The organism is Paenibacillus sp. (genome assembly GCF_048976745.1).
Classification (GTDB): domain Bacteria; phylum Bacillota; class Bacilli; order Paenibacillales; family Paenibacillaceae; genus Paenibacillus.
This window is the reverse complement of record NZ_JBHGUU010000024.1, coordinates 1-115,343: the sequence shown is the minus strand read 5'-3', so window position 1 is coordinate 115,343 and position 115,343 is coordinate 1. Positions and strand designations below refer to the sequence as shown.

Below are 115,343 nucleotides of genomic sequence, written 5' to 3'. Positions count from 1 at the left end.
TTGGAAGGAGAAGGGCATTATGTCGCTGTATTACAGCATCGTGCAGGCCAAGGATTCGGAACAGATCAACCAGGAGTAGTTAAAGAAGGAGCAATGGAGTATGGACAGGTCGGGGATGTGTCCAAGATTGAAGTAGAGGGGAACAAGGATCACTCTATTGCTGCTTCTTCAATTGCTATGACCAAGGCTGATCGTAAAAAGGAACGTTTGCTGCGGATCGAATCCAGAGCGTCTCATGACAGACAGGCTGGTGGCGGCAAGAATCCGGGCAGACCGGGCAAAAAAGGGAAAGATCACGGTGGACGTAAATCGGAACGGGGTCAGGGACGCGGAGTTGACCCGGCAAGTATGGATCCGGTTGCGATCTACACTCAGTTTATGAAAGAACAATTGGAGCTCAAGTTAACCGGAGAAACAGTATGTTACGGAGATCGTGTGTATCAATCATCGGTTGGTGCAGCACGGCTGGAGGGGCTGAAAGTCATTCGTCCAGGCTGGTTTATGGGCACGATCAAGAATGGGAGATTTGTTCCTTCCCACCCGCTTGCGTGTGCGCTGAATGCATCGGAGGCACGGCGAAGCGTGAATCTGTCATCTGCTAATGGCGAAGCCGTGAGGTATCTTAAGGGTGAAACGTTGAATATTGAAGAAGAACGAGTGGTGCTCAAGGCGGATACGATTGCCAAAGGGTACGTTCTTGTATGTGTAGATGGGTATGCCGCTGGCTGGGGAAAATGGCTGGATGGTGTACTGAAGAATGAATATCCGGCAGGCTGGAGGTGGACATCGGTATGAGTGGAAAAGGCAAACAAACGCTGCGTCTGGACAAAATATTAAGTCATATGGGTGTGGGAACACGAAGTGAACTTAAAAAGATGGTGAAGCAAGGCAGAATCCGTGTGGACGGCAAAGCGGTGAAAGACAGTGGTGTACAGGTGAATCCCGAGGTCAACGTCATTGAAGCCGATGGAGAGCGGATTGTGTATCGGGAGATGATCTATCTGATGCTTCATAAACCTCCGGGTGTTGTGTCTGCTACGGAGGACAACAGAGATAGGACGGTTCTGGATCTGCTGCGAAAAGAGGATCGTGTCTTTAATCCGTTTCCTGTGGGACGACTGGATAAGGATACAGAAGGACTGCTCATTCTTACGAATGATGGTCTGCTGGCCCATGATCTGTTATCTCCACGCAAGCATGTGCCCAAAACCTATGAAGCCCGTGTGCTTGGAAGCGTGGATGAAGCGGATGTACAACGTTTCAAAGCGGGCGTTCAATTGGATGACGGGTACGAGACATTACCTGCTGAGCTGACTATACTTGGTCAGGAAGAGACGGAAGAAGGCACGATCTCGTCGATCTCGCTTATTATTCACGAAGGGAAGTTTCACCAGGTGAAACGTATGTTTCAGGCGGTAGGCAAGCGAGTGATCTATCTGAAACGCGTAGCCATGGGGGAGCTTGAACTGGCTTCCGATCTAGCCATCGGAAGCTATCGTGAACTAACCGCAGACGAGTTGAATCTTCTGCGGAAGTAAAAGCTCCCGTCCTTCGCGAAGCGGAGCAGGGAGTTGTGGAGGGAAGCGAAGCCCCGGTGCTAACGCCGAAGGCGGGAAAGCTCCCGTCCTTCACGAAGTGAAGCAGGGAGCCGGGCAGAGAGCGAAGCCCTGCCCGTAATGGTCCCGGTTAAGCTTGGGCGGGACCGGCGCTGACCAGCGGTGTGCCCGGCGATAAGCGTTCCTACGACAACCGTGACATAGCAAGACCCGACCTAACACCGGTGAGCAAGACGGGAGCCCAGAGGGCAGAGCCCTCTGGGGCCCTCCCTCGGAAGGGAGGATTTGGGTGAAGGCGACTACTAACAGATGAGGATGAAGCCAGAATGACCTATAAATTAATTGCACTTGATGTAGATGGAACACTGCTGAATGATCATCATGAACTAACCGAATGGACTCAGGAGACCTTGATCCAAGCTTCCCGTCAGGGAGCAGAGATCGTCCTGTGTTCAGGCAGAGGTCCGGCCAACACGATTCCTTTTATGGAGCAGATGGGGCTGGATGGATATGTAATTACACATAATGGTGCCGTAACGGCGCAAGTGGATACCCGCGAGGTGGTTCATCATTTTGCCTTAGATGGACAAGGACTGGAGCCGATCATCTCCTACTGTCGAACCAATGGAGTACATTTTGACATCAATACGGCTTTTGGTCTGTATGTGGATCAGCCGGAAGGTTTGGGGTTGCAGGTGCGTGAGATGTATTACAACTTTATGGCAGAGCCACTGAAGTTACCCAAGTGGGTTGACATGACAGAACCGCTGGCCAAATTCACTGCATTTGGACCGATTGAACAGATGGACGCAGTGCTTCAGGAGTGGTCTACCTGGAATCTGCCTTATTATATGACACGGAGTGGTGACTTTTTTATTGACCTGATGCATCCCGAAGCGTCCAAAGGCGCTGCGCTGAAAAGGCTGGCCGAATCCAAAGGAATCTTGCCTTCGGAGATCATGGCGATTGGAAATTACTTCAATGATATTACGATGCTGACCTTTGCGGGCAAAGGCATTGCCATGGATAACTCACCAGACGAGGTGAAAGCTGCTGCGAACGAGGTTACACTCTCCAATAACGAGCAAGGTGTGGCACACGCAATCCAAAAATATGTGTTATCTGTCTAAACGTACATCTCATACTTAAAATGCACGCTTCCCTCATAATCTACCGTCCTCAGGGGCATCCTAAGAGAATAACGTTAGGAATGGAGGAGGACACGTGATGAATTATGAGGTGGAATTGGTTGCCGACCTGCGGACATCAGGTGGAGAAGTACAGGACGTGATGGTTAATGGTCAATATGCAGGCTCACTTTTTCTTGTGTACAGAGAAGGAGATCGTTTATCAGGTTGTCTTCAGATCGAGCAGAAGTCTCTGCCAGGTGGTACAGAGCAATTTATTGTGGAAAAAGTGCATGCCTATGCCCGATCTCTTGCTGACGCGTTGGAAGCTGCATATTATGAAGTGCTGGTCAGTTGTGGCTCATTACATTCAGTTTTGCACATGCCCGATTCAGAATCGTTTTGGTCGTCTGAGGATATGATTTATGATGAAGAGAGCGATGACGATAGAGATCGTATTGAAACGAAGGTCATTCCTGGTTCACAAGCCGAATCGTTTACATATGAAGATCGGGATCAGGTTCTGGAGATGGAAATGGTAAGCGCTGGACGCAGCATATCCACGTATATATTCAATGATGTCGAAGGACAGGAACTTGCAGAAGCTTCCTTAAAACAATATGGCGCTGATGTACAAGGTGAAATACACTGGTATGACGAGCCGGAAGAGAATCAATTGGAAGCTGCGGCAGAGCTGTTGGTCAGAGAGCTGGATGAGGACATCATCGATACAATTACAATCCGCATGTGGCATCAGGGCAACGAACTGGAGACGTTAGAGTGGATACATCGCGATTTTTCCGAGGAGTTTGAGGATACCGATGAATCGGATCTGGATGCGTTGGAAGCTGCTGAAGAAACATGTTATGTCATGCTGAAGCGTAAGGATCGGGAGTTCCGGGTATATGAGCTGTTTCTTCAGGAACGAGGTGGATTGCCCGTGGGAACAGCAACAATAGACACTTCTCAATCCGATCTGACGGGATACATTGATTACGAGGTTCCAGGGACCAGTGTGCAGCGAAAGAGCCTGGTCGAAGTGTTGATACAGGAGTTGGACAGGGAGATGGAGTTTGATACGCTGCATCTTACGATGTTGTATCGAAATCAGATTATTGATGAAGCCAGAATAGATGGGTAAAAGGCAGCTGCCTTTTACCTTTTTTTGTTCTCATTTTGACGAAAAATCCATTTCCCGGTATAGTACCATTAGTTTAATAGAGATCAGGAAGCGGAGGAGAACAATGATGCACTCATTCAGGATCAGTAGTGATATTATTAACGATGGTTTTCAAGCGGTTCAGGCGAAGCCCGAAGATACGGACGATGTGATGTCGCTGTTGGTGGAGACAGCCGAATGGTTACAGAGCCAAGGTTCTTCCCAATGGAACGCTTTGCTCCAAGGTGAAGATTCACATGATACGGCAGGGGCAATTCGGCGTGGGGATGTGTTTGTATTTAAAAAAGGAGCGGACGTAGCGGGGATGGTCATCCTTATGGTTCAGCCAAGCCCGTGGGATATTCATCTATGGGGTTCAAAAGCTTACGCTGAGGATGGCGCAATATATCTGCACCGGCTGGCGATTCGAAGAAAATATGCTCAGAGCGGTCTGGGACGGTCCATTTTGCAATGGTCCAGCAGCGGCATACACTTTGAAGGCAAACATACGGTTCGGTTAGATTGCGGAGCGAGCAACGCAACGTTGAATGCCTTTTACGCGCGGAACGGGTATACTTTTTTGGGAGAGAACGATGGTTACAGTACATATGAGAAGCCCGTGGAGCTAATGAACTGAGAATTCTGACTATCAATGAAAATGTTGACGACAAACGCGAGCGGTTAACTGCTAAATTAAAGCTTTAGCTTCTGAGGGGCACGTTTCATGAATATGTTGTATATACGAGTTGGTAAACAAAAGCTTGGTCAGTTTAGCTTTGATTGAGCGGTTTAAATAGCCAAAAGTTTGCACTATCTTACGTAATATAGATGTTCCGGCCTCCCTATGTCATAATGGATAGTAGAGCCGTTCTGATATATATTGAATGAAGAGGCATTGAAAGAACGTAAGTGGAAAGGGGGAAACTAACAGTGAAATTGCTGCAGGCGCTTTTCTTTCCTCCGGAGCAGCCCGGAGGTGTATCCTCTATGATTCCTTATATGCAAGAGAGATTTACAACCCCGAGATGGGAAATGGATCTGTTCTCGTTGCCAAAGCGAATTCGCAACAAGGGTAGAGAGGAAGTTCATTTCGAAACGTTTGACTGGACAGAATATCAGGATAGCCCTGTTGTCCAAAAATATATTCAAACCTATCGGGATTATCTATGGTGGACCAAACTGCGTATTCAGAAGCCCTATGATCTGATCCATGCTCACCACCCAATTGCAGGACTTGCGATGAAAACGGTTTTCCCGGATACACCCCTCATCCAGACGATTCACTCCAGTTATGAACGAGAATTAATCCTTAATGGACGCATTGAAACGGATGGACCGGAGCATCGATTCCTGATTGCGATATATGGTGAGCTGGAACACCAGGCAGAGCGCCTCTTAACGGTGTCGGATTCATTCCGTCGTTATCTGGCTCCCTACGTGAAGGAACCTGATGTCATCGGTGTGATTCCCAATGGATTTGATGAGAAGCGGTTTAAGCCGATTCCTCATGATAATGCGATACCACAGCTGGTCACGGTATGTCGGCTTGTTCCGGCGAAAGGGTTGGATATTCTTTTCAAAGCCTGTGCGGAACTGAAGGGCCGAGGTCATGATTATGTGTTACATATTATTGGAGATGGACCGATTCGTCCTGATCTGGAAGAATTGGCGCAGCGATTGGGGATCTATAATGAGACTATCTTCTATGGTTACACACTGCACCCTGAGGAATTCATGCCATTCTTTGATATTTTTGTACTTCCTTCACGGGCAGAAGCATTTGGTTCCGTCTTCGCTGAAGCGGCGCTGAGTTGTCTTGCCCTTGTAGGTACGGATGTAGGGGGTATACCGGAACAGATCGAGAACGGTAGCAATGGATTGCTTGTACCGGCAGAAGATCCTTCTGCACTGGCTGAAGCGCTTGAAAAGGTGATGCTGGACCCGGCTTATCGTTATGAACTTGCCCGTTCAGCGTGTGAAAAAGCCAAAACACATTACTCGCTCGGCAGATCGGTCAATGAGTTGAAAAAGATGTATCTACAGTTTCCCAGCAAAGCCTAAAATGGATAGCAAAAAGGGTGAGCCGCTGTGCTAAACAGCGGCTTTTTGTCATGTTTAAAGGAAACAGTTCGCGCGATGAGTTATGGTTATGGTGCTAACGGATGCTCATATTCATGAAGAAGTACGTCAACGTTTATATATTGTTGCGTCCACGAAAGGCGCCCCAACGGTTCAGTACCAATTTGGCAGCCCAGATCAGTGCCAGACTTCCGAAGATTGGGTAAAGGATGGATAAAAGCGAACTGAATCCAAACTGACTGAGTGAGTAACACAACAGCATAATGGTTAATGTAATGAAACGGGGATGGACACGTATATGTTGTCTGAGTTGCAAGGTCATTCCATAGATATCGGCTACAAAGGTACTGAATATTTCCATGAAAATAAGGGATACATATACGGATTGCACTGCCCATCCAAGTTGAAAGGCAATGCTGCCCATCGGGATTTCGAATTGGATGATGCCGGGCATCTGTGCTGACATGGCAAAATGAGCTGCCATCAGCATGAAACCTACGCCAATTCCACCCAATACTCCGCCCCACTTTAGCACATTCCGACTACGAATCTGGTTACCTACAGGCACAAGAACAGCTTGAGCCAACGCCAGATTGAACGAACTATACAACAGTGGAGACAGCCATACCTGAATGGGGCTTGAGTCTGTGGTCAGTGTGATGAATCGGGAAGCACCTGGATGATGGATGGTACTGGTGATCATGAGCAGAGATAACAGGAGCATCATGGGAACAACGATGCTATTCATTTGAAGGATGGCCCGAATGCCCCGACCGAGAAGTAGATATGTCCCTACAAGTGTGACGATCAGACCGGTCTGATAATGCAAACCCAGATGTTCGACAAAAACGGAACCTGCTCCGGCAAGCATGACACTGTTCACGCCAATGAGAATGAGAAGGGTTACCCAGGTGATCCATTTGCCCGCCTTCTGGCCGAATAAATGTTTGTTCAGATCCTCATAAGAGCGGGAACCGGTATCGTGAGCGATCAGCATCATTTTGGTACCTAACCAGACAAAGAGCATGGTGGATAAGCCTATGGTGACGGTGGCCCATTTGCCATACTGGGTAAAAAACTGCAAAATTTCCTGCCCTGTAGCGAAGCCGGCTCCGACAACCGTTCCGATGTATGTAAACGCGATCTGCAGCACCCGTAATGCCTGTTTCATGTGTTTCCCCTCTCAGGCCCCTGTTTAGTTTGGACATGCGGGTACCATGGTACAAGGTATGCTTGACCCACGAAAGTCATGACAATCGATAATGAGGTTTGGCTTGAATTACGTCTCCAGGACAGCGCCCAGGCAATTTCGCTTGAACTTATAGATAGATATATGATACTTTTACCTCATAGGATAGGCTTGGGAGGTCAAATCATGGAATTATTGAAACAACGAATTTTACAAGAGGGTGTCGTTATCTCGGATCAAGTATTAAAGCTGGATGGTCTATTAAACCACCAGATTGATCCTGCATTAACGATGGAGATGGGACGTGAGTTTGCTGCCCGTTTTCGTGAAAGTGGAGTGACTCGGGTAATCACGGTAGAATCCTCAGGGATTCCGGTTGCGTTTGCCGCAGCCTATGAACTTGGGGTACCCCTTGTATTCGCCCGTCGCAAAAAAACACTTCTGGCTGATCCTGATGCTTACTGTGAACGCGTACCTTCCTTTACCAAAGGAATTGTCACTGACATTATGGTATCTCGCGAGTTTATTCATGAGAGTGATCGTATTTTGTTCATTGATGATATTATTGCCAATGGAGATGCTGCTCGTGGCGTCATCAAAATTATCGAGCGTTCTGGTGCTGAACTCGTCGGATTTGGCGTTGTGGTCGAGAAAAGTTTTCAGGCAGGGGCACGCACGATCCGTGAACAGGGGATTCCGGTGGAAGCCTTGGTACGCATTCGTTCCCTGAACAATGGAACGGTACAATTTGACGATAACGAAATGTGACATTTTAAAGGAATAGGGCCTATTTTTTGAACTATGCCTTTGCATGACCGCGGATTTCATTTATAATGGGGTTATGTTAGGGAGAGGAGGCAACACCATGGGGAACCAACCGGCAACAGAACAATTCTTTAATGATAAGCTGGCGGAATCGAAAGTTCATTTTGAACGTGCCCTGGATTGTAAACATACGGAATTCGATGACCTTTATCCCTATATGATTGAACATCCTCAATTTTTCTGGTACAAACGCTATGTTGCCTGGTCAGAATTACTGACGATTGTAGGCTTATGCGAAGAGTTGTCCTTCTCTTGGAAAGAACAATTTACACCGCATCAAGTGGAGTACCTTGAAGAACGTGTGATGTCCGCCAAAGTGCTTGATTTTTGGTTCGAGAAGAACGACAGCAAAGAGCACGCGCAGCGGTAACTTTTCAGTCGGGACAACATTTCGAATGACATGACAGTCCAATACAGTCACGTGAGACCTAAATGACTTTTCATTTAGGTCTCTTTTTGTAAATAAATTTGGAATATAGGAGCCATGAACATGATTAGTGATACAGAACTGGACGCCTTGCGTCTGTCAGGTGAGAAAGTCAGAGTAGTACGGGATGAGCTGGAATCTAACGATGTAACCGGGATTGTGGTTGCCTGGGATGGCGAGCAGGTACTTATCCGTCGTCAGAATCGACGTGTCGTCAAGCTGGATCGTGGTTACCGATATCAGCTGTTCAGCGAACCGCGTCAGAGTCCACTCGGTGAGTAACAGCTTATCCCTATGGATGAATCATGGGCGTTTAAATGTTTGGAATTACCATGATTTCTTGGCATAATTGACTCACTCGGGTGAGAAGATAGGTACAGTGAGGAAGATCTGTAACTATAGCCGAGAGGGTGTGCTACAAGCGATGACATTGATGAATGATAAAGTTCATGCCTACAAGGATCAGATTGGAGCATTAAGCGATGTGCTGCCAGGTGTGGTGAAGTCGTATCATGAGTTTACGGGAGAATGTTTTCAACCTGGCGTGATTGATGCCAAGACAAAACAGCTCATTGCACTTGGCATTGGATTATTTGCCAACAATGAGGTATGTACCTTCTACCATGTGGAAGAAGCACGTGCCAAGGGCGCTACAGATCAGGAGATCATGGAGACTGTAGCCGTGGCCGGAGCTGTAGGAGGCGGACATGCCCTGTCTCAGGGCGCAATGCGAGTGCAGAAGGCGCTGCATTAAGTGCAGATGAGGTAGTCCAAGGACTGTTTCTCATAAAGAGGTAAACCAAACAAAAGAGGAGGCTCCGGGTTGATCCGGAGCCTCCTCTTTTTTATCATACCTACATTTTACCCAACATTTTATCATACATAAACTGTCCAGTTACCCGACGTGCTGTTACGTAGCGGTCATTGAAGTAAGGATTCGATAACTTCGTGATGCTTACACCTTTACTGCTGGAGGCATGAGCGAATTGTCCGCCGCCGATATATACACCTGTATGTGAAATGCCTTTGCCTGTTGTATTAAAGAACACCAGATCACCTGTACGAATGTTGCTTTTTGATACAGGCGTACCTGCTTTGGCTTGCTGCTGTGAAGTACGTGGCAATTCAATGCTGTATTTGTTGAAAAGATATCTCATAAAACCAGAACAGTCGAAGCCGGCTACAGTCGTGCCACCCCATTTGTAAGGTATACCAGTCATGTTGTTCACTACGGAGTTGATACTGCTTGCCTCTGTGCTTGTTGCCCCGGATGTAAATAATACAGCTGCTCCAAAAATGGAGATAATCAGTTTTTTCAAAATCAATGTTCTCCCTTCGATGCCTACGGAGTTAGCTAAGGGTTCGGTAGAAGGTTCCCTATATTTCCTATGTATAAGAATAATTCACCCAAAATGGTTCCCCCGTTTTCAAACATGAAACTCGGCAATGAATAATTAAGTTTTTGTAACTATTTGAAACTATATTGCATAAATGCGTAATTGTCAAACCCATTTAAAACCCTTCGTAATACCTCAATGTTAGCGGAATTAAGGTTTTTATATGAAAGAAGGGAGCACGTTTAGGTATCATTCATGACAAAAACGTCATTATTGATTCGTTCCAGACGAATTTGGATAAATAAATAGGTTTGTCATGAGTTAAAAGAACTATTCCTTTATGTTGGATTTAAGAGATTATATTCATTTTGTTGCATATATTGACAAAAATCGATTTATTGCATATTATCTCATTATCCAAACCACATATTGGATGAAAATAGATTTTATTATGTTATACATTCAAATTAAGGAGGTTTAGACTGGCGTTGTAGGTAAGGTAGAATTGTGAATTATATCAAAATGAACATGGGAGAGTGTTACATTTGAAAGCGAAGAAAATCGTTACTTTTGTCCTGGCATGCACCATGGTGTTCTCAACCGTTGGAATGGCAGTTATACCTGTAGGGACGGTATTTGCTGCTGATGCTTCGGGAACAACAGCCAGTATCTCTGATATTTTAAAGAACCAGCTGCCGGATGGAGGTTGGAGAAAAGATTATAAGCAAACCAGCGGAGAGTGGGCGAAGTCCACAATAGACAACAAGGCTACATACTCAGAAATTAGAAGATTGGCGAAGGAATTTAAAAAGACAAATGATCCGCGATACTCTACAGCTGCAATCAAAGGCATTAACTTTTTGATCAACATGCAGTATTCAAACGGTGGATGGCCACAAGTCTACCAAAGCTCCGGATATCACAAACATATCACTTACAATGATGATGCCATGATTAATGTAATGATCATGCTTGATGAAGTAGCAGCACGCAAAGGTGATTTCTCGTTTATTGACAGCACACTTGCTAACCGCAGTAAAAATTCTGTTGCTAAAGGCGTAGAGGCCATTCTGAATACACAGGTCATTTCAGGTGGTAAGCTGACAGCATGGGGACAACAGCATGATTCCAGTTCCCTTAAACCTGCGAGCGCAAGAATCTACGAAGTACCCTCACTGACAGCTGGAGAAAGTGTAACAATCGTTAAATTCCTGAAAACGAGACCTGCCAACGCTAAAATTACCGCATCCATAAAAGGAGCGGAGGATTGGTTTAATAAGGTGAAAATTACGGGTTACAAGTATGAAAGAGCAAATGGAGATAGCAAAATTATCCCTGATTCCAAAGCGGCACCGATCTGGGCACGCTTCTATGAAATAGGAACGGATAAACCTATCTTTATTGGTCGTGACGGGGTAGTTAAATACAAATTAAGTGATATTGATAAAGAAAGAAGAGGCGGTTACGCCTGGTATGGCAACTGGCCTTCCAAGCTGTAATTGGCAGTTAAAGGTAAAGCCCGAATCGACATGGACGTCTGGTTCGGGCTTTCATGTTATTATTTTCAGTGTTGACATGATAGATTCTGCATGATATATTATTTCTTGTCGCCGATATTGATTGGTACAATATGCGGTCGTGGCGGAATTGGCAGACGCGCACGGTTCAGGTCCGTGTGGGCTAACCCCCCGTGGAGGTTCGAGTCCTCTCGACCGCATCTAATAAAAAGACTCCTTAAGCTAACACTTGAGGAGTCTTTTTTTGTTTGCATTTTTGATATTTATTGTGCTGCGGTAACATCAATGCTGTCAATATTCGGTCCTTCGGTTCCAGTGGTAACGATTCGAAGGGTATTTACACCTGAATTCATAGGAACCTGAATGGTTTTCTCACCCCAGGTGGACCAGCTTCCTGTTGCAGTGAAGGGTTCATTGCTGAGCACTTTGGTGCCATTCACGTAGATGTCCAGATTGCGAGTACCACTCTCCTGGGCGTAACGGAACTTTACATTTTTGGTACCTGTAATCGTATTGTTAATGTTATTCCATTGAATGGCTGAACCTGTATACGCGTTAAAGTTCACATATCCTGATCCTGTATATCCCGGGTAAAGTGTTTCGATCACTGCATCAGTCAACGTTGTTCCCGTCTCAGCTTCATATGTGGTGCCAGTGCCTACATTCCCGCCTCCATTGCCACCAGTAAGATCAGCAACAAATGTAGTTACACTCTGTGCAGGAAGCTGGGCTGTGAATGCGCCATTGGAAACATTAATAGGTGCAAGACTTGCCAGATTACGACTGCTGTCCGTCACATACGAAGATACAGTGGAGGCATTGCCATTTTGCAACACAAACCGCTGACTTGTAGCCGAAGTTCCACGGTTAATTGCCACGACAACGACCTTGTTATCCCCTTTGTAGGCAGAAACGAATGTGTTCGTATCCGGGTTTTTGGTTGCATCCACTCTGAGATAGCCAGGACGTACAAATTTGGAGAAATGGGCCATATTATACCCGCGTTTGCTTATGGTACCGTCCTCTTTCATCGGACCATATTGTCTGCGGATGTACCACCATACATAGGCCTGGAAGTCCCCTTCTACCATGGCATTGTGCATGTGATAGGAGACCTCTAGTGCTTCAGGCCAGCGGTCGGCTGAGTTGTTGTCACTGTTCGGAACATACACCTCAGTCATCCACAGTTCTTTACCGGCTCCTTTTTGCTTAAAGAGAGGGTAGGCAAAATTCGAAATCTGGGTTCCGTACGTATGAGCCCCTAGAATATCCATGTTGGCAAGTGCCTGCGGATCATTCAGGATTGGATCGGATATGTTCTTTAGGTATTGGAAGGATTCAGGCGCCATGACTCTGGTACCTTGAATGGAACCGGCATTTTCCTTCATGAATCGAAGGATCTCTTGTGGAGTCCACCAGGTCCAGTCATGAGCATAGTCCGGTTCATTTTGCACAGAAATGGCATACAGATCTACACCGTTATTTTTCATGTAGGTTACAAAGTCGTTCAGATGCTGCGCATATGCGGCATATTTGTCGTATTTCAGACGTTTGGCATTGGTGTCCCCATTGCGGTTGAACGTTTCAACCATGCTGCTCGGAGGATTCCATGGGGATGCAAATACGATGGCACCCTTTTCAATAGCCCGTTTGGCTGTGGCAACCTCACGATACCAGTTATTCGAATCCGGATCGACGTAGATCCGAAGAATGGAAAAGCCTAACTGATTCTGGTCGTTACCAAAAGCAGTTTCACGTTGAGCAGGCGTCAGGTCACCAATCCAGGCAGGAAGGTTAATGCCCCCAAAGCCCTTGATCAGTTGTTTTTCCGAGGACAAATTAATGTTGGCATCACTTGCCGCAGAAACTTGTGTAGGACTTAACATGAGGGGCAGAGCGGTTAAGCAGGCCAATAAAACATTGATCGTCTTTTTAAATTTGAATTTCACTACTTTCATCCTCCTCGATAATGGTAAATGGTTACATAGAGAAACCGTGACCAGGGATAACACATAAGAAGAACTGATAGTCTGGCATTTATTTTATGTAAACCCTTTCAAAACCCCCTTCCGCAAATCATAGGAAAGAAATGAAACACATTAACTTCTTTCATTTGTTGATTCTACTAAATAATTGCCAAACTGAAAACCTGACAAATTACAGTATTTTTTCTAATTAATCTCTTTTTTCTGTGGTTCAATGACATTTCTTGTCTGAATGTAAAGACGAAAAGGGGGGATAGCGTTGTTTCATCAAGATGCAGGTCTCCAGTGGCGGGGGGATTGCTATTAAGGAAGGCTTTGGCTTACATATTACTCCCTTCATTATCAAACAATGAGATCACAGAACTTACGGGGAGGGAACATGATGAAGGAAAAGAGAAAGCATTATCGATTCATTGCAGGTTGCATGGCATTGTTAATTGTGATTTATGCAGGCATATCAGCAGGAGGGCCCACAGCGGCAGCTTCAGAGTCCCCATCGCATCACAAACGGTTAGCGATTATCATCGATGATGTTGGTAATGACATGAAGGGTACGGCAGAGATCCTGGCGATGCCCGTTAAACTAACGGTAGCGGTCATGCCCTTTTTGCAAACAACCAAGAAAGATGCGATAGCTGCACATGAAAAGGGGATGGATGTGATTGTGCACATGCCTATGGAACCCAAGAAAGGAAGACCTGAATGGCTGGGCCCGGGTGCAATCACATCCAATCTATCCGATGAAGAAGTCCGCTCCCGCGTGGAGAAAGCAATTGATGATGTGCCCCACGCGATTGGCATGAACAATCATATGGGTTCCAAAATTACTTCGGACAAACGCATCATGTCCATTGTGCTCGAGGTATGCAAGGAGCGGGGTCTCTTTTTTGTAGACAGCCGTACCAACTTTCGCTCCGTGGTGGGGGAACTGGCCATATCCAAAAATATGCCACCTGTCGGTAATGACATTTTCCTGGATGATCAAAACTCCAAGCAACACATTCGCAAGCAAATGGATCTGGCAGCTCAGCGTGCAATCGACAAGGATGTCTGTGTTGTCATTGGTCATGTCGGTCAAACGGGGATGAACACATCCGCAGTGATTCGTGAATCCGTCTCCCGCCTGCAAAACCAGGTTCAATTTGTAGGAATCGGTGATCTGGTTCGAGATGTGTGGCAATGGGAGTCTGCGCCTACACTACCGACAGATAATAAATAATGCCGCTCGCAATAGATTGGGCGATTCGTTTTTGCTCGGCGGGATCACTCATTCTGGCTCGGTCTTCGGCATTGCTCAAAAATCCGGTTTCAACGATGACAGCAGGCTGTTTCACGTAATTCAATAAATAAAATGGCTTGCCCCATACGACCCGATGCTCCGTTCCAAACAATTGGTTCATGGCATCCTGAATGGATTGGGCCAGTAAATAACTCCTGCCTTCCTTCTGGTGCAGAACCACCGGGCCGTGTGCAGTCGATCGGGGACTCCAGTTCGCATGGATGCTGACCACGATATCTGTACTTACTTCTTCGCTAAGGCTCTTACGTTGGGCAAGATCCCTAGTATGACGCGATCGGCTGTTCAGCCAGCGGTTCTCATCACTAAGTGCATAATCCCCAAGTCGATTGATGATAACGGCATAACCTTTACTGCGAAGCAGGAGATAGACCTTTTGGCTAATGGCGAGATTGATATCTTTTTCCAGAACACCTTGGGCTGACGTACCACCGTCAATACCGCCATGGCCTACGTCGAGCAGGATAACGGGTGCTGCAAAGGCATGATGACTTGAGCGATAAGCATCTCCATCGGTCACCGGCAGCATGGATGGACTGTTCTGGGACGGGCGGGAATGATCTGAACTTTGAGATACGGCAAAATCAAGATAAGCTGCTTTTCCATAAGCGACATGGGGCAGCATGGGAAGGTAATGGAAGCTGATTAGCAAGGCTACAGAAGCAGTCAGCAGCTTATACATGGGAATACACACTCCTTCATGAAATAGGTATCGAATGCAGATGAATGGCTGTTTGGATACCTTTGGCATTAGACTGTGCATTCTGAGGTTTTTCATACCCCTTTCAATAAAAAAATGTTTAAGCAATACTCATCTTGCACACAATAGAATTATCGTAAGCTCCGCAAATGTGCAGGAGCGAAGGAGGCAGATGTTATGGCCAAAAGTGATGAATTGGTAAAATACATTACGCAGCGTGTTGTTCATTATATCGATACGCCGAAGGATGAGCGGAAAGGTCGCGCCAAAAGGAAAGAGCCGTGGGCGATGAAGTGGTTTGGTATGATTCCGTTCGCTGTATCTCTGTGGATGGGCAAAAAGGAAAAAGAATTGGACACACCGTCTCATAAACGAAGTTCTTCAGGCAAAGGGTAACGATCGCTTATCTACGTCACTCAACGAGTTTAAAGAGACTCCCTAATGTAAAACCAAAAGACGCAATCCCTTTAATTCATGGGAAGGCGTCTTATTTGTTGTGGATGTTTATAATTTTAACGTGATTTGAATAATCTGTAGAGTTAGCTGATGGTCAGGGATTCAAGGTGTAAAACTGACCGTCTTGTTGTAATGTGCTCAAAGGGACAAAGCGTTGAATGGATGTTTTTCCGCCTAGCGCTACATATAGAGTGGACTCGGCTTTCTGATCGGTATGCCATAGCTGATAACCGCTAACAGGCAGAGGACCGCCGTATACAACGTTACGATCATCCGCTGAGAAAACAATCTCTTGATTCTCACCGTGTTGTATCACATCTTGTGCCCGATTGGCAGCAACAGGCGTGGAGGTAATCCACAACAGATTGTCAGCCGGATCAAAGACGGGTCGCAGATGAAGTGCATCGACTGAACCAGAAGGAGCTGTGGATAAATCAGTCATGCTTGCAGAGACTTGTTTGGAATCAGCTTCCAGCAGGTTCAGAAACTCTGAAGGTAGGATATCTCCGTTCGTAGCATCAATATAAAGTGCAGGATGGTTGGGTTGTTCCACTTTCCAGTAAGCCAGCAGGGGAAGAGCATAACCAAGATGAAGCTCTCCTCCGCCAGCAAGTAACGCCTCAAGGTTCATATGTTGTCGATCCAGGGCTTGTCCAAGAAGTTCATTGTTGTATGGTGACTGTTCTCCTTGACCATATTCACTAAGTAGCATCTGTCCCTGTTCTGTGGAGGTAATAATCATATATCCAATGGGCTTACCATCCAATGCAGCTTGAACCAGCCAGCTATGTGTACCCGGCCCCAGAGGGTAGAAGTCCAGGTCGGCGTTCTTCCAGTTTGCTTCGGCGTTCGCCGTACCGAGTGTAACCGCTTGTTGCTCTGCAAATCGTTGCACAGCAGCGGGAGCTAGCTTTTCATTCTGGAATACATGATGTTCGGGACTATATTCAGTGGATGATGCGAGAGATCGTGAGGACGTTTGTTGTTCTTCAGCATTGGCTATCGACCAGAAGGAGAACAGAGCAAAACAACTGAGTAAGCCCAAGGTCATACAGGTTGTTTTCCGAGCGTTGTTCCAACACGTATAAAAGAATCGTTTCAAATTTACACCTACTTTTCATTTATCCGTTACCTGAACGGGTCCTAATTTCATTCTAGGGGACGGGCTATGCAAAGGTTGCCGCAACCTGTCGGGCAGCTGATCATGAATAAACACTACTTTTGCCAGCATTTGCAGGAAAAGTAGTGTCTTCGTCTATCTTAAGTGAAACATGCCGCTACTAATGGCAGTCACTTTCACTTTGGGTTCATATTGCCAGATCATCTCGGTCCGGCGTGTCTCATACTGCAGTTTCATAGCTTCACGATCGATTACCGCCTGTTTGGCTTTCTCTTCGGCCTCTGTCTCGGTGTCGATCGGGACTACGGCCTCTGCGGCCAGTTCTGCATCTGCTCCAATGGGTTTAGCGTTAGTGATATCCAGAACTTTTTTCAGGGGTGCAGGTGGCGTACGGTTAGAATGGACATTTTCCATGCCTGAGGCTGTGTTACTTGTTGATTCCACCTCAGGCGTATCTTCTCGGAGTACTGCTTCATAATAGGTGTCTAACACGTCCAGCTCCAGATCAAGCCGCTCTTGGGCTTTCTCAGCCCAGCTATAATCAAGTTCCAGCAAGCGGTTCGTCAAATGAGATTCGAGAGCAGCTCCGGCATCAACTAACGAAACTTTAGCTGTCTGCACATGCATGTTTTCCGCAAGCCTTGGACTGAGATCACGTCGGTTCAGCTTGGTGCCGAATTTTTCTATAATTTCACCCGAGCGAAGGGAGATGCCGAGAAAATGCAATTCTTCCCGTTTCAAATCACAGGCGAATTCCACCTTGAAACACACACCAAGCCAAGGCTCATATACGGCTGGCGCAGCAGCGCGCAATTGCCGTTTGGCAGCCTGTTCGAACAGGTTTACGAAGGCACCGCCTTCACGGGCTGCGCCGAAAATTTGCTGCAGTCTGCGACTGCCGTACACCACTTCTTCACGCAATATTCGTCCTGGCCCCAGCTGTGGCAATGATGGAGTGATCCCGAAGTATCGGCCCAGAATGGTTTCTTTTGGTGGCTCGCCTTGAGTATTGCCGTTGGTTACGCCATTCGTTCCAGCAGGGTTAGGTACAACCGGAGGTGAAGCTTGGGCAACCTTGGCTTCTGCTGCTTCAATGGCCTGCTGATAACTGTCAGGATCAAATATAAATGTAAAGGACATCGTCTCAGCTGGTGCTCCGGTTCGCTCCACGAACCCCCAATAATAGGGGCGATTGGTCAGCGCTTTGTCCGCCTCAGGTGAAAGTTTGACGGTAACATGGGCAGGGGAACGCTCCATAATTTGACAATCGAGTGCTTCCAGATAGGTGAGAACATAAGCCTGGACTTCATGGGGAGACATGGTCATGGGTCAGCTACCTCCTTTGCGAAGATCTAACAACCCGGATACGGCAGGGCCTTCATCGGCAACCTCACGTTGAATGGAGTTCAGCGATTGTCCAAGGGAATCCATTTTACGGCGAATATCTTCATCATTTTGTGATTCCAACATGATTTTGTACAAACTTTTCTCAATGGACTCCTTCTTCTCCAGCCGTTCCAGAATGACATCCAACCCGCCGATCACCATCTCAAACATATTGATCTTCTCATGTAGCAGATTCAAGATATGTTCCTCAATGGTTCCGGTTGTGGAAAGGTTGAAAATGTTCACATCATTTTGCTGTCCCAGCCGGTGTACCCGACCGATCCGTTGCTCTACCCGCATGGGATTCCAAGGCAGATCGAAGTTGATCATATGATGGCAAAATTGAAGGTTAATGCCCTCGCCACCCGCTTCCGTTGCAATCATGGCCTGCACACGCCCGCGGAAGAGATCCATCATCCAGTCTTTTTTACCTCGATTCATACCACCCCGATAGGGTACAGCTGTAAGCCCATTGTTGCGGAAATAGTTTAGCAGATACTCCTGCGTGGCCCGGTATTCGGTGAAGATAATCACTTTTTCATTCATGTTCCGAATCAGTTCCATCGTTTTCTCGGCTTTGGTATTTTCCTTGATCGCTTTAATATGAGCAACGAGTTCCCAAATTTTGTCCCGAAGGGGCGAGTCCAGCGGAAGTTTCTTCGACAGGTTAACCAGCGTCACGAATACCGCATCCCGACTGCTGCACACTTCACGCTGTAATGTAACAAGGGAGAGCATGCTGCTCAGGTTGCCGCCAGCTTCCTGATACTGGTCTTTAACAAAGGAAGTCACGCCATCATAAAGCGCCTGTTCTTCGGGCGATAGTTGCAGGTTCACGTTGGAGACGTTCCGTTTGGTAAATTGAACGGGTCCTTCGCCGCGGCGGTTCCGAATCATGACTTTGGATAACTCGTTCTTAAGCTGTTCCTGATTCTTCGGAACCCGTTTGTCTACGACAAAGTTGGCCGCAAAGTCACCCTGACGACCCAATTGACCTGGCTTCAGCAGGTTGATCAGATTGAACAACTCGCTCATATCGTTCTGCACAGGTGTCGCAGTGAGCAGCAGACAATACTTTTTGCGCAATTTCAGCATGAATTGATAGTTGGTTGTTTTCTTGTTTTTGAGTTTATGGGCCTCGTCAATAATAATCATGTCGTAATCGGTATTCAGCAGCATATCTTTATGCGGGTCACGTTTGGCCGTATCCATGGAAGCAACCACCACTTCATTCTGCCAGGAATAAGCCTTTTTCTGGGCAATAGCAGGGATGCCGAATTTCGAATTCAACTCCCGTACCCATTGCAATACAAGAGACGCAGGTACGAGAATGAGTACTTTGGATACAAGACCCCGAACCATATATTCTTTCAGAATGAGACCGGCTTCAATGGTTTTGCCAAGACCCACCTCATCGGCGAGAATGGCCCGGCCTGACATTTCAAATAATACCCTGCGTGCAGTGTCCATCTGGTGAGGAAGTGGAGTAAGGCCTTGCAGATGCTTCAAACACTGGATTTCGTCAAAATTGGGAATCAGATTGGTTTCTTCGGCTTGAATGCCCAGTTGAAAGAGTCGGTAATCTCCCCAAGGGCCTCCTTTATCCAATCGTGATTCCAACTGATTGATCCAGCTCCGATCAAATTCCAGTGGAACGGGCAGCTCGGCTACAGGTTGATTTATGTGGTGCGGGTTTTTCCGGTTCATGATGCTTCCTCCCCTGCCATACGTGATGACGTTTTATTCGTAGGTAATAGTATGGACGAATGAGAGTGAGTTCATAACTATGAAAGTTGAACTACATTTTATTTGCACGAACACTACGATGACAGAACAACCTTCCAATCGCTGTTATCCCCAGATTTCTTTGATTCTCTTTTCTGAAGGGGGAAACCTGGTGATAAGCATATGCTTCCGATGTAGCTTTCTTTCAGAAAGCTCTTAGGCGAACGCTTCGCTTTTTCAGGTTTTTTCTGTCCTCTCCGTTGAGGTGCAAATGATTAGTTTAACTTATATTGAACCCAGAAATTTAGTAAAGGCACATGTTTTTTTTGTGCCAAAAAATTCACAGATATCGTATTCATGCGTATGAGGGTGTGTGAAGAAGCTTGTCCGAGTATGGGGAGTCTATGCAGATAGACTATGATAAAAGTCGTATGGAAAATCAATATATAGTGTAATATACTGGTTTTGTATCACTATATGTGGTGTCTCATCATATTTTACTCTTGTATTAAAAATGTAGCGTTATTCGGGGAGGTTGAATGTAGCGATGAAATCAAACCAACGATCGCATCAATTAGAAGGACTTAGCGAAAAAATATTTCTGGACCGATACGCCTGGAAGGACGCTGATCCGAATCATGCCAAGGTCGGAGATGTGGTATTGGTATTAACCAAGGATGATCCCAAATTCCCAACCAAGGAAGTGGGCGAAATCATAGAACGTCAGGGCCAACTTGTACAAGTAAGGACTCGAAGCGGAGAGATCATCGAGACCAGCGTGGAGAAACTGACACTTAATATAGAAAAAACACCGGAAGAGATGTGGGACCGTCTTGCCAAAGCCATGGCTTCCGTTGAATCGACAGCAGATCAGCGGGCAATGTGGGAGTCCAAGTTCCGCTCGGTGTTGGAAGATTGGAAGTTAGTACCCGGAGGGCGCATTGCTGCGGGCGCAGGGGCAAGCGATGAGTTGACACTCTTCAATTGTTATGTCATTCCGTCTCCGCAGGACAGTCGGGGTGGCATCATGAAGACCTTGACCGAGATGACGGAAATTATGGCACGGGGGGGAGGTGTGGGCATTAATTTGTCCTCATTGCGTCCTCGCCGAGCAGTGGTGAAAGGAGTCAACGGATCATCCAGCGGTTCCGTATCGTGGGGCGGACTGTTCAGTTATACGACGGGACTGATTGAACAGGGCGGAAGCCGCCGGGGTGCGCTCATGCTCATGATGAATGACTGGCATCCGGATGTGCTTGATTTTATTACCGTGAAACAAACGATGGGTCAGGTGACCAATGCCAATCTGTCGGTATGTGTGAGCAACGCATTTATGGAGGCTGTCAAGCAGGACGGAGATTGGAATTTGGTTTTCCCTGATACAAACGATCCAGACTACGACACCGAGTGGAACGGGGATATGCAGCAATGGAAAGCCGCAGGTCATGCGGTTGTGCATTATCGTACACTGAAGGCGCGTGAAATCTGGCATACCATTATTGAATCAGCCTGGAAATCGGCAGAGCCTGGTGTGGTTTTCATGGAGTACTATAACCAGATGTCCAACAGCTGGTACTTTAACCCGATCATCTGTACTAATCCTTGCGCGGAACAAGGCCTGCCTGGTTGGGGTGTATGTAATCTGTCTGCAATCAATCTGTCCAAATTCTACGATGAAACGAATGATGATGTGGCATGGGATGAACTGGCAGAAACCACTCGCATCTCGGCTAGATTTTTGGACAATGTCATCGATGCAACACCATATCATTTTGAGGAAAATAGACTGAATCAGCAGCGTGAACGCCGGGTTGGACTTGGCACCATGGGACTGGCAGAGCTGATGATTAAGCTGCGTATTCGATACGGGAGTCCTGAATCCCTTGTTTTTCTGGATAAACTGTATGGATTCATGGCGAAGGAGGCCTATCTGGCATCGGCAGAGATTGCAGCAGAGAAGGGAGCTTTCCCAGCATTCGAAGCTGAACCGTATTTACAGAGTGGTTTCATGAAAAACATGGTTGCGACGTACCCTGAAGTGGGAGAGGCGATTCGTAAACAGGGCATTCGAAATGTCACACTGATCACACAGGCACCAACGGGAAGTACAGGTACGATGGTGGGCACATCAACAGGTATTGAGCCGTATTTCGCCTTCAAGTATTTCCGGCAAAGCCGTCTGGGTTATGATGAACAGTTCGTACCGATTGCACAAGATTGGCTGGATGAACATCCGGGTGAAGCTTTACCAGACTATTATGTGACGGCGATGGATCTGTCGGCTGAGAATCATATCCGCGTGCAGGCTGCGATTCAACAATGGGTGGATAGCTCCATTTCGAAGACGGCCAACTGTCCGGCTGATTTTACAGTGGAGGATACGGCAGAACTATACGAATTGGCCTTCGACCTCGGCTGCAAGGGAGTAACGATATACCGCGATGGTAGCAGGGATGTGCAGGTGTTGTCCACGTCGAAGAAGGAAGAGACTCATGCGGAAGATCAGAACACTGTGGAAGCAGGAGAGAAGGCTGTCGTATCTGCAACAGATAACTCGAATAATATCGCAGGGCACGCAGGTGTTAAAGCGTTCGGTAGCGAGGTTGATGGTGATACTCTTTCTTCTGATTCAACCCCTTCGTCTGCCACAGTGCTGGATAAACAATATCGAAGCCGCCCACAGGTACTTCGTGGTGCGACATACAAAATCAATACACCATTCGGAATGGCTTACATTACGATCAATGATCTGGAGGGAACGCCGGGTGAAATCTTCCTGAACGTGGGCAAAGCGGGATCGGACGTGTTCGCCATGGCTGAGGCACTCGGTCGGGTATGCTCACTGTTTCTGCGATACGGAGATCATGGGTACAAGGTGGAACTGTTGATCAAACATCTCAAGGGAATTGGTGGTTCGGGCGCGATTGGCTTCGGAGCTAATCGGGTCGAATCGATTGCTGATGCAGTCGCCAAAGCATTGGAAAGTCATGTACAGAGCAATGTGCAGGAGAATGAGACAAGAGCGTCCTTAAAAGAACAGAACCAAGTGAAGAGCGTATATGCACAAGTGGAGGATCAGAAAACCTTAACCGAATCAAGAGATTTATGTCCTTCATGCGGATTGGCATCCCTGATGAATGTGGAAGGATGCAAAACATGCAGCAATTGTGGGTACAGTAAGTGCAATTAAATATCTTTTGATAAAAGGGAAAAAGAAAAGGCACTCCTGACTCTATCATGAAGTCAGGAATGCCTTTTTGTCATTTAACTAACTAACACCATTCATGACAACAATCTGCAAGTGATTGCAATTCATTAAATAAAACGCCGGCATGGTAGCCGTCGCACACGGCGTGATGTAACTGAATGGATAAGGGAAGATAAACTTTATCGTTCTGTTGAACATATTTTCCCATCGTGAAGATAGGCAATAAATAGGTTCCTTCATTGTAGATATTCAGATTAAATCCCGTAAAGTTCACCCAGGGAATACTGGAAACGGGAAACGTATTCGGCGGTTCATGGGGTTTGGCAACAAATAACTTGTGATCTTTATAATTCTTGATATCTTCCAGATAACGATTGTGGAACGTCTCGAAATCTTCATGGAATGTCGTCCAGATCGTTGAGAAACTTTTGTCGTCCTCATGAAAAATCGTATAGCTCGGAGACATTTCGTCCCAGTAGCCCAATCTGCCCTCTGCATCAAAACCGGTTCGAAATTCTCTGTGTGCATTAACAACCGAAGAGATCATATAAATAAGAGCCGGATAGAATTTCAATCCTTTAAGCTTGAGTTCGGTACTCAATAGCGTGATATCCAGATTAGCAGTTATGCTGTAGGTACATCTGACCTGATTCAAGTAGTGGTCAAAGTATGGTTTTCGATCCCACTGATCTAACACGATTGGATTAAACATAAGTTATAACCTCCTAAATTAAAATAATGCCTTCATTTAGGAGGTGTATTTGACTGATTTGACCATATCCTATCACATTCCCGGTATCATATTTTTAGAAATTGATCCATCTCAGTATAACATGACACTGAATGTGTTGCTTATAGCGAAATCCTCTGCAAAGCGCTTTTTCAACCCGTTTCTTTATTTTATAATTAAAGTTGTCTTTATAACGAAGAAGAGAGGGGATTAGATGCGTCAGCCAATAGAAGAACCCAAATTTTATTCTTATCCTGGAATGGTAGCGGTGGTGACTTCACGTCATGAGGGAGTCCAGAATGTGATGGCGTCCGGATGGCATACATACATCGGATCGTCTCCAGGCGTATATGGCATCTCCCTTCGTAAGGAAACATACTCCTATGAACTCATCGAGAAGAGTGGCGTATTCGGTGTTCATTTCCTACCAGCTCATCGATCGGAGTGGATTCAAGCAGCAGGAACGTTCAGTGGAAGAGATACGGATAAATTCACAAGATTCGGCATTCCGTATGAGGAAGGAATCAAGGTAAGTGTCCCCATTTTGACAGACGCTTATTTTGCTTATGAATGCAAGGTTATGGATATTACGACATATGGTGATCATGAATGGATTGCAGGTGAAGTGTTGCAGCGATATCAGGATCAGGAGTACTTTTTGGAGAATGGCATGGTCAATCTGGAGAAGTTGCAAATCCCAATGTACACAGGGCGCTCATCATACCGGATCATGGATGCGAGGGCGGAAGAAAAGAATCACCCGTTCCACCTCTAGGGTCCTAGGCAAGAAGAAGCAATTATGAGCAAAACTTTCAATCCGGTCTGACATAGGTTTATAATGGATAGTGGCTGCTGAGCAAGTCGGCAGCCTTTTGTCATGAATACAATTGTTTCAATGAACGGTTATGAGGGTATGCTGGTTTGCGCAAGCGGGACAGGTAATTTTATCCACTCGATGAAAAGTACTATATTTAACGACAAATTTAGAGTATGATTTTACAGCTATATGAGCTGGCAGGAAAGGTTACATCGGTTTAATCGTTTGTTATTATTCCTGTAAAGTATGGGGCTTATTTCGGGCGTATAATGCTAAACGTGAACTCTCGAATCAATATAGCATCATCGGATAGTGCTTCGAACAGAAGCTGTTCTTATGTTGTAAATGAAAGATGGAAGGTGCAATACGTATGTTAATGACAACCAGAACGATCAGGAGTTCCTTTATGCCCCCAACACCAATGTTGTTGACTCACAGTAACAAGGAGGGGCATGCATGTCACAAACGCATAATAACAAGCGACATATGAATGGATTGGATGGCTTGCGAGCCATCGCTGTACTTGCGGTAATCGCGTATCATCTGAATTTGGATTTTATTCCGGGTGGACTGCTCGGTGTAGGTATATTCTTTGTTCTCTCGGGATATCTAATTACCGATATTCTCGTGTCACAGTGGCAGGAACATGGACGCATTTCACTCGGTGATTTTTGGGTAAGACGGGTAAGGCGTTTGCTTCCAGGCATGCTGACCATGACAGCTGTGGTGATGATCTGGTTGGCCTGTACAGATCCGTCCCGGCTTGCTGCGCTTCGTGGTGACATCGTTTCGGGTGTATTATACATAAGCAATTGGTGGTATATCTTTCACAACGTTTCCTATTTCGAAAGTTTTGGCCCTCCATCACCGTTTGGACATTTCTGGTCACTGGCTGTGGAAGAGCAATTTTATCTTATATGGCCCCTTCTACTGATCGCAGCAATCGTCGTGTTCAAAAGAAAGGGATGGCTGGTCGTTTTCATTGTTGTCGCAGCTGAGTTGTCTGCTGGCGCAATGGCCATCATGTATAATCCGGATCTGGACCCGAGCCGTGTATATTATGGAACAGACACGCGCGCATTTGCACTGCTTGCTGGTGCTGCTCTTGCCGTGGTGTGGCCTAGTCGCAAGTTATCGAAATCTCTGCCTGGCATGAACCGGCTTGTGCTTGATGTATCGGGACTTGCTGCGCTTGCTTTATTAATCTACATGATGCTGAACAGCAGTGAATATGATCCGTTTCTGTATCAAGGGGGCATGGTGCTTCAGGCTATAGCAACAACGTTGCTGGTAGCGGTATTGGCTCACCCATCGTCATTCCTGGCACGAATCATTGGAGCTAAGCCGCTGCGTTGGATCGGAGAACGATCCTACGGATTATATCTGTGGCATTATCCTGTCATTATTTTAACCAATCCCGCAGTGGATACGGGAGGAGCACATCCTGTACGAATCATTTTACAGGTCGCTGCAACAGTTATATTGGCCTCATTGTCCCTTAAATATATTGAAAATCCGATCCGGTACAATAGATTCCGTGATTCTTGGTCCCGATTATGGGGAAGAGGGCGGTCGTCGATCGGTATACGTAACGTGTGGTGGAAGCGGGCAGGTCTATTGATGACGATGCTGCTATTGTCCTATACGGTATCCCAGATGATGGTCTCACATGCAGCGAATTCCGACTCCCATTCGGTTTCGATGTCCACCACATTGAATGGAGAGAATGCCGTAGCGGAGGAACAGGGACAGAATGTTTTGCCAGCTACTACAGCGGCATCAGGCTCAGGCCAAAAGAACGCTGCGCATACTCATAAACCGGAAGCAGGAACAAAAGATGACCCGGGGAAAAATGAGAAGCCGACAGAAGAGGCGGCGCCAGACTCGAAACCTGGGGACCAGGACAATCCAGCGAATGGTGGCAAGGACGGTCAGTCTGAAGATAAACCAGCTCATGACTCCGTGACCAACGAGAATGATGCTCCGGACGATACTGGAGTGAATCCATCCGATGGTACGGATGATACACCTGATTCATCTGAGGAACATGAAGAAACGGCTCCTCCTGCCCAGGATGGCAAGGTTCATTATACCGTCATTGGAGATTCCGTGATTTTGGATGCCAAACCGTATCTGGAGCAAAATATATCGGGAGTGTACGTTGACGGACATGTCGGCCGTCAGATGTGGCAGGCTGGTGATGTATTGGAAGGGCTGAAGCAAAACAACCAAATGGGCAGCAAGGTGGTGCTGGAGCTTGGGACGAATGGTTCTTTTAACTCCAAAAACTTAAATGCTGTGCTTGATTATCTGAAGGATGAGGATCAGGTGTATCTGGTTACTGTGCGCGTACCTCGTCCGTGGGAACGAACGGTGAACAGGGCGTTGAATGAGGCTGCATCCAACTACAGCAATGTCTCGTTGATTGACTGGAACAGTGCAAGTGAGGGACATGACGAATATTTTGAAAAAGACGGTGTACATCTCACGACGCAAGGGTCTGAAGCTTTTGCAGAATTGGTGAAGAACAGTATCCAATAATATGTATTCAATACGATATAGCACTTATTCATTAGATATAGCCTGGGTTGAAGCTGCCGATGGCTGCAACAAGAAAGAGCTCTCATTGTGAGGGCTCTTTTTAGTTGTTATGAACAATAAGTCAGCAAAGTAAGTTTCAAACAGGGGAACCGATATTTTTCACCCCTGCATCCGTGGATCGTCACCTTACGGTATGATAGCGTTACCATTTACAATAAGTGTATTCAAATCGCCGAGGGGGAATATAGAGATGTTGAAAAAATGGCTTTCGGGTTTCCTGGCAATAACGTTGTTCTCCATTATTCTTGCTGGCTGTGCTGGCGGGGACACTTCAGAAGGAGGCAGCGGCAATGACAAAGTAACCGTCACGCTCTGGCACAACTGGACCGGACAGGATGCAAAGGCGGTTGCCATGCGCCAAATTATTGAAGATTTTCGTGCGGCGCATCCAGATATTGAAGTCGTGGATGAAGGCCTGCCGACAGATGGTCTCAAAACCCGGCTTCGCACGGTGGCAGCTGCCAACGAAATGCCAGACCTGTTTGTGATGTGGCCGGATGCCATGACCAAGGAATTTGTAAAAGGGGATCTGTTACAGCCCATTAATACAGAGCTCGACGCAAAGCCGGAGTGGAAAGATAATTTCATCCCGAATGCACTGGACGGTTACACCGTGGACGGGAATATCTACTCCGTGCCCATGAATCTGGCACCGAGTTCCTTCATCTATTACAATGAAGCTCTTTTCAAGCAGTATAACGTGAAAGTGCCTGAGACCTGGGCGGAGTTGGAACAGGCAATTGCTACGTTTAATGAAAATAAAGTCATTCCCATGGCACTTGGCAACAAAGCTAACTGGGTAGCACAATCGACGATATTCAGTACACTGGCTGACCGGATCACCGGTACAGACTGGTTCCTGAAAGCAACAGCACAAGATGGTGCAAGTTTTACCGATCCGCAATTTATTGAAGCCCTGAACAAGATGCAAGAGCTTGGCAACACCAAAGCATTTCAGGATGGTTTCAACAGTATTGATGAGACACAGATGATGCAGCTTTATTTCCAAGGCAAGGCAGCGATGGTTATGAACGGCGGATGGGCCTTGGCAAATCTGGTGAATAATGCACCTGAAGAGGTATTGAACAACACCCATATTACGATTCTCCCTCCAGTAGATGGTGGTAAGGGCGAGCCAAGAACCACATCTGGTGTTGTAGGAACCGGGTTGGGTGTAAGCAAAAAGCTGAGCGGTGCACAAAAAGAGGCAGCGATGGAACTGTTCTACGCGCTGGCAGGACCTGATGGTCAGAAGGCCACATTGGATAGCAGCACATTGGTGAGTTACAAGATTGATCTGGATAAAACCAAGGCGCATCCATTGTTCGTTGAATTATATGATCTTATGCAGGAAGTGAAGATTACGCCGGTATACGATTCCAAGCTGGGATCGGCAACGGTTGAGGTTATTAATAATGCGTTGCAAGAGTTGCTCATGGGTGGTAAGGCTGAAGACATTGCAGCCAAAATTCAGGCAGCTCAAGCCAATGCAGTTAGTCAGTAATTAAGCGTCAAGCTAGGCTAAAACCCCTTCCCGGCAGGGGAGGGGTCTTTAAGTATGAAAGGGGAGTGAACCGATGAACGCACTGCGAAGTCGGCGTTTTATTATGCTGGGGCTGGCCCCGGCAGTCATCATCTATGCATTGTTTGTATTTGTACCGGTCGTATGGTCGGCATACTACGGTTTCTTCAATTGGTCCGGCATCGGCGCATCCAAATATATTGGTATGGATAATTACGTGGAGATCTGGCATGATCCTGTGTTTTGGCGGGCACTGAAAAATAACGTTATTTTTGTGTTGGCATCGGTCTTTGGACAAATTCCGTTAGCACTGATGCTCGCGGTCATCCTGCATAAAAGCAATCCATTACAGCGGTTTCTGCGTTCAGCCGTATTTCTGCCGATGGTATTATCCACTGTCGTTATCGGTATGATCTGGCAGTATATCTATCATCCGCAGATCGGGATATTGAACTTCCTGCTGGATGCACTGGGACTGGAGAGTTGGAAGCTGCAATGGCTTTCCGATGACAAGATTGCCATTTTCTCATTGGTACCGCCGCTGCTCTGGAGCTTTGTGGGGTTGTATCTGATTATCTTCATCTCGGCACTACAGAATATTCCTGGCGAGATTCATGATGCAGCCAAAATAGACGGTGCTTCAGGCATCCGTAAGTTGATATCCGTCTCTTTGCCCATGATCTGGGGTACGGTTCAGGTTGCGATCATTCTATGTATTTCGGGTAGTCTGAAATCATTCGATCTGGTCTACATCATGACTAAAGGTGGTCCGGCACATGCAACAGAGCTTCTCGCAACGTACATGTACAATTCAACCTTTACAACATACCGTTATGGTTTCGGTAGTGCGATCTCAACAACCATTGTGCTGATCTCCCTGCTACTTATTGGAACAAGCCAGTGGGCGACCAGTCGCAAACGAAAAGAGAATCAATAGAGAGGAGGGGCTATCATGCAAGTAACACCTGTATCCATGCCATCACCACGAAGTGGCTCGGGGCACCCGATCCGCCGCCTTCGCAGCGGAATTGTTTGGACGCTGCTAACGGTCTATGGTATTTTAACATTGTATCCGTTCTACTGGCTCGTGATTAGTGCGTTCAAAACAAATGAAGATTTCTATAGCAGGCCCTTTGGTCTGCCGGAAAACTGGAATGTTGCCAACTTCAGCAATGCTTGGGAAAGCTCCAGGCTGGGGACTGCTTTTGGCAATTCACTCATCGTATCGGTGGGATCACTTATTCTGACGCTGTTTATTGCAGCGCTGGCTTCATTCATTCTGGCTCGTTTCCAGTTTCGGTGGAAAGGGTTAATCATGACCTTCTTTGTTATTGGCATGCTCATTCCGATCCATAGTACACTTGTCCCCTTATTTATTTTAATGAAACAGATGTCCTTGCTGAATACGTACTGGGCATTAATATTACCTTATACGGCTTTTGCATTGCCTACGGCTATTTTCGTGCTTACTGCTTATCTGACAAGTGTTCCACGTGATATTGAAGAGGCAGCATTTATTGATGGAACAGGGCTGTGGGGGCTGTTTACCCGGATCATGCTGCCCATGTCCGTACCTGCATTGTCTACGGTTACAATCCTGAGTTTCCTGCATGCGTGGAATGACTTTTCATTTGCGCTTGTGTTCATTAACAAAACGGGATTGAAAACGTTACCGCTGGCCATTGCGAACTTTGCGGACGGGTATCAAACCGATTACGGTTTAACCCTTGCAGCCATGACACTGTCGGTCATTCCAACCATTATCTTGTATCTCATATTCCAGGAACAGGTGATGAAAGGCATGACAGCCGGAGCTGTCAAAGGATAAGCGAAAGCGCATCCAGAGGAGGAGAAACGTTTGGCACGCTGGCTCACATCTTCGTTACAAAGGAAGCTATCCGTCGTCGTGACGGCTTCAATGATTGTGCCATTGCTGGCTTTGGGTCTGTTCGCCTTTCTGATCTCTTCCCGCATTACAGAGCAAAAAACAAAACTGTCGGGCATGGATACGCTGAAACAGGTGGAAGCGAATCTTCGTTATATGCTGCAAGATGCCGAGAACCTGTCCATTTTCCTGATTGGAGAACGGGATATCCAGCACTATCTTAGCCAAAATGAGGACCATGAACTGGACCGTGTGGATATCCTGGGCAGGATGACCAATCTGGCCGCTTCCAAAAAATATATCGCCAACATTGCCATATACCCTGGACGTTTTGATGCCACACTGTCGACCGCTACCTGGTATGAATCCAGTGGATCCAACCTGTCGTACCCCTCAGTTCCAAGCGGTGAAGCAGTCAAACAATGGACGGGGGTATACCCGGTGCAGAATTACGCGGGTATACAAAATGTGATCACGTTGGTTCGGCCGATTCGCAGTATCCATGATTATCGGCCGATCGGTTGGTTAGCCATTAGTCTGGATGAGAAGGCCATATCCAAGGGATGGGCCGCTCTGGGATTAGGCAGAGGGGAAGGCAGACTGGAACTCATCGGCAGTTCTGGAGAGATTCTGTCTTCAATGGACAAATCCCGGCTTGGACTTAAGCTGGAGGATGTCGATCCAAGGGTCACAACATTGATTCAAGATGGCGGTAGCGGAACCACCACGTATGGTAGTGGTGAGGATAAACGGACGCTGCTTTATTATCCGGAAGAATTAACGGGTTGGACGTTGGTTGGAACCGTCCCATATGACCAGTACAAGTCCGAGAATCGGTATATCCTTATTCTAACCGGGTGTGCCGTTGCCATGTCTGCTGCGATCAGTGCAGGCTTGGTCTGGTTTACTGTGCGGCGTGTGACGAGGCCGCTTCGTGTGCTTACCCGACATCTGTCCCGAATTGATCCGGAACGACCTCTTCCGCTGTTTCGATCTGAAAGTGATGATGAGATCGGCAAGCTTGGGGAGAGTTACAATCTGCTCGGTGCACATATTCAGTTATTGAAGGAAGAGGTTATTCGTGGTGAAGCTCGCAAAAAAGAGGCGGATCTTCGGGTGCTTCAGGCGCAGATTAATCCGCACTTCCTGTATAACACGCTCTCTTCCATTCACTGGATTGCCTTGATGTCTGAAGAGAAGCGGATCGCGGATATGGTTGAGGGTCTGAGTGATTTTCTACGCATCAGCTTAAACAATGGTCAGGATTATTATCCCGTGGAACAGGAGATTGCACATATTCGCCATTATGTGCGTGTGCAGTCGATTCGTTTCCCTGATCAATTTGTGTTGCATTATATCGTAGATCCAGCGCTTGAGAAACGAATGATGCTGAAACTATTGCTGCAACCGCTCGTTGAGAATGCCATGATTCATGGCATTCAGCCCAAAACAGGCGTGGGCACCATCACCATAATGATTCGTAAGGACCCGGATAATGAGCTGATGAATGTGCTGGTACTGGATGATGGTGTCGGCATGGAGCCGGACAGGCTGGAGCAATTAAGGATAAGTATTAGGGAATGGAAGGGAAAACAGCCGGAAAAACAGCTAAACCAAGGTGGTTATGGACTCTGCAATGTGAATGAGAGGCTTCTGCTCCATTATGGAGCGGATGCACAGCTTGAAGTAGACAGCAGGGTTGGGGGAGGTACCCGGATTTCGTTTTCCATTCCAATCTTGGAGGGGGCGCCATGAGATTATTAATTGTTGATGATGAAGTAATTATCCGTACAGGGCTTGCCAGTGTTATCGCTTGGCAGGAACTCGGAATTGAACTTCTTCAACCTGCTGCCTCGGCTGAAGAGGCGTTAACACGCATGGCTGAGGAGCGTCCGCATATCCTGATGACGGATATTCGGATGACAGGCAGATCGGGGCTGGAACTGGCAGAAGAGGGCCTGCGACTGTTACCTGAGTTGGAGGTCATTATTTTGTCCGGATACGATGACTTTTCATATGCCCAGCAGGCGATTCGCCAAGGTGTTACCGATTATCTGCTCAAAACAAGCAAGCCGGAAGAGATCATCAAAACCGTATTACAGGCCAAACAGCGAATCACGGAACGTTGGGCAGAGAAGTCCAGAGAGGGGCAGCTTATACGGGAGAATCGAGAGCGGTTATTTGCCGGGTGGATTATAGATGGTGACACTGCTTCAGGCCATTTTCCTTCGTTTTTGCGAGCTGATGCTGGAATAGAAGCAACAGTTGATGGTTTGGATGACAAACAGATTCTCAGACAAGTTATTGTTCTTCGAGCAGAGGGTTGGGATCGGTCCTCGGATGCGCTATTACGATTTGCGGTGCAGAATACCCTTGAGGATATGCTGCCTGGCGCCATTGCTCATGTAGAGAAACAGCACATTATTTGTGTAGTTTCATGCCCGCCTGTAGATCAGGAATATCCGTTCACGTTCAGGCTGGAGAGTGCATTGCGTCGAGTGGAGCAGTTACTAAAATGCACCCTGCGCGCAGCGGTAGGTCTGCCTGTGCGTGGATATGCAGAACTGCACGAAAGCTACAGGACGGCTTCAGCCGCATTCCGCTATCGGGGATTGATGGATGATAAAGTATGGCATTATGAGCGCGTTCAGGATCGTCAAGGTGGTAAAACGGTACTTACGCACGAAGAGGAGACCACACTTGGTACAATAATGCTGGATAATGATTCAGTCATGTTAACGACATGGACGCGAGAACTTGTGGCTAATCTGACAACAGAACCGGAGGTCACACCAGAATCGTTCAGTGCTTGTCTGCACTCCGCAGTTATTGCAGGTCATCGCTGGCTTACCCGCACAATGCGAGCCACAGGGCGTGAAGAAACCGCAAGGCTCGAACCCTGGATGCCGGAACCGGATGCCGAACCTGTAGATCTTGGGGATATGTTGTTCCAGCATCTGTATGGCCTGATGCATGTCTATCATAGCCGAATGGGTCAGGGACAGGCTGCTCATGTGCAAAAGGCTATTGGTTATATTGAATCATCATTGGCACACGATATTAATTTGCAGCTGGTAGCTGGACATGTTCATTTGCATCCCGGTCACCTCAGTGAATTGTTTAAAAAAGAAATGGGTGTGACCTTCGGTGATTTTGTCACCGATATGCGTATACGAAGAGCGATGGATATGCTGGCGGTGTCTCCAGCGAAGGTCAGTGAAGTCGCTGCCATCAGCGGCTACGAAGACGTGAAATATTTTAGCAGACTGTTCAAAAAACATACCGGCAAAACCCCGAGTGAATATCGCGAAGAGGCGTTGTCGTTCAAACCATCGGGAAGTTAGAATGAGCAGACCAGGAGGCATGTCTTGCATTTCTGCAAACGTTTTCGATATGGTATTACTCAGGGGTAATGGAGAGTGAGGGCGTACTGATGAAGAGCCATAGTTCAAGTCAGGATTTATCAGGACAATGGAAGATCCAACATTTTGAAGTTGGGGAGAAGCGGGCAGTGGATGTTGCGGCTGCTGCGCTGGATGACCGTTTCTGGATCGGGGCAGAAGTGCCTGGGGATGTACATGCTGCGCTAATTGAGCGCAATATCATTGATCCGCCCTATTACGGTCATAACGATGCCAAAAGTCGCTGGATTGAGCAAAAGGAATGGTGGTACCGCACAACCTTCAATCTGGTGAGAGATGCAGAGACGGAAGAGCACTTTGAATTGGTGTTCGAAGGGTTGGATACGTTCGCAACGGTATATGTGAACGGCCATGAAGTTGGGAAAACGGCCAATATGCTGATGTCACATACGTTTAACGTCACTTCTCTGGTACGCAGCGGCTGGAATGCGATTGCCGTCAAGTTTGATCCGCTTCACCTGCACCACCGGGACAAAGAAACCTTTGACTGGTCTTCGTATACGAAGGAACGGCCATGGTTGCGCAAAGCAGCGATGAACTTTGGCTGGGACTGGGGTCCACGTATGGTTACGGTGGGGATCTGGGGTGCTGTACGGCTGGAAAAACGAACAATCGCCAAGCTGGAAAGTGTGTATGCTCGCACGGAATCAGTCAGTACAGAGCTGGCTGTCTTACGCGTCACGGCGGATGTGAAATCCGTCTTGTCTTTCCGCAGCAGACAGAAACGTGAGCAGGCTGTGGTTGCGACCTGTAATATTCGTCTGCTGGATCGCAACGGACATGAGGTAGCAAGTGCCACTGAACTACCTGTAGAAGGTGGTAAGGCAGATACCACGTTGAACGTCACGTCACCTCAGTTATGGTGGACCCATGATCTGGGTGAGCCTTATCTGTATACGCTGGAGATTACGTTATACGCAGATGGCATTGAGGTGGATCGTTATAGCGAGCCTTATGGGTTACGAACGATTGAGCTGGCTCTTCACAATGAACGGGGTGAAGATGCATTTACTTTTATACTGAACGGAGTCAAAGTATATGCCAAGGGTGCCAACTGGATTCCGGCTGATCATCTGATTGGTGCCATCCCTAACTCAAGGTATCGGGAGCTTGTCGAGCTGTCGGTAGAAGGACATATGAACATGCTGCGCGTCTGGGCGGGTGGTATATATGAGAAGGATGTTTTCTACGATGAGTGTGATCGACAAGGTGTGTTGGTGTGGCAAGATTTTGCATTTGCAAACGCCTTGTTCCCGGATTTCAATCGTGAGTTCATGGATAATGTACGGCAAGAGGTAGAAAACAATGTCCTGCGCCTGCGTAACCGTGCCTCGCTTGCCATCTGGTGTGGCAATAATGAGATAGACTGGCTCTATGACATGAAGTCTGCAAGTGGAGATATTACCAGTCCGTTCTACGGCGAACTTATCTATCATGAGCTGATCCCGGAAGTGTTGGATCGCTTGGATCTGTCCCGTCCGTACTGGCCTTCTTCGCCGTTCGGGGACAGCAACGGTCAGGACGCCAATGATCCCGATGTCGGGGATCGTCACAACTGGCAGGTATGGCATGGCTCGGTCTATCCAAGGAAGCAAGGAGAGCCACCGCTGCTCGACTACAGTATTGAAGGTGTGACGTTCAAAAATTACAAAAACGATCATGCGTTGTTCAGCAGTGAATTTGGTATGCATGCCTCGGCTAATCGGTACACGCTGGAGAAAAATATGCCCGCAGGGCAGTTTTACTGGGGCAGTCCGGAGATGGCCTACCGTAACAAGGATACCAATCACCAAAAAGGTATTTTGCTGATGGAAGGTTACACAGGCATCCCGCAAAATATAGAGGAATACATGAACTATTCCATGCTGACTCAAGCGGAAGGATTGCGCTATGGCATTGAACATTTCCGGCGCATTAATCACCGTAACAGCGGTGCGCTCGTGTGGCAACTGAATGATAGCTGGCCAGGAACAAGCTGGTCCATGATTGATTATGAACTGCTGCCGAAAGCATCCTTTTATTACGGGAAAATATTCTTTCATCCTGTCCTGTTGTCACTGGAGCATGAGCCGAGGGAGTCGCTTAAGTTGTGGGTTGTGAACGATACACGGGACGTGCTGAAAGGCGAGCTTCGGTTCAATGTCTATGAATTACAGGGAGAGAAGATCTATTCCAGCACACATGCTGTTGAAGTAACATCTCAATCTGCATTGTGTATAGCCGAATTAACTGAAGCAGAGGTGTTACAGGGCAGACGTGCGGAGGAAGTCATGATTGAGCTGGTATCCGAAGGGTTTGCCGCGCCGATCAATCGGTACTTCCTGCGTGATCCTAAGGAGGTGGCATTACCTGAATCTCAATTGAGTGTACATGTAAATGAAGAGGAACAGTCTGTAACGGTTACAGCGAGTGGTGCGATTGCACGTTTGGTGAAGCTGGAGCTGCCTCTTGGGCGTGTGCGATTCAGTGACAATTATTTTGATCTGCTCCCTGGCGAGAGCCGGACGGTAAGACTTCGTCATCCGGAGCAGTCGTCTTTGCCTCTGACGGAACTTCGGGTCAGTGCCATAAACGGCAGAGAAGGATAAAGCAATATTAATAACAAACTTCGATTCTAATCGAGGTTCAAGGTGGTCATCCTGATGAGGGATGCCACCTTTTTTTGTTTTTGCAGCAGATGAGTTCATGTCGTTGTGTCAGGTGATCTTGTCCATATTTTTATCCATGAGGAAGTAATCGGCTATTTGTGCATGTCGGCAGACATCCACATTACCGGGCTTTAAAGAAACGATTCATAGCGCTGCTGAAAAGAGGATTCCATCTCCACTTGTCGGGCAAGTTGCTGTTGAACCTTCGCTCCGCGGATTGTCTGAAGTTCCTTGAGTTGTACAGTGGAACTGAATTGATCTGTAGCCATATGAACAAGTATTTCCGAGAGCATATCCGCATCTTCGAGCGCGGCATTAAGTCCAAATGCACCAGTTGGGGTCATGGTATGAGCGGCATCACCGATAAGTACAACATTGTCTTGTGCCCACGACTGGCAATAGCTGCTCTCGACGGATAACAGAACAAAATCACTCCAGCTCTGAATGTTGGCAGCTACAGAATCAGACAGGCAAGGAAACGCGGATACAAGTTTATCTACAAAAGGAGCAATCGGTTGCTCTCGCAGCTTGGCGTATGCTCCTTCGGGGATGTTCCATCCGATCTGAACATAACCGCCGAATTGTGAGAACAGTGCGAGCTGTTGATCATCCATGCTGGCCATTCGAACAGCGGGTTCCCAACCTGCAGGTGCCGGAATGCGCGCCCATAACAGATCATACCCGTGCTTGCGAATCTCCGGGGTCAAACCGGAATGTTTGCGTACAGCAGAGTATCTGCCATCAGCACCAACAATAACAGACGCTTCGATGGAGGCTGGTACGCCATTCTGCCGGATGTTAATACCAACGATCTGGCCGTTCTTGTCTCGTAGCAAACCGGTCATCATCGTATTGAATAGTACTTGTTCATAGGAACTCTGCTGCTGAGCATGCGACACAATGGCTTCCAGGAGATGATCTTGGGGGACATGAATACCCACATGAGATTCTCCATTGCCTGGCGAAATGGTATGAATAATGTTCCCGTTCTCCCAATACTGTATCTGTTCCAATGGTAGTGCTCCCCGTTCCTGAATGAGTGAATATAGACCATGTTTATTGAGAATCGCTTCTCCATCCACATTAAGCAGCTCCCCGCGAAACGACTTGTGCAAGTGGGGCTGCCGCTCTATGAGCATCGTGGATATTCCTTTTTGATTCAGTAAATAAGAAAGTAAGGCACCGCCAGGCCCAGCGCCAACGATGCAAACATCCGTTTTGAATGGTGATTGTAAATTCTGATTCATGTGCATAAGTCCCTTGCAATATATTGATGGCTCGTGTTTACTTTATAACAACAGATTTATTAAAATCATTAAGTAACTAAAAGTAACTTTAAAGATATAGGTTATTATAAACAAACCCGTTGTCATAATGCAATAGGTGAAACCTAAAATAAAACAAGAGTCTTGCAGTCAAATACAGGGTATGTGATACAAGCGCATTTTTCACAAACATCATAGTGTAAATATGTTACAATATGAGGTAGGTTATGAACAAAGGCAGGAGGAACGTTTATGAGCCCGGATACGGAGCGAAACTCTCAATTGGCAAATGTAGATCAATTGTTGGAGGCCTTCTTCAGATATAAAAACAAAGTATTGGATCAGCAGCAGAAGACCGAAACCAACTGTAAACTGAATCCGACAAAAAGTCATATATTGGGCATGATTTTACGGGAAAAACGCTGCATGGCAGTTGATGTAGCCAGACAACTCAGTTTATCTTCAGGTGCAACCACCATTGTCCTGAATCAACTTGAGACGGAAGGGTTGATCCAGCGGGTGCGCAGTGAAGAAGATCGGAGAATTGTGTGGCTGTCCTTAACGGATGAAGGGGCGCAGCTTGCCAAGACGCTTAATGCGAATCGTGGCCGAATGACGTGGGAATTGTTGCAAGCACTTTCCGAAGAGGAGCAACAGCAGATGTTCGGCATGTTGAAGAAAATTGAACTGAAACTGCTGGAGAACATGAAGTCGTTTGAGCAGATCCACCGATAATCCATATATGCCTGGATTCCTTGAAGACGTCAGTCCTCATGAGTTCGTCCCTAATTGCGGGGGGATGAGCCTTGAAGACTGGCGTTTTTGAGTTGGTTTACAAATGAAAGCGAACCACATGATCCATCAAGCCTTCCTGAATCAAAACTTCTTTTTGTTTGCGGCCCATCAGGTCAAAGTGGGGAAATGGCTCTCGCTGATGTATGTATCGTGGGTCCAGCCCATGATCGTGACACCAACGCTCGAGGCGTTCCAGATCTGCACAGCCAACTTTGGTGACACTGGTGATGTGAGGGAATCGGTTGTCAATCCAGAAATGAGTGAGGTACGCAATCTCACCACGAGCCACTTGTTCCTTCCACGCAGCAAGCTCTTGTCGTTTAATTCCAAATGCCATAGATGCAAGTTCCTTTCCAAACGGGTATTGTCCTGAGCATATTGTAACATCTTATATACAGAATCCATCAGAATTCTTTAATCTATATAAGTTGAACTAAAGATTATTTACACTGATACTACGATGACAGAATAACCTTACAATCGCTGTTATCCCCAGATTTCTTGATTCACTTTTCCGAAGGGGAAAATCCGGGGATAGCGTATGCTTCCGATGCAGCTTTCTTTCAGAAAGCTTTTAGGCGAACGCTTCGCTTTTTCAGGTTTTTTCTGTCCTCTCCGTTATCGTGTAAATGATTAGTTCAACTAATATAGAATGGTCTGAGACCGTGTGAATGGGTATATGAATATGACAACATTTTTATAACAAAGTTTGGATTATGTTAAAATAAACCTATGCAACAAAGGTTTCACCACTTCTATAGGCGGAAAGGGATTGTCATCATGGAAATATTTATAGCCGTACTTGTCTTACTGGTACTGATCGGTTTATCAAACATCCTGAACCGGTTTGTACCTTTTATTCCCGTTCCGCTTATTCAAATCGTGCTTGGAGTAGCTATAGCTCTACTTCCTGCAGGCGTACACTTGCCGTTGAATCCGGAATTGTTCTTTGTACTTTTCATCGCACCTTTGTTATATAACGATGGTAAGCGAACACCAAGAAATGAACTATGGAATCTGCGTGCACCGATCCTACTGCTTGCGCTTGGACTTGTGTTCGTGACAGTAGTTGTGGCGGGATATGCCATTCATTGGTTGATTCCTTCGATACCGTTACCCGCTGCTTTTGCACTTGCAGCCATATTATCCCCGACAGACGCTGTGGCCGTGGGCGCAATGGCTGGGCGGGTACATCTGCCCAAAGGCATACATAGGCTTCTTGAAGGGGAAGCATTAATGAATGATGCATCCGGCTTGGTTGCTTTCAAATTCGCCATTGCAGCCACGGTAACAGGTGTTTTTTCCCTGGCCCAGGCAACCTTCAGTTTTATTCTGATTGCAATTGGCGGTCTTCTCGTTGGAGCATTGTTATCTTTTCTGTTAATCCGGCTTGGGATGTGGATTCGCAGGCTGGGTATGGAAGATGTCACCATTCACATGCTTCTGCAAATCCTGACGCCATTTATCATCTATCTGGTGAGTGAAGAAATTGGGGTATCCGGTATTCTTGGGGTAGTTGCAGGTGGTATTATCCACGCCATTGAGCGTGACCGAGCTGAATCGGTTCAGTTGAAAATGCAGGTGGTATCTGCGAGTACATGGTCAGTCATTTTATTTATATTAAATGGTCTGGTGTTTGTTATTCTGGGTGTACAGGTCCCGGATGTTTTGAGTACCATTTTTGAAAATGTAACGTTTAATAATCTGCAGGTGTTGGGTTATGTGGGCCTGATCTCGGTGTTATTGCTGGTTCTGCGCTTTCTCTGGATCTATCTGTTCTGGCAAGGAAATGAATTGCTGCGTACCAAATCCTCTATTGGCAGGCCCAGATTCAAGGATATCACGATTATTTCTTTATCTGGGGTGCGGGGGGCTGTGACATTGGCTGGTGCCTTTTCCATTCCTTACGTGCTCCAGGATGGGTCACCTTTCCCTGAACGGGATCTGATTATTTTCCTGGCAGCGGGCGTTATCCTCTTCTCCCTGATTGCGGCGAGTGTGTTTCTTCCCGTTCTGGCCAAGGACGATGGAAAATCCACCGAGGAATCTCCTCAGAAGACCGAACGAAAAGCACATGACATTATGCTGAATGCGGCGATACGAGCTGTCAAATCCGAAATGAACGATGAGAACAAAGCCGCGGCACTCGCGGTCGTCTCTGACCTGTCCAAATACATCAGACAGGCTGCAGGCCAGCTCACCGCTGGTAAACGCAAAGATATTCAGAAACAGGAAACGGCTATTAACCTGATTGCCACCCGTGCGGAGCGCAAAGAAATCGAAGCGATGCTGGATGAAAATGCAATTGCTTCCGATGCCGCCTTCAAATGTGACAGCTGGCTGGATCGTAAGGAAATGATGCTGTCCAATCGCGCCGACACTCAGATTATGACCTCAATTAACGAGATCGGGCGTGTGCTGGGTCATCTGTTCACCAACCGATCCCAGAAGCCGAGTCAACCCTTCATGCTTGAAAATGCAGAACTGTTCCGTCAGGTGAAGTTACGTACCTCTGCAGCGGCAATTCAGGCCATTCGTGCCCATATGAATGATGGGAATCGAGTCGTAGCCTTGTCGGTCATCGCCAAGTATGAGCGTGTCATTGCCAAATTGCGAACCTGGAACCAAGGGAAAACAGAAGATCCGTTTAATCAGGAGAAGCTTGAACTGCAGATGGTGGCGATTCAGGAACAGCGCAATACCGTGCAACAATTATATGAAAATGGTGAGATTAATCGTGATGTGGCTGCCAAGCTGCGCCGGTTTATCAATGACGTGGAAGCAACTGCATTGAAAAATACCTAGGATGTTTGCTAATCCGATAAATCCGATATTTTAAATATGCTAAACAGTTTGATATAATATGGGACAAGAAAGATGTCACTACCCAATGGATACTTATAATGATCAGCGAGGAGAGATGAGACATGGTACAACAGCAAATACGGTTGGGCAAGACCGATCTGGTCGTAAATCCCATTGGACTGGGTGCAAATGCTGTAGGAGGACATAATATCTATCCGGAAATGCTGAATGATGAGACAGGCAAGGAAGTGGTTCGAACCGCCTTGAAACAAGGGATTAACTTTCTGGATACCGCATATATCTATGGACCTGAGCATTCCGAGCGATTGATTGGTGAAGTATTGAAGGAAACCGGTCAGCGTCAGAATGCGATTATTGCAACCAAGGCAGCCCATAAATTTGTGGATGGCAAGATTGTTATCGATAACTCACCTGCTTTTCTGAAAACATCTGTGGATGAGGCGTTGAAACGTCTGCAAACCGATTACATTGATCTGTTCTACATTCACTTCCCGGATGAACATACGCCTAAGGATGAAGCAGTAGATACGTTAAAACAATTAAAAGACGCGGGTAAAATTCGTGCCATTGGCGTATCTAATTTCTCCATTGATCAGTTGCGTGAAGCCAACAAAGACGGGCATGTAGACGTATTACAATCTGAATATAATCTGTTCAAAAGAGAAGCGGAGAAAGAGCTATTGCCGTATACGGCTGAGCATCATATTTCTTTTGTCCCCTACTTCCCTCTGGCAGCGGGACTGCTGGGCGGTAAATATAATCGCAATACCACATTTCAAGATGGACGGGCGAAGAACCCGCTGTTCACGGGTGAAGCTTTCATTGAGAATTTGAATAAAGTTGAGCAACTGCGCAGCATAGCACAATCCAAGGATGTTGAAGTCGCTCATCTGGTTCTGGCCTGGTACCTGACTCAGCCTTCGATCGATGCACTGATTCCGGGAGCCAAGAGACCGGAGCAGGTCATTAACAATCTGCAAACATTAAATGTGGAATTAACTGCTGAAGAAATTGCAGTCGTGGATCAGATCTTTCGTTAATGAGTTCGGGTGAATCGGGAAATGCTAACAGGGAGTTTACGTTTGAAGACAAAGTGAGGACACAACATGAACCTGAAGGCAGCCCGAGTCATCGGAATGTTCACGCTAATTATTTTGCTGGGTAGCAGTTCTGCCTATGCGAAGCCTGTACAGAAGAACCGTCAGTATTATGAGGAACGAGGAGAGATCGTGTGGGAGGTTCCTACACAGGATAAACTCATCGCCCTGACCTTTGATGATGGACCAGATCCGATTCAGACTCCCCAAATTTTGGCGTTGCTCAAGCAATACCAAGCCAAAGGAACCTTTTTTGTACTTGGCAAATGGGCAGACAAATTTCCTGAACTGATTAAGCAGGAACAGCTCGAAGGGCATGAAATCGCCAATCATACGTATGCGCACACGTATGCAGTTCGATCAACTAGTGCGGAAAAGTACAGGAAGGATATGAACGAAGCAGAAAGTTCCATCATTGAAGCAGGTGCGGAGCGCCCCTTGTTGTTCAGGCCACCTGGTGGCTATTACAATGACATGGTTATCCAGGCTGCCAAACAAAAAGGGTATACCATTGTACTCTGGTCTTGGCATCAGGATACACGGGACTGGGCTTCTCCAGGTGTATCGGCCATTGTTAAAAAAGTGCTGAATAACGCGCGTAATGGGGATATTGTACTTTTCCACGATAAGGTGAAAGGCAAGTCCCATACGGTAGCTGCACTCCAAACGATCCTGCCAAAGTTACAGCAGCAGGGGTATCGATTCGTGACGGTGTCTGAGCTGCTTGCTGTGAAGGCACGTGAAGCTGCGAAAGATGGGACTGCACCTTCGTCTACTTTGAAGCATGTGCAGCCCTGAACATGCCAATCCAATTAGAAACCGTAGGTCTCAGATGAAGAGACCTGCGGTTTTTTAACTTGGTCTTCATATCAACCATGCAACCAGGCGTAGGGGGTTATTTCCGCGTCCCTTTTGTTTTGTAATCAAAACGTCTACAATAGATGGAGCTTTGTGTTTAAGGGTTATATAGTATACATGGTATGAACCACGATATAGAGGAGAGTGTACATAATGAATGGACAACAACGTGTAAATATTAAACCGGGTCTTGAAGTGGATATTGTACTGAAGCAGGACCAAGCTACAGGTAAGCTGACCCGTGGCATTGTGAAGGATCTATTAACCAAGTCCCCCACGCATCCACACGGAATCAAAGTACGACTGACGAGCGGTCAAGTGGGACGTGTGAAACAGGTCGTTACAGGAGGCTCGAACTAACTGTGACCCAAGGCGGGGAGATGAGTACTACCGCAGAAGTAATGGCATATCTGGCTTCGGGTAATGCACGTCAGCAGGACGCATATCGCGTGTTACAGAGCAGTGGATTGCTTAATATATTAGCTGACTATCACCCATATCCGGCAGGAACTGTACCGATTGATATTGATGTTCCAGGCAGTGATCTGGATCTGCTGTGTTATGCAGAGGATCTGGATGCCTTTGGAGCTGAAATATACAATCGAATCGGAGCCGTTGCTGAATTTCAATGTGTACGTGGTGGGGATCTTCCAGACCAACGTCCATATATGGAAATGCTGCACCTGGCCGAGATGAAACGGGAAGATCTCTGGAACTGGGCGCGTTCACGCACATCATTTTGAAATGGTTTAGCATAACCTTTGGTCAGATCAGAAATATAGCTACAATCGTTGTCACCGTGAGGCCCAGCAGTACAGGCTTCAGGTTGCGTCTTGCAAGTTCAAAAGGGCTGACTCCGCAGATTGCAGCAGCAGGGATCAATGCCCATGGAATCAAGGTTCCACCACCTACCCATATGGCTGCGACCTGACCTAGTGCTGTCAGTACAGGTGCTGAATCTGTCGAACCTGCGAACATGGACGCAATCGAGCCAACCAGCGAAATCCCCGAGAACCCCGAACCATCCATTCCGGTCACTGCTCCGGTTACCGTCATTGTAATAGCGCTCACTGTATCATTCAAGGGCACCAGTCCAGCAAGTGCGACCCCGAGATCATTGACGATCCCGTGCGAACCTTCAGGAAGAGGATTGATGAACAACTCCGTAATTGCAGCATCTCCCAGATAAAAAAACGCAGCTATGGGAATAACCGGTCCAAACACTTTGAAACCAAACTGAAATCCTTCGATTAAATAATTGGTTGTTTCCTCTGGTCCGGCATGACGATGTGCGGCAAGGGTGACAGCGATGAGTATGACCACAGCGGTTCCACCAATCAGAGCCGTAGCGTCGCCGCCTTGCAACTTCAATACAAACATTAGAATCACATCAACTGCGAATAACAGAGGGATAAGTAGAGCGAACACCTTTTGCAGACGGGGTGAAATCACTTGACGTTGAACAGGCTGATTAACGATTAGGGTGGCGGGCACAGCCTCTGATGAGGAAGGATGTTCGGTGCTCACGGTACCTGATATATCGTTTGGGGAATGAACAGGTGAGCCTGATTTCATCTCTTTGTGCAGCATCCAGAAGGCTGTAAGGGTAGATACGGTTCCCATGACAATAACCAAAGGGATGCTGGCCGTCATGACGGAAGTAACGGGCAGACCGGCTGCATCAGCCGTGAGTTTGGGAGCCCCCTGAATAATGTAATCTCCCGACAGTGCAATCCCATGTCCAAACAGGTTCATGGCAATGGCAGCTCCAATGGGAGGAAGACCTACACGCACCGCTACAGGAAGAAGCACTGCACCGACAAGTGCTACGGCCGGGGATGGCCAGAAAAATAGCGATACGACCATCATAATTAATCCGATACCCCAATATGCGACCTGAGGAGAACGGATAAACCGGGTGACGGGTGTCACCATAATCTCATTAATGCCGGTTCTGATCAGAACACGGCTCATGGCCACAATAATCGAGATGATAAAGATCGTACTTAGCAATTCTTTTGTTGCATAGATAAAACTGTTGAAGATTCCTGCAACTGACCCGCTTAAGGTCTCGGTTGCCAGAAGTCCAATGGTCATAATACCCGCAACACAGATGATCGTGGTATCCCTGCGGCGGATCATTATGGCGATGATCAAAACGATATATGCCAGATAGACATAGTGTAATGCAGTGAGTTGAATATTCATCGAACAGGCCTCCCTACATCCTGGTGACAAACCCGAGGAGTGATATATCGTATGCATGTCAAGATCGGGCGTTCGTGGAGTTCGGGGCTTGCCGCAGCATTTATTTTTAGGGAGAAGCTTCAGCGTAATAATGAAGGATTTTTTTTACAACTGGAGAATTTATTACAACATGAAGCTTGTTACGCTTGAAATGGGGCGGATGGAAAGTCATCAGAATTGACATATGAAGGTCACAGGACCCCATAGACAATGGCAAGCAGGGGTGATTACAATAAACATGCCATCATTAAGGAAGAAAATAGAAAAAATATGTTGAACTAAAAGGGCGGGAATCCATAATCCATGAATTTGATCCGTTCACTTCGTTTTAAATTTATTGTGGGCCTTACATTGATCATGCTGCCACTGTTCATGCTGCTTTATTACAATAACGTCTACGCCATGAAAGTTGTACGTGACAAAGTATCCCTCACCAATATGAATCATCTCGCCAAAAGTGTGGAGCAGAATGAACGAGTATTACAGGAGACGAACCGGTATTTATATAGTCTGGGCGAGAGGGACCCGGATATTATCTCTCTGTTTTTTCTGAAATACGGCAGCGGCGATTATATCATTGCAAAGCAACGGATTATGAATAAATTCATGACAGATATCGGTTTTTATAATCTAATCGATTCTTTTTTTCTATATGATGCCGTGAATGATGATCTGCTGCTCGCCACTTCAGGCAATTATGATGTCAAAAAGTCGGTTGTGCAGGAGAGTATGCCGGTCCAGATGCAGCAATTGGAAGGGGATATCCAGAAGCCGGAATGGAGCATCGTACGTGGCGGGACTTGGAATGCATTGGTGAAAACGGTGCGAATCAACCAGCAGTTCTATGCAGGTGCACTTGTCGATATGAATGCACTGAATCATACACAACAATTCACTGAATCCGGAGATCGGGGAGGCGCAGTCATTGTTGGAACTGACGGTGGGGCATTATCGGATTCCACATTGAATACTGCACAGATTCAGCTGGCTGCAGAGCATCTTCCCGGTCTGGAAAATCCGTATCAGGTTATCTCTGAAGTGGTGAACAAGGGAGAAGCACGTCAATATTTGATGTTGGGTATTGCCTCGGCCATGTCCCGGATGAATTATATCGTGCTGTTGCCTGAGGAAGACATGATGCGTAACCTGCCGTTTTTCCAGCAGATCATTCGTCTGCTTCCCATTGGTGCGGCAGTCATTCTGGTTACTGCACTGATCTTTTTAAGACATCTGTTATTCCGCCCGATGAATGCGTTGATCCGAGGTATGAGAAGGGTGAGCCGCGGAGATCTCGATGTGAAGCTGGACCCGCCATCTTCTTCGGAACTTGAATTCATGACACGAAGTTTCAATCAAATGACCAGTGAGATCAGGCATCTGAAGATTGATGTATATGAGGAACAGTTGCGGACGCGGGAGGCAGAGTTCAAACAACTACAGATGCAAATCAATCCTCACTTTTACCTGAATTCACTCAATATTATTCATAGTCTGGCTTCCTTGCAAAAGCATGAGTTGGTGCAGCAAATGGCTGGTCATCTGGCTGATTATTTTCGATTCAGTCTGCGTGCAGGTAAACGTGTTATTCGTCTGGATGAAGAGCTCGAGCACATTCGTCATTACTTGGAAATTCAAAAGCTGAGGTTTCCAAGCCGATTCGATTTTGAACTGGAAGTTGAACCGAATCTGGGACATTATGTAATTCCTCCATTAACCATTCAACCCTTTGTGGAGAATGCCATTATTCATGGATTTCAGCGCCGGACGCAAGCCTTTGTCATTCGGATCGTGGCGAGCCTCGGTGAGAAGTCATCCGGTCAGGTCGATGGGACGGTGCTTCAACTGATGATTGTCGATAATGGTGTTGGATTTGATGAAGAATTGTTAGAGCGTCTGCAACATGGACAATACACTGAGGACCCGAGTGGACAGCATATCGGTATATGGAATGTGGCTCATCGGCTTTTAGTGAAGTATGGTGATCAAGCCAGTTTGCAGTTTGGAAATGAGGCGGATCATGGCGCCAAAGTCACCATTGATTTACCCGCTCAGACCGAAGAGGAAGAAGGGGGAGCCCATGCGGAACCTGTTGATCGTGGATGATGAAGTGTATGCATTACAAGCGATGGTGGAAGGAGTTAACTGGCAAGCAGCAGGCGTCGACCAGGTATTCAGTGCTTGTGATGCCGAAGAGGCAAGAAAGATCTTAAAGTCAAATGCCATTGATATCATGATCTGTGATATCGAGATGCCTGGTGAAACAGGGCTTGACCTGCAGAGCTGGGTGTTGAAACATGATCCAGGCATACTGACCGTTTTCCTGACAGGGCATGCTTTATTCGATTATGCTCAGACAGCCATCAAACTAAACAGCTTTGATTATGTGTTGAAGCCGGCTCCAGCCGATCAATTGATTAAGGTAGTAACCCAGGCGGTGGAGAAGATTAAGGATGGAGAGCAGCGTACCCGTACCAACGAAGTTTATGAGACCGTATACAAACGCTGGAAAACCCATAAACCGCTACTGACAGAACGCTTCTGGAAAGATGCCATCTCTCAGCGTATCACATTAACCAAACAACGGCTGCAAGAGCTTGCAGAATTGTATGGTGCCGAGATTGATCCCCAGGCTCGTGTATTACCCATTGTGATCTCGGTAGAGGAGTGGGTGCGTGAGTTTGACCTGCGTGACGAAGAGGTGCTGGAATATGCGCTCCGTAATGCAGCCAGGGAGATCCTGCTTGGCAACAAGCCGGGTGAGGTGTTTCAGGATCAAAGTGGATTAAATATTGTGCTTGCTTACGAGCAAGACGGCATCATTCCCAGTGCAAACGAAGTGGCACAACGTTGTCAGGGGTATATTCAGGAATGTGGTACGTATTTTTACTGCCGTTTGTCCTGTTATGTTGGTGCTCCGGTTGCTGTAACTGAGCTGCAAGGTATGTTAAATGAACTGATGGATATGGAACGGCGCAATATTAAGGAGCTTGAAGAAGTTTTTGTCTATGATGAGCGGGGAAGAGATCAGGAAGATCGCTTTTTGCCTATTCCATGGTTTTCGGAATTATCCATTCTTTTTGAGACGGGTAAAGTAGGGGACTTGCGAGAACGTGTGGATGAGATTTTTGAGTTACTTGCTGCCCAGGAGGGATTGTCTCCTGAAATGCTGCATCTCTATTATCATGCGATGCTGCATGTGGTCTATCCGCTGCTTCATCAGAAAAACGTGTCCATACGCAGTCTTTATCCGGGTGAACGTGAACCGGAAGAGAGTGTGGTGACGAGGTCATTGCCACAGTTGAAGCAGTGGACGTTGGATCTGATTGATCGTGTGATCCCGGTGTTGTATCCAGACGATCATAGCCCCATGACCATTGTGGATCAGTTGTGCGTTTATATTGAAACTCATATTGGTGAAGAACTTATGCGAGAGGAACTTGCAGCTTTTGCCGGATTCAATCCCGCTTATCTATCTCGTTTGTTTCGGAAAGAAAAGGGGATGTCCCTATCTGAGTTTATCCTGCAGGGCAGAGTAGCTAAAGCGAAAACGTTGCTATCCCAGTCCACCGTCAAGGTGACGGATATCGCTGGCAAGGTGGGGTATTATAATTACTCGCATTTCACCAAAATGTTCAAAAAGTGCACGGGTATAACACCACAGGAGTTTCGTAAACAGTCACGTACCGTATAGTTCAGGGCGCAGCATGCTGCGTCTTTTGTTTTTTTTGGTACTAAAGTCATAATTTGATAAGTCAACAGGTCACCACAGCAGATAGAGGTCTTCCTCGCCCCGCCGTATACTTGAACCACAGGAGCCGCAACGGAGCTTCATCCTGAGGAAGAATTCAAGAGGAGTGAGGGAGAACACGTTATGAAGACACAACCCCAGGCGGGTAAGGGAGTACGGATATCGGAAATACCGGAAGGATCAGTCCGAAAGCGCAAGTCTGTATGGTACAATCTTGGCAAATTCAAGGTGCTGTATCTCATGTTCTTGCCAGGGGTCCTGTTTCTGCTGGTGAACAACTATATGCCGATGTTCGGCGTTCTGATCGCATTCAAAAATGTAAACTATGCTGATGGTATTTGGGGTAGCCCGTGGAGTGGATGGGACAATTTCAAATATTTGTTCTCAACCAGTGATGCATGGGAAATTACCCGAAATACACTCGCGTATAACACCGTGTTTATTGCACTGAATCTCTTTGTAGGTGTCGGGCTTGCTATTCTGCTCAATGAAGTGAAAAACAAGGCCATGTCCAAGTTATATCAATCACTTATGCTGTTGCCGTATTTCCTGTCCATGATTGTGGTCAGTTATCTGGTACTGGCTTTTCTGGGCAAGGATTCAGGATTCATGAACTCAACGATTCTGCAGATGTTTGGCGGTCAGCCGATCGACTGGTATTCGGAGCCGAAGTATTGGCCTTATATTTTGCCACTGGTGAACACATGGAAGAATATTGGATATTATGCCGTCATCTATCTGGCAGCTGTTGTGGGTATCGATGAAGAATATTATGAAGCAGCTGTGCTTGATGGAGCAACCAAATGGCATCAGATCCGCTTCATCACCATTCCGTTTCTCGTCCCATTGATCGTCATTATGACGTTATTGCAGATTGGCCGTATATTCTATGCGGACTTTAGTCTGTTCTACCAGGTTCCATTGGAATCGGGAGCATTGTTCCCGGTAACGAATGTATTGGATACCTATGTATATCGTACGTTCCTTATCGGTGGAGATATTGGAATGTCATCTGCAGCCGGTCTATATCAAGCCATCGTCGGATTTGTGCTGGTTCTTGTATCCAACACTATCGTAAGGCGAATGGATAAAGATAATGCATTATTTTGAGAGGAGGCAAGTCAGCTGTGAAATCACATGATCCATTAGCCGTATCGAAGCGTTCCGCATCTGTTATTCATGCGATGTTTCTATTCTATGCCATTGCCTGTATCGTGCCGATCCTGCTTGTCTTTGCCATCTCATTTTCGGACGAGACAACCGTAGTTGCCAATGGATACAAGCTTATTCCCGAGAAGTTCAGCCTGACGGCTTATGAGTTTCTGTTCAGAGATATGGATCAGATCCTTCACTCGTATGGTATCTCCTTTATTGTTACCGTTGTAGGTACGATTACAAGTGTTGCATTGACCGCATTGTATGCTTATCCGCTCTCGCGGAGAGATCTGCCTTATCGTGGGTGGTTCGCCTTTTTCATCTTTTTCACGATGCTGTTTAATGGAGGTCTGGTGCCCTGGTATCTGGTCTATGTCAACGTGTTGGATCTGAAAAACTCCATACTGGCACTCATTCTGCCTCTACTGCTATCCCCATTCTTTGTACTGGTTATGCGTACATTCTTCGCGAACTCCATCCCGGTGTCCATACTGGAATCGGCTCGGATTGATGGTGCGGGAGAATTAAGAACGTTTGCACGTATCGTACTTCCGCTCTCTCTTCCCGTGATGGCAACCGTCGCGTTGTTCAGTACACTGAATTACTGGAATGACTGGTACCTTAGCATGATTTTTATATCAGATAACCGGACGATCAGCCTTCAGTACCTTATGTACCGGACGCTGCTCGATATTCAATATTTAACAACCAACTCCAACGTCTCTTCACAGATTTCGTCGCAGGGTGGATTGCTGAATCTGCCTAACAAAACGCTGCAAATGGCGATGGCTGTAGTCGGTATTGGTCCAATTGTACTGGCATATCCATTCTTCCAGCGTTATTTCATCAAAGGTCTCACGGTTGGCGCTGTGAAGGGATAACTCTGAACCGGTAGCGGAGTGAGCAAGGTAAATGAAGATGGACTGAAAGGGCATATACAGAAGTGGTTACAGGTTTCATTGTGAATTGGGGAAATCGGTTGTAGGGTTCAACACATGACAGGAGGGGTTCAATTGGTTAGATCATTAAAGGTATGGCCACGTGTGATGGCAACGGTTATGGCGCTGAGCCTGGTGCTGGCAGCGTGCTCATCAGACAAGGGTGGAACAACAACACCTGGCACAGAAGGCGGAGGAGCAAGTGAAGGTGGGGGGAAACCCTATGAAGTGACACTTTTCTACCCAGGGACACCACAGAAGGATGTCGCTCTGGTGGAAGCTGAGATTAACAAAAAGATGGAACCAAAGATCGGGGCCACACTTAAGATCAATGCGGTTGACTGGGGTCAGTGGGATAACAAGCTGAATCTCATGATCTCCTCAGGTGAAAAATCAGACATTATCTTCACAGCAGCTTGGCAGAACTACACGGTGAATGTAGCTAAAGGCGCATTCTTGCCATTGAATGATCTGCTTGATGCACATGGTCAGGATATCAAGAAAAACCTGGACCCTGCCTTTCTGGAAGGTTCCCAGGTGGACGGCGTGAATTATGGCGTTCCTACGAATAAGGAACTCGCAGCCACACGTGGTGTGTTGGTACGTAAAGATCTGGCTGACAAGTATAAGCTGGACCTGACAGCTGTAAAGACATGGGCTGATCTGGAGCCACTGCTCAAAACCATCAAGGAAAACGAACCAGGCATTACACCGTTCTATATGTCCAACACCAATGGTAACGGGCTGTTGGAGAATCTGGATTGGGATTATCTCGGTGACGCTTCCGTACCTGGAGTGATCTCCAAAACGGCAGGCGGAACAACAGTGCTGAATGAAGTGGAGACTCCTGAATTCAAGGAAGCGGCTGAACTCGCCCGCAAGTGGTATCAAGCAGGATATATCAACAGTGATGCGGCTACGTCCAATGTGTTCCCGAAAGACCAGGCGAAGGCTGGAAAAGCATTTCTCTGGACAGATGGCATGAAACCAGGCAAGGATAAAGAAGAAGAAGGGTATGTGGGCTTCCCACTGACTCAGATTGAGATGACACAGCCGACAATCACGACGGGTGATGCATCTGGAGCAATGCTTGCGATCTCACGTTCTTCCGAGCAACCGGAGAAAGCGATGCAGGTCATTAACCTGCTGCATTCCGACAAGGAAATTAACAATTTGCTGAACTTCGGAATTGAAGGCACCCATTATGTGAAAAAAGACGGACAGGATAATATCATCACTCTCCCTGAAGGTGTTGATGCCAACAGTCGTACCTACAACCCAGGTGCCCAGTGGCAGCTTGGTAACCAGTTCCTGAACTTCCTCTGGGATAATGAAGATCCGCAGAAGTGGGAGAAGTTCAAAGAATTTAACGCCAAAGGTGTGAAGTCACCTGCACTGGGCTTTACATTCAACAGCCAATCTGTCAAAAATGAAATTGCTGCGGTCAACAACGTGAACAAACAGTTCAAGCCGGGTATGACATCGGGCGCTGTTGATCCGAATGAGATGATTCCGAAATATCTGGAGAAACTGAAAGCAGCTGGAATTGATAAAATTATTGCTGCCAAACAGGAACAACTCGATGCATTCCTTGCCGAGAAGTAAATGATCATCAGCAATGATGGAGAGACTTGTGTTCCTACAAGCTCTTGTCGGTGGCAAATATGGAGGACGTTTTCGGTGAACAACCGAAGACGTTCTTTTTATTGTTGTTTTTTTGATTTGGATTGTTAATCATAATTAGGAAAAATATGATATAATCAGGTGGTTGATTGGGGGTGTTCGTGTGTCGAGAACCAGACTTGTGTTCTCTGGGGCTTTATTGCTTTTTGCTATCATCTTTACATTTAACCATCATCTTGGTTTTTCTGTTGGAGATACAATACTGTCAGCCATAGGTATATCACCGTATACTACATCGTATTTAAGTGGTGTGCATATCACACTTTTCCTTGGATTGGGGATCTTCGCCTGCGGCTTTTATCTTACTCGCAAAGAGATTGGTCGTTCGTTTCCGGCACTTGCAAAAGGGTTGTGGATTGTTGTCCTTGCTCTTGTTCTCAGTTACTCGTACATGACCGATAAATTCATGTATATAGCCAAGTGGGGTGCTAAAGGTGTAGATGCGGTATCCTATGTGCAAAATGAAAGCTCTTGTACCTTTAACGTGTTGAAAACGGGTGAGACTCGAGCAACCTGTGATCTGACACTCAAAAATTACGGCAGAGATTCCGTATCCGCCGTGTTACTACCTGATCTCGCACGCAGTTATAAGTTTAAGGACGATCCCCTATTGGAAGCTTTACAGTCTGTCCAATTAAGACCCGTACATGTTGAGATTGAACGCCATGGAACGTTTACAGGTACGTTGGAGTTTTACGGGAAAGCAGAATCCCCTCTGTACGTCAGTGGGAAACTTATGGATATTGTGCTGGATGTAGGCGTAGATGGAGCAAATACCGTGTTTGATTACGATATTCCATAGTTGATATTTTTATAGAAAAAAAGAATAATTACATAAACAGAAGTGAAATAAGGTTTGAGTTGAATAGAAAGATATACAATATATACTGAAATCAGGGTGGAGAGCCGGCGAATCGCTGGCTCTTTTTGTGCGTGAAAGTTGCAATTAGTGCAGAAATATTGGTTTTATCTCCTTCCCCCTTGAATTGGTAACGCTTACGCTAGATAATGAATCGGTTTGTCTCAAAAAAATAGTTTGTCTTTACCGCTTACATCATTACAATTAATGTCACGACAAATTAAGACAAGGTGAGATGAAAAGATGTCATATCGGACAAATCTGTTTTCCAAAATGGTCATTCTTATTCTGATTATGCTGATTCCTGTAGTGCTTCTGTACTGGTACTCCAATCACAAAACAACAGCTGTTCTCAGAGATGAGTTGAATCGATCGAATAGTAACCAGCTTGAGTTTTTCCAAAATCAAGTGAACACACACATCGAACTGTTATCCTCATGGCCGAATCTGCTCATACATGATCCGGATATTGCCAGCTTCCGGCGAATCTATGCGGATAGTAACTACTTTGACCTGGATGCAATCAATCTGGTCAAACGTATTCAGAATAAGCTAAGTATTCAGGAAAGCTCATCCAATTGGGCCACGAAGTTATATCTGTACTCTCCTTCGCTGGGCAGGGTCGTCTCCGAAAGGGATGCACGTTCTTACGATAAACAAGCGCTAAGGGAGAATATCAGTTCCGGCTGGGATGTACGCAAAATTCAGGATGGGGAAGATGATCGGTTCATGTTTAGCTGGATTACGGTATCTCCGTACGGTATTAAAGACCCGGCTAATAATGCGGAAACGATTATTAAACTGGAGTTTGATAGTGACAACATTCGGGATATGCTCGACAAATTCAAGGACGATGGCAGACATGATCCGTTCTACTTCCGGGAAGAGTCGGGGGTTATCTATAATCGGACTTCAGATCGTTCATTAACGAATCAGTTGATGGAAGAACTGTCCGCCCATGAACTTCAGGACGTTGATAATCGTACAGTAGTGATCGGGAACGAGCCCTACATGGTCAATACCGTGAAATCCAGCACAACAGGCTGGTATTTGGTGGATTACATGCCCCTGTCAGATATTCTGAAGCCTATTCATCAATCAAACATGCTCTTCTATTCTTCCATGATTTGTTTGTTGTTGATGAGTTTTGGTGTGGCGTACTTGTTATATGTGCAGGTGCAGGTACCAGTGAAACAACTCATTCGCGGGTTCCAGCGGTTGAAGCAGGAAGATTATTCAGTGAGGATTAAGCCGAAGGGCCGCAATGAATTCAGTTTCCTGTCTGAACGGTTCAACTTGATGGTGGAGCAGATACAGCAGTTGTTTGAACACGTTTACCTGGAACAGATTCATGTGCGTGAAGCCCGGTTGAAGCAGCTGCAATCGCAGATTAATCCGCACTTCTTCTATAATTGTTTCTCCTTCATTACGAGTATGGCGAAGCTGAAGCGTATGGACGCCGTTGTAGCGATGTCGCATAACCTCTCCCGATATTATCGGTATACGACAAGACAGGAGCGGGACGTGGTGCCGTTGACAGAAGAGATTGAATTTGTCAGCTGTTATCTGGAGATCCAGCGGATGCGTATGGACCGGATTCATTACAAGATTGATCTGTCTGATGAGATGTTAAGACAGGAGGTACCGCCACTCATCGTGCAACCACTGGTGGAAAATGCGGTGATTCACGGCATCGAAGCGGATGCGGAAGCCGGAGAAATAAGAGTATCCGGGGAAAAACAGGGCGGCGTCATGGTTCTTGTGGTGGAAGATGATGGGCAAGGCATGACACAGGAGGCACGTGAGGCGCTTCTGAATAAGCTCAGGGGAACAATGGATCAGGAGATGGGCTGTGGCTTGTGGAATGTGAATCAGAGACTCCAGCTTCGATATGGGGAGCAGGCAGGGCTTGATATAACGGAATCGGAACTTGGTGGATTACGGGTTACACTGTCGTGGCCTGCTGAACGGGAATTGCTTTTGGAGAACGAAGGATGAGCCTCTGAAATGTCTGGAGCATGATGAATTATTGAATGAATTGCAGAATGAACGAGATAGGGAGTGACTGGCTTGATAGATATACTGCTGGTAGATGATGAAACGTATGTAACAGAAAGTCTGGAACTTACGATCCCCTGGGGAGAGCTTGGAGTAACGACTGTGCTTCGTGCCGCTTCGGGTAAAGAAGCGCTGGAGATTATGGAGGAAAATGCAGTGGATATCGTGGTGACCGATATTCGCATGCCTGGTATGTCCGGACTGGATCTGATTGCAGAAGTAAGCAAACGTTGGTCCCACATTCGCTGTATCTTGCTGACCGGTCACAGTGATTTTACTTATGCGAAGAAAGCGATTCAATTGCAGGCTACGGATTATATCCTGAAACCTGTAAATGATGATGAATTTATGAGCTCCGTGTCGGCAGCCATCACATCTCTTCGCGATGAGTGGGATGAATTCGATAAATATCACCGGCTCTTATACAGTCGGAAGTCTGATTATAAAATTTTACGGGAAAATCTGATGCATGATCTGCTGCTGGGTCGTGAGATCACGGCGCGGGCACTTCGGGAACAACTGCAACAATATGAGATTCATATTGACCCGGAACAATCGGCTGTAATGATGCTGATTCGCCTTACAGGGCGCTTCTCATCAATGGACCAGCAGTCTCTGGACCTGATGGATTTTGCGGTAGGTAATATTGCAGAGGAAGTGCTCGGCGAACAATTTAATGTGTGGTTTGGTCGCGGACCCCATGAGTGTCTGGTGATGTTTTTGCAAAATCAAGAACAGATCGAAGCTCCGCAGATGGACTTGGAGACGTTGAGAATCTCAGCCGAAACTTTCCGTGAGCATGTCATTCGATATTTACAGGGAGATCTGTCCATGGTAGTTACACCGTCATTTCCCTTTAATGAGTTGACAGCAGCTTATCGAAAAAGTCTGGGTTCCCTTGTCCTTTCCGGACCGGAAGAACACAAGATTATATATATGGACATGGATCAGGCACTCAGCAAAAGACCGGAGAATGATGCAACGCAGGCGCTTGAAGAGCTGTACAAACCGCCTGTGCTTCCGCAATTGCTTGAGACCAAGCAATGGGAAGCGGCGGCGCGTAAGCTGAACACGGTCTTTGATGCGGCAGAACAGGTACGATTATCCAGAGAACATGTGTATGAGATGTATCTGTCGGTAACCAATGCATTCATGTATATCGCCCATAAACAGGGCCATCTGGTGCATGAGATTGATCATGCGGGATTCGATTTGCTCCTTGCCCATCAGTTGATTCAATCACCCGAGAAGCTGCGGCGTTGGGCCACCGAGATGCTGGCGAAGCTTCAGGAAGAGTTGTCCGATCAGGAGGGCGTGCAGAGCCGTAGACATGTCATCAAGCAGGTTCAGGAACTGGTTACAAGAGATACTGGACAGGATCTGTCCGTGAAGATGATTGCGGACAAGGTATATTTGCATCCCGTATATCTATCGAAAATTTACAAGGCAGAGACAGGGGAAGGTCTTGGGGACTACATGATTCGTATGCGCATGGAGCGTGCTCTGTATCTGCTTAAGAATAGCAACAAAAAAATATACGAGATTACGAGTGAACTTGGTTATCAAAATCCGCAATATTTCAGCAAAATGTTCAAAAAACACTATGGTATGACACCCAATGAATTTCGGGATCAGGCATAATTACAACAACATTCCAGAATATAGGTTGGCAAAGGTGCAGAAATCTTGATTTCGTATCATAGGCTCAAAGGCCTGGTCAGCCTATAATGAAAGGGTAACCAAAACGATTTGAGGGGGAACAACATGAGAGCGCAATCAACGAAAAAGAGATTCTTGACGCTTCTCGCTACAACGCTAAGTCTAACTGTCGTTCTTGCAGGATGTTCAGGAGGCAGTGGAGGCGGAGATAGTGCAACACCAGGTACATCTGGAACCCAGAACGAATACAAAGAAAAGTATGATCCGGAAGTAACCATTACAACAGCATGGGGAATCGATCCTGAGCTGAAGTTTAAAAATGGTGAATCCATGGAAAATAACGTGGCTACCAAGTGGGCCAAGGAAAAATTCGGGATTAATATCAGCGCGCTCTGGTCTGTAACAGACACCAACAGTGCGTTTGCAACCAAACTTCGTCTGGCTATGTCCTCCGGACAGGAAATGCCGGATATCGTGACGATCGGGAGTGCTGACAATCTCGTCGCTCAAGACTTAATCGACTCTGGCATGTACGAAGAAGTCGGTCCACTGTTCGACAAATATGCTTCAGACACATGGAAAAAAGCGATGGAGCAAGATCCTAACGTCTGGAACCAATATAGTCGTGATGGCAAAAGAATGGGTATCCCTGTTTTGGACTACGCATACAACAATGATTACTTGCTCTGGATTCGCCAGGATTGGCTGGACAAGTTGAATCTGAAAGCTCCAAAAACAATCGATGAGCTGGAAACCGTTATGGAAGCATTCAAAAACAATAACCCGGACGGCTTGGCTCCTGAAAAAGTCACTCCGCTCAGCGTTGGTTTCAAAACATCCATGAACACATGGATGGGAGATGTATCCTGGATCTTTGGTGCATATGGCACCTTGCCTCAACAATGGAATCTGGATGCGGATGGCAAGTTGGAGTATGGCTCCATCAATCCAGGCATGAAGCAAGGTCTGACCAAATTGAGCGAATGGCTCAAAAAAGGATATATCCCGCAGGAAGCAGCGCTATGGGATGAGAACAAAACAGCAGAGCCAGCAGTTGCAGGAACGGCAGGTATTATTCCAGGACCTTACTGGATGAGTGGATGGCCACTTCTTGATACAGTGAAAAATGTACCGAGTGCGGTATGGAAACCGATTGAAATTCCTACCGGTCCTGAAGGAAAAGCGATGCGTCACGGAACACAGTTCGTTAATGGTGTTACATTGATCAAAAAGGATATGGCACACCCAGAAGCATTCTTTACGTACCAGAACTACCTGTTCGACAATTATGCAGATCCGGCACCAGGCAGCCCTTATGATAACGGTCTGTTTGCAGGCTATGACTACCAATTGGATGAAAATGGAAAACAAATGCCGATTGACCAGATCGAAGGCGGATACGTGAACGTTGTACGTTATTTGCTTGTGCGCGACGGTGCGCGTATTCCAGATGCCCAGATGAAAGCACTTCTGAACTTGGCGGATGGCAAAGAGCCTGAAACGAAGCTTGAGAAAGATGTTGCTGTCAATTACGGTAAAGAAACACCAGCAGCAGCGAAAGTGTTGCTGAGCCAAGAAGAAATTTCCTTCAAGAACATGTTCACAGGTCCAACAACGCAGACAATGAAATCCAAATTGGACTATTTGAACAAAATCGAGAATCAAGCATTTAACGAAATTATCTATGGCAAAAATCCGGCTGATGCGTTTGATACATTTGTACAAACGTGGAAATCCGGTGGTGGAGATCAAATCACACAAGAGGTCAATGCGTGGTATGACGGTGTGAAAAAATAGTGTTAAGCAGCGCCCAGACGAATAACGTCTGGGCGTTTTTTATGTTTATTCAAGCTGAGGCAAAGTGGTTGAATTTGTGCCATTTATATTGCTTTTATGTGCTGTTTGGACCCTGTAAAAGGTTGATATAATCGCATTATAAGCCACTCAGGGAGTACTTGAGTAGGAAGAAATACAGGGGGAGCAATCATGAGAACTTTGAAACGTACTTGGCCATTCCACGTAATGCTGCTGCCAGCGATCGTCTTTCTGATCATCTTCAGTTATGTGCCTATGGGCGGGATCATTATGGCATTCCAGAACTACAAGCCATGGCTTGGAATTAGCGGTTCTGAATGGGTCGGGCTGGACAACTTTAGATATTTGTTTGAACGTGAAGACAGCTTACAGGTTATCTGGAACACATTGATTATTGCTGTGCTTAAACTGATTTTTAATCTATTTGTTCCATTTGTTTTTGCCATTCTTTTGAATGAGGTTCGCAAGATGGCTATACAGCGAACGATTCAAACACTTGTCTATTTACCTCACTTCTTGTCCTGGGTCATTCTGGGCGGGATTTTGATTGATCTGTTGTCAACAGGCGGCTTGGTTAACCGGGTTCTGGGGACCTTTGGACTCGGGCCGTACTTCTTCCTGGGAGACAACAGCTGGTTCCGATCTACGGTCATTCTGACAGATGTGTGGAAGGAATTTGGCTATAACATGATTGTCTTTCTGGCTGCCCTTGCCGGAATTAATCCAGCATTGTACGAAGCAGCGGAGATTGACGGAGCAGGACGCTGGAAACAGACACTGCACATTACCATTCCTTCGCTTGTACCGATGCTGATGGTTGTGGGAACACTGGCACTTGGTAACGTTCTGAATGCCGGATTTGACCAGATTTTCAACCTGTACAACCCGCTCGTATATCAAACGGGTGACATCATAGATACCTTCGTATATCGTTCTGCGATGCAAAACGGTGAGATGGGCTTCGCAACAGCGATCGGATTATTCAAATCGGTCATTAGCATGATCTTGATTCTTGTATCGTACAGCTTAGCCAAAAAATACGCTGGATACCGCATATTCTAATCGAATGAACAGAGAAAGAAGGGACCACGATGTATCATAAATCCTTGCCTTATCGCGTGTTTAATATAGTCAATACCTGCTTTCTGATTCTGATTGCCATCATGTGTATCATACCGATGGTTCACGTACTCGCAGTATCCTTTAGTACAAAGGCTGCTGCCGATGCCAATCTGGTCAATCTCTGGCCCGTAGGCTTCTCCCTTGAGGCATACAAAAAAACGATGAACAATCCAATTTTCTTGAACTCGCTCTGGATCTCACTTCTACGTACAGTGATCGGTACAGCTATCACCTTGCTGATTACGTTCCTGGCGGCATATCCGTTGTCCAAAGAGAATAGTGAGTTCAAAGGCAGAACGATTTACTCCTGGATTTTCGTATTCAGCATGATTTTCAACGGGGGATTGGTGCCATTCTACATGGTTATCCAGAAGATCGGATTGATGGATTCCTTCTGGGTACTGGTACTGCCGGGGGCGGTTAACACCTTCCTTGTCATCCTGATGCTGAACTTCTTCCGCGGTATTCCAAAAGAGCTGGAGGAAGCGGCGCTGATGGATGGAGCTAACCACTTCAGAACATTGTTCAGTATCTTCCTTCCCATTTCGATGCCGTCCATTGCAACCATTGCATTGTTCAGTATGGTGTTCCACTGGAATTCCTGGTTTGATGGATTGCTCTACATGAATAACGCGAAGGATTACCCACTTGCTACCTTTATGCAAACGGTCATTATTGGACGTGATATGAGTAGCATGAGCATGAATCCAAAAGAAATGGAAGCTCTCTCTCAAACGACGGTAAGAGCAGCTCAGATCTTCATCGGAAGTGCACCAATCTTGATTGTGTATCCTTTCCTGCAACGTTTCTTTGTCAAAGGTATGACGTTGGGCTCAGTTAAAGGCTGAGCCTGTACCCCAAATTAATGGAGGTTGATACAGTGAGCAATTTGACGGAAAAGACATTCGTTCTGGGAATGGATGTGTCTTTTATGGATGAGATCGAACAGCATGGCGGGAGTTACAGTGATGTGGATGGCAAGGAACAAGACTTGCTGTCCATCCTGAAGTTCAATGACACGAACGCGATACGACTTCGAATCTGGAATGATCCTGTTGGTGGGTTCTGCAATCTGGAGCGGACGGTGGAGGTAGCCAAACGGATCAAGGAGCAGGGCTTGAAATTTTTGCTTGATTTCCATTACTCTGATCGTTGGGCTGACCCAGCCAACCAATGGAAGCCAAAAGCATGGGAGAATCTGTCCTATGAAGAGCTTCAACGTGCGGTATGCATGTATACGGCTGATGTTCTGAGAACGTTGAAGGAACACGATGCGCTTCCAGACATGGTGCAGGTCGGTAACGAGATTACGCCAGGCATGTTATGGGATGAGGGGCGTGTCGGTGGAGAAGAGCATGATACGGATGAACAGTGGGAGCGTTTTGCAGGCCTTGTAAAGTACGGAATTGCTGCAGTCAAATCCGTTGACCCGGATATACAGATCATGATCCATATTGATCGTGGTGGAGATAACGCCGAGAGCCGCAAGTTTTATGATCGCTTTGAAGCGCTGGGTGTGGAGTTCGATATCATTGGTCTCTCGTATTACCCTTGGTGGCATGGCACGCTTGATGCGTTACGTGATAATCTTCATGATCTGGCTGAGCGTTATGGCAAGCCGATCAATGTCGTTGAAACCGCTTATCCATGGACGCTGGAGCAGCCGGAAGGCAAGGAATGGATTTTGAATCAAGAAGAATTGTTGTTGCCAGGATACCCTGCAAGTGTAGAGGGACAGACCCAATATCTGAAGGATCTATTGCAGATTATCCGTGAAGTTCCTGGTGGTTTGGGGCACGGATTCTATTATTGGGAACCTGCCTGGATACCAAGCAAAGAAGAATGGTCCGTTGGACATCCGAATAACTGGGGCAACCTCACCATGTTTGATTTTAAAGGTCGCAAGTTGGAATCGTTTACAGCGCTGGCTGCTGCAGAAGAATCCGTCGTGACATACGTGTAATATCGTTGTATTCAATAAAAATTGTAATTCAAAAAGCAAGGGAGTTGTCCTTATGACATACAAATTTCCACCTGTAAGTTCCAAAGCCCCGCACATGTTGCATGGCGCAGACTATAACCCGGAGCAGTGGCTCCGCTATCCTGAAGTGTTGGAAGAAGATATTCGCTTGATGAAGCTTGCCAAGTGTAACGTGATGTCCATTGGTATCTTCTCATGGGTATCTCTTGAGCCGGAAGAGGGCGTATACACGTTTGAATGGCTGGATCAGGTTTTGGATCGTTTTGCAGCGAATGGCATCTATGCCTTCCTGGCTACACCAAGTGGTGCGAGACCTGCCTGGATGTCCGCGAAGTACCCGGAAGTGCTCCGTGTATCCGAGAATCGTGTTCGCAATCTGCATGGTTTCCGTCACAACCATTGTTATACTTCCCCGGTATACCGTGAGAAGGTTACTGCGATCAACACAAGACTGGCAGAACGTTATTCGGATCATCCGGCTGTAATCGGTTGGCATATCTCGAACGAGTTCGGCGGAGACTGTCATTGTGATTATTGCCAGGAAGCGTTCCGTGGTTGGGTTCAGAAGAAGTATCAAACCCTTGATGAACTGAACCATTCGTGGTGGACCACATTCTGGAGCCATACGGTTACAGACTGGAGTCAAGTGGAATCTCCAGCTCCACACGGTGAGACACAGGTTCACGCGATGAATCTGGATTGGCGCCGTTTCGTTACGGATCAGACAGCTGATTTTATTGTGCATGAAACGAAACCTTTGAAAGCTCAGAATCCTGATCTGCCAGTCACAACCAACCTGATGGAATTCTATGGCGGTCTGAACTATTGGAAGTTCGCGGACATTCTGGATTTCCTCTCCTGGGACAGTTATCCGACTTGGCATGATGCAGATGACGACGCAAAACAGGCATCCCGAATTGCAATGATGCATGACATTGTTCGTTCCATCAAAGGCGGTCAGCCGTTCTTGCTGATGGAGAGTACGCCAAGTTCGACGAATTGGCAAGACGTCAGCAAGCTGAAAAAACCGGGCATGCATCTGCTTTCTTCTCTCCAGGCTGTAGCACACGGTTCTGATAGTGTTCAGTACTTCCAGTGGAGAAAGAGCCGGGGGTCCAGTGAGAAACTTCATGGTGCGGTGGTAGACCACGTTGGAACGGAACATACTCGCGTGTTCCAGGATGTGACCGACGTAGGTACGGCTCTTACAGGCATGGAAGCGATTGTTGGAACAGCGGTTCCGGCAGAAGTTGCAATCATTTTTGATTGGGAAAACCGCTGGGCCGTTAACGATTCACAGGGGCCGCGTAATATCGGTGTGAAATATGAGCAGACGGTGGAAGAGCATTATGAAGCGTTTTGGAAAAAAGGAGTCGCTGTAGACGTTATCGATATGGATGCAGATCTGTCCAAGTACAAGTTGTTGATTGCTCCAATGCTCTATCTGGTACGTGAAGGTGTTGGCGAACGCATTGAGAAGTTCGTAGAACAAGGCGGTACGTTTGTAGCCACTTACTGGTCTGGTATTGTAAACGAAAACGATCTGTGTTTCCTGGGTGGATTCCCAGGCCCACTGCGGAAGACACTTGGCATCTGGTCCGAGGAAATTGACGGATTACATGATCGTGATCTGAACGGAATTATCCCTGAGCAGGGTAATGAGCTCCAGCTCAGTGCAGCATATGATGCAATTGAACTGTGTGATCTGATCCATTTGGAAGGCGCGAAGTCCCTGGCTACGTACCGTTCTGACTTCTATGCCGGACGCCCGGCATTGACGGTTAACCAGTTAGGTTCAGGGAAAGCATACTACGTGGCGACACGTCTGAAAGCACCATTCTATGATGATTTCTATGCTAAGCTAATCACTGACTTGAACATTGAGCGTGGACTTGAAACAGAGCTGCCTGCCGGAACAACGGCACATACCCGTACAGATGGCACTGCTGATTATGTGTTTGTGCAGAACTACACACCCGATGAGAAGCGGGTTGAATTGGACGGACAGTCCTACACGGATCTGCTCAGTGGTGATGCTGTGGAATCAAGTCTTAGCTTGAATCCATATGACATTTGTGTCCTGCGCAGACCGGCTGCCCGGAAATAATATAGGTTCATCCTTACTTTATAAAGATTTAAGATAGACAAAGAGTGCCCTGAACGCCTGAGATTGGTGTTCAGGGCATCTTTTTTATTTTATATATTTGGCGGTTGAACCACTTTTTCTGGACAAGATAAAGGATAAACGTGTCCGCGCAGCGAAGACAAACAGGTAACTTGTAACTCAAGACTTTCAGTCTGGGAGGAATGGAAATGAATCAAAGAAATCTGGATGGTAACAGCATCATTATTCGACTGGAAATGACAACTAAGGATATCAAGTTTGGCGAAGTGGCCTCGGCCATCTCGGAAGCTGGGGGAGACATCATTGCCATCGACGTGATTTCCACCAATCAGGATGTAAGCGTACGCGACTTGACGGTCGCTGTTACAGATGCGCAAGATAACAGTAAAATTATAGAAGGGGTGCGCCAGCTTAAAGGTGTGTCCATTATTAATGTATCGGATCGAACGTTCCTGCTTCATCTGGGCGGTAAGATCGAAGTAACACCCAAAACCCCGATTCACAACCGGGAAGATCTGTCACGTGTGTACACCCCGGATGTGGCTCGTGTATGTTCGGCCATTTCAGAAGAACCCGGCAAAGCCTTCTCATTGACGATTAAACGGAATACAGTGGCCGTCATATCGGATGGCAGTGCAGTGTTAGGACTTGGTAATATTGGTCCTCGTGCAGCGATGCCCGTCATGGAAGGTAAAGCGATGTTATTCAAACAGTTTGCGGGTGTGGATGCTTTCCCAATCTGCCTGGACACACAGGATACCGAGGAAATCATACGTACTGTGAAAGCGATATCACCTGGTTTTGGCGGCATTAATCTGGAGGATATCTCGTCACCGCGTTGTTTCGAAATTGAACGTCGTCTGAATGAGGAATTGGACATTCCGGTGTTTCATGATGACCAGCATGGCACAGCGGTTGTGTTATATGCCGGTCTGATCAATGCGCTCAAACTGGTGGGCAAATCCATTGAAGATGTGAAGATTGTGGTCTGTGGTATCGGTGCAGCAGGTGTAGCATGCAGCAACATATTATTGTCTGCGGGAGCCAGCCGGCTTATAGGTGTCGATCGTGAGGGTGCGATAGTACGGACACAAACCTATGAGAATGAAGTCTGGAGCGACTATGCAGCTCGTACTAACCCGGAACTGGAAACTGGCTCGCTGCGTGATGTCATCCGTGGAGCTGACGTGTTCATTGGCCTGTCCCGCGGGAATCTGTTAACGCGTGAAGATGTGCAGACCATGGCAGAAGATCCAATCGTGTTTGCGATGGCAAACCCGGTACCTGAAATCATGCCTGCCTTGGTGGAGGATATTGTAGCGGTAATGGCAACAGGACGATCCGATTATCCGAATCAGATCAACAACGTGTTATGTTTCCCAGGCATCTTCAGGGCGGTTCTGGATTGCCGAGCCACCGAAATTAATGAAGAAATGAAGCTGGCAGCGGCTCAAGCGATTGCTTCGGCCATCACGGACGAAGAACGTACACGTTATTATATTATTCCGAGTGTGTTCAATGATAAAGTGGTCAAATCGATGCGCAGTCGCGTAATTGAAGCCGCTGTTAAAACGGGTGTCGCACGACGTATTCCTCGTGAACAGGCCCGTGAAGGCGGGGAATCGTAAGATGTCAGAAATAGATGGAATAACAGCAGGAGAGGCTGTTCTGCAAGCCGCCCGATCTTTTGTTCAAGGTGACTCTTCCAAGCATAGTGATGGTCATGACTGGCCACACATCGAACGGGTGACTGCACTTGCGGTCGAACTTGCTCATCGCATGGGTGCAGATCCATATGTCTGCGAACTGGCCGCATTATTACATGATGTACCGGATGAGAAGCTGAATGAGAGCTTGGAAGCCGGGATGGCCAAACTGAATGACTGGCTGGATACCCAGCCTCTTGACCCGGATATACGTAATAAGGTTGTCGGTATTATTAGCACCATCTCCTATGCAGGAGGCCAGCGTCCTGCAGTCAGTTCGCTTGAAGCACAGGTTGTACAGGATGCGGATCGACTGGATGCACTGGGTGCGATTGGGATCGCGCGAACCTTTGCCTTTTCGGGGGCCAGAGGGCGCGAGATGTACGATCCGTCCCTTCCCCCACGGGAGCAGATGACCCGTGAGGAATATCGCAATGGGCGCAGCACAACGATTAATCATTTTTACGAGAAGTTGTTTAAGCTCAAGGATCTGATGAATACTTCCTACGGCAAGGAACTGGCGGAACAGCGACATGATTATATGGAGCAGTTCGTGGAACAGTTCAAAAGGGAATGGGAGGGCACGGACCGCTAAGCAGACACAATAAGCATGCGTTCCACAGCGTATACCAAGTAACGGAGGCGAATCTTTGAAGTGGTGAAAATCCATTTTGAAGATTTGCTTCTTTTTGGGTTAATAATGTGTATTAACATACATAAATGAAACCATCTCATACTACCTCTGACTTATGACATGGCAACGGAAGACCTTACATGGTACAATAAATCGTTCTCCTGAATGAATTCAGGCAAAAAAAGAAATATGGGGTAATAATGAAAATGATCATCACATGTAAAATTTCAGGTTCGGTAAAGAGGAGGGGTCAACACCATGTCGTTTGGTGCACGTGTACTTAAGACGGGGATTGCGGTCACGCTTGCCTTGTACCTAAGCAGCCTGTTCTTGAACCCGCAATCTCCCGTGCCCGCCGCAATCGCGGCTATATTCGCCATGCAGCCTTCCATCTATCGTTCCTGGAAATATTTCCTGGATCAGCTGCAGACCACCACGCTCGGAGCTATTGTGGCTCTGGTGGGAGGCATGGTGTTATCCAATGAGCCAATCGCTGTTGGATTAATTATCGTGCTCGTCATCATGATTTGTCTTAAATTGAATATGGGTGAGACGGTTGGTCTGACTCTGGTCACGGTTGTATCCATTATGGAAGCTTCAGGTGACTGGCATTTTGCACTCAATCGTTTTCTGTTGACACTGGTTGGTATTGTATCGGCGTTTCTTATTAATATTACGGTATTTCCTCCGAAACCAAAGATTCAGTTCGTGAAGCAGATCCATAGTGTCTTCAGTGGTATGTCGTTGCTTCTGCGAACCTCGATCTCGGATGAGATCAAAGAAGTGGTATTCCGCGAGGAGAAAAACAACCTGGGCGGTTCGATCAAGTCTCTGTCCGACAAGTATAACTTGTTCGAAGAGGAACAGAAAAAGATGAAACGTTCGAAATTCAGCGAAACTCGGCAGATGGTGGTCTACAAACAAATGTTGCTGAGTCTGCAAAAAGGGTATGAGGTGCTGGATTCGGTGGAACGCCACTATTTCCAGGCACCACGGACAACGGCCATGGATCAGTTTTTTGATTCACATCTTGAACTGGTGATCAAATTCCATGAGCATGCACTGCTTAAGTTCGAGGATAAGCTGAAACCTAATGGGGAAGAGGCCGCACAGTTTGTATTGGATAATGACCGTTTCATGGAGCAGGCGATCACCCAGTTTGATATCAACAAGGAAGGGATGTTACGATTGTCCATCGTGGCTGCTGCGATCTATGATTACGGATATCAGTTGGAACGTTTGAATCGACTTGCCGAACATGTGCATAGCTCCAGTGAAGACAAAGAATCACAGGATAAAATCTTGAATTGGCTCAAGTGGCCTTAGGCATGATTCGAAATCAAAATTAGACTTTTGAACAACCTCTAAATGCGAATTGCGTATCTGCTTCGTGATCAGATACAATGGAACTACAACATTGCCCGGACCATCGTGTCCGGGTTGTTTTGTCATACATAGGGATGAATGGCATGAATGAATATTTACGAACTGAGGGATAGAGATATGATTATAGAGAAATTGGACGCTGAACTAATGGAGTGGTTGAGTGGGACAAATCTGGAGCATAAACAGCATGAAGCCATGCAATTGCTGACCGTATCTGAGGATGAGTGGCCGCATCAGGCGATGATTAGTATGGGGGAAGTGGTTGCGTTAAGTCCGCATCAGCTCAGACTGGCTCTATGGCAGGGTACACAGACGAGTATGAACATGAGCAAAACAGGCAAGGCTACCTTGATTGCGGTTCAAGGACAGCGATTGTTGCATATCCGTATAGAAGTAGAAAGACTGCCTGAGATGAAGGGTGCTGTTCATCCGAGAGATCGCTTTGAAGCACAAGTGCTCCATATACGTGTGGATCACGCGCCTTATGCGGAGATCACTTCAGGCATAACCTTTCAATTAAAAGATGAACTTGGAGCGATTACACGCTGGAAAGAGACGATTGAAGAATTACGAAAATAAGCATGAGTAGTATTATCAGTTGAGGAACCGGTGATTGGGTAATAATGAGGAAGAAAACAACAAAAAACGCCTCCGCTTGCATCGGGACGTTGTCACTGGTACAATAAAAAATGGTTTTCAGAAAATTAGAACTAATTAACATATAATTAAAATGTTTACTTTCTAATAATTATACCATTGCCTTTTCGGGCTTGTCAAATGGGATTTTGAGGACACAATCCGGGGAAAGAGGGGGCTATTAACATATGAGTACAGAGCAGCAGTGGAATGAGGAACAACAACGGGTCAATACGGTGACCGATCAGATTGAACGCAAGATCACAACGTTAGAAGATGAAGTAGGCTCCTTCCGTGACGAAGTGGTTGGCATGAGAAAAGACTTCTGGGACGAAGTTACAATGAACTTCAGTGAAGCGGATGATGTCGGGGAGACTTCAACCAGCATGCGGCAGCAGTCACAGGTGCTGTCCGATCGGGAGCGCAGCCATCTGAATACAGCGGCTGCATTGGATAAAATGAAACGACTGCATCATTCACCGTATTTTGGCCGCATTGATTTCAAGGAAGATGGGTATCCAAATGCAGAACGCATTTATCTAGGTATTGCATCGTTGCTGGATGAGAAGGAAGAATCCTTTCTGGTCTACGACTGGCGTGCACCGATCTCTAACCTGTATTATGACGGAGCACCTGGCCCGATCACATATCATACACCAAGCGGAGAGATCAGCGGTGATATAGAAATGAAGCGGCAGTTTGTCATTCGGGACGGACGTATCCGTTTTATGTTTGACACTGGGGTTACGATTGGTGATGAGCTGTTGCAGGCTGTGCTCAGTCGAACTTCGGATGCACAGATGAAGAGTATTGTAGCGACCATTCAGAAGGAGCAGAACCGGATTATTCGTAATGACCGGACACGTATGCTCATTGTGCAAGGCGCAGCCGGCAGTGGCAAAACATCCGCAGCGCTCCAGCGTGTGGCATATCTTCTCTATAAATACCGCGAGCATCTGCAAGCGGATCAGATGGTTCTTTTTTCACCGAATCCAATGTTCAACAGTTATGTCTCTACGGTACTGCCTGAGCTAGGGGAGGAAAACATGTTGCAAACGACTTTCCAGGAGTATCTGGAGCGCCGTTTGGGTCGTGAATATCAATTGGAAGATCCGTTTATTCAGCTCGAATATGTACTTACGGGGACGCAAGATCCCGATTACGATGTTCGTATGTCCAGCATTCGCTTCAAGTCATCCGAATCTTTCCTGAAAGTCATTACGCGTTATAAGGAAAGCATGTTGTCAGGCGGGATGAAATTTAAGCCGGTTCGCTTCCAGGGCCGTGCGATTGTCACCTCGGAGGCTATGGCTGAGAAGTTCTACAGTTTCGAGTCGTCTGTTAAGCTGGTGAGTCGACTGGAAATGTTGCGGGACTGGATGCTGAAAGAACTGTCTGCCTTTGGTAAAGGTGAACTGGATGCGCCTTGGGTCGATCAACAGCTTGATCTGATGGAGCCAGAGGATCTGCAACGTGCCTATCAGCGCTTGAAACGCAAGCAAAAAGGAAAGACCCATACGTTTAATGACTTCGAGCAGGAAAGAGAAATTCTGGCACGTATGGTGGTCAGTGACCGACTCAAACCATTGCGAAAATGGATCAAGTCCTTACGATTCGTTGATATAAGACAATTGTATGCACATCTGTTCAACGATGAGGCTCAGATGGTACGACTGCTTGGTGACGAAGCGCTACCTGCTCAATGGGATGAAATCTGTAAGATGACTTTACGCAGATTGAAGCTTCAGGAACTGGCATATGAAGATATTACGCCATACTTGTATCTGCGTGAGTTGATGCTAGGATTCCATATTAACTCCAATATCCGTCATGTCATTATTGATGAAGCCCAGGATTATTCTGCGTTTCAGTTGGCATTTATGAAGAGGTTGTTCCCGCGTGCGAAAATAACAGCACTCGGTGACTTTAATCAGGCAATCTATGCCCACTCCTCCGTGCTTAGTGGAACTGGACCTTTGACTAATCTGTACGGTCCAGACAATACGGAAGTGATTGAGCTGACCAGGAGCTATCGATCTACCCGGGAGATCGTGGAGTTTACCCGTGGCATGGTGCCTGGTGGAGAAGAGATTATTCCATTTAATCGTAGTGGCGAGAAGCCTAAAGTGATTGTTTCTTCTGATGCCGAGCGGCATATGAACGTTATCACGACAGACCTTCAGCACTTGATTAAAGAAGGGTATGAATCAGTCGCAGTTATCTGCAAGACCGCCGAGGAGAGCAGAGACGTACATGCTGCATTGAGTAAGGTGCTTCCCACAGCACCGAAGTTAATCAAGAAAACGACGCTGGCTTTTGAGCAGGGTGTTCATGTCATCCCGGCGTATCTGGCCAAAGGTGTGGAATTTGATGCTGTGCTGATCCATGACGGCTCTGCGAAGCAGTATGCCCAGGAACATGAACGCAAATTGTTCTATACGGCTTGTACACGAGCGATGCATCTGTTGCATGTCTATTGTGTGGGCACACCGAGTCCGTTCATTACCACCCAGTCGGAAGAATGGTATGATCTTGACAAGGTATCTGCTGCACAGGTGGACTGACATAACAAGTTCATATGCGTAAAAAGAGCTTCCGTTCGATGGAACGGGAGCCTTTTATGTATATGATACATATATCGGGAAGAAGCTAACTTGCCAGGAAAGTATACATGTTGAGGTTACAACCATATAGGTGGTCGTATGGAATGAAAATACCTAACGTGATCTCGTAAGGATTGGGTCCCGTGGATAAATATGACTTCATAATTTGTGTTCAAGCACAATGGATGTGATTTTTCTTTACACATGAGGTCCGGACTCATATAATCGTAACAATATATTTTTTTTGGGATCGTTTATTAAAGGAGGCAACAATATGAACAAATTATCTTTTGAACGGCCACTTATGGCCGATTGTGTACCGGATCTGGTCGCTACAGCACGGGGAGATTTGCCGGCGACTTTGGTCATTCGGGGAGGTACGCTGGTAAACGTGATATCGGGTGAAATTTTGCCTGATATGTCCATAGCTGTACAGGGAGCTCGAATCGCTTATGTCGGTAAAGATGTAAGCCACACGATCGGAGAACATACCCGGATTATTGAAGCAAACGGGAAGTATATCGCTCCTGGTTTGCTGGATGGACACTGCCATATTGAAAGTACACAGATGAAAGTAACCGAGTTTGCGAGAGCGGTCTTGCCTTCAGGCACAACTGGAGGTTTTTTTGACCCGCATGAGATCTCTAACGTGCTTGGTCTCAAAGGTCTGAGACTGATGTTGGATGAAGCGCGGACCACACCGATGGCTGCTTACATGCAGGTGGCTTCCTGTGTGCCTTCCACCCATCCAGGACTGGAGACAACAGGCGCTTATATCGGGCCTGAAGAGGTAGCCGAGGCTCTTTCCTGGGGGCCGGACATGATTGGTCTTGGTGAAGTGATGAACTTCCCTGGCGTCGTTTACGGGGACGAGACGATGATTGGTGAGATACAGGCGACCCTTCGGGCAGGTAAAGTGGCAGATGGTCACTTTACCTGGGCTGCCGATGACTGGCGTCTGCCAGCGTATGCCGCGAGTGGGGTTACAGGTGATCATGAATGTGTGACCAAGGAAGATGTGGTCGAACGTCTGCGACTCGGGATGTATGCGAAGATGCGCCAAGGTTCGGCATGGCATGATGTGGCTGAGACAATCAAAGCTTGTACCGAGCTTGGACTGGATACACGCCGGATGATGCTGGTGACCGATGACCGAAGCTCTGAATCCCTGCTCAAAGAAGGACATATGGACTTTGTTGTTCGTCTCGCAATCTCCCAAGGTGTGAAGCCGGTCACGGCTTTCCAGATGGCCACTATTAACACAGCTGAGCGCTTCGGTGTAGCGCGCGACATCGGTGCGGTTATTCCGGGCAATATAGCCGATATTATTCTGCTGGACGGCCGACTGGCGGATGTACGTGTGGGCATGACAATTGCTGCCGGGCAAGTAGTAGCCGAGAACGGGAAAATGACAGCGGTCTGGGACAGCTTCACGTACCCGGAGGAAGCGCTGAACACGGTGAAGTTAGAAGCTACTATTCAGCCAGAAGATCTGGAGTTGGCTGCACCGATTACAGAGGGTACGATTGGTGCCAAAATCATTCATGTGACAGAGAACCATGTGGATACGAAGGAGAAACACCTGCCTGTCACGGTAGAGAACGGCAAGGTTGTAGTTTCAACTTCAGGGGAAGTATGCAAAATTGCGGTATTGGAGCGCCACAAACAAACCGGGAATCGGGCGGTTGCTCTTGTTGGAGGCATCGGCTTCACATCACCTGCAGCGATTGCGATGACGGTGGCTCATGATAGTCACAACCTGTTGATTATCGGTAATGATGATGCCCTGATGGCTGAAGCCGGCAACCGTGTCATTCGCATGCAAGGTGGGGTAGCCGTGGTAACGGCAGCAGGCGTTACTGAGTTCCCGCTGCGGATTGCAGGTTTGATGTCAACCGAGCCTTTCGAAGTCGTTGCAGCCCAATCGGCAGCAATCAGTGAAGCTTTACAGTCGGCAGGATGTACGTTGAACAATGCGTTCATGACCCTTTCCTTGCTCGCGCTGGTTGTGATTCCAGAATTACGATTGTCCGACAAGGGGCTTGTGCGGATCTCGGCAGAAGGGATTGAACTGGTTTCCCTTTTCGATGAAGTAGTGGACGGTACCCCGGTAGCTCCTCTATCGGGTAATGAATGAAAATGTTGTTAGAGCATTATTAAATGGAGAACCATGCAAAGCCGCCTTAGGGCGGTTTTTTTGTGCATTCTGGAAGAAACCGCTCTCTAGGTCTTCTGGAGCTTAGTGCACATATGGCAATAATGACTGAAGTCATGCTGAAAAAAGGGTTGATTTAGAATATAGTGAATAATTGTGACTTTTGAACTATACATACAGAACTACGAATTCCCGAAATATAGTTATATGATTCTTTCGTCGTAAGTCTTAAAGATGATATTGCATATAAAAGCAATTCGAATTCGTCGTACGTAATAACTATCCATTAAATGAATATGAAACGACACGATTTCATCCAGATTTGCACGTCAGAGCTGATAACTTCAGAGGGAGTGTACAAATATGAAAAGCAAAATGGGTTACCGTTTTATCGTATTACTGAGTTGTTTGATCCTGTGTGCGAGCACAGCTTGTTCTTCCAAAGCCATCGCGGATGGTTCAGTCGACAGTTATGCAACGATTCATGGAAAACTTGATGCACCCGTGCGAGCGACATGGGTGTGGGATACCACCCAGATCCGAAGTAATCCTCAAGAGGTGTTAAATTACGCCACAGCGAACAAGATCAATACGATCTATCTGCAGATGAACCGGGATATAAAAAATCCTGAGTATAAAAGTTTTATTCGCCAAGCGAGAGCCAAAAATATTGCGGTTGATGTTATGGATGGAAGATCAGCGTGGGGGTTGACGGAAAGCCGGGAACAGATTGCATCTTTCCTGGACTGGATCGAGGCATATCAAGCACAGGCGTTGCCCAATGAGAAATTTGCTGGCATTCATCTGGATATTGAGCCACATGTGCATCCGCAATGGAAAATCAATCAGGCCAGTGTGATTACCCAGTGGCAAGGCAATGTGGAGTACATTGTTGAGCGAGCCTCGCGCATGAAGATGCCGGTAGCGGCTGATTTGCCTTTCTGGCTCGATAACTACAAAATTCCGGGTTCAACGATGGCCGTAAGCAGTTGGATGATTCGCAAGTTTGACTCCATCACCATTATGGCTTACCGTGATACAGCTGCTGCCATCTATAGTGTAGCGAAGGATGAACTTGCAGAAGCGGCTCTGCTTGGCAAAACGATCTCCATAGCTGTGGAAACAAAGCAAAGCAAGGAAGGCGATTTCATTACCTTTTATGAAGAAGGATCTGCTTATATGGAAGCGCAATTGAAGTTGGTCGAAAAAATGGCTTCGGTACATGCGTCCTTTAATGGTTTCTCCGTGCATGAATACACTTCGTGGAAGACGCTGAAAAAGTGATTCACCAATGAATAAAGAAGGTACTTGCAGCTGAATAGCTGTGGGCACCTTCTTTTGTTTTGTAATTGCATGGAGTCATACAGGGCAATATCAGGCTCAAGCGCACGATCTGACCGCTTTCCCAGAGCATGGTCTTTCCTAGACCAGGGCGGACGCTGTAGCCACGTTCTCATAGAACATTTTGCGATACTGTGAAGGTGTGGTGGATTTATGTTTTTTAAATGTAGTGATGAAGTAGCTTAGATGCTCAAAACCCACATCCATGGCGATATCCACAATCTTGTGATCCGTATTCTCAAGTTGAACGCAGGCCTGTTGAACGCGATAATAGTTAATGTAATCAACCGGGGTTTTCTGTACCATCTGTTTGAAAAAACGGCAGAAGTGCCCTTCGCTCATATTGGCTTCATCGGCCAGTTCTTTCAGCTTCAATGGTTCAGGATAACGCTTGTGGATATACCCGAGCACGGATTTCAGGCGCTCTACCTTGTCATGACTCCCTGTAGCCACGGTGCCTTTGAGCGGAGCAGGTCTCATATGTTCGAACATGCGGGCAAATATGAGATACAGGTACGCTTTTGTTGACATTTCACACGTTTCGGTTCGGGAAGCATGGTCTGCAAAGATGCGTTTCAGGTATCCCAGAATTTCGTGTCCCCAATCCTCATCTGCCTTGATATGACAAGGGGGAATCACCGTTTTGCGTACCAGTGGACCGATGAATTTCTCCTGAACCGCATCAAAGGTGCGACTGCCAAGCAGCTCGGGATTAAATACAATGGAAGAGAATACACAGGGAACATCACCCTTCAGATACCCCGCATGAATCTCGCCCCGATTGATGAAAATCGCTTCTCCAGCTTGCACCTCTACGGTATTCATATCAATCTGAAAGACAGCGCAGCCCTTGGTCACCATAGTGAACTCCATCTCATCATGCCAGTGGCAATCCAGAATGCTATCCCCGTTCAGTTGTTGAATATCCGGGTACACACTGACTGGATACATGGCATTGCCGTGAATCCGGTCTTCCCGTAATCGTTCACGTTCCATATCCGATTCTCCTTATTGTATCATTATTAATGTAATCGTTTCCATAGATTGGTGTTGATGTTCAAGAAACGGATGTTTATTATCAAAATCGTGATATATTTGGTCAAAATAAGAGAAGAAATTCGTTATAAATATCAATATTATTATAATATAACCAAAGGGGGAAAGAAAACATGAAATTTACTGATGGATTCTGGATGACTCGTGAAGGGTATCACATTCAAAACCCGACTGATATTCGTGATATAGTGCAAAAAGGGGATTCCTTGACCGTATATGCGGCAACTAAATATATTCGTTCCAAAGGCGATACGCTGAACGGAACTTTGCTTAAAGCAACTTACAGTTCTCCTATGCCTAACGTTATCCGTGTAACCTTGAATCACCATAAGGGCGGAGTGAAAAAAGGGCCGGTATTTGAGCTCAACACGCAAGATGCAAACGTTGACATCTCGAAACATGAACAAGGTGCTGTGTTGAAAAGCGGCAATTTGGAAGTTCAGATCGATAAAACAAACGGTTGGGACGTTAGCTTCCTGTATGGAGGAAAACGGATTACGGGTAGCGGTCAACGAGCGGCTGGTTATATTACAGGTCCGAGCAAGGAAGCGTACTTCCGTGAGCAGCTTGATCTCGGTATTGGTGAATACGTTTACGGACTTGGTGAGCGCTTCACACCGTTTGTTAAAAATGGTCAAATCGTAGATACCTGGAATGAAGATGGCGGTACAAGCAGTGAGCAATCCTACAAAAACATTCCTTTCTACCTGTCCAATAAAGGATATGGCGTATTTGTAAACCATCCGGAACGCGTATCGTATGAGATTGCATCCGAGAATGTATCTAAAGTGCAATTCAGCGTAGAAGGCGAGACGTTGGAGTACTTTATCATCGGCGGTGACAATCCAAAGGATGTACTGGATAATTATACGAAATTAACCGGTAAACCGGCGCTTCCACCAGCATGGACATTTGGTCTGTGGCTGACAACGTCATTTACAACGGATTATGATGAAGCAACCGTTAATCATTTCGTAGATGGCATGGCTGAACGTGATCTTCCGCTGTCTGTATTCCATTTTGACTGCTTCTGGATGAAGGAATACCAATGGTCTGATTTTGTCTGGGATGAAGCAATGTTCCCGGATCCGGAAGGTATGCTTGCACGTCTGAAAGAGAAAGGTCTAAAAATCTGTGCTTGGATTAATCCATATATTGCAGAAAAATCCTACTTGTTCGATGAAGGTATGGAGAACGGTTATCTGGTCAAAACAGCCGATGGCAGCGTATGGCAATGGGATATGTGGCAAGCAGGCATGGCTCTGGTTGATTTCACGAATCCGGATGCTGTGAATTGGTATAAGAGCAAGCTGGAAGTCCTGCTGGATCAAGGTGTAGATTCCTTCAAGACCGACTTTGGTGAAAGAATTCCGACAGATGTTGTGTACTTCGATGGTTCTGATCCGGTTAAAATGCACAACTATTATACACAGCTCTATAACAAAGCCGTATTTGAATTGCTCGAAGAGAAGATTGGCAAAAACGAGGCAGCCCTGTTTGCCCGCTCTGCAACAGCAGGTGGTCAACAGTTCCCGGTTCACTGGGGCGGAGACTGTTCTTCCACATATGAATCCATGGCTGAATCCCTTCGTGGCGGCCTGTCACTTGGCCTTTCCGGTTTCGGATTCTGGAGCCATGATATCAGTGGCTTTGAAAGCACAGCGAGCCCGGATGTATACAAACGCTGGGTACAATTCGGACTTTTATCTTCACACAGCCGTCTGCATGGCAGCACTTCGTATCGTGTGCCTTGGTTGTTTGACGAGGAATCCGTGGACGTTGTACGTGACTTTACCAAGCTCAAAATCAGCCTGATGCCGTACCTGTACAATTCTGCGGTGCAGTCAACGGTAAAAGGTATTCCGATGATGCGCGCTATGCTGCTGGATTTCCCAGAGGACCCGACAACATACAGCCTGGATACGCAATATATGTTTGGTGATTCAATTCTCGTGGCTCCAATCTTCAACAAGGAAGGAGATGTGCGTTACTACCTGCCTGAAGGAACTTGGACGAACTATCTGACAGGAGCGAAAGTACAAGGTGGACGCTGGATCAGTGAAAACCATGACTTCAAAACACTGCCTATGATGGTTAAACCAAACAGCCTGATCGCTGTCGGTGCTGTAGATCACAAACCGGATTATGACTTTGCGAATGATGTGTCCCTGCACTTGTTCGAACTGGCTGATGGTCAAACGGCTCAAGCGGTCGTAGTGAACCAAGCTGCTGAACAGGAACTGACAGTTAACGTTACACGTAATGGATCAGTGCTGGACGTTCGTGCTGAAGGTGCAGGCAAATCATGGAACTTGGTGCTTCGCGGTATGGAGAGTGTATCCAGCGTTGAAGGTGGCTCCCAAGTGTCTGGTGCCAATGGTGTTGTCGTTACGGCAGCAACAGGTGCAACCTCGCTTACAATCCAACTGTAACATGATATAGTAGACGAAAGGACGGTGCCGCAAGGTGCCGTCTGTTTGTCTACAAGGATGGGAGATTGAATCAAATGAGTACGATGAATTCGGGTTTGCACTGTACGATATCAGCAGAGATGCTGCATCAACTGGTAGAGATTCATTTTGGAAGCGATACCAAAGTGAAGGCGTTTGGTCTCCTGCAAGGTGGACTTTTTAATACAACCTATCGGATTCAACTTGAACATGCAACGTATACGGATGTGATTTTACGTTTGGCTCCAGACCGTGGAGATATGGCGGCTGGTGCTGCGAGTGATCCGCTTTTTTCATTCGAACGCACGATGATGGCAGCTGAGCCGATTGTGTATGAATATTATCGTAAGGCAGGCATTCCTGCACCAAACATTATCACCTGTGATGACAGCGGGTCCATCATACCAAGAACGTATATGTTTATGGAGTTTATCCCGAGTAAGCAGCTGGATCACGCATCGATTTCAGACATGGATAAAGAGCGATTGTACCATCAGCTTGGCGCGTATACCGCCATCATGCATCAGATTGAGGGTGCATCGTTTGGCTGGCCGCAAGGAGATGGGACGATTAAAGGCTCGGATCAATGGTCCGAGGTGTTGCACTCTTTTGCAGCAGAAACGGCACTTAAAGCAGCACAAGCCGAGTATATGCCAGGTGTAGGGGAAGAGATCGCAGCTCTATTCATGAAAAATAAAGACTTATTTGATCAGGTGACCCGTCCGGTACTGGTTCATAATGACCTGTGGGAAGCCAATGTGCTTATTCATGAGGAACATGGTGAGCTAAACATTGCGGCCATCATTGATGGGGATCGTTCCATGTTTGCCGACAGGGAGTATGAAGCCATATTGTCGACAGAATCGGTGGCTTTTCATGAAGGCTATGATCATCCGCTGGACCCGTCCACGGAAGGACAGGCACGCAGGCTTGCGTACCGAATACTGTCTTCGTATTTTAATTCCTACGTTCATGAACATCAGGTCAATCAACCTGAGGATGGTCAGAAGTATCGCCAGCGTACGTTGGATTTACTGGAGCAATGGAAGCAACTTTCACACCACTAATTCGCAGGGGGAATGAAGGATGAAGGAGTATCATCAATACCCGATGTGGGATGCGTCACTTTCGCTGGAGGAAAGATTGGATGACCTGATTGCACGATTGACAACGGAAGAGAAGATCAGATTGATCCCTACACGCGAAGCAGCTGTACCAAGACTGGGCATTCCAGCTTACAACGTTGGGGGCGAAGCTGCTCACGGAGTTGCATGGATCGGGGAGGCAACGGTATTTCCGCAACCTCTCGGTCTGTCCAGTACCTGGAATACGAGGCTTATGCGAGAGATTGGTTCAGTCATTGGCGATGAAGCGAGGGCATACCATCACCGTAATCCTGAGGTTCACGGGTTAACCTTGTGGGCACCCACGGTTGATCTGGAACGTGACCCACGCTGGGGCAGAACCGAAGAGGGCTATGGGGAAGACCCGGTTCTCACGGGAGAAATGTCGGCAGCTCTTGTCAAAGGGATGCAGGGCAATGATCCTTTTTATCTGAAAATGGTCGCGACCTTGAAACACTTTTTTGCCAATAATAATGAGAAGGATCGGCTGAATTGTTCATCCAGCATCGATCCGCGCAATCTGCGGGAATATTATTTAAAAGCATTTGAGACGCCATTTGTGGAAGGCGGAGCTTTGTCCATGATGACCGCTTACAATTCAATCAACGGTACACCTGCCATTGAAAGTCCATATGTGAATGATGTGGTTAAGGGCGAGTGGGCAATGCCAGGTTTTATTGTATGTGATGGGGGGGATCTGTCTCAGACGGTGAACTATCATGGTTATCACACCAGTCATGCCGAATCAGCAGCAGGTGCGTTAAAGGCAGGAGTGGATTGTCTTACGGATGAGGTTGATCTTGTCGTATCTGCGCTGGAAGAGGCTCTTGAGCAGGGTCTATTGAAGGTCACTGATTTGGACCGAGCGATTCGTAACATCTTTGGTGTACGGATGCGACTGGGACAACTGGATCAGTCCGGACGCAACCCCTATGCATCGATTCCAGAGTCGGTATTATGTGCACCAGAGCATGCCAAACTTAGTTATCGTGCCGCTGCCGAATCCATTGTTTTACTCCAAAATGATGGATTGCTTCCCTTAAAGCCGGAAGCATTACAGAAGATCAGTGTCATTGGTCCCCTTGCCAATGTTGTCTATACGGATTGGTACAGTGGCACACTGCCTTATCGTGTATCCGTGCTCGATGGACTGCGTAATCGCCTACCAGAAGGAGACGTATCATATGTCGATGGGAATGATTGTATTGGGCTAAAGACAGTAGACGGACAAATTATAACCATTGGTGCGGAAGGTACCCTCTTGGCGGTACCGGAGGGCAGTGCACCAGCAGCTGAGTTTGTACATCAGGATTGGGGTTGGGGAAGTCATACGCTAAGAAGTGTGAACAATAATCGATACGTTAGTTTAACCGAGAAAGGTATCTATCAGGCAAATGCCCCAGAGATTGGTGGCTGGTTTGTCAAGGAAGTCGTACAATTCGATCCCCAAGAGGATGGGAGCAACACATTGCGGACGTGGAACGGTATCCCCGTTGGTTTGAGCGAATACGAGGGACATTCTGTTTTAGGGCCACTCCCCTCACTAGGTCAACAAGCTACGGGGTTCCATATTGATATGGTGACACGCGGAATCGAACAAGCCGTAGAAGCTGCACGAAGCAGTCAGGTATCTGTCGTTGTTGTTGGTAACAGCCCATACATCAACGGCAAAGAAGAAGTTGACCGCCCAAGTCTGCTGCTTCCGCCGAGTCAGGTTGAACTTGTCAAAGCGGTGTGTGAAGTTAATCCCAACACGGTGGTTGTCATTATGGGCAGTTATCCATTTGCTCTGCAGGAATTAAAAGGTATAGCCCGGGCAATCGTTTATATGACTCATGCAGGTCAGGAACTGGGGAATGCGCTTGCTGATGTGTTATTAGGCTATTATGCCCCGGCAGGCAGATTGAATATGACATGGTATGCAGATGAGTCTCAGCTTCCTGACATCATGGATTATGACATCATTCAGAGCGGCATGACCTATATGTATCATCAAGGACCGATTCAATATGCATTTGGTCATGGCCTGACCTATTCGGAATTCGAATATGAAGCGATTCGTGTAAGTCGCAGTGCTCCAGCGGAGGCTACCGCCACAGATCAATTGCAGATTGAAGTGGAGGTATACAATAAGGGTGAACGTGACAGTGATGAGGTCGTTCAGATCTATGGATCTTCACATACCTCGCGTGTGAAACGTGCTCAGAAGCAACTGCTTGCTTTCCGTCGTGTTCATGTCAAAGCAGGGTCGCGTGTTACGATACGTTTCGAGATCCCTGTTCAGAATCTGGTGTTATGGGATGTTACCCGAGATCGATACTGCCTGGAGACAGCGACCTGGGCCATTCAGGCAGGGCGTTCTTCCGCTGATATCCGCCAGTCGGCTGATATTGGGATTGAAGGTGAGACGATTCCTGAGCGTCCGCTGCATTTGCTTACCTTTGCCGAGAATTATGATGCTTGTGCAGGGGTGCTGTTGGATGAATGTCTGGAAGGACGTTCGGCAGTTCGGGCAATCACTCGGGAAGAACCCTTATATCGAGAGGGTCAGTCATCCTGGATCGCTTTCCACCATAATGCTGTTCAGGAAGTACAAGCGTTTGAAGCCAGCGTGGCGGCTTTTGGGGAAGAGGGCAGATTGGAGATTCGTTCTGGAGGACTGGAGGGCGAACTGCTCGGTGTGTGTGATGTATCTGGACCTGGAGGCAGTGTAAACGGGAAAGATATCAAGTGGACAACGGTTAAGTGTTTACTTGAGGCGTCACATAAGGTGAATGAGCTATATATTATTTTCAAAGGTCGAGCAGCGTTACGACACTTTAAATTGTTGTAATAACACGTTCTGAATAATCAACCTCGGAAACAAGCACAATAATGCTGTTGTGTGTAGAATCTGTAAAGGTGGTTGTGGTATGAACGATAAAAAGTGGGACCTCGTCGCACTTGCTTCCATCCCTTTAATTATGACCTTGGGCAACTCCATGCTTATACCGATCCTGCCACAGATTGAACGTGAGTTGAAGGTATCTGCATTCAAGGTTAGTATGCTCATTACAGTCTACGCTGTAGTTGCCATCCTGCTTATTCCTCTTGCAGGGTACTTGTCGGATCGTTTTGGCAGAAAAGCCGTTATCATTCCCAGTCTTGTCATTGCAGCCGGCGGAGGTGCTGTAGCTGGTGTGGCAGCATGGATGCTGAACGGAAACATAGCCTACTGGACCATTCTGGGTGGCAGGTTATTGCAGGGAATAGGTGCTGCCGGCGCATTTCCTATTGTTATCCCATTGGTTGGGGACATGTTCAATGATGAAGATCAGGTGAGCAAAAGTCTGGGAATCATTGAAACCTCAAATACGTTTGGTAAAGTGTTAAGTCCGATTCTGGGGGCAGCGCTGGCCGTCTGGTTGTGGTATGCGCCATTTATGGCTATTCCTATACTTTGTGTGCTTTCGCTGGTCCTTGTTATTTTCCTGGTGAAGACTCCCCAGAAAAAAGAAAAGCCCCCCACCTTTCCTGAATTTGTGGCATCGATTCGTGACGTATTAAAAGAAAAGGGACGCTGGTTGTATGCGTTGTTTGCAATCGGCGGTATTTGCATGTTTGTCATCTTTGGTGTGTTATATTATCTATCCGAGACGCTGGAGAGCGAATTCGCCTTGAAAGGTGTGCTTAAAGGACTTGTCCTTGCGATTCCGCTGGCAGCGTTATGTCTGTCTTCATTCTTGGCAGGGAAGTGGATTGGTAAGAACAAAACACGAATGAAATGGCTTGGCTTCACAGGACTTGCGCTTCTGACGGTATCCCTTGGCGTTATAGGTTTATTCGATAATATCTATGTTGTAGTAGGCCTTTTCACATTAGGAAGTGCCGGAATAGGCGCAACGTTACCCTGTCTGGATGCCTTGATTACAGAAGGCGTGGACAAGAAACAGCGGGGTACAATCACGGCTCTGTTCAGCAGCATGCGATTCATTGGGGTATCTCTGGGTCCACCTGTCGTCTCTTTGCTGATCGGTTCTCATCATTTTTTGCTTTTTGGTGTGCTCGCCGCTTCTGGCGCAGTGGGTGGATTGCTCACCTTATTCGCAGTTAAGCCGGATAAGGGAGACCAACCTACGTCAGGAAACGATAATCGGGAACAGGATGAAACACATATGGATGTGATCGAGACGAGTAGAGGGTATGCTCCCATAGGTCGCAAGAAAAGTCCATTTTAGAAAACGGTGCTGTTATGCTGCGTTCATTCCCAAGCTGTCTTAAATTTGTTTAACATTCAGATCTGTTTAATAAAAAACGCGTTTAGCCTAAGAAAGCGGATGACTTTTGCTTTCTCGGTGTAAACGCGTTTTTATGTTCAGCATGATTTTAATCAATCATTCGTGTTTGCTTTTACTCGACTGGCTAGTTTCGATATGGCTGGCTCCAGATTCTGAATTCTTGGATTGACCTTGAGGTGTCTCCGTTGCATTGATATGAGTATGAGCGAGCACAGCATGAGCTTCTATGGAGAAGCTGCCGCTTCGTTTGCCCTGAATCAGATAAATAAGCAAGAACAGGATCATAAACATTACGGAATATCGGTACATATCGGTATAACTGGTTATGGCCGCAATGGCGCCGAGAAGAAGGGCACCGGTCGCAATACCCAGATCCAGCGAGTTCAAAAACATGCCATTAGCCATACCCCGTTGAGCAGGAGATACAACTTGAATCATCCAGGTCTGCAGAGACGACTGCATGGAACCATAGCCGATCCCGTAGATAAAGGCAGCAATAAACAGGATCGACATGGAGGTTGCATATGAGAGCAGAACGAGGCCAATAGCAATGAATATTGCCCCTGGAATGAGTAGTGCTTTTGGGCCTTTATTGTCATAGATTCGTCCTGCAAATGGTCTGACCAATAACACGGCGAGTGCATTGAACAAAAAGAACAGCGCAGGATTGGCCAGATTGGCTTCCTTGCCATACAAAACGATGAAACCGACAAGCCCACCATAGGTGATGGATAACAGACAGTTCAGCACACTGGGCAGAATCAGCTTGCGGTTGAAAGGTGTCTTCTGTTTTGGGTTGACTCCTGAAGCACTTGTTGTAACTTGTGGAATAATATTTTCATTATTATTGGTTCTGGCGGCTTTTTTGCGTGTCAGCGTGTAACTAAGTGGATAGATTACAGCAAGGACACCGGCAGTACATAACATCAGGGTTACAAATCCAGCACCCTGGAGCAGGGTCACCCCTATGATTGGACCCATGGACATAGCCAGGCTAGTCGATAGCCCGAAGTAACCCATGCCTTCACCCATTCGTTTGACGGGGACAATGTCCGAGGCCATCGTTGGAAAAGCAGTGCTGCTCATACCAAACCCGATACCAAACAACATTCTCAACAATAAAAGCACGGCTATGCCCGCAGCAAAATAATAACCGAGCGTGGCCAGCAGGGCTACGGAAAGGCCGATATAGATCATAGCGTTACGAAGACCCTTCTCCAATGCTTTCGCGGAATAGAGACGGGCTGCAATGGCACTTAGTGCAAATAGACAGGTGAAGAGGCTGACCTCAAACGCATTCGCGTGAAATCGCTCCTGAACGTAGGACGGAAGTGGAGAGACGATCATATGCAGCTGCAAGAATAACAAAAAGTTGCACAGCATGAGCAGAATGAAATCGGTGGTCCATAGTCTAACTTGTGTAGATTGTTCTTTCATAATGATGTATTCCCCCTGAGTTGTGATTCATTACAAGTTGCGGTTAATGAGGGAAAGAGTATGCTTAAATGCTTCCATCTGGTCTTCAGATATACCTTCAGCAAGTTCTTTATTCATTTCTCTTTCGATCGGAACAAGGATATCGATTAACGCTTTGCCTTCCTTGGTAAGATATAACAGATAGGCTCTGCGATCCTGTTCGCTGGTCCGGCGTTCTACCCAGCCTTTTTTCTCAAGCAGATCAATAATCCGGGCCGTGGTGGGTTGGTCTTTGAAGACACGTGCAGCCAGCTCCTTTTGATTCACACCTTCACCTCGGTCAACATTAAAAAGGACAGAAAATTGTTCTGTCGTAATATCATAAGGTTTGAACCGCGTAGCAAGTAAAGCGACTGCTTTACGATGTGTGAAACCCAACATGAATCCGACAGATTGCTCCAGTGTGTAGTCCATATGATTGAGAAACCTCGCTTTCCTTAAAAAATGTTCCATTCAATTAGTTGTTATAACAACTATATGTTAAACAAGTACTTTTGTCAAAATTGAAATATCTTATATCCAACAACATGTACGCTGTACAATGGTCAAAAAATACTGGTAGAATAGAAATGAAAACGCTTCTATAAGGAGAGCTGTGTATGCTGAAGAATATTCCCGCAATAATTCCTCCAGAGTTGCTCAAAATCATGTCTGAAATGGGGCATGGGGACGAGCTGGTTCTGGCTGATGGCAATTTCCCGGCAGCGAGTCATGCCAAGCGACTGGTACGCTGTGATGCACTGGGAGTCGTCGAACTATTGGAAGCCATCCTGCAACTTTACCCACTGGATACCTACGCCGAACGTCCCGCTGCTGTCATGAAGGTTGTGAAAGGGGATCAGGTGGTACCGATCATATGGGAAGACTATCGCCGGTTAATTGAAGAATACGAAGGCATTACGGATGCTTTCGATCACGAAGAGCGATTTGATTTTTATGAACGCGCTGCGCGTGCCTATGTGATTGTTGCAACCGGTGAGCGTGCACAATATGCCAATCTGATTCTGAAGAAAGGCGTCATTTTCCCTGATGCTGATCCTGGTCATCAACAGCAGAATGCTGAATCGAACTAAATATTTACGGCGACGGAGCAACGGATGCTTTGGTCGCCTTTTTATTTTTACCATTGCGGAGCCAGTATACCAGAACATACAGAATGGGCATGGATTCAATAAGTACAGTGTAAAGTGGAATTGCGTATGAACGAATGGCCAGCTCGTACGACGCAGCGTCTCTGGCATATTGAAGCACAATGGCGGCAGCCGTTCCCCCGACCAGATACACAACAGATTTTTGTTGCCTAACCCCACTCAATTTGGAAAGACAGACGGAAGCTACATACAACAGGAATGAGCTGCGAGTGAACATCGTTGTTGACCATATCGCAATCAGAACGGGATCAAGATTATCCAGAAAATCTCCGTATCGGGCAAAGCGAACCATCTCAAGCAAGGGATAGCGAAGACCTGCGGCCACATACGGGCCAAAATTCATCAGCGTGAACATCCAGAATATAACGATGAATACAACCACGGTGCTACCGGCGAATAACATGCTTTTCAGCATAGGACGCTTGAAAGCAACGGCTGGTGCGAGGAAGAGGAAAAACATCCATTCGGAGAACCATGGCATGGTGGACAGAGATCCCATCACGATTTCACCCAGATCATGATGGGTTGCCATCGCAAGCAATATTCCGGGATTGCCGCCGCCCCCAACCGCTGGAATAAGTAAGCTGGAAGTAAAAAGCTGCACCAGAAAAATACCTTCGGACATAAAAACAATGGTAACCAATCCTGAACGCGCAGTCAGGCAGATGCACAGTAAAGTAAGGGTTGATGTTAACCAAATCGGAGTTTGTGGCAGATACATCGATTGCAGGAAAATAATGAAATTTTCCACATCAATCGATAACAAGTAGATACTCAACATTACAATTAACCCGATATAAAAGCGATGTACAACTTTCCCCACGATATCCTCTCCATAGGAAATCCAGGGTTTGTCAGGATTAATGGAACCCAAACGGTATGTAAAGAACAGAAAAATCAGACTAATTAAAAAACCGCCGATGGTGGACAGCCATCCCTGATAGCCACTCATTTTGAACAAACGTTGCAGGAGAAAGGCAACAGGTTCGGAATACAGGTAAACAAACATGAAGCGGTAAGCCTGTCCCGCAGTGAGATGGTTCATGGTTAATCTCCTTCCTTATGAATCATGTGATCAGCCCAGCCAAATACCAGTTGGATTACATCATTGGGATTAGGCCATGCTGACCAGCTTACTGCAAGCGTATTCCATACGAGAAATAGACCGAGCAATATGAAATAGGCACGTCTGATTGCTTTTTTGCTTGTTTTTACAGATGACCAATCCAGTAAATACAATCCTGCAAATACTAAAACGGCTAACACGTATGTAACCTCCTTGGAAAAGTCATTCCCGTGCAAGCTAGAAGCTTGACTCCGAGCCGACAAATTGAATGTTGATATTTGTGTTGACGGTAAACTGAAGATCGTCTTTTACATAGTTGACCCATGTGGGACGTAACTTCTTCCATACCTGTGGGTATCTCCATTCCAGTCGGTATCCAAGCCTGATTATATCGGCTCCTTGGTGTTTTGCGGTTTGCAGGGCATGAGTAAGATGAGCACTCACTTTTTCATTAGCTGCTTGTTCAATATCTTTTATACCAACAATGTCTTCGGCCTTTAGGACAGGAATGACGGAATTCAGCTCAGCTTTGCCTGTCAAGTTAATAATGAAATGTGGTTCACCATTCTGAAGCTTTGCTTGAATATCAGAATGCATGTGGTACAACGTCATGCTTGCTTTTTGTTTTCTGGTTTTAACGGAGATGGTCAGCGAATCCAGATTTTGCCCTGCCCAGGCAACAGCGCGTGCTTCGTCGGCCGAGAGTGTCCCGACCATTCGCATCTGTCTGAATATGGTTCCGCCGATCTGACTGATCCACTTTTTGGTTTCGCCTTCTTCACTGACCATGGCCGTTTTTTTGCTGCCTAACATGGACGTAGCAAATCCCTGATTCATTTGATCTGCTGTAAATACGCTTAACGTCTGGGTTTTTAAGAGATTTTCTTCAGTGGAAAACTCCCTTAGCACGTCACTCGGTGTTTCCTCAAAAACAGGAGTCAGATCAGAAATGTCCTTGGCCCTGCCTTCGGTAACCATTACGTAGCTGCTCAGATGGAACAAGGGCTGACGTGCGATCCATTCCATGGTATCTTCAATTCCTTCACGTGCGTAGGCTTGTCCAAAGACAATCACCCGTGTATGCCCCCAGGAGATTTTACGGGTAAGGTCTGTCTGTATCCTTTCGATTGCATCCGCAATTGTAGGTGCTGATGCTGAAACAGCTGCATAGGGTTCTTTGCCTGACCCGCCTCCTTCGGGAGAGAGACGATTGGGGAGTGGCATGCTCAGTGTAACTTCGATCTCTCCTGGGGTAACCGCTTTATCCACGTACATGGCAGTAATAAAGGTACGCTCATTGATTTCGACTTTGGACCAGCATCCGGTGCATAACAGGCAACAGATAAAAATGATTGAAAGTTGAAGGGGAGGCTTATCGAAATTCATGGTGTATCCTGCCTCCTTTCATTATCTGTTGCATAGGCTTTGGTCCGTTTTTTCATCATGAACCATGGCACCCGAATAAACGTATCCTTAAAATCACGCAGTATGAGTGGGGCAAAAGGCTGCATATACGGAACACCAAATGAACGCATGCTGACCATATACCAGTACAACAAGTAGATAGAAATGACGACACCGAACAGGCCTAGTGTTCCACCCATCAACAGAACAGGAAAGCGGAGCAGCCTGAAGGCCAGTCCCAACTCGAAATGCGGAATAATAAAGGCTGCAATGCCTGTAATGGACACAACAATAACCAGTGGAGCAGAGACAATACCTGCCTGTACAGCTGCTTGTCCTATGACAATGCCGCCAATAATAGAAACCGTCTGTCCGAGCGGTTTGGGGATACGTATTCCGGCTTCACGTAACCCTTCGAAGGTAATTTCCATGATGAGGGCTTCAATTAATGCCGGAAAAGGAATGTTCTCTCTTGCGGATGCAATGGTTATGAGCAGGTTCGTTGGAATAATCTCTGGATGAAATGTAGTGACTGCTACATATATGGAAGGAAGCAGGAAAGCAATGACGGCAAATAACAAACGGATGATTCGTATAAATGAAGCGGAATGGAACCGCTGGTAATAGTCCTCGGATGATTGCATCAAAGAGAAAAATGTAACTGGAATGAGCAGTGAGAAGGGCGTTCCATCCTGCATGACCCCAATCCTCCCTTCTACGAGAGCAGCTGCAACGGTATCTGGTCTTTCGGTATATTGATACTGTGGAAAAGGAGAGAGCGGGTGATCTTCCAAAAATTCAGACAGATAGCTGACACCAAGACTGCTGTCCATATCAATCTCACCCAGACTGGTTAATACATTTTCCAAAATATCAGGTTTGCATAAACCTTGAATATAAATGACAAAAACTTCGGTTTTGGTATATTTGCCGATGGTGAATTTGATCATTTTAAAATCAGGATGTTTAATTTTGTGTCGCAGCAGAGACATATTTACATTAATATCTTCGATGAACGCTTCTTGGGGGCCAACGACGACCACTTCATTTGTTGATTCAGGTACAGAGCGCTTTTGATAATTCTGAATTGAAAATATGATCATGCTGGACATGCCTTTAATATAAAGTGCTGCATTGCCGGTTACGATATCATCTACCAACGTTTCAGCTGAATCCCTGTGCTGGTTTTCCAGAGAAAAAAAGGTTCCACTCACGACTTGCGTAATAAAATCGGGACCTACTTCGTTCCGTGAAACCTGCTCAAGCAAAGGTTTCACAATAGCTTCGCGCATGATCTGTGTATCCACAATGGATTGAATATAGAGCAAGGTGCAATGAAGAGGTCCAATCTGGAGCGGTTGATAGATCATGTCTGCCACACCAATCAGACGTGATTGTACCTGTAGAAGAATGCTCTCTTTCATTTCTTTCATAGATCCCGTCCTCCTAAATCAATGAATGGTTCAGTTCTCTGCCGGTTATGAGCGATACTATAGTGTGCAACGCTTCGACTGAAATATACTCGGAACGATGAATGTTCGTTATCACTGGAGAAATGCCCAAGATACTACAAACTTTGATGCAGATGATGAATGGGGAAAAGGAAAGGACTGTTTTACAATAAAATATACAAACAATGAGACGTGGTTCTCTATCCCAGAGGAGATGAGTGAAGTGCAGTACCAAATCAGACAAGCGGGTCTTCCTGATTCCAATGAAGTGGGACGATTGTTCAATGAATACAGGATGTTCTACAACCAAAATGCTGACATTGAGGCAGCACGTCAGTATATTCAAGAACGAATGGAACGTCATGAATCGGTGATTCTGGTAGCAGAAACCGATGTGGAAAGGGATCATAGGACAGACAAAAATAACGATAAGCCAATCTTGAAGGGATTCGTGCAGCTGTATCCCAGTTTCAGTTCGGTATCGATGGGTCCAATCTGGGTGCTTAATGATCTATTTGTGCATCCTGCTTATCGTCAGCAAGGCATTGCAAGGAAGCTGCTGCAAACAGCCAAGCGATTGGCATCTGAGCATGGAGTTCTTCGTATATCACTCTCTACTGAGTTAAGTAATACGCAAGCGCAAGCTTTATATGAATCTGAAGGTTATGCACAGGATACCCAATTCATGTATTATGAACTTAATGTATAAGAGGTTGCTCCAAAAGACGCACTATAAAAATGAATGGCAGACCCGTAATAGGGAACGAGGGAGGGGAGTCGCAACATGATGCAGTGGATTGCCATGATCACGATGTTAATTGATCATATAGGGGCTGTCTTTTTTCCACATATTATAGAACTCAGGATTATAGGTCGTATCGCTTTCCCAATCTATGCTTTTGCGGTGTATATCGGCTATAAACATACACGAGACGTACAAAAATACATATGGCGTCTGTTCTGGATTGCGATAATATCACAGGTACCGTTCATGGCTGCGTTTAATCATTATTCTCTGAACGTGGTATGGACATTGTGGTCAGCCCTGTTGGTACTATTCGTTATCGATAAATTGCCATCCAAACTACTGAGTATTCCGATTGTCATTGGAGCAGGTTGGTTCATGGAAATTAGCCAAATGGATTATGGGATGTACGGGTTGTTATTGGTTCTGTTATTCCGTTATTTCCAGGGTCCTGTACTTGTAATGGCACATGTCTTGTTAAATGCACTATATCTGCTGCTGCATAACAGCTCGGTACAAATGTATAGTGTGCTCGCAACCGCGGGCATTGCTATTGCTCAGTATTACCAGGCAGGATTCCGCATGAAGGGGCCGCGTTGGGTCTGGCGTTATTTCTATCCAGCTCATCTCGCTATCATTGCAATCATTCGCTGGCTCTAAAAGAATGGTTCAAAAATGCAAAGTGAAGAAGCCATATTATCGTCTGTGAATGACGATAATATGGCTTCTCTTTGTGTGACCATATTTTATTAATAAATGCTGATGGTAGAGTGAACTTACTCCATTGCTGTAGAAGTGCCATTATGGCGCCGAATTGCGGCGGGGAAATACCCAATCTGAACAGCGTAGTCTAACATGGCGGAGATGAAACGATCATCTGTTTTTGCACATGAGATTCCGGCAGGTTCCACATAAGCAGTTGTGACAGGGCAAGCATAGACATATGCTGAATCCTTCGCGCCGTCGCCTTCAAGCTGTGCAATAGCCAACTGAAGAGCTTCCGGCTCCTTGCTGATGCTGGCATCGAACAGCCAACGGGTGTAATCCGCGAAAGGAAGTGTCTCGACATTGTACCCGGCCCGATTAACAGAACGGATCAGCTCATCATAACGGATTGGATCTGGATTACAGATGTGGAATACACGACCGGCCGTATCCTGACGTAAGGCCAGGTGAACAATGGCTTCACTTGCATAGTTGATCGGTGTAAAATCAACCATCCAGTCAGCCGCAGGAGCCTTGCCAAGCAATAACATCGCTTTGATCATACGATAGAACGCATTACTATCAATATTGGACTGGAAGCGTCCAGTGTCGGAGTGACAAGTCAGGTTACCTGCACGATAGATGCTGACAGGTACACCTTCCTCTGCCGCAATCATGAGCACTTTCTCGGCTTCAAGCTTGCTGTCCGAATACAGGTTGTCCACATGCAAGTCAGCCGGGAACCGATCATATTGCAGGGAGGATTCCCATTGTCCGCTGAGTGCGAGATCTTCCGGAATTCCCATCGTGGATACATGGTGGAAGGAGGCCCCAGGTTTGCTGCGAATCAGATCCAGCAATGCGACCGTTCCTTCCACATTCGTTTTGGCGAACTGATCGGCATCCCCAAAATGACGTACGTCTGCAGCGCAGTGGATGACACGGTCAATTCGATCCTGAACATACGCTGTTTGTTCAGCTGACAGACCGAGATTAGGTTGTTCGAGATCCCCTTCAATAATCTCCACGCGAGCGGAGAGATGGTCAGTCAGTTGTTTGCCGAAATACCCTTCCAGCACATTAGTCAAGCGTTCCATTGCAGTTGTCCCATTGATTGGGCGACGAACAAGAGTGTATATGCGTGTACTGGAATTCAGTATTAACTGTTGCAGCAAATGAGAGCCCAGATAACCAGTCGCTCCGGTCAGTAACACATGCTCAGGTTCACGAATGAGCGGATACCCCAACTGGGACGTTAGTTCCACAGGGTGTTCGGATAATTGTGTAATCCTGCCATCTGTTACCGCCGATTGGGAAACTTCGGTTTCACTTTGAGACAGTACTTCCACACGACGAGCGAGAGCGCGGACTGTTTTCTCGGCAAAGAAGTCGGCAATTTTCAGCTGCGGGTAATGCGGCTTCAGAATGACCAGTACATGAATGACCCGAAGTGAATCACCACCGATATTAAAGAAGCTGTCTTCGACACCGAAGTCATCATGTTGAAGGATTTCTTTCCATGCGTCCAGGATAATGGATTCCGTCTCTGTCTCAGGCATGACCCGGTCAGGGCGATCTTCATGTCGTTCCACATGAGGCAGGGCTACCATCGCTTTGCGATTGATTTTTCCTGTCGGTGCAATCGGCATTTCATCCAACTGACAGATCCACTTCGGTACAAAATAAGAAGGGAGTTTCTCGGTCAGTGCTGTTTTGATGTCCGAAACAGAAAGGGTACTACCATCTTTCGATGTAAAATAACCAACCAGCATATTCTGTCCATCCGATTCTTTCTTTGGAATGACCGCAACATTCTGGATCTGATCAAGCCGTGCAAAGTGATCTTCAATCTCTCCGATCTCAATGCGGTGACCACGAATTTTTAGCTGTGAGTCACTACGACCAACATATTCCAGCAAACCGTTATCCAGCAATTTGGCAATATCGCCAGACTTGTAGATTTTCTCACCTATTGCAAACGGGTTCTCAATGAATGCTTGCTTTGTACGTTCTGGCTGATTCAGATAACCTTTGGCCAGTGCAGGGGTAGCGATATATACCTCACCAGGTACACCTGCCGGACAGAGCTGTTGTTCTTCATTCACAATGTATACTTTGTAGTTATGAATCGGTTTACCGATGGGGATGTTCACCACATGTTCTGGAACCTGCTCACTAATGCGGTGAGTGGCTGTGGCTACTGTACATTCGGTAGGGCCGTACACATTAACGATATCAATCTGGTTACCGAATTTGCGCTGGAAGGCACGAACCTGTTCACCATAGAGCGCTTCTCCGGCTACAGTAATGATTCTGACTTTGGCCAGCCTGTGGAAACCTTCATCGGATAAATAGGAGGCAAGCTGATTGAAAAAGATTGTAGGCAGTATCGTAATGATCGTTGTTCCTGTCCGTTCAATTGCACTTGCGAATTCTTCCACGGATACACGTTCTTCCGCAGACAACAGATATAATTCTGCTCCATAGAACAAGGCGCCAATCGTATCCCACACGGATGCATCAAAGCTATATGTAGCAAACTGGGTTAATACATCACCTGGTTGAATGTCACAATCACGCTGAACCACACTGCCAAGATTGGTTACACCCCGATGAGCAATCAATGCACCTTTGGGCTTACCGGTCGACCCTGACGTGTAGATAATATACGCAAGATCATCTGGCTGAATATCCAGATTGGGGTTACTTGCTGCAAAACCGGCTAAACGACCATCCACAGCGAGAATCTGACGGACAGTAGCTATACTGGAGAACAAGCTGGAAGCCTGAGCAAAGGAGGCTTCCGTTGTCAGCACAAATGAGGATGCTGTATCTTCCACAATGTAACTGTTACGTTCTTGTGGATGCTCAGGATCGATCGGAACATATGCACCACCTGCCTTCAGAATACCGAGCAGGGAGATAATGGTCTCCAGACTTCGATCCATAAAGATACTGACGAATTCACCTTTCTGCAATCCATTGGATAACAGAACACGTGCAACCTGATTAGCTCGTTCATTTAATTCTCTGTACGTATAACTTTTGGATGGCGATGTTATTGCCGGTGAATCCGGATATGCTGCTGCCGTTGCTTCGAACCAGCCATGCACCGTCTGATGCTCTGGTTCGAGAACGCAAGTATCATTCATTTCACGGTAAAGCAATCGGTCTGAGGCGGAAAGAATATCTACCGTACCGATTGCTTTCTCACCGTCACGCACGAGGGCGAGTAGAAGAGTCTGATAATATTCCGCATATCTTAGCACGGTAGACTCTTTCAACAGTGAACTATCATAGAACAGATCAAGGATGAGCATGTTCCGATCATCTCGAACGTTCCAATTTAATATTTGAGGAGCTTGGGGCAACTGTACGCTATTCAGCATAAACACCGTTTCAGGGTATCCACCGTTTTGCAACGTGTACTCAATCTTGAGCTGCTCTGAAACCTGATGACATAGCTGGCTGAAGGTCAATTTCCCCTGAATCTGTAATGAAAGATAGGAAGCCGCCTGATCGGGAGAAAGTATACCTATGGCAAGTTCCTGTTCAGCTGACAATCGGAATAACAAGGCTGCATAAGCTGAGAGGAGTACCGGGTACACCATCTGTTCTCCAAACTTCTGTTTAAGTTCACGACTCAGAGAAGCTTGCAATGTGATTTGAGCAGACTGATAAGAGAATGATTGTTGACGTCGCCCAAAATCCAGTGGAATCTGCAAAACTGGCAAGCTAGATTCTATGGAATGGGAAGAAGATGGTTGGTTTGCAATCACTTCAGTTATTCCTCCTTAGTTCAAACCGAATGTTTGTGGATTTGAATTATTGTTTGCTTACGTTGAAATGAGAGATCAGTTCTTGCAGTTCCTCAGACATGCTGTTAAGGCGTGTGGAGGAATCTACCAGTGTAATCAAAGATGCTTTTTGCTCATCAACAGATGAGGAGATTTGTTCACTGCTGTTTGCTGTTTTACTTACGCTTGAAGACAAGTCATCCGCTGTAGCGGTCATTTCCTCCGTACCCGCAGAGATTTCTTCCGTTGCGCTTGATACTTCCTGAATCTGATTGGATACTTTTTTCGCTGCTTCTAAAATATCTTCGAACAGTTGTCCTGTCTGATCAGCTACGCTGAGCCCTGTATCTACCTCTGCCGTACCTTGTTCCATAGCACGTACAGCTTGTTTAATTCCAGCTTGGATCTCTTGGATCAATACACCAACCTGGCTGGTCGCTTGTTCAGACTGTTCGGCAAGTTTGCGTACTTCACCTGCGACAACGGCAAATCCTCTACCTTCTTCACCGACACGTGCCGCTTCAATGGATGCATTAAGGGCAAGCAAGTTTGTCTGGCTGGAAATGCCCGAGATGATATTGAGGATATCACCGATTTCCTGTGAACGACTCTCCAGAACCTCAATGGCAGAAGCGGTATTCTTCACCGATTCCGTAATCAGATTCATCTGTTCGGAGACCTGACGGACAACGCTGTTACCTTGTTGTGAACGACGTTCCATTTCATAGGCTTCATCCGCTACACTTGCCGAACTGCTGGCAATCGTCTGGATTACGGTAGCCATCTCGGCCATGGCACGTGCACTATCCCGGGTCGCCTGTTCCTGTGAACGAATATTTGAAGTGATTTGAGTCACGTTGTTATTGATGGAATCTGCATTTTCACTATTTCGTTCGGAAACCTCATAGAGTTCTTTGGCAGATTGATTCACTTCTTGTGATGTAATTTGCACTTTTACGATCGTATCATTGATTTTACGAACCATCGTGTTGAACTTCTCATTCACGAGTCCCAGATCGTCTTTACCTGTCGGTATGTTGACATTCAAATTACCCCGACTAACGTCATCAATTCCTTTGATCAGGTGACGGATAGGGGAAAGTGTGTTTTTAACCACAAGGTATTGGATGATCAGGAATAACAGCAAGAAGGCTACAAGGATGATAATTCCGTTTTTGAGCAAGGAGTTCAGTCCTGCGGGTACAGCTGATGCGTCTGCATCAACGGCAAAATAGGAGAAAATCTTACCGTTGCTGTCTTTGATTGGATATGCAATGGTTGTCCATGTTCCAAAATCATCAGAGTAGAACGTTGTGAATGTTGGGCGATCCGTATTCAGCATTTCTTTCAGTGCATTGGCTACAACGACAGGCTGCTCATACATGTCACCGATATTTACGTTCTCACTTTGAAAAGCCTCTCTTAGGTTGGTTGGCATCGCTACAAGGGAAGTTAATCTCTTGTTATCGCCACCGAGCTCGACACCGAAGATGTAGGCTTGTGCAATGTTAGGATAATATTCTTGCATTTCATCGAAATACGCTCGTAATTTCGTTTGTGTTGCTCCATCATAGCTACCTTCCGCAATTGCTGCTTGTACCTCGGCAGGATTGATATCTTCAGCCCATTTTTTGGTGATTTGTTCCACCTGCCCATGCAGTTGATCAACAAGAACTGTCTTTTGAAAATAGTAACTGCTTGCGATAAGTGCTACCCCGATAATAATGATATTGGTAAATGAAAGTAACAGATTTTTGGAGAAAAACGACATGCTTTTCCAACTTAATGATTTCACTAAATTCCACTCCTGATCTTCTTTAAATTAAGAAACTTTAGGTTGCTTTGGTACAGTGAACTAGATCATTCCGTGATCCCCTCCAAAGGAAATTTATGCGACCATGGTCTTGGTTTATCAGTCGCTTTCGTAGAGACTTATGTACCGTATGAACCATAGGTGTCTAATTATTAAAACACATCTATAATTAATATGTCGTATAAAATGTCGTTAAATTGAATAGTATCGTTAAATTTTTTTTAATATTTTACGTATTTATGGACATATCAGATGGTTTATAGGTATTTAGAACTGTTTATTTTAAAATTTCCCATTTTTTAGCTTCATTCTGTATTCTATAACATGGTGGGTAAAAATACATCCTTCAATAAAACAAAAATAGGGTGGCAAAGATGCAACAGAAGGCACGGATATACATCGGAAGCGGTTTTATCTATAATAACTACATATGCATTTCTCAAATTATGAGCAGCGGGGGTTTATAGATGAATCTTAAACAGATAGCAGCAGAGCGTGCGGCAGAATATGTTGAAGATGGAATGAAGGTTGGATTGGGTACAGGTTCAACAGCCTATTATGCCATCTGCCGAATCGGTGAACGGGTACGTGATGGATTGAACATTCAAGCGGTTGCCACTTCAGAGGCCTCGGACAAGCTAGCCCGTGAATGGGGCATTCCCATCGTCCCATTTGACCAGATTGGACGTCTGGATATAACCATTGATGGCGCTGATGAAGTAGATCCCCAGTTTAACCTGATTAAAGGGGGCGGCGGGGCTCTTTTACGTGAGAAAATTGTGGCGGCCAACAGTGACAAATTGATTATTGTAGCAGATGGCAGCAAAGCCGTGCAAAAGTTGGGTAAATTCCCGCTTCCGGTTGAGGTTGTTCCATTTGCTTCGGAGTGGACCTTCCAGGCGCTCGAAAAATTGGGGTGTCAACCACAGTGGCGGATGGATGGACAGCAACGTTATCTGACAGACAACGGAAACCTGATAGCGGATTGCCACTTGAAAGCGATAGATCACGCAGCGGACCTTAATGTTCAATTGAACATGTTACCAGGTGTGGTTGATAACGGACTATTTGTGGATATGGCTAGTACAGTCATTCTTGCCAATGCGGACGGCAGCATCGAAGAGCTTCATCGTTCTTAATATGGAAGAGGGTGCGTTACATCGTATGAAAGAACTACCCATCGTGGATGGTGAACTTATTCTCCGGTGTGTGGAGAAAAAGGATCTGAAAGAACTCTATGAATTGATCTACAGTGATGACGTACCTGAATGGAAGCAATGGGATGCACCCTATTACCCACTTAAACATGAAAGTTATGAAAGTTTCGAACAAGGTATGCTCAAACGTATGGACGTAGATCCAAGTGATTCCAAACCGGTATCGATCCGTATCATTGAATCCGACAAACAAATTGTTGGCACGATCAGCTATTATATAGAAGATGAGTTATCCATGTGGCTGGAAATGGGGATTGTAATATACAGATCTGCCCAGTGGGGACGTGGGGTTGGTACACGTTCACTTGTCATGTGGTCAAGTCATTTGTTCGAACAGCTGCCTTTGGTTCGGGTTGGATTGACTACTTGGTCCGGTAATGAACGAATGATGCGTGCGGCTGTAAAAGCCGGATTGCAGGTGGAGGGGCGAATGCGGAAGTGTCGTATCGTTCGTGGGGAGTACTATGATTCAATTCGTATGGGGATGCTCCGTGAGGAGTGGGAGCAGAAGCTGCCCTCTCATACGAGCCGAAATGTAAACAACTGATGGAGGATTATTGAAATGCTGAACACGGAGGACAACCGGGAACTGTCTTTACAATTATTCGTGGTTCTTGTTCGGGCCTATAATTCTGTGACCACACGTTCCAATCGGGACATTCAGAGTCACGGACTGAATACGACAGAATTTGGTGTGCTTGATTTGTTATATCATAAGGGACCGCAGGCATTGCAAAAGATTGGTGAAAAGGTGCTAATGTCCAGTGGTAATATTACGTATGTTGTAGATAAACTGCAAAATAAAAATCTGCTGTTTCGTCGACCATCCAAGGAAGATCGGCGTGTCATTTACGCTGAATTAACCGATGAAGGAAGAGAATTGTTCACGCAAATATTTCCTCAACACCACCAAGTTATCATTGATGCTCTGGAAGGACTGGACCCTTCCGAGAAAGTGGATGCGATAAGGATGTTGAAGAAGCTGGGACTGGCTGCGGAAGGGAAAACTGACTTGCGTTTATAACGCAGGTCAGTTTTTTTGTGGAGCTCAAAAGTACATGCATATACTAGCTGACTGGCTTGCAAGGCCCTCCATAATATAGGAAGATTGTTCTATACATGTACAGCGTAAGATACATGACATCAAAAGTTCATGTATAATGGAACAGAACTTTTTAGAACGGAAGGAATGGATTGGAGCAAGCAGAAGAACCTATCCCGATTGCAAGGTAGTTAACATCGAACTCATTCTGGATTAGTCCCGAATGATGATGGAGATGTGATGCGGGTAGAGGAGGGGTGCATCTATGAGTCATCACGAAGCAGGAGAACGGTTACTCCAGGAATCGGGGAACTTGGCTGAAAAAATAACGGAGAAACAGTATCTCAGACAGCCCGATTTACTTGAGCGATTTGGCGAGAACGGAAAAATGCGAACAAAACAGGATTCTCAATATAGCTTGAACTATTTGGCAGAAAGTGTACTCGTAGAGAGTCCAGGTCTATTTACTCATTATATTGCCTGGCTGAAGGTTCTACTTGAAGGTTATAAGGTATCACCAGAAGACCTGGAAATTAATCTCAATCTCATCAAAGAGACATTGGAAGAAGAATTTGACCATCCGTCAAAGGAGCTTCTGCTCAAGGTTCTGGACATGGGAATATACAGAACAACACATATAGAGTCACAGGCGGGTTTCATCAACGAATCCATGCCATATGGAGAGGCCGCACAATCGTACTTGCAGTGTTTGCTTGACAATAAACGGAAAGAAGCCTTCGAGATCATTGAAGCTCAGTTAGAAGCTGGGGTGACGATCCGTGATATTTATCGATATATTTTTCAGCCTACCCAATATGAAGTTGGTCGATTGTGGCAATGCCATCGTATCAGTGTGGGGCAAGAACATTTTTGTACAGCAGCGACCCAGTCATTCATATCACGTCTCTATTCTCGCTGGTTGATTCATACGGGTCAGGATAAAAGGTTAGTTGCCACCTGTGTAGGCAGTGAGCAACATGAGATTGGACTGCGCATGCTCACAGATGTGTTTGAGATGGAAGGCTGGGATACGCACTATCTGGGAGCCAATGTTCCCAATGGAAGTGTAGTAGAGGCTATAGAGCGCCATCAGGGCGATGTTGTTGCGATTTCAGTTACAATGACGTATCACCTTCATCTGGCCAAAGAATTGATTCATCTGATTCGTCATCATCCGGCAACGGCACATGTGAAAATTATGGTTGGGGGATATCCCTTTAATATTGATCAGGAGTTGTGGAAAACGATAGGAGCCGACGGTTATGCTCCCGGAGCCGATGAGTCAGTTGCGGTTGCAGAACAATTATTGGCTCAGCCAGCTATATATAATCATCTTGATATGGTTAGGGATTAGGAGAGGGATGATGTGATGTCTAATGAGAACGGAGAGATACAGAGGCTACGGAGAACGATTGAGCAGTTGTCGGATCAGATGATCCGGAGCAAAGAACAAGAGGAACGGACACTTGCGGAATTCTCGGATATGAATAACGAACTGGTGACACTCCAGCGTCTGCTTGCCAAGAACAATAACAGCCTTGAAGCTGCCCGTCAGCAAGCAGTAGATGCAGGGGAATCCAAAAGCGCATTTATTGCAGGCATCAGTCATGATTTTCGTACGCCATTAAATGGCATATTGGGGATGGCAGAGATGCTTAAGCTGTCTCCCTTGTCTGAAGAACAGGAGAATTCCGTTTCCGTTATACAGGATGCTGCCAAACTGCTGCTCAAGCTGATTCAGGATCTTCTGGATCTGTCCAAACTTGAGGCGGGTCAGATGCGACTTGAAATGGGAGAAGTGCATCTGCAAGAGACGATAAACTATATTGTTCGTTTGCTTGAACCCCAAGTCAGAAAGAACGGCAATCGGTTATCAGTAGACTGTGACCCCGGCATCTCCAATCTTCTTGAAGGGGATTCAACGAGGATTACGCAGATATTGATCAATCTCATTCAAAATGCGAACAAATTCACATCAGAAGGCTCTGTACAGATACGAGTCACTCTTAGTAAGGATGATGTGAACAAGCAAATCATTCGATTTGAAGTTGAAGATACAGGGATTGGTATTTCGGAGGAAGATCAGGCCCAATTATTTCAACCCTATATGCAGACAGAACGAGGACGCTCGAAGGAGTATGAGGGTACAGGGCTCGGATTATCGATCTGTAGGTCGCTCGTTACACTGATGGAAGGTCAGATTGGTGTAAACAGTCAAGAGGGTGAAGGATCAACATTTTGGTTCGAACTTACACTCGGTAAGAAAAACGTTAACGAGGCCGTTAATCAGTCTGCTGCTTCCACTCAAGAGTATCAGCCAGAGGCTATGCATGATGAAGCTGCTTCTGTATCTGTATTGCTGGCCGATGATAATGTTATCAACCGGCAGCTTGTTATGCTGCAGCTCAAAAAACTGGGAATAACCCAAGTGGATGCTGTAGTGAATGGGGAAGAGGCAGTCGCTGCTTTTCTCAGCAAAAAATACAGTTTGATTCTCATGGACTATATGATGCCATTGATGGACGGTTTGGAGGCAACGCGCCAAATCCGCTCGATAGAAATGGATGAAATGCGTCATCCCACACCCATTGTTGCAATGACAGGTAATGTCATGCAGGTAGAGAAAGACAAGTGTATGGAAGCCGGGATGAACGACTTTATTGGCAAACCCTTCACGCTGGAAATTCTGAGTAAGATGATCCAGAAGTGGCAGCAATCCTCCAAAGCGACAGAGGTACTGAATATGAACATCGTGCGTGAGATTGCGGAATTAAACACCGATGGTGAACGTACACTCCTCGGAATGTTGTTGGACATGTATCGTACCGAAACACCTGCCAAGATTGAGGTACTGCGCAGACATATTGTGTCGGGTGATCATGTTGCTGCAACCGAGGTAGCCCATGATCTGAAATCAGGAAGTCTGAGTCTGGGAATTCGTTATTTATCATCTTTGTTTGCCCAGATCGAGCAGTACGCGAAGGAAGGTCAATCACGGAAAGCCGAACCTTTGCTGGATGCTTTGTTACCTGCCTATCAAGCAGCATGTGTGTCTTTGCAGCGAGTCAATAAAGATTGAACATATTTTTACAAGGAAGAGGGTAGGACCCGTTCATGTTATTCTACGTACTTGCAGCTCTGGTACTGATCGTTCTTGCTCTTCTGTGGACAGGTGGTCTTTATTTTTTCAAAACCGCCATTCGCCGTACGCCAAAAACGTTTTTGGCGGATAATCCAAATCTGATGCCTGAACCGGACAATGAAATCATCAGCAGTGCTTCTGACCTGAAGTGGCTGGATGCTCAGCCTATCGAAGAAGTGTCTCTTCAATCGCATGATGGATTAAAACTGCATGGTACCTGGCTTCGTTCCAATAAGGGATCAGATCAGACAGTGATTCTGGCACATGGTTATTCGGGAAAAGGTAGAGAAATGGCTGGTTTTGCCCGATTTTATGCGGAAAAGCATGGGTATAACGTGTTAATGCCAGATGATCGGGGTCATGGCCGGAGTGAAGGTGATATCATCGGTTTTGGTTGGTTAGATCGGAAGGATTATGTCCAGTGGAGCAACTGGGTGCTTGAAAAAGTGGGCACAACAGGGGAAATCATATTGCACGGCATATCCATGGGAGGAGCAACCGTACTGATGACAGGTGGTGAAGCCCTGCCGACTCAGGTTAAAGCGATTGTGTCTGATTGTGCGTATACATCCGTGGAAGAAGAATTGACGTTCCAGTTAAAGCAATTATACAAGCTTCCTGCATTTCCGTTTATCCCTGTCACAAGTCTGATCTCCCGGTGGAAAGCAGGGTATTCCTTCAGAGAGGCTTCGGCTCTCAAGCAACTTTCCAAAGTCAACGTTCCTGTGCTGTTCATCCACGGTGAGGCTGATATGTTTGTACCAACGGAAATGGTGTACAGGTTGTATGAAGCTTGCCCTACCAAAAAGGAATTGCTGACCGTCCCCCGTGCGGGTCATGGCACAGCGTTTCAAGTTGATCGCACCGGATATGAAGCGGCCCTGGAATCCTTTATGAAGAAGAATCTGTCCCATCCAGAATTCGTAATCAATTGATTCTCGTATTGTATTATGGGTATTCATTGATATGACAGAATTAGCTTCTAAACTATGGGGGTGTCTTGATGGGAAATGAACAATTTGAGGCTGCACGAAAAGCAGAGGCAGGTTATCACTCCAACTTCTATCAGAATAATGAATTATTCGCCTCTGGTACTTGGATGTCCAGGCCAATGCCTATGGTTATGGATATGCTGGAACGTTTACTTGCTCACAAGGAGGAACTGCGTGTCCTCGATCTGGGATGCGGAGTAGGAAGGCATACGATACCGATTGCACAACGTCTTGCACAAACAAACAGTGAAGTCATCGGGGTAGATTTGCTGGACGAGGCCATAGATGGACTTCGCAAGTATGCGAAAGAATATCAGGTTGATCATCTCGTGAAGGCTGCGAAAGCAGACGTTGAGCATTATGCAATTGAGCCGAATTATTTTGACTATATAGCTGCTTGCTCATGTCTGGAACATGTATCGAATAAGCAAGCTTTCCTGGAAGCGTTAGAGCGATTGCAAGCAGGAACGCGAACAGGCGGCATTCATTGTATTACGATGAGTACCAATGTGGAGGAAAAAGAAATAAACTCAGGCCGTGAGATTGAGCCTTTAATTGAGCTGAACCTGCCTACAGCCGAAGCGTTTACTATACTGGAGAAGGCTTACAAAGGCTGGAATATTCTGCTTCAGGAACATGTCACACAGACGATTGAAGAGGAAAAGTATGATGAGCCGACACAATTTCGTTGTGAACTGCTTCGTTTCGCTGTGCAAAAGCAATAAATTCGCTGCCGGGACTGATAAAAGCCCCGGCACTCTTATTGTTCACTTGGAAGGGGAGAGTCAAGGATGAATACATACGTGATTGGGATGGATGGAGGGGGGAGCCACACCCGTGTGGCTGTCGCCGATCAGCATGGAAGGCTTTTATCCTATGTGCAAAAGGGTGGTTGCAATCGTTATCACGATATCCAGGCCGAACAACATGTGTTGGAAGGGATTGCTGAGGCTATAACACAGGCTGGACTTCAATCACATCAGATCGCTGTCATTCAGGCAGGAATGGCGGGTCTGAATCGGCCTGAAGATACGCTATGGGCCGAAGCATTAATTGCCCGAACCGGGATTACAGGCAGAATCAGTGCAGTAAACGACACACATATCGCACATACAGCCGCCTTTAACGGTGAGCCAGGCATTGTAGCCATTGGAGGTACAGGCTCTCTGATCCTTGGCAGAACGGAACAGGGCACTTGGCTCCGCAACGATCAGTTCGGTCATTATGCGCCAACAGCAGCGCGATTTTTGGCTTACGATACGGTGCATTCCATTCTCGTGGGACGTTATGAGGTGCAGGATCAAGAATGGATTGAGCAGGTTTTAACGTATTGGCATGTAAGCTCTGTTCGGGAGCTTGCTGAACTGGGAGTGTCTGGTTTTGCTGATAATCAGCAGGCTACTAATCGGAAATTTGGTCAAATGGCACCTCTGGTGACCGAAGCTGCAGCCCGGAATATTCCCCTTGCGGTTAGGGTATGTGACTCTGCTGCCGATACGGCTGTTGTCGGTATTCTCATGCTGGCATCCTGTTTCGATCAGCCAACAGTGTCCATGGCGATGACTGGAAGCTGTCTGAGTTCAACCTATATGGTGGGGGCTGTTCAGAAAGGTCTGGAAGCTGCATATAGGCCCGAAGGGAAAAAAATTCAGTACATAACCAGTAACGTGCCGGCAGTTGGGGGTGCACTGCTGGATGCCTATCATTTGGCGCAGATCAACGTATCGGATAACATCCCGACAGTGCTTCAATCGGAACTGACTCGTTATACGACTTGAACTTTGAGGGGTTAACGACTACAATACGATAACGGAAACAAGCAAGGTATAGGAGGAATAAGGGTGTTAATTAATTTGAAATCACGCATAGAAGAGCCGGTAGTACAGGAGCTGTTATCTTACTCGGTCTTTCCTGATCCGGATCATCTGAAACGTGCGTTAAAACAATATGTAGAGAATGACGAACTGCATCTGGCCGGATACGAAGCAGAGGAGCAATTGATCGGTCTGATCGGCTATGAGCATACTGGCTCAAGCGAGATCACCATCCACCATATAGCCATTCTGCCGGAGAACCGCTTCAAAAATTATGGTCGGGGCATGATTTCACAACTGCTGGAGAAATACAATCCTGACATTTTGATTGCAGAGACGGATCTGGAGGCCGTGGAGTTCTACCGGAATACGGGATTCGTCGTATATAGTCTGGGCGAACGGTATCCAGGTGTAGAGCGCTTCCGTTGTGTGCTTGAAAAAGAGGAAGATACAGACGAAGAGTAATGAAGATGCATTCTACTACTTTATAAAATATATAGAGCATACGTATTACAGGATGTTGGATTTGGCAATGAGCTGAGTCGGACGTCCTGTTTTTTTGTCGTTTTCATCAAAAAAAGCAGGAACAAAGTATTGCTTTTCAATATAGTTTCATTATAGAATAGTTTCACAGAAGAATAGTTCGTTAAGTGAACTATATCGCGAAAGGAGAATGATGAATGAACACACCGGATGCTGGAAGTTTGGTTAACCGCTATTTGGATGCTTCTTTCCTGGTAACCAAACGGTTTGATACCCAGATACGTGAACGTGTAGGGCAGATTTTGACGATGGATCAGTTCTGTTCACTCCGACTCATTAATGAGAAGCAGTCTTGTACACCCTCTGATCTGGCTGAGCTTCTGTGCATAGGCAAGAGCAGCATTACTGCTCTGGTCAACAAGCTGGTGGATCGTGATCTGGTCCATCGTGCCGGAGATGAACGTGACCGCAGGGTTGTGTATTTGACTCTGACAGAGACCGGAAGCCAGGTGTACAGGGAGACAGAACAGGAAATACAGCAGATTCTGGAGCCATATCTGGTTCATTTTACAGCGGAAGAGGTTCGGAATTTCATTGAATCTTTTGAGAAGCTTGCCGCTTTGTTATCGCATGAAGGAGGACAGGAGAACGAATGAGAACGATATTGAAAGCACGATGGTGGTTGATGGGGTTATGGGTAGTTGTAGCTGCCGTATTGATGTTTACTGCCCCTAACATGAGTGAACTGATTCGGGAAAAGGGACAGTTCTCAGTTCCTGAAGGTTACTCTTCCACGCAGGCAGCAGCGATTTTGAATGAAGCTGCAGCACAAGAGGGTGAACAGCAGGGCAGCCAGATTGCCCTTGTATTCTATAATCCCGATGGTCTGGGTACCACGGGGAAACAAGAGGCAGAGAAGGCCGTTAAGCAATTGGAGGCCGATAAGGAGAAGCTGGGCATTCTTTCCATTCTGGAACCTTTCTCTCAGCCTGAATTGTCCGAGAAGATGATCTCGGCTGATGGCAAAACGATTTTAACATCGCTTTCCATTGATCTGGGAGATCGCACGGTCAAAGAAATGCGGGAAGACCTGAATGAAGCATTGAAGTCCGTCAATGTGGAGCACTACATAACCGGTAAAGGTCTGATTGACGAGGATACCATTGAAAGTTCCCAAGAGGGGCTCAAGAAATCGGAATATATTACAGTTGTCTTTATTTTACTTATTCTGTTCCTGGTCTTCCGTTCGTTTGTAGCTCCGTTTGTACCGCTGCTGACGGTGGGTATCAGTTACATTGTATCACAACAGATTGTTGCATTTCTCGTGGATGGAGTCGACTTCCCGATATCGACGTTTACACAGATCTTTATGGTCGCCGTCATGTTCGGGATCGGTACGGATTACTGCATCCTGCTGATCAGTCGGTTCAAGGAAGAGCTGGCTCATCATGAGAATACATGGGATGCCATTATTGCGACCTATCGTACTGCTGGTAAAACGGTACTCTTCTCCGCACTAGCTGTGCTGGTTGGATTCATTGCGATCGGCTTTGCCCAGTTTATGTTGTATCGTTCTGCAGTTGCCGTAGCTGTGGGTATTGCTGTGATGATGCTTGCTTTGGTGACGATCGTTCCATTTTTCATGGCGGTACTTGGCAAGAAGTTATTCTGGCCTTCGAAGGGCTCACTGGAACATGCCGAGAGCAAGATCTATGGTGCAGCCGGCCGTTTCTCGCTGAAACGTCCATGGGCTGCGTTACTCATCGTTGCAGCAGTCTGTGTGCCCCTTCTCATGACGTACGACGGCAAATTGTCGTTCAACAGTCTGGATGAGATTGGGGAGAAATATGATTCCGTAAAAGCATTCAACATTATCTCCGATAGCTTTGGTCCGGGGGAATCGCTGCCAGGTCAGATCGTTATTCAGAACGATGAAGCGATGGATAATGCGAAGTATATGGCGGTTGCCGAGAAAATTAGCCGGGAAGTTGAGAAAGTAGCCGGGGTCTCTGGTGTCCGCAGCATGACACGACCTACGGGTGATGAGATCAAAGATTTTGAAGTTACACAGCAAGTGGGAACTTTATCGGATGGACTGGGTGAAGGCAAGACGGGTCTGGATAAAATCCGGGATGGCCTGAGTGAAGCCAGCAGTCAGCTAAGTAAAAATGAACCACAATTAAAAGAAGCTGCCGATGGAGCAGGGGAACTTACCAAAGGAACTTCCCAGTTGCAGACGGGTATCACACAACTCAGTGAGGGGCTTCAGCAGATCGAGAAAGGGATTCGAGATGGTTCTGCAGGTGCAGGGGATCTGAAAGCGGGACTTCAGCAAGCCAAAACGAGTGCAGATCAACTTGCGCAAGCGAACAATCAGTTACTCGAAGCCTATCGTCAGGCTGGAGCTGGTGTCGCTGCACTGGGGGAAGGAACTCGTGAACTGCAGCAACAGCTGAGCGGCGTTTCAACAGCGCTGACAAGTCTGTCCGAATCCTTCACAGCACTTGAAGAAAAATATCCTGATTTACAGCAAGATGCTGACTACCAGCGTATCAAAGGTACAATTGGTGAAACAGGTTCGGGTACAGCGCAGCTCGCTCAAGGTTTGGGTCAGATTCAGACCAAGCTGGGAGAAGCCGCTGCTGGAATTAATCAGGCCAATGAAGGATTTGCCTCCGCAGCAGCCGGGCAGAAGGCACTTGCCGATGGTCTGGGACAGATTGTAACGGGAATCAGTCAGCTTGAGACAGGTCTGAAACAGGCTGCTGATGGTCAAGGTAAAGTGATTAAGGAGATCCCTTCCATACAGAACGGACTTGGCCAGCTTCAGGGTGGTCAGGAGAAAATTCAGCAAGGTTTCTCGGATCTGAGTGGCCAGTTGACACAATTGACCGATGGACTGAACCAAAGTGTCGATGGTATTAAACAGGTTTCCGGAGGACTGGATTCGGCACAGGATTATCTGACACAACTACAGAATTCACCTGATTCCGATCTGGCAGGCTGGTACGTTCCGGAAGAAGCACTGAGCAACAAAGACTTCAAACAGGTATTTGATACGTATCTGTCCAAAGATCGAAAAACGATGACGATTGACGTTATTTTCGCCGAGAATCCATACGGCACAGAAGCCATTGATCGTGTTCCTGACATTGAAGCGGCTGTACATCGTGCAGTACAAGGCAGTACGCTTGAAAAAGCAGACATCGCCATAGGCGGAGTTACCAGTACGTTTGCAGATCTGCAAGAGATCTCGAATAACGACTATACACGTACTGTAATGCTGATGTTGGCGGGCACATTCATTATTCTGGTCGTGCTGCTTCGCTCGGTCATTATGCCGCTGTATCTAATCGTTTCCTTATTATTGGCTTATTTTACATCGATGGCGTTAACCGAAGTGGTGTTTGTTAATATCCTTGGGTTCGCAGGCATTAGCTGGGTTACTCCGTTCTTCGGATTTGTCATGCTGATTGCACTGGGTGTGGATTATAGCATCTTCCTGATGGATCGTTTCAATGAGAACAAAGGCATGAAAGTACAGGATGCCATGTTGTACGCGATGAAGAACATGGGGACCGTTATTCTATCTGCAGCGGTCATTCTGAGCGGTACATTTGCTGCCATGTATCCATCCGGTGTTCTTTCGATGATGCAGATTGCCACAGTAGTCCTTAGCGGACTGATCTTGTACTCTCTGTTGTTCTTGCCATTTTTCGTCCCAGTGATGGTGAAGATGTTTGGCCGGGCGAATTGGTGGCCGTTCCCTAACAAGGAACAGGCGGATTCCGCTGAGTCGGATCGGACCATAGGCATGTAATGCATTGTAATGGATTAGGCTCTGCCGCGTTTTGCGGCAGGGCTTTTTTCTTTTTTTCCTCCACAGAGAAGAAATATGATTTTATGCAAAAGAAAGGTGCATGCCTAAGGACACCATCCCGCGCCGTGTCTTGCCGCTCATCATAAGATATAGAGCAGTTCATTATGGTTCAGGAAATCACAGCAGAGAGGGGCGACGGGATGGTATATCGATATGTGGCTATAGGTGATTCATTAACGGTTGGTACAGGAGCGTTGCTGGGCACCGGCTTTGTTCCTTTATATCGGCGAATGGCGGAAATGAATGTTCGTACATTTGTATCCATGGAAAATATGGGCGTAAATGGACTGACGTCGGGGGGAATGTTACAGATGATCTCTTCGCATCCCCGAGTGCGGCAATCGCTGCGTGAAGCCGATATCATTACATTATCCATTGGCGGGAATGATCTGATTCGTACGTTTAAAGCAAGTAATGGCATTCCAAATGCCAGTAAAATGACACAGGTGCTTGGAGAAACCCGGAGTAATGTATCCCAGATCATGAGGCACATTCGGCAGTTAAAGGGCAACAATGAGTATATGGTCCGATCCATCGGATTGTACAACCCGTATCCACAAGCGACGGAAGCTGCGTATTGGGTGCGCCAGTATAATTCGTTTTTGAATGGAGTGGGATCAGGCAACTACGCGTGTGCTCAGGTGTATGACAGGTTTGAAGGTCATGAGCGTGAACTGTTGTTCTGGGACAGAGTACATCCCAATGCAAGAGGATATCGTGTCATTGCAGAGCAGCTTAATCGGACCGGATATTATCCGTTCTCTTGATCACTTTGGAACAGAGCTAGACCGAGCCATGGACTTCCTTTAAGATAAATAAAAGACAGTTCCATTTTGTGAGATAAAGGGGTTAATTTTGGTGCAAAACATCGATTCCGGTTCCCTCCATCATTCAGAGCAACAACGTATATCCGAAGTGTTGGCCGCATATGGTTTCACATCGGACTGGAAAGGCGAGCGTGGAAAGGGTGGGATGAATAATTCTACCTACATGCTCCATATAGACGGGACTCGTTACGTAATGAGACAATACGAAACACATAATGATCCGATGAAAATTGCCTTTGAACACGAGGTGCTGGAAGCCCTCCAACGTTCGAACTTTAAGCTTGATACACCTTCACCTGTAAGACGGTCATCTGACAAGGCCGGTACATTCCTTCCTGTAAAAGATACCCTCACAGGTCATACCAAAATGGCGACTCTGTTTCATTATCGGAAAGGTGTCAATCCGATCTGGCATAAGCCAGAGCAGTTATTTGGTCTCGGTAAAGCGGCGGGGGCCTTGTCTTCTGTTATGGCTACGCTGGATGTACCGCTTGAACCTGTGTATCCACCGTACTATCGAATTCAGGATGCTTATCCGCTCTGTTCACCAGAACGATTATTACAGCTATGCCAATCGCCGCCGGAGCAATTGGTCGCATGTGCGCATGAGCTGAAGCAACTGAGGGACACGCTGCCCGATCTGTTTGAAGCCCTGCGGGGAATGGAACAGCTGCCGCATCAATTGGTTCATGGGGATGTGAATGCTTCCAATGTATTGGCAGATCAGCAGGGTGGTGAAATCTGTGTCATTTTGGATTTTGAATTTGCGACATGGGATTTGCGGGTCATGGAGCTGGCTGTTCCGATGTCTGACCTTCTTACCATGGACAAGAGTGAAGATTGGATGTGGCAGGCACAAGAGGGACTGATCAGGGGATTTCGGGAACAGGTTAGCCTGCAACCGGAAGAGTTGTTAGCCATACCTCGATTGATTCTGCTACGCAGTCTGGATGTGGTCATGCATTTCATCAGTCGGATGTTTGAGGGGACAGATGATCCGGAGGTGGCTGTGGAACAGATTGTGATGCTCAAACAGCGGATGGACTGGATGCGTCTTCATGAGGAACGACTGCGTGAGATATTGGTATATTAATATCGTTGTTATGAATAAAGTGCACTGTTTCTGCTCATATGAGGGCAGAGATCAGTGCACTTTTATTGGTTAGAAGAGTGATATATGAGGATTACAGCGTATAGCGGATGACATTATAACCCACGTTTGCGGAACCAACTGCGGACAGCCCAGCGGCGCTCCTGACGTTTCTTGTATTTGGGCAACGAACGATATACGTTTAATGATTGCTCGTAAGCCTGCTTCGCATCTGCATTACGTCCGAGGGAACGATGAACCGATCCTAGCAGATAATAAGCTTCACTGGAAGAGGAATGAATCTCCTGAAACTGATGCACATAATCCAGCGCTTTGTCCTCATGCGTATCTTTGAAGACTCCAGCAAGAGTAAGGTACGGACGTCCGTACTTGACTCTGGGGTTGATCTCGAGGGCTTTTAAAATGTGACGTTCTCCCTGTTCGATGTTACCCAGATGAAGCTCAGTTGTCCCCAGCGCCTCCCAGTACTCAGCGGATTGCTCGTAGGGGTGCTCCAGTTCAAGCAATAAGGCATGTGCCTCACTATACCGCTTGCGCTCAATTAACAGACGAGCCAGTTCCAGCTTGGAAGAAACTTCATTGGGACTCATGGCGAGCTGCTGCCGAAGCCGGGAGATATTGCGTATACGCTTGAGAGGTTTCGTGAAGCTTGGGAACACCCCAACGTAACGACGATCCAGGAAATACAGGATAACGAGTAAAATGAGGATGGCAATGAACGGATTACCTACAATCCGCCATAGAAGGCCAAAAATAAGAAATTTAATAAGCACAGGTTCAACTCCATTTATGATGTAATCGCGTTTCGTACACTTAAAATATACTTCGATTGATCCAGCGGATTAACGCCTCTGCGTTTGCGAGCATGATTCACATCCGTAGGACAATCCTGGTATCCGGCAAACGAAGTGGTAAGCACCCCACGTCCGCCAGTCTCGGAACGCAGCTTCACCGGATAATCCATTGACGTTGCAAGAGGCATAAGTCCTTCAATCATACAGCGTCCGCTACCGATGACGGGGGCTTCGAAGGTTGCCCGCATATGTACCAGATCGCTGAGGGCCTTCCCGCCGTATTCCTCCGGGACCGTCAGCCGGAACTGAAGAAGGGGCTCCAGCAACGTGGTACCTGTTCTCGCTAATCCATCCATGATCCCCATGGGCGTGGCTACGACAAAATCCAGCGGATGTGTATGCCAGACATGATGTTCCCCTTCCACCAGCGTGATACGCAGATCGGTTACTTCCCAACCCAGCATACCCTGAGACAATGCTTCCGGAATTCGCCGTTCGACTTCATTTTGATAACGTAGCAGCAGATGATCCGTTCTTACGGTTGAGGTATAGATCAGACCACTTCCGCGAGGCAAGGGTTCAATCTTGAAGCGGAGGATGGCCCAGCACGGCTTGGGCATCGTATAAGCGATGTAACCTTCTCCAGCTGTACGAGGCGTTTCCTTATAGATTACGGATGGCGGATCAAACACAACATCCAAACCGAAACGACTCAGCAACAGGCTGGATAAAATCTCAAGCTGAATGGTTCCCATGACCTTGAGATGCAGTTCTCGTTCCTCCGGCAACCATTGCAGATCGAGTAAGGGGTCTTCGTCCGTCAACTCTTGCAATGCTGCAACAAGATCGGGGTAACGTGTCGGGTCCTTGCCATGTACTTGTACGGTCAGCAAAGGCACAGCCATCTGTGGCAGAGGAGGTACACCTTCAGGATTGCCGATAATGTCGCCCACATGTGTATCACTCAGTCCGAACAGCGCAGCAATCTGTCCCGCGTAAACGGCACCGGTATCCGCCCATTTTCGTCCATCCATGCGGCGAATCTGCGTCACTTTCTCTTCAAGCTCCCGCGTCGAATTATGGATGGTATCCCGATTGTGTAAGCTGCCACCATACATTCGGACGTAAGCCGTGCGTCCCATCGTGCGATCACGTTCGATCTTGAACACAACACCGGATACGGGAGAGTCCACTGGTTGTGCAGGTGCAGGCAGAAATGCAAGGACTGCGTCCAGCAATGCCGTGACGCCAATTCCTTTGCCAGAAGCGCCATAACATACGGGGAACATCTCACCTTGATGTACATATCGCAGAAACGCTTCATTTAGATCCCCTTGGGATAACGAAGTCTCTTGAATGTAGGCTTCCATGACTTCTTCATCCAGTTCAGCAAGTAGCTCGACCAGACCTGGGATCGGTGGTGTGTGATCTGACAGCGTATCTTGATTATGATTATTATTCCATAGGGAGCCGATGCCATGAAACGTATCTTCATGGAGTTGATACGTTTGGATTTCGCATGCGAAAGGGGACAGGGTGGAACGAATCTGCTCCATGACTGCTGGGGCAGATGCACCAATCCGATCCATTTTATTAATATAAATGATGGTTGGGATGCGAAGTGAACGAAGGGCATGCCATATGGTTTCACTCTGGGATTGAATTCCCTCTACTGCCGACAGAATGAGAATAGCGCCATCCATTACCCGAAGTGTCCGCTCTACTTCAGAGCTGAAATCAATATGTCCAGGCGTATCAATGAGGTCAATGATGGTGTTCTTCCAGATCAGAGAGGTCATGGCTGCCTGAACGGATATGCCACGTTCCTTTTCTATGTCCAGTGAATCTGTGGCTGTTGTTCCGTCATCTACACGTCCCGGACTGCGGACGACACCACTCTCAAATAACATATGCTCGGTGGTCGTTGTTTTCCCCGCATCCACATGGGCAAAGATGCCAATATTCCTGCGATTCAATTCGTTTAACATGGAATGCCAAGCTCCTCTGACAACGGAATGCAATATTTCCGACAAGTAATAATCCAGATGATCATACCACATCTTCCATATGGAAGAATATGTGGATATATATGATTAGGGCGTGTGTAAAAACAAGC

General features: G+C 46.6%; 90 protein-coding genes, 1 tRNA gene and 1 riboswitch (1 of these 92 running past the window's edge). Of the genes, 69 read left to right on the top strand and 22 right to left on the bottom strand.

Going from position 1 to position 115,343, the window contains the following annotated elements; all coding sequences use genetic code 11:
* From ACE3K2_RS26375 to ACE3K2_RS26350, 6 genes are all read left to right on the top strand, one after another.
* Window positions 1–795: the 3' portion of an RsmB/NOP family class I SAM-dependent RNA methyltransferase gene (locus tag ACE3K2_RS26375; RefSeq protein WP_421897120.1), read on the top strand. It extends 903 nt beyond the left edge of the window; only the last 795 of its 1,698 coding nucleotides appear in the window; the start codon falls outside the window, past its left edge; its stop codon occupies window positions 793–795.
* Window positions 792–1,538, top strand: coding sequence for a pseudouridine synthase (locus tag ACE3K2_RS26370; protein ID WP_421897117.1), 747 nt, complete (start codon window positions 792–794; stop codon window positions 1,536–1,538). The genes ACE3K2_RS26375 and ACE3K2_RS26370 overlap by 4 nt, the downstream gene beginning before the upstream one ends.
* Before the next feature lie 344 nt (window positions 1,539–1,882).
* Window positions 1,883–2,686, top strand: coding sequence for a Cof-type HAD-IIB family hydrolase (locus ACE3K2_RS26365; protein ID WP_421897114.1), 804 nt, complete (start codon window positions 1,883–1,885; stop codon window positions 2,684–2,686).
* A gap of 97 nt (window positions 2,687–2,783) precedes the next feature.
* Window positions 2,784–3,824 carry a hypothetical protein gene (locus ACE3K2_RS26360; protein ID WP_421897111.1) on the top strand — a complete coding sequence of 347 codons (1,041 nt, stop codon included), beginning with the start codon at window positions 2,784–2,786 and terminating at the stop codon, window positions 3,822–3,824.
* Window positions 3,825–3,927: 103 nt separating this feature from the next.
* Window positions 3,928–4,479, top strand: a complete 552-nt coding sequence (locus tag ACE3K2_RS26355) for a GNAT family N-acetyltransferase (protein WP_421897108.1) — start codon at window positions 3,928–3,930, stop codon at window positions 4,477–4,479.
* A 293-nt stretch (window positions 4,480–4,772) separates the two neighbouring features.
* Window positions 4,773–5,903: a glycosyltransferase family 4 protein gene (locus tag ACE3K2_RS26350; RefSeq protein WP_421897105.1), complete on the top strand. Its 1,131-nt coding sequence runs from the start codon at window positions 4,773–4,775 to the stop codon at window positions 5,901–5,903.
* Between the two features lie 133 nt (window positions 5,904–6,036).
* Here the strand turns inward: ACE3K2_RS26350 and ACE3K2_RS26345 are convergent, their stop codons facing one another.
* A complete protein-coding gene (locus ACE3K2_RS26345; protein WP_421897102.1) occupies window positions 6,037–7,092 on the bottom strand; it encodes a hypothetical protein in 1,056 nt (351 codons plus the stop codon).
* A gap of 204 nt (window positions 7,093–7,296) precedes the next feature.
* Here ACE3K2_RS26345 and ACE3K2_RS26340 point away from each other — a divergent pair, with 204 nt between their 5' ends.
* The 4 genes from ACE3K2_RS26340 (at window position 7,297) to ACE3K2_RS26325 (ending at window position 9,116) form a co-directional block, all read left to right on the top strand.
* Complete coding sequence (locus ACE3K2_RS26340) at window positions 7,297–7,878, top strand: xanthine phosphoribosyltransferase (protein ID WP_421897099.1); 582 nt, start codon at window positions 7,297–7,299, stop codon at window positions 7,876–7,878.
* Window positions 7,879–7,975: 97 nt separating this feature from the next.
* Window positions 7,976–8,305, top strand: a complete 330-nt coding sequence (locus ACE3K2_RS26335; protein ID WP_036609615.1) for a hypothetical protein — start codon at window positions 7,976–7,978, stop codon at window positions 8,303–8,305.
* Window positions 8,306–8,425: 120 nt separating this feature from the next.
* The gene (locus ACE3K2_RS26330) at window positions 8,426–8,644 is read left to right on the top strand and encodes a hypothetical protein (RefSeq protein WP_278295843.1); all 219 of its coding nucleotides are present in this window, start codon (window positions 8,426–8,428) and stop codon (window positions 8,642–8,644) included.
* Window positions 8,645–8,786: 142 nt separating this feature from the next.
* The gene (locus ACE3K2_RS26325) at window positions 8,787–9,116 is read left to right on the top strand and encodes a carboxymuconolactone decarboxylase family protein (RefSeq protein ID WP_017689352.1); all 330 of its coding nucleotides are present in this window, start codon (window positions 8,787–8,789) and stop codon (window positions 9,114–9,116) included.
* A gap of 100 nt (window positions 9,117–9,216) precedes the next feature.
* Here ACE3K2_RS26325 and ACE3K2_RS26320 read toward each other — a convergent pair whose 3' ends face one another.
* Window positions 9,217–9,681: a C40 family peptidase gene (locus tag ACE3K2_RS26320; protein WP_421897094.1), complete on the bottom strand. Its 465-nt coding sequence runs from the start codon at window positions 9,679–9,681 to the stop codon at window positions 9,217–9,219.
* A 5-nt stretch (window positions 9,682–9,686) separates the two neighbouring features.
* A riboswitch (cyclic di-AMP (ydaO/yuaA leader) is annotated at window positions 9,687–9,818 on the bottom strand.
* A gap of 426 nt (window positions 9,819–10,244) precedes the next feature.
* On the opposite strand from ACE3K2_RS26320, the gene pelA reads away from it, so the two are divergent.
* Complete coding sequence (gene pelA / locus ACE3K2_RS26315; protein ID WP_421897091.1) at window positions 10,245–11,198, top strand: pectate lyase; 954 nt, start codon at window positions 10,245–10,247, stop codon at window positions 11,196–11,198.
* 133 nt (window positions 11,199–11,331) lie between these two features.
* Window positions 11,332–11,416 (top strand) — tRNA-Leu (locus ACE3K2_RS26310).
* Window positions 11,417–11,479: 63 nt separating this feature from the next.
* On the opposite strand, the gene ACE3K2_RS26305 is transcribed toward ACE3K2_RS26310, so the two are convergent.
* Window positions 11,480–13,174: a carbohydrate-binding protein gene (locus ACE3K2_RS26305; protein WP_421897088.1), complete on the bottom strand. Its 1,695-nt coding sequence runs from the start codon at window positions 13,172–13,174 to the stop codon at window positions 11,480–11,482.
* 409 nt (window positions 13,175–13,583) lie between these two features.
* Between ACE3K2_RS26305 and ACE3K2_RS26300 the strand changes: the two genes are divergently transcribed.
* Window positions 13,584–14,420, top strand: a complete 837-nt coding sequence (locus ACE3K2_RS26300; RefSeq protein WP_421898478.1) for a divergent polysaccharide deacetylase family protein — start codon at window positions 13,584–13,586, stop codon at window positions 14,418–14,420.
* Here ACE3K2_RS26300 and ACE3K2_RS26295 read toward each other — a convergent pair.
* Window positions 14,395–15,180, bottom strand: coding sequence for an N-acetylmuramoyl-L-alanine amidase family protein (locus ACE3K2_RS26295; RefSeq protein ID WP_421897085.1), 786 nt, complete (start codon window positions 15,178–15,180; stop codon window positions 14,395–14,397). The two genes, ACE3K2_RS26300 and ACE3K2_RS26295, sit on opposite strands and share 26 nt — an antisense overlap.
* A 195-nt stretch (window positions 15,181–15,375) precedes the next feature.
* Between ACE3K2_RS26295 and ACE3K2_RS26290 the strand changes: the two genes are divergently transcribed.
* Window positions 15,376–15,594: a YqzE family protein gene (locus tag ACE3K2_RS26290; RefSeq protein ID WP_421897082.1), complete on the top strand. Its 219-nt coding sequence runs from the start codon at window positions 15,376–15,378 to the stop codon at window positions 15,592–15,594.
* 154 nt (window positions 15,595–15,748) lie between these two features.
* On the opposite strand, the gene ACE3K2_RS26285 is transcribed toward ACE3K2_RS26290, so the two are convergent.
* The 3 genes from ACE3K2_RS26285 to ACE3K2_RS26275 form a co-directional block, all read right to left on the bottom strand.
* A complete protein-coding gene (locus ACE3K2_RS26285; RefSeq protein WP_421897079.1) occupies window positions 15,749–16,705 on the bottom strand; it encodes a hypothetical protein in 957 nt (318 codons plus the stop codon).
* Window positions 16,706–16,909: 204 nt separating this feature from the next.
* Window positions 16,910–18,100, bottom strand: a complete 1,191-nt coding sequence (locus ACE3K2_RS26280) for a YqhG family protein (protein ID WP_421897076.1) — start codon at window positions 18,098–18,100, stop codon at window positions 16,910–16,912.
* Between the two features lie 3 nt (window positions 18,101–18,103).
* Complete coding sequence (locus ACE3K2_RS26275; RefSeq protein ID WP_421897073.1) at window positions 18,104–19,867, bottom strand: DEAD/DEAH box helicase; 1,764 nt, start codon at window positions 19,865–19,867, stop codon at window positions 18,104–18,106.
* A 565-nt stretch (window positions 19,868–20,432) separates the two neighbouring features.
* On the opposite strand from ACE3K2_RS26275, the gene ACE3K2_RS26270 reads away from it, so the two are divergent.
* Window positions 20,433–23,075 (top strand): adenosylcobalamin-dependent ribonucleoside-diphosphate reductase, encoded by a 2,643-nt coding sequence (locus ACE3K2_RS26270; RefSeq protein ID WP_421897070.1) that lies wholly within the window; start codon window positions 20,433–20,435, stop codon window positions 23,073–23,075.
* 82 nt (window positions 23,076–23,157) lie between these two features.
* Here ACE3K2_RS26270 and catA read toward each other — a convergent pair whose 3' ends face one another.
* Window positions 23,158–23,805, bottom strand: a complete 648-nt coding sequence (gene catA / locus ACE3K2_RS26265; protein WP_421897067.1) for a type A chloramphenicol O-acetyltransferase — start codon at window positions 23,803–23,805, stop codon at window positions 23,158–23,160.
* Window positions 23,806–24,037: 232 nt separating this feature from the next.
* On the opposite strand from catA, the gene ACE3K2_RS26260 reads away from it, so the two are divergent.
* The 8 genes from ACE3K2_RS26260 to ACE3K2_RS26225 all read left to right on the top strand — a co-directional run bounded on the left by ACE3K2_RS26260 (window position 24,038) and on the right by ACE3K2_RS26225 (window position 36,658).
* Window positions 24,038–24,598: a flavin reductase family protein gene (locus ACE3K2_RS26260; RefSeq protein WP_421897064.1), complete on the top strand. Its 561-nt coding sequence runs from the start codon at window positions 24,038–24,040 to the stop codon at window positions 24,596–24,598.
* Window positions 24,599–25,096: 498 nt separating this feature from the next.
* Window positions 25,097–27,181, top strand: a complete 2,085-nt coding sequence (locus tag ACE3K2_RS26255) for an acyltransferase family protein (RefSeq protein WP_421897061.1) — start codon at window positions 25,097–25,099, stop codon at window positions 27,179–27,181.
* 250 nt (window positions 27,182–27,431) lie between these two features.
* Window positions 27,432–28,745 (top strand): extracellular solute-binding protein, encoded by a 1,314-nt coding sequence (locus ACE3K2_RS26250; protein ID WP_421897058.1) that lies wholly within the window; start codon window positions 27,432–27,434, stop codon window positions 28,743–28,745.
* Between the two features lie 73 nt (window positions 28,746–28,818).
* Window positions 28,819–29,700 (top strand): carbohydrate ABC transporter permease, encoded by an 882-nt coding sequence (locus tag ACE3K2_RS26245; protein ID WP_421897055.1) that lies wholly within the window; start codon window positions 28,819–28,821, stop codon window positions 29,698–29,700.
* 15 nt (window positions 29,701–29,715) lie between these two features.
* Window positions 29,716–30,591: a carbohydrate ABC transporter permease gene (locus ACE3K2_RS26240; RefSeq protein ID WP_421897052.1), complete on the top strand. Its 876-nt coding sequence runs from the start codon at window positions 29,716–29,718 to the stop codon at window positions 30,589–30,591.
* A gap of 30 nt (window positions 30,592–30,621) precedes the next feature.
* Entirely contained in the window at window positions 30,622–32,403 is a 1,782-nt protein-coding gene (locus ACE3K2_RS26235; protein WP_421897050.1) for a cache domain-containing sensor histidine kinase, read from the top strand.
* A complete protein-coding gene (locus ACE3K2_RS26230; RefSeq protein WP_421897047.1) occupies window positions 32,400–33,992 on the top strand; it encodes a helix-turn-helix domain-containing protein in 1,593 nt (530 codons plus the stop codon). Before ACE3K2_RS26235 ends, ACE3K2_RS26230 begins: the two co-directional genes overlap by 4 nt.
* An 89-nt stretch (window positions 33,993–34,081) precedes the next feature.
* Entirely contained in the window at window positions 34,082–36,658 is a 2,577-nt protein-coding gene (locus ACE3K2_RS26225; protein WP_421897044.1) for a beta-mannosidase, read from the top strand.
* 191 nt (window positions 36,659–36,849) lie between these two features.
* Here the strand turns inward: ACE3K2_RS26225 and ACE3K2_RS26220 are convergent, their stop codons facing one another.
* A complete protein-coding gene (locus ACE3K2_RS26220; protein WP_421897041.1) occupies window positions 36,850–37,965 on the bottom strand; it encodes an FAD-dependent monooxygenase in 1,116 nt (371 codons plus the stop codon).
* 270 nt (window positions 37,966–38,235) lie between these two features.
* Here ACE3K2_RS26220 and ACE3K2_RS26215 point away from each other — a divergent pair, with 270 nt between their 5' ends.
* Entirely contained in the window at window positions 38,236–38,718 is a 483-nt protein-coding gene (locus tag ACE3K2_RS26215; protein ID WP_036609579.1) for a MarR family winged helix-turn-helix transcriptional regulator, read from the top strand.
* Window positions 38,719–38,815: 97 nt separating this feature from the next.
* Here the strand turns inward: ACE3K2_RS26215 and ACE3K2_RS26210 are convergent, their stop codons facing one another.
* On the bottom strand, window positions 38,816–39,115 hold the full coding sequence (locus tag ACE3K2_RS26210; protein WP_421897038.1) for a hypothetical protein: 300 nt from the start codon (window positions 39,113–39,115) through the stop codon (window positions 38,816–38,818).
* 443 nt (window positions 39,116–39,558) lie between these two features.
* Between ACE3K2_RS26210 and ACE3K2_RS26205 the strand changes: the two genes are divergently transcribed.
* The 5 genes from ACE3K2_RS26205 to ACE3K2_RS26185 all read left to right on the top strand — a co-directional run bounded on the left by ACE3K2_RS26205 (window position 39,559) and on the right by ACE3K2_RS26185 (window position 44,302).
* Window positions 39,559–41,583 (top strand): Na+/H+ antiporter, encoded by a 2,025-nt coding sequence (locus ACE3K2_RS26205; RefSeq protein WP_421897035.1) that lies wholly within the window; start codon window positions 39,559–39,561, stop codon window positions 41,581–41,583.
* 122 nt (window positions 41,584–41,705) lie between these two features.
* Window positions 41,706–42,644, top strand: coding sequence for an aldo/keto reductase (locus ACE3K2_RS26200; protein WP_421897032.1), 939 nt, complete (start codon window positions 41,706–41,708; stop codon window positions 42,642–42,644).
* A gap of 66 nt (window positions 42,645–42,710) precedes the next feature.
* Window positions 42,711–43,499 carry a polysaccharide deacetylase family protein gene (locus tag ACE3K2_RS26195; protein WP_421897029.1) on the top strand — a complete coding sequence of 263 codons (789 nt, stop codon included), beginning with the start codon at window positions 42,711–42,713 and terminating at the stop codon, window positions 43,497–43,499.
* Between the two features lie 213 nt (window positions 43,500–43,712).
* Window positions 43,713–43,919, top strand: coding sequence for a YwbE family protein (locus tag ACE3K2_RS26190; protein ID WP_421897026.1), 207 nt, complete (start codon window positions 43,713–43,715; stop codon window positions 43,917–43,919).
* A 20-nt stretch (window positions 43,920–43,939) separates the two neighbouring features.
* Window positions 43,940–44,302 (top strand): DUF4269 domain-containing protein, encoded by a 363-nt coding sequence (locus ACE3K2_RS26185; protein ID WP_421897023.1) that lies wholly within the window; start codon window positions 43,940–43,942, stop codon window positions 44,300–44,302.
* 22 nt (window positions 44,303–44,324) lie between these two features.
* Here ACE3K2_RS26185 and ACE3K2_RS26180 read toward each other — a convergent pair whose 3' ends face one another.
* The gene (locus tag ACE3K2_RS26180; RefSeq protein WP_421897020.1) at window positions 44,325–45,767 is read right to left on the bottom strand and encodes a hypothetical protein; all 1,443 of its coding nucleotides are present in this window, start codon (window positions 45,765–45,767) and stop codon (window positions 44,325–44,327) included.
* Between the two features lie 342 nt (window positions 45,768–46,109).
* Between ACE3K2_RS26180 and ACE3K2_RS26175 the strand changes: the two genes are divergently transcribed.
* From ACE3K2_RS26175 to ACE3K2_RS26080, 20 genes are all read left to right on the top strand, one after another.
* Entirely contained in the window at window positions 46,110–47,909 is a 1,800-nt protein-coding gene (locus ACE3K2_RS26175; protein ID WP_421897017.1) for a sensor histidine kinase, read from the top strand.
* A complete protein-coding gene (locus ACE3K2_RS26170) occupies window positions 47,884–49,497 on the top strand; it encodes a response regulator transcription factor (RefSeq protein ID WP_421897014.1) in 1,614 nt (537 codons plus the stop codon). The genes ACE3K2_RS26175 and ACE3K2_RS26170 overlap by 26 nt, the downstream gene beginning before the upstream one ends.
* A gap of 180 nt (window positions 49,498–49,677) precedes the next feature.
* Window positions 49,678–50,664 carry an ABC transporter permease gene (locus ACE3K2_RS26165; RefSeq protein ID WP_421897011.1) on the top strand — a complete coding sequence of 329 codons (987 nt, stop codon included), beginning with the start codon at window positions 49,678–49,680 and terminating at the stop codon, window positions 50,662–50,664.
* A 17-nt stretch (window positions 50,665–50,681) separates the two neighbouring features.
* Window positions 50,682–51,590, top strand: coding sequence for a carbohydrate ABC transporter permease (locus ACE3K2_RS26160; protein WP_278295813.1), 909 nt, complete (start codon window positions 50,682–50,684; stop codon window positions 51,588–51,590).
* 132 nt (window positions 51,591–51,722) lie between these two features.
* Window positions 51,723–53,252 carry an ABC transporter substrate-binding protein gene (locus ACE3K2_RS26155; RefSeq protein WP_421897008.1) on the top strand — a complete coding sequence of 510 codons (1,530 nt, stop codon included), beginning with the start codon at window positions 51,723–51,725 and terminating at the stop codon, window positions 53,250–53,252.
* Between the two features lie 181 nt (window positions 53,253–53,433).
* Window positions 53,434–54,132, top strand: coding sequence for a hypothetical protein (locus tag ACE3K2_RS26150; protein WP_421897005.1), 699 nt, complete (start codon window positions 53,434–53,436; stop codon window positions 54,130–54,132).
* Window positions 54,133–54,432: 300 nt separating this feature from the next.
* Complete coding sequence (locus ACE3K2_RS26145; RefSeq protein ID WP_421897003.1) at window positions 54,433–56,187, top strand: sensor histidine kinase; 1,755 nt, start codon at window positions 54,433–54,435, stop codon at window positions 56,185–56,187.
* Window positions 56,188–56,259: 72 nt separating this feature from the next.
* A complete protein-coding gene (locus tag ACE3K2_RS26140) occupies window positions 56,260–57,888 on the top strand; it encodes a response regulator transcription factor (RefSeq protein ID WP_421897000.1) in 1,629 nt (542 codons plus the stop codon).
* Window positions 57,889–58,011: 123 nt separating this feature from the next.
* Window positions 58,012–59,703, top strand: coding sequence for a sugar ABC transporter (locus ACE3K2_RS26135; RefSeq protein WP_421896995.1), 1,692 nt, complete (start codon window positions 58,012–58,014; stop codon window positions 59,701–59,703).
* A gap of 189 nt (window positions 59,704–59,892) precedes the next feature.
* On the top strand, window positions 59,893–60,783 hold the full coding sequence (locus ACE3K2_RS26130) for an ABC transporter permease (RefSeq protein ID WP_339303067.1): 891 nt from the start codon (window positions 59,893–59,895) through the stop codon (window positions 60,781–60,783).
* A 29-nt stretch (window positions 60,784–60,812) separates the two neighbouring features.
* Window positions 60,813–61,691: a carbohydrate ABC transporter permease gene (locus ACE3K2_RS26125; protein ID WP_091032085.1), complete on the top strand. Its 879-nt coding sequence runs from the start codon at window positions 60,813–60,815 to the stop codon at window positions 61,689–61,691.
* 32 nt (window positions 61,692–61,723) lie between these two features.
* Complete coding sequence (locus ACE3K2_RS26120) at window positions 61,724–62,806, top strand: glycoside hydrolase family 53 protein (RefSeq protein WP_421896991.1); 1,083 nt, start codon at window positions 61,724–61,726, stop codon at window positions 62,804–62,806.
* Between the two features lie 52 nt (window positions 62,807–62,858).
* Window positions 62,859–64,931 (top strand): beta-galactosidase, encoded by a 2,073-nt coding sequence (locus ACE3K2_RS26115; RefSeq protein ID WP_421896988.1) that lies wholly within the window; start codon window positions 62,859–62,861, stop codon window positions 64,929–64,931.
* 206 nt (window positions 64,932–65,137) lie between these two features.
* Entirely contained in the window at window positions 65,138–66,577 is a 1,440-nt protein-coding gene (locus ACE3K2_RS26110) for an NAD-dependent malic enzyme (protein WP_315936401.1), read from the top strand.
* A 1-nt stretch (window position 66,578) separates the two neighbouring features.
* Window positions 66,579–67,250, top strand: coding sequence for an HD domain-containing protein (locus tag ACE3K2_RS26105; RefSeq protein ID WP_421896985.1), 672 nt, complete (start codon window positions 66,579–66,581; stop codon window positions 67,248–67,250).
* Between the two features lie 297 nt (window positions 67,251–67,547).
* Window positions 67,548–68,615 (top strand): FUSC family protein, encoded by a 1,068-nt coding sequence (locus ACE3K2_RS26100; protein ID WP_421896982.1) that lies wholly within the window; start codon window positions 67,548–67,550, stop codon window positions 68,613–68,615.
* Between the two features lie 147 nt (window positions 68,616–68,762).
* Window positions 68,763–69,254, top strand: coding sequence for a pyridoxamine 5'-phosphate oxidase family protein (locus ACE3K2_RS26095; protein WP_421896979.1), 492 nt, complete (start codon window positions 68,763–68,765; stop codon window positions 69,252–69,254).
* A gap of 245 nt (window positions 69,255–69,499) precedes the next feature.
* Window positions 69,500–71,875 carry an RNA polymerase recycling motor HelD gene (gene helD / locus ACE3K2_RS26090; protein WP_421896976.1) on the top strand — a complete coding sequence of 792 codons (2,376 nt, stop codon included), beginning with the start codon at window positions 69,500–69,502 and terminating at the stop codon, window positions 71,873–71,875.
* A 313-nt stretch (window positions 71,876–72,188) separates the two neighbouring features.
* Complete coding sequence (locus ACE3K2_RS26085) at window positions 72,189–74,051, top strand: adenine deaminase (protein WP_421896973.1); 1,863 nt, start codon at window positions 72,189–72,191, stop codon at window positions 74,049–74,051.
* A 381-nt stretch (window positions 74,052–74,432) separates the two neighbouring features.
* On the top strand, window positions 74,433–75,353 hold the full coding sequence (locus ACE3K2_RS26080; RefSeq protein WP_421896970.1) for a hypothetical protein: 921 nt from the start codon (window positions 74,433–74,435) through the stop codon (window positions 75,351–75,353).
* Between the two features lie 138 nt (window positions 75,354–75,491).
* Here ACE3K2_RS26080 and ACE3K2_RS26075 read toward each other — a convergent pair whose 3' ends face one another.
* Complete coding sequence (locus tag ACE3K2_RS26075) at window positions 75,492–76,406, bottom strand: AraC family transcriptional regulator (protein ID WP_421896967.1); 915 nt, start codon at window positions 76,404–76,406, stop codon at window positions 75,492–75,494.
* A 173-nt stretch (window positions 76,407–76,579) separates the two neighbouring features.
* Between ACE3K2_RS26075 and yicI the strand changes: the two genes are divergently transcribed.
* The 4 genes from yicI (at window position 76,580) to ACE3K2_RS26055 (ending at window position 84,257) form a co-directional block, all read left to right on the top strand.
* Complete coding sequence (yicI, locus tag ACE3K2_RS26070; protein ID WP_421896964.1) at window positions 76,580–78,898, top strand: alpha-xylosidase; 2,319 nt, start codon at window positions 76,580–76,582, stop codon at window positions 78,896–78,898.
* Between the two features lie 74 nt (window positions 78,899–78,972).
* Complete coding sequence (locus ACE3K2_RS26065; protein WP_421896961.1) at window positions 78,973–79,983, top strand: phosphotransferase; 1,011 nt, start codon at window positions 78,973–78,975, stop codon at window positions 79,981–79,983.
* A gap of 19 nt (window positions 79,984–80,002) precedes the next feature.
* Window positions 80,003–82,873 carry a glycoside hydrolase family 3 C-terminal domain-containing protein gene (locus ACE3K2_RS26060; protein ID WP_421896958.1) on the top strand — a complete coding sequence of 957 codons (2,871 nt, stop codon included), beginning with the start codon at window positions 80,003–80,005 and terminating at the stop codon, window positions 82,871–82,873.
* 79 nt (window positions 82,874–82,952) lie between these two features.
* Complete coding sequence (locus tag ACE3K2_RS26055) at window positions 82,953–84,257, top strand: MFS transporter (RefSeq protein ID WP_421896955.1); 1,305 nt, start codon at window positions 82,953–82,955, stop codon at window positions 84,255–84,257.
* Window positions 84,258–84,413: 156 nt separating this feature from the next.
* On the opposite strand, the gene ACE3K2_RS26050 is transcribed toward ACE3K2_RS26055, so the two are convergent.
* Together ACE3K2_RS26050 and ACE3K2_RS26045 are read right to left on the bottom strand one after the other, a co-directional pair.
* Window positions 84,414–85,754 (bottom strand): MFS transporter, encoded by a 1,341-nt coding sequence (locus tag ACE3K2_RS26050; RefSeq protein ID WP_421896952.1) that lies wholly within the window; start codon window positions 85,752–85,754, stop codon window positions 84,414–84,416.
* Between the two features lie 30 nt (window positions 85,755–85,784).
* Window positions 85,785–86,207, bottom strand: coding sequence for a MarR family winged helix-turn-helix transcriptional regulator (locus tag ACE3K2_RS26045; RefSeq protein WP_062833722.1), 423 nt, complete (start codon window positions 86,205–86,207; stop codon window positions 85,785–85,787).
* A gap of 185 nt (window positions 86,208–86,392) precedes the next feature.
* On the opposite strand from ACE3K2_RS26045, the gene ACE3K2_RS26040 reads away from it, so the two are divergent.
* Window positions 86,393–86,866: an RbsD/FucU family protein gene (locus ACE3K2_RS26040; RefSeq protein WP_421896950.1), complete on the top strand. Its 474-nt coding sequence runs from the start codon at window positions 86,393–86,395 to the stop codon at window positions 86,864–86,866.
* Between the two features lie 4 nt (window positions 86,867–86,870).
* Here ACE3K2_RS26040 and ACE3K2_RS26035 read toward each other — a convergent pair whose 3' ends face one another.
* The 4 genes from ACE3K2_RS26035 to ACE3K2_RS26020 are packed head-to-tail and all read right to left on the bottom strand — an operon-like array spanning window position 86,871 to window position 90,847.
* Window positions 86,871–87,989 (bottom strand): GerAB/ArcD/ProY family transporter, encoded by a 1,119-nt coding sequence (locus ACE3K2_RS26035; RefSeq protein ID WP_421896947.1) that lies wholly within the window; start codon window positions 87,987–87,989, stop codon window positions 86,871–86,873.
* 2 nt (window positions 87,990–87,991) lie between these two features.
* Window positions 87,992–88,210, bottom strand: a complete 219-nt coding sequence (locus tag ACE3K2_RS26030) for a hypothetical protein (RefSeq protein ID WP_145146884.1) — start codon at window positions 88,208–88,210, stop codon at window positions 87,992–87,994.
* Between the two features lie 37 nt (window positions 88,211–88,247).
* Window positions 88,248–89,396 carry a Ger(x)C family spore germination protein gene (locus ACE3K2_RS26025; protein ID WP_421896942.1) on the bottom strand — a complete coding sequence of 383 codons (1,149 nt, stop codon included), beginning with the start codon at window positions 89,394–89,396 and terminating at the stop codon, window positions 88,248–88,250.
* Window positions 89,393–90,847 (bottom strand): spore germination protein, encoded by a 1,455-nt coding sequence (locus tag ACE3K2_RS26020; protein WP_421896939.1) that lies wholly within the window; start codon window positions 90,845–90,847, stop codon window positions 89,393–89,395. Before ACE3K2_RS26020 ends, ACE3K2_RS26025 begins: the two co-directional genes overlap by 4 nt.
* Window positions 90,848–91,079: 232 nt before the next feature.
* Here ACE3K2_RS26020 and ACE3K2_RS26015 point away from each other — a divergent pair, with 232 nt between their 5' ends.
* Window positions 91,080–91,574 (top strand): GNAT family N-acetyltransferase, encoded by a 495-nt coding sequence (locus ACE3K2_RS26015; RefSeq protein WP_421896935.1) that lies wholly within the window; start codon window positions 91,080–91,082, stop codon window positions 91,572–91,574.
* Between the two features lie 75 nt (window positions 91,575–91,649).
* Complete coding sequence (locus ACE3K2_RS26010; RefSeq protein ID WP_421896932.1) at window positions 91,650–92,270, top strand: TraX family protein; 621 nt, start codon at window positions 91,650–91,652, stop codon at window positions 92,268–92,270.
* A gap of 116 nt (window positions 92,271–92,386) precedes the next feature.
* Here the strand turns inward: ACE3K2_RS26010 and ACE3K2_RS26005 are convergent, their stop codons facing one another.
* Together ACE3K2_RS26005 and ACE3K2_RS26000 are read right to left on the bottom strand one after the other, a co-directional pair.
* Window positions 92,387–96,094 (bottom strand): amino acid adenylation domain-containing protein, encoded by a 3,708-nt coding sequence (locus ACE3K2_RS26005; RefSeq protein WP_421896930.1) that lies wholly within the window; start codon window positions 96,092–96,094, stop codon window positions 92,387–92,389.
* 46 nt (window positions 96,095–96,140) lie between these two features.
* Window positions 96,141–97,883 carry a methyl-accepting chemotaxis protein gene (locus ACE3K2_RS26000; RefSeq protein WP_421898475.1) on the bottom strand — a complete coding sequence of 581 codons (1,743 nt, stop codon included), beginning with the start codon at window positions 97,881–97,883 and terminating at the stop codon, window positions 96,141–96,143.
* 509 nt (window positions 97,884–98,392) lie between these two features.
* On the opposite strand from ACE3K2_RS26000, the gene rpiA reads away from it, so the two are divergent.
* The 13 genes from rpiA (at window position 98,393) to ACE3K2_RS25935 (ending at window position 112,415) form a co-directional block, all read left to right on the top strand.
* Entirely contained in the window at window positions 98,393–99,064 is a 672-nt protein-coding gene (gene rpiA / locus ACE3K2_RS25995) for a ribose-5-phosphate isomerase RpiA (protein WP_421896927.1), read from the top strand.
* A gap of 25 nt (window positions 99,065–99,089) precedes the next feature.
* Complete coding sequence (locus ACE3K2_RS25990) at window positions 99,090–99,689, top strand: GNAT family N-acetyltransferase (protein WP_421896924.1); 600 nt, start codon at window positions 99,090–99,092, stop codon at window positions 99,687–99,689.
* Window positions 99,690–99,704: 15 nt separating this feature from the next.
* The gene (locus ACE3K2_RS25985) at window positions 99,705–100,166 is read left to right on the top strand and encodes a MarR family winged helix-turn-helix transcriptional regulator (protein WP_421896922.1); all 462 of its coding nucleotides are present in this window, start codon (window positions 99,705–99,707) and stop codon (window positions 100,164–100,166) included.
* 283 nt (window positions 100,167–100,449) lie between these two features.
* Window positions 100,450–101,538: a cobalamin B12-binding domain-containing protein gene (locus tag ACE3K2_RS25980; RefSeq protein ID WP_421896919.1), complete on the top strand. Its 1,089-nt coding sequence runs from the start codon at window positions 100,450–100,452 to the stop codon at window positions 101,536–101,538.
* A 15-nt stretch (window positions 101,539–101,553) separates the two neighbouring features.
* Window positions 101,554–103,263, top strand: a complete 1,710-nt coding sequence (locus ACE3K2_RS25975) for an ATP-binding protein (protein WP_421896916.1) — start codon at window positions 101,554–101,556, stop codon at window positions 103,261–103,263.
* A 35-nt stretch (window positions 103,264–103,298) separates the two neighbouring features.
* Window positions 103,299–104,261, top strand: coding sequence for an alpha/beta hydrolase (locus tag ACE3K2_RS25970; RefSeq protein WP_421896913.1), 963 nt, complete (start codon window positions 103,299–103,301; stop codon window positions 104,259–104,261).
* 68 nt (window positions 104,262–104,329) lie between these two features.
* Window positions 104,330–105,043 carry a class I SAM-dependent methyltransferase gene (locus ACE3K2_RS25965; protein WP_421896910.1) on the top strand — a complete coding sequence of 238 codons (714 nt, stop codon included), beginning with the start codon at window positions 104,330–104,332 and terminating at the stop codon, window positions 105,041–105,043.
* Window positions 105,044–105,109: 66 nt separating this feature from the next.
* Window positions 105,110–106,096, top strand: a complete 987-nt coding sequence (locus tag ACE3K2_RS25960) for an N-acetylglucosamine kinase (RefSeq protein WP_421896907.1) — start codon at window positions 105,110–105,112, stop codon at window positions 106,094–106,096.
* Window positions 106,097–106,159: 63 nt separating this feature from the next.
* On the top strand, window positions 106,160–106,597 hold the full coding sequence (locus ACE3K2_RS25955; protein WP_421896904.1) for a GNAT family N-acetyltransferase: 438 nt from the start codon (window positions 106,160–106,162) through the stop codon (window positions 106,595–106,597).
* A 215-nt stretch (window positions 106,598–106,812) separates the two neighbouring features.
* Window positions 106,813–107,271 carry a MarR family winged helix-turn-helix transcriptional regulator gene (locus ACE3K2_RS25950; protein ID WP_421896901.1) on the top strand — a complete coding sequence of 153 codons (459 nt, stop codon included), beginning with the start codon at window positions 106,813–106,815 and terminating at the stop codon, window positions 107,269–107,271.
* Window positions 107,268–110,435 carry an MMPL family transporter gene (locus ACE3K2_RS25945; RefSeq protein ID WP_421896898.1) on the top strand — a complete coding sequence of 1,056 codons (3,168 nt, stop codon included), beginning with the start codon at window positions 107,268–107,270 and terminating at the stop codon, window positions 110,433–110,435. The genes ACE3K2_RS25950 and ACE3K2_RS25945 overlap by 4 nt, the downstream gene beginning before the upstream one ends.
* A 164-nt stretch (window positions 110,436–110,599) precedes the next feature.
* Entirely contained in the window at window positions 110,600–111,262 is a 663-nt protein-coding gene (locus tag ACE3K2_RS25940) for a GDSL-type esterase/lipase family protein (RefSeq protein ID WP_421896895.1), read from the top strand.
* Window positions 111,263–111,353: 91 nt separating this feature from the next.
* Window positions 111,354–112,415: a phosphotransferase gene (locus ACE3K2_RS25935; protein ID WP_421896892.1), complete on the top strand. Its 1,062-nt coding sequence runs from the start codon at window positions 111,354–111,356 to the stop codon at window positions 112,413–112,415.
* Window positions 112,416–112,528: 113 nt separating this feature from the next.
* Here the strand turns inward: ACE3K2_RS25935 and ACE3K2_RS25930 are convergent, their stop codons facing one another.
* Together ACE3K2_RS25930 and ACE3K2_RS25925 are read right to left on the bottom strand one after the other, a co-directional pair.
* Window positions 112,529–113,206, bottom strand: coding sequence for a tetratricopeptide repeat protein (locus tag ACE3K2_RS25930; protein ID WP_421896889.1), 678 nt, complete (start codon window positions 113,204–113,206; stop codon window positions 112,529–112,531).
* A 14-nt stretch (window positions 113,207–113,220) separates the two neighbouring features.
* Complete coding sequence (locus ACE3K2_RS25925) at window positions 113,221–115,215, bottom strand: GTP-binding protein (RefSeq protein ID WP_421896886.1); 1,995 nt, start codon at window positions 115,213–115,215, stop codon at window positions 113,221–113,223.
* Window positions 115,216–115,343: the final 128 nt, after the last annotated feature.

Bases quoted from the DNA above. Each gene is read 5' to 3' on its own strand.
- ACE3K2_RS26370 (WP_421897117.1), top strand. From the start codon at position 792: ATGAGTGGAAAAGGCAAACAAACGCTGCGTCTGGACAAAATATTAAGT.
- ACE3K2_RS26365 (WP_421897114.1), top strand. From the start codon at position 1,883: ATGACCTATAAATTAATTGCACTTGATGTAGATGGAACACTGCTGAAT.
- ACE3K2_RS26360 (WP_421897111.1), top strand. From the start codon at position 2,784: ATGAATTATGAGGTGGAATTGGTTGCCGACCTGCGGACATCAGGTGGA.
- ACE3K2_RS26355 (WP_421897108.1), top strand. From the start codon at position 3,928: ATGATGCACTCATTCAGGATCAGTAGTGATATTATTAACGATGGTTTT.
- ACE3K2_RS26345 (WP_421897102.1), bottom strand. From the start codon at position 7,092: ATGAAACAGGCATTACGGGTGCTGCAGATCGCGTTTACATACATCGGA.
- ACE3K2_RS26340 (WP_421897099.1), top strand. From the start codon at position 7,297: ATGGAATTATTGAAACAACGAATTTTACAAGAGGGTGTCGTTATCTCG.
- ACE3K2_RS26335 (WP_036609615.1), top strand. From the start codon at position 7,976: ATGGGGAACCAACCGGCAACAGAACAATTCTTTAATGATAAGCTGGCG.
- ACE3K2_RS26330 (WP_278295843.1), top strand. From the start codon at position 8,426: ATGATTAGTGATACAGAACTGGACGCCTTGCGTCTGTCAGGTGAGAAA.
- ACE3K2_RS26325 (WP_017689352.1), top strand. From the start codon at position 8,787: ATGACATTGATGAATGATAAAGTTCATGCCTACAAGGATCAGATTGGA.
- ACE3K2_RS26305 (WP_421897088.1), bottom strand. From the start codon at position 13,174: ATGAAAGTAGTGAAATTCAAATTTAAAAAGACGATCAATGTTTTATTG.
- ACE3K2_RS26300 (WP_421898478.1), top strand. From the start codon at position 13,584: ATGAAGGAAAAGAGAAAGCATTATCGATTCATTGCAGGTTGCATGGCA.
- ACE3K2_RS26295 (WP_421897085.1), bottom strand. From the start codon at position 15,180: ATGTATAAGCTGCTGACTGCTTCTGTAGCCTTGCTAATCAGCTTCCAT.
- ACE3K2_RS26290 (WP_421897082.1), top strand. From the start codon at position 15,376: ATGGCCAAAAGTGATGAATTGGTAAAATACATTACGCAGCGTGTTGTT.
- ACE3K2_RS26285 (WP_421897079.1), bottom strand. From the start codon at position 16,705: ATGACCTTGGGCTTACTCAGTTGTTTTGCTCTGTTCTCCTTCTGGTCG.
- ACE3K2_RS26280 (WP_421897076.1), bottom strand. From the start codon at position 18,100: ATGACCATGTCTCCCCATGAAGTCCAGGCTTATGTTCTCACCTATCTG.
- ACE3K2_RS26275 (WP_421897073.1), bottom strand. From the start codon at position 19,867: ATGAACCGGAAAAACCCGCACCACATAAATCAACCTGTAGCCGAGCTG.
- ACE3K2_RS26270 (WP_421897070.1), top strand. From the start codon at position 20,433: ATGAAATCAAACCAACGATCGCATCAATTAGAAGGACTTAGCGAAAAA.
- catA (WP_421897067.1), bottom strand. From the start codon at position 23,805: ATGTTTAATCCAATCGTGTTAGATCAGTGGGATCGAAAACCATACTTT.
- ACE3K2_RS26260 (WP_421897064.1), top strand. From the start codon at position 24,038: ATGCGTCAGCCAATAGAAGAACCCAAATTTTATTCTTATCCTGGAATG.
- ACE3K2_RS26255 (WP_421897061.1), top strand. From the start codon at position 25,097: ATGTCACAAACGCATAATAACAAGCGACATATGAATGGATTGGATGGC.
- ACE3K2_RS26250 (WP_421897058.1), top strand. From the start codon at position 27,432: ATGTTGAAAAAATGGCTTTCGGGTTTCCTGGCAATAACGTTGTTCTCC.
- ACE3K2_RS26245 (WP_421897055.1), top strand. From the start codon at position 28,819: ATGAACGCACTGCGAAGTCGGCGTTTTATTATGCTGGGGCTGGCCCCG.
- ACE3K2_RS26240 (WP_421897052.1), top strand. From the start codon at position 29,716: ATGCAAGTAACACCTGTATCCATGCCATCACCACGAAGTGGCTCGGGG.
- ACE3K2_RS26230 (WP_421897047.1), top strand. From the start codon at position 32,400: ATGAGATTATTAATTGTTGATGATGAAGTAATTATCCGTACAGGGCTT.
- ACE3K2_RS26225 (WP_421897044.1), top strand. From the start codon at position 34,082: ATGAAGAGCCATAGTTCAAGTCAGGATTTATCAGGACAATGGAAGATC.
- ACE3K2_RS26220 (WP_421897041.1), bottom strand. From the start codon at position 37,965: ATGAATCAGAATTTACAATCACCATTCAAAACGGATGTTTGCATCGTT.
- ACE3K2_RS26215 (WP_036609579.1), top strand. From the start codon at position 38,236: ATGAGCCCGGATACGGAGCGAAACTCTCAATTGGCAAATGTAGATCAA.
- ACE3K2_RS26210 (WP_421897038.1), bottom strand. From the start codon at position 39,115: ATGGCATTTGGAATTAAACGACAAGAGCTTGCTGCGTGGAAGGAACAA.
- ACE3K2_RS26205 (WP_421897035.1), top strand. From the start codon at position 39,559: ATGGAAATATTTATAGCCGTACTTGTCTTACTGGTACTGATCGGTTTA.
- ACE3K2_RS26200 (WP_421897032.1), top strand. From the start codon at position 41,706: ATGGTACAACAGCAAATACGGTTGGGCAAGACCGATCTGGTCGTAAAT.
- ACE3K2_RS26195 (WP_421897029.1), top strand. From the start codon at position 42,711: ATGAACCTGAAGGCAGCCCGAGTCATCGGAATGTTCACGCTAATTATT.
- ACE3K2_RS26190 (WP_421897026.1), top strand. From the start codon at position 43,713: ATGAATGGACAACAACGTGTAAATATTAAACCGGGTCTTGAAGTGGAT.
- ACE3K2_RS26185 (WP_421897023.1), top strand. From the start codon at position 43,940: ATGAGTACTACCGCAGAAGTAATGGCATATCTGGCTTCGGGTAATGCA.
- ACE3K2_RS26180 (WP_421897020.1), bottom strand. From the start codon at position 45,767: ATGAATATTCAACTCACTGCATTACACTATGTCTATCTGGCATATATC.
- ACE3K2_RS26175 (WP_421897017.1), top strand. From the start codon at position 46,110: ATGAATTTGATCCGTTCACTTCGTTTTAAATTTATTGTGGGCCTTACA.
- ACE3K2_RS26170 (WP_421897014.1), top strand. From the start codon at position 47,884: ATGCGGAACCTGTTGATCGTGGATGATGAAGTGTATGCATTACAAGCG.
- ACE3K2_RS26165 (WP_421897011.1), top strand. From the start codon at position 49,678: ATGAAGACACAACCCCAGGCGGGTAAGGGAGTACGGATATCGGAAATA.
- ACE3K2_RS26145 (WP_421897003.1), top strand. From the start codon at position 54,433: ATGTCATATCGGACAAATCTGTTTTCCAAAATGGTCATTCTTATTCTG.
- ACE3K2_RS26135 (WP_421896995.1), top strand. From the start codon at position 58,012: ATGAGAGCGCAATCAACGAAAAAGAGATTCTTGACGCTTCTCGCTACA.
- ACE3K2_RS26130 (WP_339303067.1), top strand. From the start codon at position 59,893: ATGAGAACTTTGAAACGTACTTGGCCATTCCACGTAATGCTGCTGCCA.
- ACE3K2_RS26125 (WP_091032085.1), top strand. From the start codon at position 60,813: ATGTATCATAAATCCTTGCCTTATCGCGTGTTTAATATAGTCAATACC.
- ACE3K2_RS26115 (WP_421896988.1), top strand. From the start codon at position 62,859: ATGACATACAAATTTCCACCTGTAAGTTCCAAAGCCCCGCACATGTTG.
- ACE3K2_RS26110 (WP_315936401.1), top strand. From the start codon at position 65,138: ATGAATCAAAGAAATCTGGATGGTAACAGCATCATTATTCGACTGGAA.
- ACE3K2_RS26105 (WP_421896985.1), top strand. From the start codon at position 66,579: ATGTCAGAAATAGATGGAATAACAGCAGGAGAGGCTGTTCTGCAAGCC.
- ACE3K2_RS26100 (WP_421896982.1), top strand. From the start codon at position 67,548: ATGTCGTTTGGTGCACGTGTACTTAAGACGGGGATTGCGGTCACGCTT.
- ACE3K2_RS26095 (WP_421896979.1), top strand. From the start codon at position 68,763: ATGAATATTTACGAACTGAGGGATAGAGATATGATTATAGAGAAATTG.
- helD (WP_421896976.1), top strand. From the start codon at position 69,500: ATGAGTACAGAGCAGCAGTGGAATGAGGAACAACAACGGGTCAATACG.
- ACE3K2_RS26085 (WP_421896973.1), top strand. From the start codon at position 72,189: ATGAACAAATTATCTTTTGAACGGCCACTTATGGCCGATTGTGTACCG.
- ACE3K2_RS26080 (WP_421896970.1), top strand. From the start codon at position 74,433: ATGAAAAGCAAAATGGGTTACCGTTTTATCGTATTACTGAGTTGTTTG.
- ACE3K2_RS26075 (WP_421896967.1), bottom strand. From the start codon at position 76,406: ATGGAACGTGAACGATTACGGGAAGACCGGATTCACGGCAATGCCATG.
- yicI (WP_421896964.1), top strand. From the start codon at position 76,580: ATGAAATTTACTGATGGATTCTGGATGACTCGTGAAGGGTATCACATT.
- ACE3K2_RS26065 (WP_421896961.1), top strand. From the start codon at position 78,973: ATGAGTACGATGAATTCGGGTTTGCACTGTACGATATCAGCAGAGATG.
- ACE3K2_RS26060 (WP_421896958.1), top strand. From the start codon at position 80,003: ATGAAGGAGTATCATCAATACCCGATGTGGGATGCGTCACTTTCGCTG.
- ACE3K2_RS26055 (WP_421896955.1), top strand. From the start codon at position 82,953: ATGAACGATAAAAAGTGGGACCTCGTCGCACTTGCTTCCATCCCTTTA.
- ACE3K2_RS26050 (WP_421896952.1), bottom strand. From the start codon at position 85,754: ATGAAAGAACAATCTACACAAGTTAGACTATGGACCACCGATTTCATT.
- ACE3K2_RS26045 (WP_062833722.1), bottom strand. From the start codon at position 86,207: ATGGACTACACACTGGAGCAATCTGTCGGATTCATGTTGGGTTTCACA.
- ACE3K2_RS26040 (WP_421896950.1), top strand. From the start codon at position 86,393: ATGCTGAAGAATATTCCCGCAATAATTCCTCCAGAGTTGCTCAAAATC.
- ACE3K2_RS26035 (WP_421896947.1), bottom strand. From the start codon at position 87,989: ATGAACCATCTCACTGCGGGACAGGCTTACCGCTTCATGTTTGTTTAC.
- ACE3K2_RS26025 (WP_421896942.1), bottom strand. From the start codon at position 89,396: ATGAATTTCGATAAGCCTCCCCTTCAACTTTCAATCATTTTTATCTGT.
- ACE3K2_RS26020 (WP_421896939.1), bottom strand. From the start codon at position 90,847: ATGAAAGAAATGAAAGAGAGCATTCTTCTACAGGTACAATCACGTCTG.
- ACE3K2_RS26015 (WP_421896935.1), top strand. From the start codon at position 91,080: ATGAGTGAAGTGCAGTACCAAATCAGACAAGCGGGTCTTCCTGATTCC.
- ACE3K2_RS26010 (WP_421896932.1), top strand. From the start codon at position 91,650: ATGATGCAGTGGATTGCCATGATCACGATGTTAATTGATCATATAGGG.
- ACE3K2_RS26000 (WP_421898475.1), bottom strand. From the start codon at position 97,883: ATGTCGTTTTTCTCCAAAAATCTGTTACTTTCATTTACCAATATCATT.
- rpiA (WP_421896927.1), top strand. From the start codon at position 98,393: ATGAATCTTAAACAGATAGCAGCAGAGCGTGCGGCAGAATATGTTGAA.
- ACE3K2_RS25990 (WP_421896924.1), top strand. From the start codon at position 99,090: ATGAAAGAACTACCCATCGTGGATGGTGAACTTATTCTCCGGTGTGTG.
- ACE3K2_RS25985 (WP_421896922.1), top strand. From the start codon at position 99,705: ATGCTGAACACGGAGGACAACCGGGAACTGTCTTTACAATTATTCGTG.
- ACE3K2_RS25980 (WP_421896919.1), top strand. From the start codon at position 100,450: ATGAGTCATCACGAAGCAGGAGAACGGTTACTCCAGGAATCGGGGAAC.
- ACE3K2_RS25975 (WP_421896916.1), top strand. From the start codon at position 101,554: ATGTCTAATGAGAACGGAGAGATACAGAGGCTACGGAGAACGATTGAG.
- ACE3K2_RS25970 (WP_421896913.1), top strand. From the start codon at position 103,299: ATGTTATTCTACGTACTTGCAGCTCTGGTACTGATCGTTCTTGCTCTT.
- ACE3K2_RS25965 (WP_421896910.1), top strand. From the start codon at position 104,330: ATGGGAAATGAACAATTTGAGGCTGCACGAAAAGCAGAGGCAGGTTAT.
- ACE3K2_RS25960 (WP_421896907.1), top strand. From the start codon at position 105,110: ATGAATACATACGTGATTGGGATGGATGGAGGGGGGAGCCACACCCGT.
- ACE3K2_RS25950 (WP_421896901.1), top strand. From the start codon at position 106,813: ATGAACACACCGGATGCTGGAAGTTTGGTTAACCGCTATTTGGATGCT.
- ACE3K2_RS25945 (WP_421896898.1), top strand. From the start codon at position 107,268: ATGAGAACGATATTGAAAGCACGATGGTGGTTGATGGGGTTATGGGTA.
- ACE3K2_RS25940 (WP_421896895.1), top strand. From the start codon at position 110,600: ATGGTTCAGGAAATCACAGCAGAGAGGGGCGACGGGATGGTATATCGA.
- ACE3K2_RS25925 (WP_421896886.1), bottom strand. From the start codon at position 115,215: ATGTTAAACGAATTGAATCGCAGGAATATTGGCATCTTTGCCCATGTG.